Annotated in this window: 106 protein-coding genes and 2 tRNA genes (2 of these 108 cut by a window edge); 44 read left to right on the forward strand and 64 right to left on the reverse strand. The window is 44.8% G+C overall.

Features of this window, described 5'->3' with window-relative positions; translation table 11 throughout:
- From QH73_RS02785 to QH73_RS02795, 3 genes are all read left to right on the forward strand, one after another.
- Positions 1 to 537, forward strand: partial view of a M28 family metallopeptidase gene (locus QH73_RS02785; protein ID WP_201277929.1) — the final stretch only. 624 nt of this gene lie to the left of the window's left edge; the window shows 537 of its 1,161 coding nt (coding positions 625-1,161); the start codon falls outside the window, past its left edge; the stop codon is at positions 535 to 537.
- A 77-nt stretch (positions 538 to 614) separates the two neighbouring features.
- Entirely contained in the window at positions 615 to 1,751 is a 1,137-nt protein-coding gene (locus tag QH73_RS02790) for an HhoA/HhoB/HtrA family serine endopeptidase (protein ID WP_236146871.1), read from the forward strand.
- Positions 1,752 to 1,832: 81 nt separating this feature from the next.
- The gene (locus QH73_RS02795; RefSeq protein ID WP_039715139.1) at positions 1,833 to 2,465 is read left to right on the forward strand and encodes a J domain-containing protein; all 633 of its coding nucleotides are present in this window, start codon (positions 1,833 to 1,835) and stop codon (positions 2,463 to 2,465) included.
- A gap of 232 nt (positions 2,466 to 2,697) precedes the next feature.
- Here QH73_RS02795 and QH73_RS02800 read toward each other — a convergent pair whose 3' ends face one another.
- Both QH73_RS02800 and QH73_RS02805 read right to left on the reverse strand, forming a co-directional pair.
- The gene (locus QH73_RS02800) at positions 2,698 to 3,858 is read right to left on the reverse strand and encodes a site-specific integrase (protein WP_039715140.1); all 1,161 of its coding nucleotides are present in this window, start codon (positions 3,856 to 3,858) and stop codon (positions 2,698 to 2,700) included.
- A gap of 167 nt (positions 3,859 to 4,025) precedes the next feature.
- Positions 4,026 to 4,097, reverse strand: a tRNA-Thr gene (locus tag QH73_RS02805).
- Between the two features lie 34 nt (positions 4,098 to 4,131).
- Here QH73_RS02805 and QH73_RS02810 point away from each other — a divergent pair.
- On the forward strand, positions 4,132 to 4,410 hold the full coding sequence (locus tag QH73_RS02810) for a DUF3493 domain-containing protein (RefSeq protein ID WP_039717353.1): 279 nt from the start codon (positions 4,132 to 4,134) through the stop codon (positions 4,408 to 4,410).
- A 454-nt stretch (positions 4,411 to 4,864) separates the two neighbouring features.
- On the opposite strand, the gene QH73_RS28580 is transcribed toward QH73_RS02810, so the two are convergent.
- Complete coding sequence (locus QH73_RS28580) at positions 4,865 to 4,996, reverse strand: hypothetical protein (RefSeq protein WP_286194032.1); 132 nt, start codon at positions 4,994 to 4,996, stop codon at positions 4,865 to 4,867.
- The gene (locus QH73_RS02815; RefSeq protein WP_132866756.1) at positions 4,997 to 6,661 is read right to left on the reverse strand and encodes a DUF1565 domain-containing protein; all 1,665 of its coding nucleotides are present in this window, start codon (positions 6,659 to 6,661) and stop codon (positions 4,997 to 4,999) included.
- Between the two features lie 233 nt (positions 6,662 to 6,894).
- Here QH73_RS02815 and QH73_RS02820 point away from each other — a divergent pair, with 233 nt between their 5' ends.
- Entirely contained in the window at positions 6,895 to 7,467 is a 573-nt protein-coding gene (locus QH73_RS02820) for an alpha/beta hydrolase (RefSeq protein WP_236146872.1), read from the forward strand.
- 75 nt (positions 7,468 to 7,542) lie between these two features.
- On the opposite strand, the gene QH73_RS02825 is transcribed toward QH73_RS02820, so the two are convergent.
- From QH73_RS02825 to QH73_RS02865, 9 genes are all read right to left on the reverse strand, one after another.
- Positions 7,543 to 7,743, reverse strand: a complete 201-nt coding sequence (locus tag QH73_RS02825) for a hypothetical protein (protein ID WP_039715142.1) — start codon at positions 7,741 to 7,743, stop codon at positions 7,543 to 7,545.
- A 6-nt stretch (positions 7,744 to 7,749) separates the two neighbouring features.
- Complete coding sequence (locus tag QH73_RS02830) at positions 7,750 to 8,385, reverse strand: low-complexity tail membrane protein (RefSeq protein WP_039715143.1); 636 nt, start codon at positions 8,383 to 8,385, stop codon at positions 7,750 to 7,752.
- 44 nt (positions 8,386 to 8,429) lie between these two features.
- The gene (gene infB, locus QH73_RS02835) at positions 8,430 to 11,462 is read right to left on the reverse strand and encodes a translation initiation factor IF-2 (protein ID WP_039715144.1); all 3,033 of its coding nucleotides are present in this window, start codon (positions 11,460 to 11,462) and stop codon (positions 8,430 to 8,432) included.
- 469 nt (positions 11,463 to 11,931) lie between these two features.
- Complete coding sequence (locus tag QH73_RS02840; protein ID WP_015157060.1) at positions 11,932 to 12,189, reverse strand: YlxR family protein; 258 nt, start codon at positions 12,187 to 12,189, stop codon at positions 11,932 to 11,934.
- A 72-nt stretch (positions 12,190 to 12,261) separates the two neighbouring features.
- Positions 12,262 to 13,596: a transcription termination factor NusA gene (nusA, locus tag QH73_RS02845; protein ID WP_063777327.1), complete on the reverse strand. Its 1,335-nt coding sequence runs from the start codon at positions 13,594 to 13,596 to the stop codon at positions 12,262 to 12,264.
- Positions 13,597 to 13,716: 120 nt separating this feature from the next.
- Positions 13,717 to 14,178: a ribosome maturation factor RimP gene (rimP, locus tag QH73_RS02850; protein WP_039715146.1), complete on the reverse strand. Its 462-nt coding sequence runs from the start codon at positions 14,176 to 14,178 to the stop codon at positions 13,717 to 13,719.
- Positions 14,179 to 14,291: 113 nt separating this feature from the next.
- Complete coding sequence (locus QH73_RS02855; protein ID WP_165587608.1) at positions 14,292 to 14,450, reverse strand: hypothetical protein; 159 nt, start codon at positions 14,448 to 14,450, stop codon at positions 14,292 to 14,294.
- A 55-nt stretch (positions 14,451 to 14,505) separates the two neighbouring features.
- Positions 14,506 to 15,924, reverse strand: coding sequence for a hypothetical protein (locus QH73_RS02860; protein WP_309476437.1), 1,419 nt, complete (start codon positions 15,922 to 15,924; stop codon positions 14,506 to 14,508).
- Positions 15,925 to 16,073: 149 nt separating this feature from the next.
- Positions 16,074 to 17,099, reverse strand: coding sequence for an ABC transporter permease (locus tag QH73_RS02865; protein WP_039715148.1), 1,026 nt, complete (start codon positions 17,097 to 17,099; stop codon positions 16,074 to 16,076).
- A 124-nt stretch (positions 17,100 to 17,223) separates the two neighbouring features.
- Here QH73_RS02865 and QH73_RS02870 point away from each other — a divergent pair, with 124 nt between their 5' ends.
- Positions 17,224 to 18,132, forward strand: coding sequence for an AraC family transcriptional regulator (locus QH73_RS02870; protein ID WP_201277930.1), 909 nt, complete (start codon positions 17,224 to 17,226; stop codon positions 18,130 to 18,132).
- Here the strand turns inward: QH73_RS02870 and QH73_RS02875 are convergent.
- Positions 18,102 to 20,519: an ATP-dependent helicase gene (locus tag QH73_RS02875; protein WP_052290247.1), complete on the reverse strand. Its 2,418-nt coding sequence runs from the start codon at positions 20,517 to 20,519 to the stop codon at positions 18,102 to 18,104. The genes QH73_RS02870 and QH73_RS02875 overlap by 31 nt on opposite strands.
- Positions 20,520 to 20,781: 262 nt before the next feature.
- On the reverse strand, positions 20,782 to 22,116 hold the full coding sequence (locus QH73_RS02880; protein WP_039715151.1) for a GIY-YIG nuclease family protein: 1,335 nt from the start codon (positions 22,114 to 22,116) through the stop codon (positions 20,782 to 20,784).
- Between the two features lie 271 nt (positions 22,117 to 22,387).
- Here QH73_RS02880 and QH73_RS02885 point away from each other — a divergent pair, with 271 nt between their 5' ends.
- The 3 genes from QH73_RS02885 (at position 22,388) to QH73_RS02895 (ending at position 25,927) form a co-directional block, all read left to right on the forward strand.
- Positions 22,388 to 23,869 (forward strand): TldD/PmbA family protein, encoded by a 1,482-nt coding sequence (locus QH73_RS02885; protein ID WP_374189012.1) that lies wholly within the window; start codon positions 22,388 to 22,390, stop codon positions 23,867 to 23,869.
- 4 nt (positions 23,870 to 23,873) lie between these two features.
- Positions 23,874 to 25,214: a TldD/PmbA family protein gene (locus tag QH73_RS02890; protein ID WP_039715153.1), complete on the forward strand. Its 1,341-nt coding sequence runs from the start codon at positions 23,874 to 23,876 to the stop codon at positions 25,212 to 25,214.
- 137 nt (positions 25,215 to 25,351) lie between these two features.
- Entirely contained in the window at positions 25,352 to 25,927 is a 576-nt protein-coding gene (locus QH73_RS02895; protein ID WP_039715154.1) for a hemerythrin, read from the forward strand.
- Between the two features lie 124 nt (positions 25,928 to 26,051).
- On the opposite strand, the gene QH73_RS02900 is transcribed toward QH73_RS02895, so the two are convergent.
- Positions 26,052 to 27,518: a lipid-A-disaccharide synthase-related protein gene (locus tag QH73_RS02900; protein WP_039715155.1), complete on the reverse strand. Its 1,467-nt coding sequence runs from the start codon at positions 27,516 to 27,518 to the stop codon at positions 26,052 to 26,054.
- Between the two features lie 194 nt (positions 27,519 to 27,712).
- Entirely contained in the window at positions 27,713 to 27,847 is a 135-nt protein-coding gene (locus QH73_RS28585) for a hypothetical protein (protein WP_286194033.1), read from the reverse strand.
- A 140-nt stretch (positions 27,848 to 27,987) separates the two neighbouring features.
- Here QH73_RS28585 and QH73_RS02905 point away from each other — a divergent pair, with 140 nt between their 5' ends.
- Genes QH73_RS02905 through QH73_RS02915 form a run of 3 tightly spaced genes read left to right on the forward strand, consistent with a single transcriptional unit; the run spans position 27,988 to position 33,866 of the window.
- Positions 27,988 to 29,835: a serine/threonine protein kinase gene (locus QH73_RS02905; protein ID WP_063777328.1), complete on the forward strand. Its 1,848-nt coding sequence runs from the start codon at positions 27,988 to 27,990 to the stop codon at positions 29,833 to 29,835.
- Positions 29,836 to 29,853: 18 nt separating this feature from the next.
- A complete protein-coding gene (locus QH73_RS02910) occupies positions 29,854 to 33,021 on the forward strand; it encodes a DEAD/DEAH box helicase (RefSeq protein WP_039715156.1) in 3,168 nt (1,055 codons plus the stop codon).
- Between the two features lie 5 nt (positions 33,022 to 33,026).
- A complete protein-coding gene (locus QH73_RS02915; RefSeq protein WP_039715157.1) occupies positions 33,027 to 33,866 on the forward strand; it encodes an SWIM zinc finger family protein in 840 nt (279 codons plus the stop codon).
- Positions 33,867 to 34,106: 240 nt separating this feature from the next.
- On the opposite strand, the gene QH73_RS02920 is transcribed toward QH73_RS02915, so the two are convergent.
- The 3 genes from QH73_RS02920 to QH73_RS02930 form a co-directional block, all read right to left on the reverse strand.
- Positions 34,107 to 34,487, reverse strand: coding sequence for a phosphomannose isomerase type II C-terminal cupin domain (locus QH73_RS02920; protein ID WP_039715158.1), 381 nt, complete (start codon positions 34,485 to 34,487; stop codon positions 34,107 to 34,109).
- Between the two features lie 223 nt (positions 34,488 to 34,710).
- A complete protein-coding gene (locus QH73_RS02925) occupies positions 34,711 to 34,920 on the reverse strand; it encodes a type II toxin-antitoxin system antitoxin (RefSeq protein ID WP_132866529.1) in 210 nt (69 codons plus the stop codon).
- Positions 34,917 to 35,852: an SPFH domain-containing protein gene (locus tag QH73_RS02930; RefSeq protein WP_039715160.1), complete on the reverse strand. Its 936-nt coding sequence runs from the start codon at positions 35,850 to 35,852 to the stop codon at positions 34,917 to 34,919. The genes QH73_RS02925 and QH73_RS02930 overlap by 4 nt, the downstream gene beginning before the upstream one ends.
- Before the next feature lie 276 nt (positions 35,853 to 36,128).
- Here QH73_RS02930 and gatB point away from each other — a divergent pair, with 276 nt between their 5' ends.
- The 3 genes from gatB to QH73_RS02945 all read left to right on the forward strand — a co-directional run bounded on the left by gatB (position 36,129) and on the right by QH73_RS02945 (position 39,698).
- Positions 36,129 to 37,613: an Asp-tRNA(Asn)/Glu-tRNA(Gln) amidotransferase subunit GatB gene (gene gatB / locus QH73_RS02935; RefSeq protein ID WP_039715161.1), complete on the forward strand. Its 1,485-nt coding sequence runs from the start codon at positions 36,129 to 36,131 to the stop codon at positions 37,611 to 37,613.
- Between the two features lie 496 nt (positions 37,614 to 38,109).
- A complete protein-coding gene (locus QH73_RS02940; protein WP_039715162.1) occupies positions 38,110 to 39,123 on the forward strand; it encodes a helix-turn-helix transcriptional regulator in 1,014 nt (337 codons plus the stop codon).
- A 104-nt stretch (positions 39,124 to 39,227) separates the two neighbouring features.
- The gene (locus QH73_RS02945; protein WP_201277931.1) at positions 39,228 to 39,698 is read left to right on the forward strand and encodes an AMIN domain-containing protein; all 471 of its coding nucleotides are present in this window, start codon (positions 39,228 to 39,230) and stop codon (positions 39,696 to 39,698) included.
- Positions 39,699 to 39,722: 24 nt separating this feature from the next.
- Here the strand turns inward: QH73_RS02945 and QH73_RS27670 are convergent, their stop codons facing one another.
- Together QH73_RS27670 and QH73_RS02950 are read right to left on the reverse strand one after the other, a co-directional pair.
- Entirely contained in the window at positions 39,723 to 39,863 is a 141-nt protein-coding gene (locus QH73_RS27670) for a hypothetical protein (protein WP_201277932.1), read from the reverse strand.
- Between the two features lie 15 nt (positions 39,864 to 39,878).
- Complete coding sequence (locus QH73_RS02950; protein ID WP_063777329.1) at positions 39,879 to 40,754, reverse strand: IS982 family transposase; 876 nt, start codon at positions 40,752 to 40,754, stop codon at positions 39,879 to 39,881.
- Positions 40,755 to 40,809: 55 nt separating this feature from the next.
- Between QH73_RS02950 and QH73_RS02955 the strand changes: the two genes are divergently transcribed.
- Together QH73_RS02955 and argJ are read left to right on the forward strand one after the other, a co-directional pair.
- Positions 40,810 to 42,555 carry a TonB-dependent siderophore receptor gene (locus tag QH73_RS02955; RefSeq protein WP_374189007.1) on the forward strand — a complete coding sequence of 582 codons (1,746 nt, stop codon included), beginning with the start codon at positions 40,810 to 40,812 and terminating at the stop codon, positions 42,553 to 42,555.
- A gap of 156 nt (positions 42,556 to 42,711) precedes the next feature.
- Complete coding sequence (gene argJ / locus QH73_RS02960) at positions 42,712 to 44,046, forward strand: bifunctional ornithine acetyltransferase/N-acetylglutamate synthase (protein ID WP_039715165.1); 1,335 nt, start codon at positions 42,712 to 42,714, stop codon at positions 44,044 to 44,046.
- 31 nt (positions 44,047 to 44,077) lie between these two features.
- On the opposite strand, the gene QH73_RS02965 is transcribed toward argJ, so the two are convergent.
- Both QH73_RS02965 and QH73_RS02970 read right to left on the reverse strand, forming a co-directional pair.
- Complete coding sequence (locus tag QH73_RS02965; protein WP_039715166.1) at positions 44,078 to 45,169, reverse strand: hybrid sensor histidine kinase/response regulator; 1,092 nt, start codon at positions 45,167 to 45,169, stop codon at positions 44,078 to 44,080.
- A gap of 144 nt (positions 45,170 to 45,313) precedes the next feature.
- Positions 45,314 to 48,688: a PAS domain S-box protein gene (locus QH73_RS02970; RefSeq protein WP_052289980.1), complete on the reverse strand. Its 3,375-nt coding sequence runs from the start codon at positions 48,686 to 48,688 to the stop codon at positions 45,314 to 45,316.
- A 490-nt stretch (positions 48,689 to 49,178) separates the two neighbouring features.
- Here QH73_RS02970 and murJ point away from each other — a divergent pair, with 490 nt between their 5' ends.
- Entirely contained in the window at positions 49,179 to 50,783 is a 1,605-nt protein-coding gene (gene murJ / locus QH73_RS02975; RefSeq protein WP_039715167.1) for a murein biosynthesis integral membrane protein MurJ, read from the forward strand.
- Positions 50,784 to 50,867: 84 nt separating this feature from the next.
- On the opposite strand, the gene QH73_RS02980 is transcribed toward murJ, so the two are convergent.
- Positions 50,868 to 51,176, reverse strand: a complete 309-nt coding sequence (locus QH73_RS02980) for a DUF3181 family protein (RefSeq protein WP_039715168.1) — start codon at positions 51,174 to 51,176, stop codon at positions 50,868 to 50,870.
- Positions 51,177 to 51,323: 147 nt separating this feature from the next.
- The gene (locus QH73_RS02985) at positions 51,324 to 51,596 is read right to left on the reverse strand and encodes a 2TM domain-containing protein (RefSeq protein WP_039715169.1); all 273 of its coding nucleotides are present in this window, start codon (positions 51,594 to 51,596) and stop codon (positions 51,324 to 51,326) included.
- Positions 51,597 to 51,820: 224 nt separating this feature from the next.
- On the opposite strand from QH73_RS02985, the gene QH73_RS02990 reads away from it, so the two are divergent.
- On the forward strand, positions 51,821 to 53,446 hold the full coding sequence (locus tag QH73_RS02990) for a response regulator transcription factor (protein WP_039715170.1): 1,626 nt from the start codon (positions 51,821 to 51,823) through the stop codon (positions 53,444 to 53,446).
- Between the two features lie 160 nt (positions 53,447 to 53,606).
- Positions 53,607 to 55,151 (forward strand): response regulator transcription factor, encoded by a 1,545-nt coding sequence (locus tag QH73_RS02995; RefSeq protein ID WP_039715171.1) that lies wholly within the window; start codon positions 53,607 to 53,609, stop codon positions 55,149 to 55,151.
- Positions 55,152 to 55,183: 32 nt separating this feature from the next.
- Here QH73_RS02995 and QH73_RS03000 read toward each other — a convergent pair whose 3' ends face one another.
- Positions 55,184 to 55,423, reverse strand: coding sequence for a hypothetical protein (locus QH73_RS03000; RefSeq protein WP_039715172.1), 240 nt, complete (start codon positions 55,421 to 55,423; stop codon positions 55,184 to 55,186).
- Positions 55,424 to 55,628: 205 nt separating this feature from the next.
- Complete coding sequence (gene rpe / locus QH73_RS03005) at positions 55,629 to 56,336, reverse strand: ribulose-phosphate 3-epimerase (protein WP_039717356.1); 708 nt, start codon at positions 56,334 to 56,336, stop codon at positions 55,629 to 55,631.
- A 155-nt stretch (positions 56,337 to 56,491) separates the two neighbouring features.
- On the opposite strand from rpe, the gene QH73_RS03010 reads away from it, so the two are divergent.
- The 4 genes from QH73_RS03010 to ggt all read left to right on the forward strand — a co-directional run bounded on the left by QH73_RS03010 (position 56,492) and on the right by ggt (position 61,552).
- On the forward strand, positions 56,492 to 56,641 hold the full coding sequence (locus QH73_RS03010; protein ID WP_165587609.1) for a hypothetical protein: 150 nt from the start codon (positions 56,492 to 56,494) through the stop codon (positions 56,639 to 56,641).
- Entirely contained in the window at positions 56,626 to 57,522 is an 897-nt protein-coding gene (gene hslO / locus QH73_RS03015) for an Hsp33 family molecular chaperone HslO (RefSeq protein WP_039715173.1), read from the forward strand. The genes QH73_RS03010 and hslO overlap by 16 nt, the downstream gene beginning before the upstream one ends.
- 297 nt (positions 57,523 to 57,819) lie before the next feature.
- Positions 57,820 to 59,925 (forward strand): chromosome segregation ATPase, encoded by a 2,106-nt coding sequence (locus QH73_RS03020; protein WP_309476438.1) that lies wholly within the window; start codon positions 57,820 to 57,822, stop codon positions 59,923 to 59,925.
- A 4-nt stretch (positions 59,926 to 59,929) separates the two neighbouring features.
- Positions 59,930 to 61,552, forward strand: a complete 1,623-nt coding sequence (gene ggt, locus QH73_RS03025; RefSeq protein WP_132866532.1) for a gamma-glutamyltransferase — start codon at positions 59,930 to 59,932, stop codon at positions 61,550 to 61,552.
- Here the strand turns inward: ggt and QH73_RS03030 are convergent.
- Positions 61,549 to 62,487: an isopenicillin N synthase family dioxygenase gene (locus QH73_RS03030; RefSeq protein ID WP_052289981.1), complete on the reverse strand. Its 939-nt coding sequence runs from the start codon at positions 62,485 to 62,487 to the stop codon at positions 61,549 to 61,551. The two genes, ggt and QH73_RS03030, sit on opposite strands and share 4 nt — an antisense overlap.
- A gap of 191 nt (positions 62,488 to 62,678) precedes the next feature.
- Entirely contained in the window at positions 62,679 to 64,091 is a 1,413-nt protein-coding gene (locus tag QH73_RS03035) for an AtzE family amidohydrolase (protein WP_039715175.1), read from the reverse strand.
- A 191-nt stretch (positions 64,092 to 64,282) separates the two neighbouring features.
- Here QH73_RS03035 and QH73_RS03040 point away from each other — a divergent pair, with 191 nt between their 5' ends.
- Positions 64,283 to 65,977 carry an NAD(P)H-quinone oxidoreductase subunit 4 gene (locus tag QH73_RS03040; RefSeq protein ID WP_039715176.1) on the forward strand — a complete coding sequence of 565 codons (1,695 nt, stop codon included), beginning with the start codon at positions 64,283 to 64,285 and terminating at the stop codon, positions 65,975 to 65,977.
- 139 nt (positions 65,978 to 66,116) lie between these two features.
- Here the strand turns inward: QH73_RS03040 and crtO are convergent, their stop codons facing one another.
- From crtO to QH73_RS03060, 4 genes are all read right to left on the reverse strand, one after another.
- On the reverse strand, positions 66,117 to 67,808 hold the full coding sequence (gene crtO, locus QH73_RS03045) for a beta-carotene ketolase CrtO (RefSeq protein WP_039715177.1): 1,692 nt from the start codon (positions 67,806 to 67,808) through the stop codon (positions 66,117 to 66,119).
- A gap of 72 nt (positions 67,809 to 67,880) precedes the next feature.
- Entirely contained in the window at positions 67,881 to 68,249 is a 369-nt protein-coding gene (locus QH73_RS03050) for a pentapeptide repeat-containing protein (protein WP_039715178.1), read from the reverse strand.
- 45 nt (positions 68,250 to 68,294) lie between these two features.
- Entirely contained in the window at positions 68,295 to 70,532 is a 2,238-nt protein-coding gene (locus tag QH73_RS03055; protein ID WP_039715179.1) for a Piwi domain-containing protein, read from the reverse strand.
- Entirely contained in the window at positions 70,529 to 71,347 is an 819-nt protein-coding gene (locus QH73_RS03060) for a PD-(D/E)XK nuclease family protein (RefSeq protein ID WP_039715180.1), read from the reverse strand. The genes QH73_RS03055 and QH73_RS03060 overlap by 4 nt, the downstream gene beginning before the upstream one ends.
- Before the next feature lie 142 nt (positions 71,348 to 71,489).
- On the opposite strand from QH73_RS03060, the gene QH73_RS03065 reads away from it, so the two are divergent.
- From QH73_RS03065 to QH73_RS03075, 3 genes are all read left to right on the forward strand, one after another.
- Positions 71,490 to 71,837: a helix-turn-helix domain-containing protein gene (locus tag QH73_RS03065; protein WP_039715181.1), complete on the forward strand. Its 348-nt coding sequence runs from the start codon at positions 71,490 to 71,492 to the stop codon at positions 71,835 to 71,837.
- An 11-nt stretch (positions 71,838 to 71,848) separates the two neighbouring features.
- Complete coding sequence (locus tag QH73_RS03070; protein ID WP_039715182.1) at positions 71,849 to 72,484, forward strand: ImmA/IrrE family metallo-endopeptidase; 636 nt, start codon at positions 71,849 to 71,851, stop codon at positions 72,482 to 72,484.
- 78 nt (positions 72,485 to 72,562) lie between these two features.
- Complete coding sequence (locus tag QH73_RS03075) at positions 72,563 to 73,153, forward strand: Uma2 family endonuclease (protein ID WP_039715183.1); 591 nt, start codon at positions 72,563 to 72,565, stop codon at positions 73,151 to 73,153.
- 121 nt (positions 73,154 to 73,274) lie between these two features.
- Here the strand turns inward: QH73_RS03075 and QH73_RS03080 are convergent, their stop codons facing one another.
- Positions 73,275 to 73,853 carry a hypothetical protein gene (locus QH73_RS03080; protein ID WP_039715184.1) on the reverse strand — a complete coding sequence of 193 codons (579 nt, stop codon included), beginning with the start codon at positions 73,851 to 73,853 and terminating at the stop codon, positions 73,275 to 73,277.
- A gap of 68 nt (positions 73,854 to 73,921) precedes the next feature.
- Here QH73_RS03080 and QH73_RS03085 point away from each other — a divergent pair, with 68 nt between their 5' ends.
- Complete coding sequence (locus QH73_RS03085; RefSeq protein ID WP_236146874.1) at positions 73,922 to 74,437, forward strand: DUF2141 domain-containing protein; 516 nt, start codon at positions 73,922 to 73,924, stop codon at positions 74,435 to 74,437.
- A gap of 5 nt (positions 74,438 to 74,442) precedes the next feature.
- Here QH73_RS03085 and QH73_RS03090 read toward each other — a convergent pair whose 3' ends face one another.
- The 4 genes from QH73_RS03090 to purS form a co-directional block, all read right to left on the reverse strand.
- Positions 74,443 to 74,628, reverse strand: coding sequence for a type II toxin-antitoxin system HicA family toxin (locus QH73_RS03090; protein ID WP_132866535.1), 186 nt, complete (start codon positions 74,626 to 74,628; stop codon positions 74,443 to 74,445).
- The gene (locus tag QH73_RS03095; RefSeq protein ID WP_039715185.1) at positions 74,625 to 74,840 is read right to left on the reverse strand and encodes a type II toxin-antitoxin system HicB family antitoxin; all 216 of its coding nucleotides are present in this window, start codon (positions 74,838 to 74,840) and stop codon (positions 74,625 to 74,627) included. The genes QH73_RS03090 and QH73_RS03095 overlap by 4 nt, the downstream gene beginning before the upstream one ends.
- A gap of 61 nt (positions 74,841 to 74,901) precedes the next feature.
- Positions 74,902 to 75,576: a phosphoribosylformylglycinamidine synthase subunit PurQ gene (gene purQ, locus QH73_RS03100; RefSeq protein WP_039715186.1), complete on the reverse strand. Its 675-nt coding sequence runs from the start codon at positions 75,574 to 75,576 to the stop codon at positions 74,902 to 74,904.
- Positions 75,573 to 75,854, reverse strand: coding sequence for a phosphoribosylformylglycinamidine synthase subunit PurS (gene purS, locus QH73_RS03105; RefSeq protein ID WP_039715187.1), 282 nt, complete (start codon positions 75,852 to 75,854; stop codon positions 75,573 to 75,575). Before purS ends, purQ begins: the two co-directional genes overlap by 4 nt.
- Before the next feature lie 143 nt (positions 75,855 to 75,997).
- Between purS and QH73_RS03110 the strand changes: the two genes are divergently transcribed.
- The gene (locus tag QH73_RS03110) at positions 75,998 to 76,405 is read left to right on the forward strand and encodes a Fur family transcriptional regulator (protein ID WP_039715188.1); all 408 of its coding nucleotides are present in this window, start codon (positions 75,998 to 76,000) and stop codon (positions 76,403 to 76,405) included.
- Between the two features lie 78 nt (positions 76,406 to 76,483).
- On the opposite strand, the gene QH73_RS03115 is transcribed toward QH73_RS03110, so the two are convergent.
- The 3 genes from QH73_RS03115 to QH73_RS28590 all read right to left on the reverse strand — a co-directional run bounded on the left by QH73_RS03115 (position 76,484) and on the right by QH73_RS28590 (position 78,174).
- Positions 76,484 to 77,431, reverse strand: coding sequence for an SPFH domain-containing protein (locus QH73_RS03115; RefSeq protein WP_039715189.1), 948 nt, complete (start codon positions 77,429 to 77,431; stop codon positions 76,484 to 76,486).
- A 91-nt stretch (positions 77,432 to 77,522) separates the two neighbouring features.
- The gene (locus QH73_RS03120) at positions 77,523 to 77,957 is read right to left on the reverse strand and encodes an NfeD family protein (RefSeq protein WP_039715190.1); all 435 of its coding nucleotides are present in this window, start codon (positions 77,955 to 77,957) and stop codon (positions 77,523 to 77,525) included.
- 91 nt (positions 77,958 to 78,048) lie between these two features.
- On the reverse strand, positions 78,049 to 78,174 hold the full coding sequence (locus tag QH73_RS28590) for a hypothetical protein (RefSeq protein ID WP_286194034.1): 126 nt from the start codon (positions 78,172 to 78,174) through the stop codon (positions 78,049 to 78,051).
- 131 nt (positions 78,175 to 78,305) lie between these two features.
- Between QH73_RS28590 and QH73_RS03125 the strand changes: the two genes are divergently transcribed.
- A complete protein-coding gene (locus QH73_RS03125) occupies positions 78,306 to 78,530 on the forward strand; it encodes a ferredoxin-thioredoxin reductase variable chain (protein ID WP_039715191.1) in 225 nt (74 codons plus the stop codon).
- A gap of 163 nt (positions 78,531 to 78,693) precedes the next feature.
- Here QH73_RS03125 and QH73_RS03130 read toward each other — a convergent pair whose 3' ends face one another.
- Positions 78,694 to 79,218 carry a hypothetical protein gene (locus QH73_RS03130; protein WP_015157119.1) on the reverse strand — a complete coding sequence of 175 codons (525 nt, stop codon included), beginning with the start codon at positions 79,216 to 79,218 and terminating at the stop codon, positions 78,694 to 78,696.
- Positions 79,219 to 79,625: 407 nt separating this feature from the next.
- On the opposite strand from QH73_RS03130, the gene hemF reads away from it, so the two are divergent.
- From hemF to QH73_RS03145, 3 genes are all read left to right on the forward strand, one after another.
- Positions 79,626 to 80,657 carry an oxygen-dependent coproporphyrinogen oxidase gene (gene hemF / locus QH73_RS03135; RefSeq protein WP_039715192.1) on the forward strand — a complete coding sequence of 344 codons (1,032 nt, stop codon included), beginning with the start codon at positions 79,626 to 79,628 and terminating at the stop codon, positions 80,655 to 80,657.
- A gap of 71 nt (positions 80,658 to 80,728) precedes the next feature.
- Positions 80,729 to 81,067: a hypothetical protein gene (locus QH73_RS03140; protein WP_039715193.1), complete on the forward strand. Its 339-nt coding sequence runs from the start codon at positions 80,729 to 80,731 to the stop codon at positions 81,065 to 81,067.
- Positions 81,068 to 81,125: 58 nt separating this feature from the next.
- Entirely contained in the window at positions 81,126 to 81,554 is a 429-nt protein-coding gene (locus QH73_RS03145) for an HNH endonuclease (protein WP_132866538.1), read from the forward strand.
- A 112-nt stretch (positions 81,555 to 81,666) separates the two neighbouring features.
- Here QH73_RS03145 and QH73_RS03150 read toward each other — a convergent pair whose 3' ends face one another.
- Positions 81,667 to 82,242, reverse strand: coding sequence for a chromophore lyase CpcT/CpeT (locus tag QH73_RS03150; RefSeq protein ID WP_039715194.1), 576 nt, complete (start codon positions 82,240 to 82,242; stop codon positions 81,667 to 81,669).
- Between the two features lie 63 nt (positions 82,243 to 82,305).
- Positions 82,306 to 82,815, reverse strand: coding sequence for a GNAT family N-acetyltransferase (locus QH73_RS03155; RefSeq protein ID WP_039715195.1), 510 nt, complete (start codon positions 82,813 to 82,815; stop codon positions 82,306 to 82,308).
- A gap of 230 nt (positions 82,816 to 83,045) precedes the next feature.
- Between QH73_RS03155 and psb29 the strand changes: the two genes are divergently transcribed.
- Entirely contained in the window at positions 83,046 to 83,798 is a 753-nt protein-coding gene (gene psb29 / locus QH73_RS03160; RefSeq protein WP_132866541.1) for a photosystem II biogenesis protein Psp29, read from the forward strand.
- Positions 83,799 to 83,872: 74 nt separating this feature from the next.
- Here psb29 and QH73_RS03165 read toward each other — a convergent pair whose 3' ends face one another.
- The 3 genes from QH73_RS03165 to QH73_RS03175 form a co-directional block, all read right to left on the reverse strand.
- The gene (locus QH73_RS03165; protein ID WP_039715197.1) at positions 83,873 to 84,238 is read right to left on the reverse strand and encodes a phage holin family protein; all 366 of its coding nucleotides are present in this window, start codon (positions 84,236 to 84,238) and stop codon (positions 83,873 to 83,875) included.
- A gap of 169 nt (positions 84,239 to 84,407) precedes the next feature.
- On the reverse strand, positions 84,408 to 84,932 hold the full coding sequence (locus QH73_RS03170) for an ExbD/TolR family protein (protein WP_039715198.1): 525 nt from the start codon (positions 84,930 to 84,932) through the stop codon (positions 84,408 to 84,410).
- 80 nt (positions 84,933 to 85,012) lie between these two features.
- A complete protein-coding gene (locus QH73_RS03175; RefSeq protein ID WP_039715199.1) occupies positions 85,013 to 85,852 on the reverse strand; it encodes a MotA/TolQ/ExbB proton channel family protein in 840 nt (279 codons plus the stop codon).
- Positions 85,853 to 86,092: 240 nt separating this feature from the next.
- Here QH73_RS03175 and QH73_RS03180 point away from each other — a divergent pair, with 240 nt between their 5' ends.
- Both QH73_RS03180 and QH73_RS03185 read left to right on the forward strand, forming a co-directional pair.
- A complete protein-coding gene (locus QH73_RS03180) occupies positions 86,093 to 86,389 on the forward strand; it encodes a YkvA family protein (protein ID WP_015157128.1) in 297 nt (98 codons plus the stop codon).
- A gap of 167 nt (positions 86,390 to 86,556) precedes the next feature.
- On the forward strand, positions 86,557 to 88,371 hold the full coding sequence (locus QH73_RS03185; RefSeq protein WP_039715200.1) for a hybrid sensor histidine kinase/response regulator: 1,815 nt from the start codon (positions 86,557 to 86,559) through the stop codon (positions 88,369 to 88,371).
- Between the two features lie 52 nt (positions 88,372 to 88,423).
- On the opposite strand, the gene QH73_RS03190 is transcribed toward QH73_RS03185, so the two are convergent.
- Positions 88,424 to 88,496: transfer RNA gene (locus QH73_RS03190), tRNA-His, on the reverse strand.
- Between the two features lie 118 nt (positions 88,497 to 88,614).
- Between QH73_RS03190 and QH73_RS03195 the strand changes: the two genes are divergently transcribed.
- The 4 genes from QH73_RS03195 to cobA all read left to right on the forward strand — a co-directional run bounded on the left by QH73_RS03195 (position 88,615) and on the right by cobA (position 92,173).
- Complete coding sequence (locus QH73_RS03195) at positions 88,615 to 88,995, forward strand: DUF4359 domain-containing protein (RefSeq protein ID WP_039715201.1); 381 nt, start codon at positions 88,615 to 88,617, stop codon at positions 88,993 to 88,995.
- Positions 88,996 to 89,400: 405 nt separating this feature from the next.
- Positions 89,401 to 90,096, forward strand: a complete 696-nt coding sequence (locus QH73_RS03200) for a manganese catalase family protein (protein WP_039715202.1) — start codon at positions 89,401 to 89,403, stop codon at positions 90,094 to 90,096.
- A gap of 429 nt (positions 90,097 to 90,525) precedes the next feature.
- Complete coding sequence (locus QH73_RS03205; RefSeq protein ID WP_039715203.1) at positions 90,526 to 91,362, forward strand: sirohydrochlorin chelatase; 837 nt, start codon at positions 90,526 to 90,528, stop codon at positions 91,360 to 91,362.
- A 40-nt stretch (positions 91,363 to 91,402) separates the two neighbouring features.
- The gene (cobA, locus tag QH73_RS03210) at positions 91,403 to 92,173 is read left to right on the forward strand and encodes a uroporphyrinogen-III C-methyltransferase (protein WP_039715204.1); all 771 of its coding nucleotides are present in this window, start codon (positions 91,403 to 91,405) and stop codon (positions 92,171 to 92,173) included.
- A 51-nt stretch (positions 92,174 to 92,224) separates the two neighbouring features.
- Here the strand turns inward: cobA and QH73_RS03215 are convergent, their stop codons facing one another.
- The 4 genes from QH73_RS03215 to pruA form a co-directional block, all read right to left on the reverse strand.
- Entirely contained in the window at positions 92,225 to 94,849 is a 2,625-nt protein-coding gene (locus QH73_RS03215) for a phospholipid carrier-dependent glycosyltransferase (protein WP_132866544.1), read from the reverse strand.
- 4 nt (positions 94,850 to 94,853) lie between these two features.
- A complete protein-coding gene (locus QH73_RS03220; protein ID WP_039715206.1) occupies positions 94,854 to 95,315 on the reverse strand; it encodes a GNAT family N-acetyltransferase in 462 nt (153 codons plus the stop codon).
- An 80-nt stretch (positions 95,316 to 95,395) separates the two neighbouring features.
- Entirely contained in the window at positions 95,396 to 95,962 is a 567-nt protein-coding gene (locus tag QH73_RS03225; RefSeq protein WP_039715207.1) for a Uma2 family endonuclease, read from the reverse strand.
- Between the two features lie 207 nt (positions 95,963 to 96,169).
- Positions 96,170 to 99,226 (reverse strand): L-glutamate gamma-semialdehyde dehydrogenase, encoded by a 3,057-nt coding sequence (pruA, locus tag QH73_RS03230; protein ID WP_052289982.1) that lies wholly within the window; start codon positions 99,224 to 99,226, stop codon positions 96,170 to 96,172.
- 470 nt (positions 99,227 to 99,696) lie between these two features.
- Here pruA and QH73_RS03235 point away from each other — a divergent pair, with 470 nt between their 5' ends.
- Complete coding sequence (locus QH73_RS03235) at positions 99,697 to 100,779, forward strand: class I fructose-bisphosphate aldolase (protein WP_039715208.1); 1,083 nt, start codon at positions 99,697 to 99,699, stop codon at positions 100,777 to 100,779.
- 60 nt (positions 100,780 to 100,839) lie between these two features.
- On the opposite strand, the gene QH73_RS03240 is transcribed toward QH73_RS03235, so the two are convergent.
- The 3 genes from QH73_RS03240 to QH73_RS03250 form a co-directional block, all read right to left on the reverse strand.
- Complete coding sequence (locus QH73_RS03240; RefSeq protein WP_165587610.1) at positions 100,840 to 100,986, reverse strand: hypothetical protein; 147 nt, start codon at positions 100,984 to 100,986, stop codon at positions 100,840 to 100,842.
- A gap of 126 nt (positions 100,987 to 101,112) precedes the next feature.
- Positions 101,113 to 103,296, reverse strand: coding sequence for an alpha-glucan family phosphorylase (gene glgP / locus QH73_RS03245; RefSeq protein WP_039715209.1), 2,184 nt, complete (start codon positions 103,294 to 103,296; stop codon positions 101,113 to 101,115).
- Positions 103,297 to 103,353: 57 nt separating this feature from the next.
- Positions 103,354 to 103,662 (reverse strand): hypothetical protein, encoded by a 309-nt coding sequence (locus QH73_RS03250; protein WP_132866547.1) that lies wholly within the window; start codon positions 103,660 to 103,662, stop codon positions 103,354 to 103,356.
- Between the two features lie 63 nt (positions 103,663 to 103,725).
- On the opposite strand from QH73_RS03250, the gene QH73_RS03255 reads away from it, so the two are divergent.
- Positions 103,726 to 104,886 (forward strand): pyridoxal phosphate-dependent aminotransferase, encoded by a 1,161-nt coding sequence (locus QH73_RS03255; RefSeq protein ID WP_039715210.1) that lies wholly within the window; start codon positions 103,726 to 103,728, stop codon positions 104,884 to 104,886.
- A 52-nt stretch (positions 104,887 to 104,938) separates the two neighbouring features.
- Here QH73_RS03255 and gatA read toward each other — a convergent pair whose 3' ends face one another.
- From gatA to QH73_RS03270, 3 genes are all read right to left on the reverse strand, one after another.
- On the reverse strand, positions 104,939 to 106,390 hold the full coding sequence (gene gatA, locus QH73_RS03260; RefSeq protein WP_039715211.1) for an Asp-tRNA(Asn)/Glu-tRNA(Gln) amidotransferase subunit GatA: 1,452 nt from the start codon (positions 106,388 to 106,390) through the stop codon (positions 104,939 to 104,941).
- A gap of 144 nt (positions 106,391 to 106,534) precedes the next feature.
- Positions 106,535 to 106,972, reverse strand: coding sequence for a hypothetical protein (locus QH73_RS03265; protein ID WP_039715212.1), 438 nt, complete (start codon positions 106,970 to 106,972; stop codon positions 106,535 to 106,537).
- A 346-nt stretch (positions 106,973 to 107,318) separates the two neighbouring features.
- Positions 107,319 to 107,870, reverse strand: a complete 552-nt coding sequence (locus QH73_RS03270) for a hypothetical protein (protein ID WP_039715213.1) — start codon at positions 107,868 to 107,870, stop codon at positions 107,319 to 107,321.
- Between the two features lie 119 nt (positions 107,871 to 107,989).
- Between QH73_RS03270 and QH73_RS03275 the strand changes: the two genes are divergently transcribed.
- Positions 107,990 to 108,814, forward strand: a complete 825-nt coding sequence (locus QH73_RS03275) for an alpha/beta fold hydrolase (protein WP_039715214.1) — start codon at positions 107,990 to 107,992, stop codon at positions 108,812 to 108,814.
- Between the two features lie 36 nt (positions 108,815 to 108,850).
- Here the strand turns inward: QH73_RS03275 and QH73_RS03280 are convergent, their stop codons facing one another.
- The 5 genes from QH73_RS03280 to QH73_RS03300 all read right to left on the reverse strand — a co-directional run.
- Positions 108,851 to 109,945 carry a glycosyltransferase family 4 protein gene (locus QH73_RS03280; protein ID WP_039715215.1) on the reverse strand — a complete coding sequence of 365 codons (1,095 nt, stop codon included), beginning with the start codon at positions 109,943 to 109,945 and terminating at the stop codon, positions 108,851 to 108,853.
- Positions 109,946 to 110,071: 126 nt separating this feature from the next.
- Entirely contained in the window at positions 110,072 to 111,073 is a 1,002-nt protein-coding gene (rfbB, locus tag QH73_RS03285; RefSeq protein ID WP_039715216.1) for a dTDP-glucose 4,6-dehydratase, read from the reverse strand.
- Between the two features lie 191 nt (positions 111,074 to 111,264).
- On the reverse strand, positions 111,265 to 112,398 hold the full coding sequence (locus QH73_RS03290) for a glycosyltransferase family 4 protein (protein ID WP_039715217.1): 1,134 nt from the start codon (positions 112,396 to 112,398) through the stop codon (positions 111,265 to 111,267).
- A gap of 98 nt (positions 112,399 to 112,496) precedes the next feature.
- Positions 112,497 to 113,648 carry a hypothetical protein gene (locus QH73_RS03295; RefSeq protein ID WP_236146875.1) on the reverse strand — a complete coding sequence of 384 codons (1,152 nt, stop codon included), beginning with the start codon at positions 113,646 to 113,648 and terminating at the stop codon, positions 112,497 to 112,499.
- Positions 113,649 to 113,771: 123 nt separating this feature from the next.
- Positions 113,772 to 115,343: the 3' portion of a GtrA family protein gene (locus QH73_RS03300; RefSeq protein WP_039715219.1), read on the reverse strand. The gene runs 309 nt beyond the window's last position; 1,572 of the gene's 1,881 nt are visible here — the last part of the coding sequence; its start codon lies beyond the right edge, outside the window; the stop codon is at positions 113,772 to 113,774.

A 115,343-nucleotide genomic window follows, 5' to 3' on the forward strand; every position in this document is an offset into this window, starting at 1 on the left:
GTAGTAGCTCATCTACCTGGTATCACCAAGCCCCAAATACTCCTGGGCGCTCATTACGACTCCGTACCAAGTGCGCCAGGGGCGAATGACAATGCTTCTGGGACGGCTGTTGTTTTAGAAATTGCCCGCAGAATCTCTAAAACTCCCTTAGCAAACCAAACTTGGTTTGTGGCTTTTGATGGCGAAGAAGACGGGTTACATGGTTCTAAAGCTTTCGTACAAACCGCCCAACCACAGTTTATCTCTAGCCTTAAGGCAATGCTAAATTTTGATATGGTAGGCGTAAACCCTAGTCTTCGCGTGAGTGGTACACCTCAGCTCACAGCCCGAGTGAAAGCAGCGCAAAGTAGGTTATCCACTTCTGAATCTTACAGTGGTAGCGACCATGCTTCCTTCGCAGCGGCAAAAGTGCCAGTTTTATTTTTTCACCGAGGGCGCGAGCCTAACTACCACACGCCAAACGACAAGCAAGTAGACTCAAATCTACTCGATGAAACTGTTAGCGTGGGACTAGAGATTGTCGAGCAATTGCTTTGAAGTGTGGGCGGTTAATAGTGAATGGTTAATAGTTAATTGCACGTAACCATTAACCAATGACAAATGACTCATGACAAATGACCAACAACAAACCTACAATGTCTCAGAATTCTGTTGTGAAAAAGTCAGTAACTTATTTATCTTTAATATTTATGGGGGCTGCGGGTAGTTTGTTAGGAACCCAACTATTACCCAACCGACCGGAGTTAATCCCACCATCAGTTGCTCAGCTCCCGGCTCAGGTTCCTAGCGGAAACATTAACTTTATTGCTAACGCTGTAGACCGTACTGGTGCAGCGGTTGTCCGTATTGATGCGGCACGGGCTACCCGCCCTAGACAACCTGGAGCTAGGATAGTGCGGGGAACTGGCTCGGGCTTTATTATCAAGCCGGATGGTTTAATTTTGACAAACGCTCACGTGACTGGTGGAGCTGATACTGTCAACGTAACGCTGAAAGATGGACGCAAATTTACTGGTCGGGTCTTGGGTAGAGATGAATTGACAGATGTGGCTGTAGTGAGAATTCAAGCCAATGATTTGCCTACTGTTACCGTAGGCAACTCTGACAACCTCCGACCTGGAGAGTGGGCGATCGCGATCGGCAATCCTTTAGGATTAGATAATACTGTTACTGCTGGCATCATCAGCGCTACAGGTCGTTCTAGCAGTGATGTAGGCGTTCCCGACAAGCGTGTCGGTTTCATTCAAACTGATGCGGCGATTAATCCCGGTAATTCTGGCGGACCCCTACTAAATCAGCAAGGTCAAGTTGTGGGCATGAATACAGCAATTATCGGCGGCGCTCAGGGGTTGGGTTTTGCGATTCCGATTAATCGAGCGCAGCAAATTGCCGAGCAACTGGTTGCTAAAGGGAGAATCGATCGCGCCTATTTAGGGGTTCAAATGGCAACTCTCAACGACGAGATTCGAGAAACCCTAGCTCAAGAATCTAACGGTGATGTCACCATCTCTGCTAGCCAAGGGGTAGTCGTCTTAGGAGTCGAGCGCAATTCTCCTGCTGCTGCTGCGGGTATCCGTCCTGGCGACGTGATCCAGCAAATTAACGGGCAACAAGTAAAAACTGCCGATCAAGTGCAGCAAGCAGTAGAAAACAGCCAAATCGGTGTCAATATCCCGCTTGAAGTCAGTCGCAATGGCAGAAATATTCAGCTCTCGGTAAGAGCGGGTGAATTTCCTGCAAGCGCTAGCTAAAGGATGCATATTAGGTATGGAGAGCAGAGACGTTCCACGCAACGTCTCTACACCTCCAAAATATTTTCCTGTCCCTTAAGTATGGATAATCTGCCCAATCCCAACTGGTGTTATCAAGTTTTAGAAATCTCCCCAACGGCGACGGCGCAAGAGATTAAAATGGCTTATCGCCAGTTGGCGCGGAAATATCACCCCGATCTCAATCCAGGCGATCGCGCTGCGGAAGATCGATTTAAACTCGTCGTCCAAGCATACCGCACCTTACTCACCGTCCCATCGCAGCCATCTTCCAGCACTGCTACAAAATCTACACCACATCCAGAAACTACCTCTTCTACTTACAGTACAGGTGGCATACGCTTCCATGTCAAGCAACGCGACCTCACGCCTCCCTCTCCTCCCCTCTCTTCAGAAGAAAAGTTACTCAAATTGAGTACGCTCAACCAAATCTACACTTTAATCAAGCGCCAGAATTTTCAGCAAGCGGTAGACATAGCAGAAAAGCTAGCTATCCGCTTTCCCAAAGATCCAGACGTGCAACCGTGGCTGGCTGTAGCTTACCATCGTTGGGCAAAACAGCTGATCTCGCGACAACAGTGCGATCGCGCTAGAGTTTATCTCAAAAAAGCTTTGCAAGCCGATCCTCACAACCAGAAGTTATGGCGAGAAATCGATCGCGATTACAAAGTTATAGAACGCCAGTTAATGTTTTGATCCGCAGAGCCATTGACCGTACCAATATTGATGACTGCATTTTCTAACCAAATTCATATCTAACTGTCACAGTCATGTCACATTCATTCACTATCTTATAAATGGCTGCAACGAGTAAATGAGTTACTCCTCACCCTATCCTCAATTCAGCGAGTAAATAGCCTCTCCATATTTTGGAGAGCTTTTTTATGTAATTCGCGCTAGGCTGTCTTCCTCTACACGTCTATAGTCTTTAAAACTCAGGAACAAACAGTTCTCTCTTATTACCTGCATAGTGGCGATAGATAATTTCAGGCGAGTTACCCACCAATCGAGCTACATCTTTGGCATCTAATCCATTCCCTAGCGCCAGCGTAATGAATGTATGCCTCGTTTGGTATGGCTTGCGATAGGTAATATCTAAACCTGCTAAAACAGTTTTCCAAGCGCGATTTCGGAAATTGTGCAAGTCAATGTACTTTCCCGCTGGGCTAGGGAATAGCAGATCGTCAGGTTTTGTATTCTCTGGTTTAATACTGCTTAAAATCGCTTGAACTTTAGCATTACAGGGAAATCGCCGCTTTTCCTGAGTCTTTAGTCCCTGCTTCACTGCTAGTCCTTTTTCTGAAACCGTAACTGCTTGCTCAAAACTAATGAATTTAAGATCGCTGGTAACGTGTTTCCATTGCAGCGCGATCGCTTCAGAAGGTCTAGCGCCTGTATTAAACAGGAATTCCACCAGTGGCGCGTAGAATTTATAGTAGCGATCGCATCTAAATGCTTGAATAATTTTGTCTCGCTCGGCTAGGGAGAATGGATCGATATCCTCTTCTACCTTCTTGGATTTAGGTAGCTCAATCTCATTTGCCATGCCATAAAATGGATTTTCTAAAATCAGTCCTGATTTGACTGCCCACTGACAGCAAGAATTAAGTGCCACGATAAATCGCTTAGCTGAATTAATCGGAATAGTTTGCAGTACGCAATCTCGAATGTCATTAGCTCGATCTAAATCGTGAGTGGGTAGCCTCTCCAGATAACTAGAATAGGCACGATACTGATTTTTCATCGTGCTAGGCGCACATTGAGGGCGCTTCCACTCAACATACTTGTCCCAAATTTCCGCTAAGTTAACTTTTGGGGTAAAAATTGGGGTAACTGGAATTACTGTACTGAATGCTGATTTTGGTTTGTATTTTTCTAAGGTTTGGTCGAACCGCTCGTAAAGAATATCTTTCTCAATTTCACTTGCCTTCATTTTTGCTAGCTTTTGATACTGCGAAGTATCAGGAAAGCCAGTTGATAAATAATGCCGCTTACCTCCGTAACTGAAGACTAGTTGCAGGCGGTTGTTAGATGACTTTATTTGTACGGAACCTTTAAAAGCCTTACCCGCTTTTCTATTGGTCTGCATGGGGTAATCTGACTAGGGGTAAATATTTATACTCTATCGCTTACCCCAATCTTACCCCAATTCTTGCCCCAAACCTGCCCAAAATATTCCAAAACACCATATCAACTGGATGTTAACATGGCTGAAAGATATTAAGTTATAGTGCTTGTAGAGTTTAAAACTTAGAAAGCCGATGGCGGGATTTGAACCCGCGACCGCTCGATTACGAATCGAGTGCTCTACCACTGAGCCACATCGGCAGTGCCAAACCTTTATTATAGTATCAAAACTTTGATGATAGAGCAAAATCCTAAAAATCGCCAAGACAAACGGTTTACTCCAGAACAATACGCTCGTTTAAAAGCAGAAGCTGCTGCTCCCTATCGAGGATTGAGAAAATTTATCTACTTCTCTTTCGGCGCATCGGGTTTAATTGGCGCTGTTATCTTTTTAGCTCAACTAGTAGCGGGACAAAACGTCAGTAATGCTTTACCCAATTTTGCTCTCCAAGTAGGAATTGTTGCCTTGATGATTTTCCTCTTTCGTCTGGAACGGGGGCGAGCGAAGTTGTAGTTAATGGAGACAAGGAGAACTTAGGGAACACGGAAAACCTTTAGACTTCAAAATTCTGAATTCCCCTCACTCCTCACTCCTTCTAAATAAATTTGGAAGAAATACTCAGGATTATCTCTAGTCAAATGTATACTATGACTTGTTTTGGCAGCTCGGCGGCGCGATCGCCCTGTGAGACAGACCGCTCTTTAAAGAAAGTTCAAGTTCATTCACAACTCTCAACAGTATCGTAGAAAAAATAAAGAAAACATTAGAAAAGTCATAACTTCAGATAGAGTTTGTCATACTATATACATGGTTCAAACGGGGTCAGCTTATATAAAGACCCTGACTATATCTCCGCTAACTCAAAGGGGTCAGCTATAAATATATAAAGACCCCACTGTATATAAGAAGCAAAATAGCGCCAGCATTCCGACCGGAATGCTGGCGTTGTTAATTCAGTTATCAGTTGTCAGTGACCAGTGAACGGGGTGTGGGGTGTAGGGTGTGGGGTGTGGGGTGTAAGAATTTTGAATTTTGAATTGTGAATGCGTGAATTGTTTTGCTCCCTCAGCTCCCTGCTCCCTGCTCCCTGCTCCCTCATCTAAGGCAGACTAACGAGGTAGGGTGAAGGAATCGCTTTAGCTCGTCCGGCGTTCACGAGTGCTTGATAGACAAAAGCAGCAACCTCAGCACGGGTAGCCTCGCGATTGGGATTTAACTGAGTGGGTGTAGGATAGTTGATCACCAATTGTTTCTGAGTGGCAGCGGCTACAGGTTGAGTGGCGTAGTTGGGAATTTGAGCTGCGTCAGTATAAACTGCGATCGCGCTAGAATTATCTGCACTCAATTTCAGACCGTTTGCTAAGGAAACCAGCGCTTGGACTCTGGGAATTTTCTGCTCGGGTTCAAATAAATTGCCAGGATATCCAGCCACAAAACCACCTTGATAAGCTGTTTGAATTGCTTGATAGCCCCAATATTTGCGCTGAACGTCTTGAAAATTAACGGCTGGGCGTTGTCCTTTGGGTGTAAAGGCTTTACTGACAATTGCGGCAAATTGGGCGCGGGTGACAGGTTCGTCTGGCTTAAAAGTACCATCAGGGAAACCAGCAATAATATTTTTAGCAGCTAAGGCTTCAATATAAGGCTGCGCCCACAAACCTTTGATATCGCGCAGAGCAAATTGAGCGGGGGTAAACGTGACTTTGCCAGAAATACGCTTAGGATCGATATCGTTACCAATTGCAACCAAAGCGTTGCTCCGCGTGGCATTGTATAGGTCATAGCGCTTATTACCGCGAATCAGATTTTGTCCGGCGTTATCAGCGGAACCAATATCGGGTTGAGCGTTGACAGTGGCGACAACTCCATCGCGATCGTTATTTTGAATCACGTTATTGCGTAAAATCGGTTGAGCTGCTTCGGAAACATAGATCCCGTCTTTATTTTGTTGAATTTGGTTATCGCTGACTAAGGGTGATGACGTACCACCAATTGCGAGTCCAAAACCCGTAGCTTGAAAGACGTTGTTGCGAATTTCTCCCTGTGCTGCCCGTGCTACAGAAATTCCATTACCACCATTCTTAACGAATCGGTTTGCTTCTATTTTGGGGCTAGCCGTTCCAGTCACAAAAATACCGTCTCGATTGCTATTAGCAAAAGTACTGTTCGTTACCGTAGGATTAGTTGATTCAATCCACAAGCCCGTGCCGCGTGTATTAGTGTTAGTCACGGTGACACCACTAATTGTTGTTTCTTTCTCGGCACGAATCGTGACGTTCTGGCGAGCAAAGGTAGGGCTGATATACTCTCCACCACCATTGATGATGATATTCTCACCTTTAGTTGCTTCATCACCGCGCAGCGTCACGCCGGATTTAAGCGTGAGGGGAAAGGCTTCTCCAGTTTCACTAGTATAGTTACCAGCAGCAAGTTGAATAACCGTGCCAGGTTCGGCTTGAGTCAAGGCAAAGGTAATAGTTTTATAAGCAGATGCTTCGCTCGTACCAGCACCAGGAGTATCCGTACCGACTTCGGGATTGACGTAAATAACTTTGGCAGTGGTGGGAGCGGCAATTGGAGGTGTAGTTGGAGCTTGAGCGTGTACGATAGAAGTATCTGCTAGCGTAGCGATAGGGATTGTACCGCTGGCAACTAACAGTAAGGTGGTTAGTCCGGTTCGCCAAGGAAATAACCAGCAAGCAAGCGGTTTGACGGACGAAGCGCGATTGGCAGACGAGAAAATTGAAGAATCTTGGCGTGTCATACTTGTAGGATTTGTCATGTGCTGACGATCTGCATCTAGTAAGACAAGCGATCGCAAAAATTGCACAAAAATTTTACTTTTATTAACACTTTTTTTGAACGAGTTCGCTTGTCCTGAGATTTGAGCTGATGACACATACCACTGCTACTATGTTCCGCAATTTTCTATAAATCTTTCGTAGAGTAGATAGCAGGGAGCAGGGAGCGCACGAGAAGAGAGCAGAGGAAAAAAACTTGGCTAATATTGCTTGTAGACAATTGAAATGTCCTAATCTATCCGCTCTCTACTATGGTTTCGCCGTCTGGGTAAGTGCGGTAATTGTATTTTCTAGCACCTCCGTTTTTGCAGCCGAACGAGTCGTACTGAAGTACCGAGCTTTTCGCGAATCAATTGCGGTTGAGGATTTGACAAAGTTTGCGCGCACTGGAGAAATGTCACCCGATCTACGGGTAAATTTGGCATTAGCTAGACAAGATCCCCAGACAATCCGTCAGTCCCTTACAAATACAGTAACAGTCGATCCAATCTTGTTAGATCGAGTTCTCAACAACGCTGTAGGAGAATTATTGTTAGATGAAATAGGAAAAACCATTCATCCATCTTCGCGCCAAGCAAATCGACAAGCTCTACGCGCTGCTATGACCTTATCTGCTCGCGATCGCCAGCTCTCGCTGCTGGAAATTCTTCAAAACTACCCAACAACAGATGTGGAAGTGGAAGGCGATCGCCTCGAAGCCGTTTACAGCCAACTGCGTCGCCTAGAAGGAACTCTGAAAAATTTTTTAATGAAAAATTTTTTAAAATAGTCTTCCTGTGACAAACAAGGAGAGTCAACCTAAAATTTGCCTTTTCCCTACTCCCTGCTCCCTACTCCCTGCTCCCTAATAAGCCAAAGTTTCCAGCGTTTCGCGCAAATATAGACTAACTTGACGATCGAGGTTCACCTCTTGCAGTTGGCGATCGCCAGACATCTTTTCTAACCGCCAGCGCTGAAAGCCGGAGCTAGCAGCGATCGCGCCTTTTAATTCGTCCCAGATTTGGCTATCTTCGGATCTGCTGGTATCTGTAGCTGGATGAGCCATGTTTCCTCATTCCTTTACTTGAGCTGTTACTTGAGCTGTATCTGTTTGAGAGTTGGTGAGTTGGGGCAAGATGCGGTTAACTTGCCAGCCAACAATCGTAAAGTCTCGCGCTATTCTTTCTACAGGATAAGGTTTTGCCTTAGAAAATTCTGTTTCGCTAGTAACGAAAACCCGTGCCACGCTGACAGGGATTTGCAGAAATAGATTGCTTGCTAAAAAGGCAATACTAGCTACCAACAATCCTAAGCCTCGCCATTGGGGTGGTAAGGGTACGGCATGTGCCGCGATCGGCGCGGTACGATACAACAACCATAATAGCCCTACTAGCAATACTGCTGCTACCATAGCCAGCAGGCGATTGGAAGTCGTACGAATTAACCTGAGAACTTTTCTTTGCTGCTCGTCGAGCTGAGTTGGTTTTTGTGCGACTCCCAGCACGGCAAAGATCAAAAAAGGACGCGATAGCTGCATCCACAGAACGGGTAAGACTCCGATCGCTGCCACAATTGAGAATTCTAACCACACAGGCAAGATGGGATCGCCCACAGCCAAGCCGAGCCAGCACAACTGCAACAGAATCGGCAGCGTTGCCAACCCAGCTAGGTGAATCCACAAAAATGGTTCGGAGCGAAATGATTGCATAGTTTTCAAGATGTCAAGACGTGCGATCGCACGTCTTAACAGTGCTACCTCGTAAGCGTGCGGCGTTTTGTCACCATTTGATAGGCTTCGACGATATCGCCTTCAACCCAATCGTTGAATTTATCGACGCCAATACCGCATTCGTAGCCGGAATTGACTTCGCGGGCATCCTCTCGCATCCGCTTAAGAGAATCTAAAGCACCTTCGTAGATCACCTTACCACCACGACGCACCCGCAGCTTGCAGTTACGCACGAGCTTGCCCGACTGCACGTAGCTACCAGCCACCTTACCGCGACCGACTGGGAAGACCTGGCGGACTTCTGCCTGACCAAGAGGTTCTTCTACCAATTCTGGCTCTAGCATACCTTCTAGGGCAGCTTGAATATCTTCCAGCAGTTTGTAGATAATGTCGTATTCTCGAACATCTACCCCTGCTTCGTCGGCTGCTTGTCTAGCACCGCTAGCAAGCGTGGTGTTGAAGCCGATAATCACGGCGTTACTAGCTGCTGCCAAGTCGATGTCAGTTTCAGTGACTTCTCCAGGTGCAGACAACAACATCCTGATTTGGACTTCGTTTTGTGGCAGTTGTTTGAGCGCCCCGACGATCGCTTCGACGGAACCTTGGACATCTGCCTTAAGGATCAAGTTGAGTTCCTTCAACTCGCCTTCCTGAGCCTGTGCGGATATGGAAGTTAGGGTTGCGCGTCCTTGCAGCAAGCGGAACTGACGTTGTTTTTCTGCCCGTTCGTTAGCGATCGCCCGTGCTTCCTTCTCGACGAGATACACCTCGAAATCGTCTCCAGCTGCTGGCACGTCGCTCAAGCCCAAGACTTCTACGGCGAAGGAGGGGCTAGCGATATCTACCCGCCGACCGCGATCGTCTACCATAGCGCGGACTTTGCCAAATGCCGACCCAGCCACGAGGATATCGCCCACATGCAGCGTTCCGTTTTGTACCAGCAAGGTTGCGACCGGACCTTTGGCTTTGTCAAGATGGGCTTCAATTACCGTTCCTTTCGCCGTCCGATCTGGGTTAGCATATAGGTCTTCTACCTCTGCAACCAACAGAATCATTTCCAGCAAGCCGTCAAGGTTTTCACCTTTAATGGCGCTGACGGGAACCATAATCGTGTCTCCGCCCCATTCTTCAGGAGTTAGGCTGTATTGAGTTAACTCTTGCTTGACGCGATCGGGTTGAGCGCCTTCTTTATCAATCTTATTGATTGCGACGACAATTGGTACTTCTGCTGCTTGGGCATGACTGATCGCCTCAACCGTCTGGGGTTGAACGCCATCATCGGCAGCCACCACTAAGATGGCGATGTCCGTCACTCGCGCTCCTCGTGCCCGCATCGCCGTGAAGGCTTCGTGACCGGGAGTATCTAGAAATACGACTTGCTGCATTTGCCCGTTTTGTTCGACATCGACATGGTAAGCACCGATGTGCTGGGTAATGCCTCCAGCTTCGCCCTGCGCCACTTTTGTTTTGCGGATGGCATCGAGCAAAGTCGTTTTTCCGTGGTCTACGTGACCCATAATTGTTACGACTGGCGGACGGCGCTGGAGATTTTCCAGGTCTGCCGCATCGAGCATTTCTGTAACCTTACGAGCTTCTGCTTCTGGCTCGGCAGTTTCTACCTCTACGCCCAGTTCTTCTGCCACCATTTTAATCGTGGCAAGATCTAAACTTTGGGTAATACTAACTGCTATCCCCTTCATGAACAGAATCTTGACAATTTCTGTATCTGGAGTTGCTAAACTCTCAGCTAGTTCTTGCACGGTGAGATTGCCCATGACTACCACTTTTTCTGGGCGTTCGCGTTTCTGTTCGGGTTCGCGGCGACGGTTGTTTTCTCGTGCTTGGCTAAACTTTTTGCTTCTAACAACACTAATGGCAGCAGGCTGCGGCTGTCCTGGACGAGCTGCTGTTTTCTGTTTTGGCGGACGAGCTATAGACAGGCTAACTTGAATTGGAGTATCGCCATCTCCGTCCTCCTCATCGTCAAAGTCTTCTTCGTCATCCAAATCGACTATAGGCTTGAGACGTTTGGTTTTTACACCTGCCTTCGTTGCCTTTGCGTCTTGTCCTTCGTCTATCTCCTCTTCTTGCCATTTCTTGCCACCTTTACCCACTGGACGCGGCATGGGGCGCTTGAGGATTGGCTTGTCATCCACACCGATCTCGGCGATTTCTTCCGTTCCCGGTAAAGCTTCTGCCCCTTCTGGTTTAGAGCGTTCTGGTGCTACTGCTTCGCCTGCCCTCACTGGCTTAGGTCTTTGCAGTTCCAGCACGGGTTTAGGTCTAGCTGGCGTGCTTTCCGAGCTAGCAGCTGCCTCCTGCGAACGACGCATTGGTTTTTCGACTCTATCTGCCTTCGCCACTGGACGATTGGCTGCGCGATCGTCTTGCTCTCGCTTGAGAATGGGTCGCTCCGGTCGTTCCGATCGCTCCAGGCGCTCCGCTCGCTGTGGTGGCGACGGTGGTAGTCCGGCAGTTTCATCCACACCGTCTCTTGCCCCGGACGGTCTAGGGGGTGGTGTTGACAGCTTGGGTGATTCTAGCGATCTGGATTTGTTGGTATGTGTTGAATTATCGCCCTGCTCGCTTTGGGTTGTAGGCTGAGTTTCTACTGCTTGCACTGGCTTTTGTGCTTCGGGACGGGTTGGCGCTGTTGTCGGTCGCACGGGTGAATTAGAAGCGGTCGGACGAGCTGGAGGTTGAGGTGCTACGGCAACAGAAGGTTCTGGGGGGTTAGGACGATCGGGGTTGTGCTTTGGTTTGCGAATTTCCAAGATTTGCTGTTTGTGAGGCACGACAGGTTTTGGTTTGACTTTGTTAGTGGCTGGTTGAGGATGTGCCTTGTAGCTGTTGGCATGACCTTCTCTACCAGCAGTGACGGGGTTGGCAGCTTGTTTTTCTGCTGCTTGTCTGATTCGCTCTGCTTCTTCTTCGCTAATAGTGCTGCTATGACTTTTCACCGCAATATTAAGCCGATCGCAAATGGCTAATATTTCCTTGTTATCCAAATTCAATTCCTTTGATAGATCGTAAATTCTGACTTTGCCGTTGTTCATCCATTCTTCCCCTTGTACCTACCAGCTATAACTGGATGGTTGCCCGATTTACAACATCTCCATCCTCCGATTTTTGTATATTCGTTTACTGTTTGAATTGCGGTTCTTGCCTCCAAATGATATAACAGAGAAGCTTTCTATTTGGCTTAACTCCCTACTTTTCTAGGGTTAGCAGGTGTTAGCGTGCTTGTGTTTTTTGCTTGTGTTTTTTGCAGGCGCTCCAACTTGAGGAAATCCGGTCGCAACTTTTGGTTGTCGATCTACTACTAGGATATTTTGACCCATATATTATTTTGGCATCAAGTTAGGTTTGCAGAAATTACCAGCTGCAAATTCCTTAACCTGTCAATGGGAATGCCGATGTTTTTGTAGGCTTGATGCTCGTTCGCTCTCGTTAAGTTCAAGGAGTGGGTAAGTATAAGGGGTTGTACATATCGCCGCTATCTGACTCTGTCACCTGGTTCCGTACCTATGGTTCTGTAACCAGGCGCTGCAATAGAGTCTGATAAAGCACCTCTGAGACTGTCTTGACCTTGAGCGATCGCCCCAAGCGGTTTTTCTTTTGCGCCACTTGTAGACAGCTTGCTTGGGGACAGATGTAAGCAGAACGCCCCATGCCCCGATCTAATTGTAACTCTCCCGAGTCGCGATCGCGGACAATGCGCCAAAACTCCGATTTTAATGCCACGCGACCGCAGCTGATACAACGGCGATAGTTAGGTTTCATCAAGAGGAAGGGGTTGGGACGGCGAAGAGAGCTTCAGGGGCAGTTACTAAATCACAAGTCACGAGTCACGAGTCACAGTTCGTTAGTCGCCGATTCTTCTAGCTCCTCAGATGTTTCCAGTTCTTCATCCAATTCTTCGCCAGTGTCATCTACTGTTTCTATCATGTCTTCTAGTTCTTCCTCTGCCAATTCTTCCTCTGCTAATTCTTCCTCTAACTGTGCGGCGGCTTGTTGTCTAGCTGCTGCTGCAAATTTAGCATCTTCAGCGGCGTAATCGTATTTGTCGCGGTCTTTGATGTCAATTTTCCATCCTGTCAAACGGGCGGCTAGACGGACGTTTTGTCCTTCTTTACCAATTGCCAAACTGAGTTGATCTTCTGCCACCAATACGTGAGTCTGTCGAGTTTCCGGGTCCATCAACCGTACTTCATCCACTCTAGCCGGACTCAAAGCATTGGCAATATAAGTAGCTGGGTCAGGCGACCAGCGAATCACGTCAATTTTTTCTCCTCGTAATTCGTTGACTACGACTTGAATTCGCGATCCTCTAGCGCCAATACATGCCCCTACTGGGTCTACATCTCGGTCTAGGGTATCGACAGCAATTTTTGTCCGAGGACCGACATGCCTGGAGGGAGGATTGGCTTCCCTGGCTACAGCAACAATGCGGACGACTTCATCCTCTATTTCCGGCACTTCATTCGCAAATAGATACACGACTAGACCAGCATCAGCCCTGGAAACCAATAACTGTGGACCTCGATGCTGTCCCTGCAAGACTTTCTTGAGATAAACCTTAAAAGTAGCATTGGCGCGATAATTATCGTTAGGTAGTTGCTCCCGCTTGGGTAATTCTGCTTCGACTTCTGGCTGACCGAAGCTGCTACTAACCGCCATAATCACTGACTGTCGCTCAAACCGTAATACTCTGGCTTGCAGTACGGTGTCTTCTATATCTTGAAATTCCTCTTGAATCATTTGACGCTGCTGATCGCGGAGTTTTTGTGACAAAACTTGTTTTGTCTGCATCGCTGCCATGCGTCCAAACTCTTCTTTATCTGGAGTCACGTCAACTAGCACGGAATCGCCAATTTGAGCTGCATCCCCTGCAAATTCTTGCACGTCTTTAAGGGAAATTTCGTGGTCGGAGTTGGTGACTTCTTCAATAATTGTTTTAGTTGCTAGAACTCGAAAGCCTTGTTCTTCAACATCCAACTCTACTTCAAAGTTGTCAAAATATTCTTCTTCAAAATGCTTTTTGTCTAGATTTTGCGCTCGCCGATAGCGCTCGTAGCCTTTTAGCAAAGCTTCTCTCAGAGCGTTTTGTACCGCATTCCGAGGTAAATTCCGTTCGCGGCTGATGCTTTCAATTAATTCTTTTAGACCAGGTAAGCTGACCATTGACATAATATTAAACCTCTTGTTTTACAGGGAGCAGGGAGCAGGGAGCAGAGAACAGGAATTAATGGCGAATTGCGAATTGCAAATTGTTCCCTAACCCCTAATCCCTAACTCCTAACCCCTGATTTAGTGGCGCTCGTCCAGTTGTACCCTGGTGATGAGAGAGCGGGGAATGGCGATCGCCCGACCTTTTTGATTCAAAAACACCGCTGTTTCATCGCGCTTAATTAATTGACCCGTCCACTCTGTATGACCTTCATAGGGTTCGGATAAGGTGACGATCGCAGGGAATCCTTTAAAAGAAACAAATTCTCGATCTGCGACCAGCTGGCGCGATATCCCTGGACTAGAAACCTCCAAAACGTAAGCATCAGGAATGACATCTGCTGTATCTAGCGTTGCTTCTAAAGCGCGGCTCATGCGTTCGCAGTCATCTAGTCCGGTGTCTTGCTGCGGATTGCGGATGTCCACGCGCAGCACTGGCGGACGATGGTTGGTATGGAAAACGATCTCAACGATTTCCAATCCTAGATCTTCTGCTACAGGCGAGGCGAGTTCAATGATTTGAGGAATTAAGGGATGAGCCATTGTTCAGACATAAAAAAAGCGGGTGGACACCCACTTCCTGAGAAACAGAAATTTTTCCAGAAAGTTTAAAGGCGAAACAAAATCGTTCCGCCCTTACATTTGAGTTTAGCGCATTAATTAGGGGTGAGGAGCGAGGAGCGAGGAGCGAGAGAAAGAATGCGATCGGTAGGGTGTGGGGTGTGGGGTATGGGGTGTGGGGAGAATTCGGAATTCGGAATACCACTGCGCTTAAGCAAGCTACGAAAGCGCGGAATTAAATTCTCCCTCTGCACCTGAAGCTCCTAGTCTCCTCTGCTTCCTTGTCCTCTTTTGCTCACTCCTCACTCCTCACTCCTCACCCCGCTTTAGTAGCCGAGTTTGTTCCATAATTTGCTCGACATCCTCTTGTGCTAGTCTGCGGACGTAGTTGAGTTTGACTTCTTCTAAAAAGTCAGAAATCAGAGATTGAATGCGTTCTAAGGTATGTTTTTCCTGCATTTGCGTACCTAAAGCTTGGCTGAAGTGTTGAGCTAGCTGGCGGGAAATTTTTGCCCCAACCGGATCTTCTACGGCTTTGACGATCGCGCTATAAAAATTTTGGGTAATGGAGGTTGCTAGTTGTTGGCTCAGAGTGTGGGGTAAGTTGCCGACTCCTGGTAGATTATGGATGTTGCGATAGAGAGGGGATTGGTCGAGGGTGCTTTCGATGCTGTGGCGTAAAATGGCAATGATATCTGGTTCGATTTGGGGGAAGACTTGGTAGACGAGGACGTTGACGACCAGAGAAGCGATCGCCTCAATTTCGTTAATATTATTTAAATCTATGTATGGTTGCTGCTTAGAGCTGGCAGATAACCAATTTGTTAACTCTCCCCGTCGTACCGAAACTTGTAACTGATTAATAAATTGAATTAAAACGACTTCAGTGATTTCCTGCGCTAAACTGGCGACAAATCCTTGAGTCGCTTGTCGTCGGACTGGTTCTAAATTTAATAATTTTGCTTGGTGCAAGCGAATTGTGACCGGAATAATCCGCAGCCACGTCCAGCGTAAAAAAGGTAACAGCTCGAAGGGAACGATGAGTAGAATGTCATACCATCGCCATAACATCGCTTCTTGCCATTTCAGACCAACGTGACGACGGCTAATGATAAAAGTGCGGATGAGAAATTCTAAGCCAAACAGGACGATGAAATAAGCGTCAATTCCCCAGAATTCATCAATAAATTCTCCGTTTTCACCGATCGCGCGATAATAATTTGTGGCAATTAGAGGGCGGATGCTGCGATTGAAAAAGTCAATTTCTTTTTGCCACCCAGCCTTGAGTAGATATTCTTGACTCCAAAAAATATTAAAAGCAGTACGCGAAGATTCTTCACCAATGCGATCGCGCATTCGATTTTTAATTCTTTCTAGCGTACCCGTCTTATTTGCCAAGGCAAACGGATTAGTTTCAATAATGTCACTGCTGTAGCGGCGCAGTTGCTCTAACAAGGTTGCTGTCTGGGGTGACTGCAATCCTGTTTGACTCATTTGTTGTTCTAAGGCATTGACTAGCTTTAAATACTGTTGAGTTTCGCGGTGCGGCTCAATGCCTTTAATTGGATCGTAAATTGTTGTAACTTCAGGAATGCGGTTGAGGTAAAAATCGCGCCAGGGGACGTAGGTGAAGTCAAAAATAACTAGACCAAAATTTACTGTAGCTGCGATCGCCATTAATCGCTCAAACCACAGATGGAAACGCCGTTTGGAAAAGTCAAAAGTCAAAAGTTAAATGTCAAAAATTAGGAGACAAGAGATAACAGTGGCAGTCAGGAATGAAAACTAACCCGCTCTAACTAGCAACTACTACCTACCAATTACCCGTTATCCATTACCATTACAACCTGCGTGTCTTCTAGATCTTACCAGTAGTATTAATAGCGAATACGGGGATCGATGTAGGCATTGAGAATGTCAATGATAATGCTGGCAAGTACGACGATCGTACCAAAAAATACTAAAATTCCTTGAACGGTAGGATAATCGCGCAAGGAAATTGCTTCGTAGAGGCGATTGGCTAAACCAGGCCAAGAAAATGTCACCTCAGTTAAGATTGCTCCACCTAATAAAGAGGCGAAAGTGAGTCCCATAATCGTAATCACGGGAATTAAGGCATTTTTTAAAGCATGGGCGAATAAGATCCGTCGTTCGGGAATTCCCCTAGCACGGGCAGCTTCTACATAGTCAGCTTTAAGGGTATGTTTGAGGTTGACGCGAACGATGCGCTCGAAGATTCCCGATAGTAAAAGTCCTAGAGTTAGACTTGGCAACAATAAGTAGTAGATAGCACTGAAAAATTGGGTAAAATTGCCGCTTAACAGACTATCAATGGTGTATAGTCCTGTAAAACCTTCAGGTGCGGGTATAGAAGTCGGAAAGCGCGTCCCCAAGGGAAACCACCCCAACTGTACCGCAAATACCAACTGCATTAACATTCCCACCCAGAATAAGGGTAAGGCATAAGTGATAATCCCAAATAATCGCCCCCCTACATCTAACCAAGAATTAGGGCGGGAAGCTGCTAGCATTCCTACACTAATTCCAATGATGAGCGCAAATGCCATGCTAAATATGGCTAATTCTGCCGTAGCGGGGAAGTGTTGTCCGATGGTTTGCCAAACGGATTCCCCTTGAGTTGTAATGGAACTACCGAGATCGAAGCGTAGTAAATTACCTATATACCGAATGTACTGAATCGGTAGGGGATCGAGTAGTCCTAATCGTTCCCGATATTCTTGCTTGACGCTTTCTGGGGCGCGTCCTCCTAACACAGCATCGACGGGATCGCCAGGAGTTGCTCTTAACAACAAAAATACCACAGTCACGATCGTCCACAGCATGAGTGGTGTCAGCAGCAATCGAGCCAGAATGTAATATTGCAGAGATTTTGAGCGAGACATATGAGGGATAAGGGAGCAGGGAGCTTCTGAGCAGGGGGATAAGGGAGAATTAGCTACCGATCGCTGACTTAAGATCGGGGAAGAACGATTAGTCAGCAATATCTTAGATCGGCAACTGCCATTAATGCTAATATTCCGTCAGGAAAGGGCGATCGCCACGAACTGCTATCTTATGGATAACGCTGCTAGAACTCCAGCTAGGTGCGAACGTGCTAAGTTTTGGCGACAGCCGGAGTTTGGTAATTTGGAGTTACTCAGAGCAACTTATATTACTCATGCTTTCTGCCGACACATTCACGAAGCTTATACTATCGGTGTCATCGAACAAGGGGTAGAAAAGTTTACTTACCAAGGCGAAATGCATTTTGCCCCCGCTGGTACGGTGGTGATTGTCAATCCTGGTGAGGTGCATACGGGAAGTGCGGGAGTCGAGAATGGTTGGACATATCGCGTGTTGTATCCTGACGTGAGTTTATTGCAACAAGCTGCGGCTGAGGCTTTCGGGGGGCGACAGGTTATGCCTTATTTTCCGCAAGCCGCGATCGCCGATCGCCAGCTGGCTCAACAGATATTACAACTACACCAAAGTTTAGAAACTTCACCGTCGCAGTTAGAAAAAGATACACGCTGGTTAGGGACGCTAGTACAACTGATTCAACGTCATGCAGGCGATCGCCCTACACTGAAACAAATAGGTAGAGAAGACCAGCCAATTGTACGGATTAAGTCATATTTAGAATCGAATTATACAGAAAATATTTCTTTAGATAAGCTTGCCGCGATCGCCAATCTCAGCCCGTTTTATTTATTACGAACATTTCGCGATCGTGTTGGTATGCCACCTTACGAATATTTAACTCAAGTGCGGGTGGCAAAAGCAAAAAGGCTGTTATCACAAGGATATGCGATCGCGCAGGTGGCGCAACAAACGGGTTTTGCCGATCAAAGTCATTTAACCAGGCAATTCAAGCGTTTTGTTGGAGTCACGCCAGGGAAGTATAGTCATGCTCTGACTACCGCTCGCGGAAATTGACGCACTAAAGCCGAAAATACCGGACAGGGGCGACTGTTATCTAAATTTTCAGGTTTGCTCCAAGTGAAAGGTGCTTTTTGTGCCGCAGAAATCCACAGTAAACGTTTGGCGCGAGTGATGGCGACATAAAGTAAGCGAAACTCTTCTGCTGTCTTAAGTTGTTTTGCCTGTTCCCACGCCGTAGCAATATCGGGTAAGGGAAATTGTTCGTGCAAGGCAGCACGGATTTGGGCGCGGGCAACTTCTGCAACGGTGAAATCTCCCAAAAAATGAGCTTGAGGTAAAACGCGCAGATTTCCAGGAATTGTATTTTCGTGTAAAAACGGAATAAATACGCAGTCCCAATCCAATCCTTTAGCTTTGTGCATGGTAATAATTGTCAGTTGCCCAGGACGGGTATAACGTGCCTCGGAATCTTCCGCGTCCACCGCTTCAAATCGTTCTGAATTGACAATTTCGCTCAGCACTATCAGCATTGCAGCCAAATTATTGTTGCCATTACCAGCAAGTTGTTGCTGCACTCGTTCCGCTAGCTTATCTGCTGTCGCGAGTTCTGCTTGGTCGTAGTTTAATGTTAAGGCAAGAAAGGAAATTAATTGATAGGGAGGTAACTCCATTCGAGCGCGGAGCAGGCTGCGGCACAAATGACTAGCTTTTTGAGCTGGTTCGGGTTGAGGTGCGTCTAAAGGACCAGGATACAGAAATTGTTCGGGAATGGTTGCCAGCGCATTCAAATCTTGCGGCTGGATTAACTGACGCTGTACCAAAACTTCCAAGGCAGCTTTGAGATAGTCGGGGGAGTGGGGACGGTCGAGGAATTGCAGCAGCGCCAGCACTTCCGCTGGAACTTGAGAGTGGCGATCGCTTTCCGAAACCTCATACACTACGATATTATGCTCTTGGCAAATCGGCGCGATCGCTTCAGCCAGCCATCGTCCCTGTCTGTTTTCCCTAACTAAAACAGCCATCCGCAGACTATTTGGCGTTTCTGTAGTGGGTGTTTCTCCATTCGATCCTGCTTGACATAATGCCACTACCCGCTGACCAATTAATTCTGCCGTGTGATGAATATCGCGAGGCGTATGCAACTCCAACCCCCCACCAATCGGCGCAGGATTAGCATCCGGCTGTGGGTCATCTAAGCTAACCGGATGAATCGTCTGCTCTCGAAATGGCAGTGGTGCGTGGCTAGTGGCTAGTGGCTGGTGGCTAGAATTGCTCCCTTGTCTCCCTTGTCCCCCTTGTCCCCTTCTTCCCTGCTCCCTACTCCCTGCTCCCTGCTCCCTGCTCCCTGCTCCCTGCTCCCTTCCATTCGCCCACCCCAACATAAAGTTAGCTGCGGCAATGACAATCCTAGTGCTGCGTCCTGCCATATCCATCGTTGCCAATCGTTGTTGCTGTTGGCACTCTTCGCAGAAGCGACGAAAATAAATTGGGTCGGCTGGAGTAAAGGTAGAATTAATTGCTTGGTTGGGGTCGCCAACTCGAATTAAATTCGCTGGTAAATCTGGGTTTTCTGGATCTTGTGCCAGAATTTCTAAGAGTTTGGTTTGCAGGGGTGAAGAGTCCTGAGCCTCATCTTCAAATACGGCAAAAACTTGCTTTTGTTCGTTGCGTCTGGCGCTAGGATTTTCTAGTACCCGTAGCGCTGCCAAAATCATGTCGTCGTAGTCGATTAAATCGCGCGATCGCATTAAATTCTGATACTGTTCGTACAATCCGGCAGCGACGGTCAAAATTTCATATTCGTCTATTGCCTGTTCGCCCAACACTCGCAACTGTTGCGGTTGATATCCAGAGCTTTTCGCTTCGTGAATGACTAAATAAGCTAATGCTGGTAGTACTTCTGTCCGCAATACCGACTGTCGCCGTAAGCGTTCTGTTTCTTCGCCGTCAAATTGCCTACCTTCGAGTAACCGAGAATACAAGCGGGGATTAGCAGCAATCCACTGTTCTACACAAGTCCGAATCAAGCGGTGGCTCTGATTGGGCGTGATTAACGTCGCGCTATCCAACGGCAGTCCCGACAAGTCAGGATAGCGGCTGGCAATATTCAGCGCCAAACCGTGTAGGGTATTGACAGTGAATCCTCTTGGCGGTAGGGATAATTCTTCTCGTAAATACCTGCGAATCTTACCTTTAATGTTTGCTGCCGCAGAACGAGTAAATGTAACAACTACGATCGCACGTTTGGCGTGTAACTGATAGCGGGCGATCGCAATTGCCGTTGCTGCTGCCATTCCCGTCGATTTTCCTGCCCCTGGGACTGCCGAGACTGCCAACTGTCCCCCCTGCCAATCTGCCATTTGTTGCTGTCCTGGGCGCAAGCTGTTGCGGATCTGTTCCCATTTGGCGGGAGTCGTAGGGGCGTACTGCTGTGCGCCCATACTAGAGTCAGGAGTCGATATGGATAACTGGTCTGTGAGGTTGGCTTCTGGCATAGGGAATTTATGGACTCAATCTAGATATCCAAATCTAAAAGAGAATTTATGTTTTAAGCGTAATTTTTCAATATAAGCCTAGATTGTAGTTGGATGACAAGTATATTGCAGTATTTGTAAGAGATGCGATCGCGCTTCCAATGTAGTGAGAATAGGAGGGGTGCGATCGCTTTTTGGCTTAGGTTGCAATAGGTTATTGCATCGAGAGTTATTCGTTTGTTGCAGGCTTGAGTAGCGAGAACAATGAATTATGCTGTAACCAAACACATAATTTTATGTTTGCTCCGTCATTTGGCTGCGGTTGATATTCGCCAGTTTGAATTGTTTCTTTTAGCGGACTTCTAAATCTCAATGTATCTTTTATAAGCTCTTCAAACATAGCTAATGGTAGTAGTAGTATATCCTCTACTTCTACATCATCTTCCTTGAAAAAGATAGTTTCAAATCTAAACTTATATCCAGCCCATTTAATGGTAGGTAGTCTATCTACTGCGGCTTTTAAGTTATTTATTATGCAATCATACTCTGGATGAGGATTTTTCTGTCTGTGTTCTATCCACCAGAAAACGTTATGCCTAACAAAATACTTTCCATTGTCATTAGCACAAACCTCCACTTCCACGCTATCCACATATAAAAACTGACGGCTCATCACTCTAACTTCACCTTCTGGCATTAGTTCTAATTCCTCCCACGGTTCAACTTCAACAACATTCTTATTATTCCCTTGACAAGGCTGAAGTTTGCTAGCAAGCTCTAGGGGAATCGGATCTTCCTCCAAAGCCTCCAGACTAGAGAATTCTTCTTTAAAATCTGGTGAGTTTTCTATCAGTATTTCTAGCTGCTGACTGCTAAAAGCCATTAACTCTACACCAGCTACAGTTCTACGAGTTGAATCAGACATCACATTGACTAATTCCTGAGCTGGAGTTAAATCTATTCTTATACCTTTGTAATTCGTTTCCCAATATCCAAATTTGCCAAAAGATTTAGGTTCTGTATGATATTCTTTCCACTTCAACGAACTAGCTTTTTTATTAATATTTTTTAATGCACTCCTTATACCTCCTGATACACCACGTCTGCCGTAAACAGGATAGAACAAATATATTGTTGGAGGTTCTTCACCAGCAATTGGGTCAAATCCAAATATCATTGTATTAAACTTAGCTAGCTGCTGAAAACTTTGTTGTAATGCTGTTTCAACTGGAGTTATTCTTCTAATCGGTGTAACTACTTTTGTCCAGTTTAGCGGTGGTTTATATAACTCAATAAATTCAGTTTCAAGATTTGCAAGAGTATTCATATTGTTGCTACACTCAAGCCAGCTAATACTGATTTGATTTTTTCGATTCAATCTTTTTAATTGTCCAAATCTATGATGTTCTCTCCACCTAGCAACTAAATTCACCGTTCTACCAATATAGAGGATTTGCCCTGTACCATCAGATACAAAGTAGATGGCTGCATAACTGGGTAAATTATCTTTGTTTAGTAAGTAGACTGATGGCAATTCAGAAAGTTGAATATCTTTTATTAGCATTGTTTCAACACCAAGCTTGACTGATGCAATACTAAATATAGTTAATGCTATTCAACTAAAAAAACTATATTTTCCTCAGTATACTTAGTATAAATTAAAGCATCAAGTCAATACAAGCTACTGAGTTGATGTAAGTAGTTTGTAGGTGCGTTATTTAACACACCCTACTTTAACGGGTGGTAATACCCCTTCCAATATGGCTGAGTGTAGTTTGTTAGACTGAAAGTCTAAAGTGTCAGTAAATCCTCAACAAGGACGCTCAAGCCCGATGATGCTATCGACGTATCCGAGTAGCCTACTGCTATCGAGAGAACTGCCTAACCTGGACTATAGATTAAAACGCGATCGCTTTGATGAAACTTGGGAAGCACCCCTTGCTACCCTACTTGGTTTAGGACGAGCAGCAGGTGCAGATTTTGTAGAATTTTTCTTGGAACGAGTTAACTATATTAATTGTTTAGCAGAAGACGACACGATCGCCAGCATTTCCCCTAGACTATCCACAGGTGCAGGGGTGAGAGTGTTTCGCGGTAAGGCTGATTGCTATGTCAGCACCAACGATTTAACATTTAACGGACTCAAAGCCGCTTTAGAAAAAGGACTTTCCATTCTAGGGTTGCAACTTCCAGCACCCAACGCCTACATCCCCGCCATCAATTTAAAACTGCTACGAGACTACGCCACGACTAAAGGTAAAGATAGCTGGTTTGCTGGCTGTAGTTCGATCCGCGAAATGGGAGAAGTGCTGCTAGATGCCAACCAACAGTTACAACTCAAAGCGAACCACGTCCAATCGAGACGCGCTACCTATTTCCGCGACTGGCAAGAAGTTTTAGTTGCTTCCAGTGATGGCACGTTTGCCAGAGACATTCGTTTGACACAATCGGTAGGATTCAACCTGTTGTGTGCTGACGGTATCCACCGGACTTCCATCGGACAACGGGCAGGTAGCACTAGCGATCCTAATTTTCTCAGAGCGTGGGATTACAAATCAACCGCCGAGGAAGTGGCAGAATCGGCAGGTAAGATGTTGTATGCCGATTACGTAGAATCGGGTACGTATCCAATCGTGATGGCAAATCAGTTTGGTGGTGTCATCTTCCATGAAGCTTGCGGACACCTGCTGGAAACCACCCAAATCGAACGCAAAACCACTCCTTTTGCTGACAAGAAGGGTGAAAAAATCGCTCATGAAAGCCTGACTGCATGGGATGAAGGACTTTCCGACAGTGCTTTCGGTACGATTGATATGGATGATGAGGGAATGCCAGCCCAACGGACATTATTGATCGAAAATGGCATTTTGAAAAACTTCTTGAGCGATCGCGCTGGTTCTTTACGTACCGGACACCCCAGAACGGGTAGCGGACGCAGACAAAGCTATACCTACGCCGCCGCCTCGCGGATGCGCAATACTTACATCGCACCAGGTAGCTATACCAACGAAGAGATCTTTGGTTCCATTGACAAAGGAATCTACTGCAAAAAAATGGGTGGTGGTAGCGTCGGCGCAACGGGACAATTCAACTTTGCGGTTGAAGAAGCTTACCTAATTGAAAATGGCAAAATTACCAAACCACTTAAAGGTGCTACTTTGATTGGTGACGCACAGGAAATTATGAATAAGATTTCTATGTGTTCCCAGGATTTGGGATTAGCGGCGGGTTTCTGCGGTTCTGTTAGCGGTAGTATCTACGTTACTGTCGGACAACCTCATATCAAAGTGGATTCGATTACCGTCGGTGGAAGATAGAAGTATGACAAATATTCAAGAACTAGCAAATTACGTTCGAGATAGTGCTAGTCAAATTGGCGTTCAAAAATTTGATATTTTCGGTTCTTCTGTTGATGAAACCAGCGTGCAGGTAGATTCAGGCGAACCGAAACAAGTCAAAGCCTCAAATCGTTCTGGCGTGACGGTGCGGGTGTGGAATGAAAACAATAACGTCGGAGTCACCAGCACGACTGATGTGTATCCCGAAGGGATCGAACTCGCTTTGAAAACTGCCTATGAAGCAAGTTTCTTTGGGGTTAAAGAAAATGTACCAGATTTTAGCCCAGAAGCGTTAGCGCCAATTACTGCTAATACGGAAACTACAGCACCTCAAGCGCCTGTAGCTGAGTTGATTGAAACTTTGATCTCGGCTGAAAAAGAACTCTTGGCTGCTCATCCGGCGATCGCAGGCGTACCCTACAATGGTTTATCGCAAAGGGATCTCGATCGGTTTTATCTCAATAGTGAAGGGGCAACACGTCATGAAGCCCGTTCCTATGCTTCGATCTATCTTTACAGCAAAACCGATGAAGAAGGGAAAAAACCCCGTTCTGCTGGCGCATTTCGCGTTAGTCGCAATTTACAAAACTTAGACATCCAAGCTTGTCTTCAAGAAGCAGCTGAAAAAACTATCAGTCACCTGAATTACGAGAAAGTCAAGTCTGGTAAATATCGCATTGTCTTCTCTCCTGAAGCTTTCTTAAGTCTGCTGGGTGCTTTTTCCAATCTCTACAACGCTCAAAGTATTCTGGATAAACAAAGTCTGTCTACGCCAGAGTCCATCGGAAAGCAAATTGTCTCACCTCTGCTTTCAGTGTGCGATGATGCATTACATCCTGAAAATATAGCTGGAGAAACGTTTGACGGTGAGGGTACGCCGACTCGTCGCATCTCAATTATCTCTGATGGAGTATTAACAAACTTTCTCCATAGCGCAGGTACGGCAAAACGCCTAGACGCAAAACCCACCGGACACGCTAATATTGGCGCAAAGGTGACGGTTAGTCCTCATTTCTACCACGTTTTTTCTAACCAGCCTGCAACTCAAACATACAGCTTAGATGCGGCTGAGAATGTCATTTTTATTGACGATTTACACGCTTTACACGCCGGAGTCAAAGCTTTGCAGGGTTCTTTCTCCCTTCCCTTCGATGGTTGGGTAGTTAACAATGGCAAGCGGACGAGTATCGAATCTGCTACTGTGGCGGGAGATTTTCTGGAAGTGTTGCAGTCAATTATTTTCGTCGAACCAGAGGCAGAATTAACACCAGCAGGGGTCTGTCCTCGGATTTGGGTCGATAATTTGTCAATTACTGGGGAATGATTGCATTCTGTACGGGCGCACAGATGTGCGCCCCTATCGATTGTAAATTTCTTGAGAATATATCTCAAGTAAGATCCAAATAAATAGCTTTATATGAGAGTTTATAGCTTGACACAGCAATCGGAAGGAAGTGCAATATGGTTGCAACTTTAGACGATACCAAGCGTAGAGCGATCGCAATGGAACTAGCAGATTTAAAAGCTCTACAAGAGTTGCTAATTAGCAATGAAGAGAAACTGATTCCATCTGTCAGTAGCGATAAAGAAATTAGCGATCGCCTCAACGATTTTCTCAGAGACGACAGGCAAAATTTGACTGTCATTAACGAAGTTATTGCTAAGTTTGGTGGTTCTGTTGGGTATAGAGATACAACGGGGCAATATGTAGAGCAAGTCAACCGTTTAATGGATGGCAACGAACTATCTTTGTATCAAAAAGTCTCTGCTCACGAGCGGATCAAACACCAAGCTGTTATGACTGGATTGATTATTCACAAAGCATCTCAGGTGACAGGAGAAGATGTCAAGGATGCGATCGCGCCCCTCAATCAAGTCAACTTTGAAAACCGCGCCCACCAAGAACAAATGAAAGGAATTCTAGAGGTTTTGGGAACCCGCGAACTAACGGGTAAAGATCCAGATCAAAGCGTTTGGGCAAGAACTCAAGATGCAGTTGCTGCTTTGCGAGGCGTATTTGACGGGTTGACGAAATAGGCGATCCCCCCAACCCCCCTTCAAAAGGGGGGCTTCGATCCCCCCAATCGCTTTTCAAAAGGATTATAGTTTGGTTACATGTCATCTGTAGGGGCGCACAGCCGTGCGCCCCTACAGGCATCTGCTAAAACTTTTCAATTAAGCATTCGGCTATGCGACAGGCTGCACCTGGTTTACCCATGCGACGAATGCCGTTTTCAGCAATCGATTTTAGCCTTTCGGGGTTAGAGAGTAAAGCCGCGATCGCATCACCAACTTGGTGAGGATTTTGGACGAAAGTAATCGATTCCCCAAAATGACGGCTTTGTGCCTCAGCAAAAGCATAGGTAAATTGCGGACCTTGACCAGGCATGATAATGGCAGGTTTGCCTAGCCCAATGAATTGTTCTGTCGCCGTTCCTGCCATTGCGATCGCAATTTGGGCTTGGTGTAAGCAGTCGTTGTAGGCGTGTTGAGTCAAAATAATAGATGCATTTTTTTGCCGAAATGTCAATACAAGCGATTCCTGTAGGGGCGGGTTTGGCTGAGGTGTACGTGCGATCGCAGATATGTCTGATAAACCCGCCCTGGCAAGATCCCCCCAACCCCCCTTAACAAGGGGGGCTTCAGAGAATCCAGTTTTTACGAGAGCTTGACAAAAAGGCTCTAAATCGAGATGAGGGGCGATCGCAGCTAAAAATACCAATGGGCGATCGCTGAAAGTCACGATTAAATCTGTGACTGCTTGCAATATCAGTTCCCAATTTCGATAAACTTCGGGAGGACGAGAACCAGGTAGCAGCAGAATTTTTAGTGCTTGGCTTGTCTCCTCTAGAAATTGGGACGGTTCGAGGCGATCCATCATGGGATTTCCCCGATCGAAGGCAGGAACGCCATGCTGTTGCAAAGTTTTAGCAGTTAGGGAGTCTCTAGGAAACACTGCTCGACAGCGGCGATGACTCATAAAATAGCGCTCCCAAGGATGATAAATCGAACCCGACCAATGTTCTAAACGAGCAAAAGGCGATCGCCCAGGTAAAACACCATTTTCATCCCGCACGTAATATTCAGATTTCGCTGTCCCCACAAAAGCATAATTCGCTCCACTCCACCAGGCAAAGAGTAAGGGTACGATATCACCTACAGCTAACACTAGGGTGTGGGGTGTAGGGTGTGGGGTGTGGGGTGTGGGGTGTAAAGATTCTAAATTTCTTTCTCCCTCAGCTCCCTCAGCTTCCTCAGCTCCCTCAGCTCTCTTCCTTCCTGCTCCCTTCATCCATTGACGTATTGCCCTCAACTGCTTCCCAGTCAGTTGTAACAAGCCACCTTGAATATCTCCTAGCAGTTGCCGTCCATCCATGTAAATGAAGCCACCAGAAGGCATGGTTTTTACGCTACCAATTAGGGGAATACCCAGACGAGTGTAAGCTTTTCCTTCGCCGACAATTGGTAAAGCAGCAATATCGAGGTTTGGACAAAGCTGCTGGAGTTCTTGCACGATCCGAACGGCAATGATATCTTCGCCGTGACCGTTACTCAAGCATAGTAACCGCGAATGAGGGGTGAGGGGTGAGGAGTGAGGAGTGAGAGAGGAAGGCGATCTATAGTCCATTTCAGTAATAAAAATTAATAAAAGAGCGAGGGAGTTGTTTAAATTTCTAGCATTGAAGAAGCGTTGTTACTAGGTCGCTAAGAAGCTATTTCGAGGCTTATGGGTTAGTTAACAAACCATAACTTCTCAGCCAGACTAATTTGGACTAACTTAGACTGATAGATGTATGGCTTTGGATTTCATCGCTGTAGCCCTCACTGTTTCTCGTCTTTCATCTCTAAGGAAAGAATAAAACTGCACGTCACGCCGCGATCGCTTTCGCTACGCAGCAAGCAGAATTGGACGACTAAATGAGTGTACGGCTGGTGACAGTGGTTGGTATAATCCATACTGGTTTTTTGTCGCGTGGGAGGGTGACAGGTCTATAAGTGGAACTAAGTTAAAAATTCTACATAAAAGCGATTTAGCATAGGCAAGAGGCAGAAATATTAAGCAAGCCTAAAGGTCCTGCATTAGTCTTGAGGGGAGTATGCTAGCTGGAAAAACATTACAGCGTGGGAAATATACCCTGGAACAAGAAATAGGACGGGGTGGATTTGGCATTACTTATAAAGCCACCCACCAATTTTTGGGGCAACCAGTGGTAATCAAAACGCTGAATGAATTGCTCCGGCAAGCGCCGCAGTTTGCCAAGTTTCAGCGCCAATTTCAGGATGAAGCCCGACGCTTAGCAGCCTGCGTCCACCCCAATATTGTGCGAGTCAGCGACTTCTTTGTTGAGGACGGCTTGCCATTTATGGTGATGGATTATATTCCCGGGCAAACTCTTGCCAAAGTAGTGTTTCCAGATCGTCCCTTGCCAGAAACGCTGGCAATTCACTACATTCGGCAGATTGGCGCGGCATTAGAAGTCGTGCATCAGAAGAACTTGCTGCATCGGGACGTGAAACCCCAAAACATTATTTTGCGCCAAGGGACTCAGGAAGTTGTACTGATTGATTTTGGAATTGCGCGAGAATTTACTCCAGGTTCAACCCAAACTCATACCAACATGGTTTCGGAAGGGTACGCACCCATAGAACAGTATCTTGCTCACGCCCCCCGTACTCCAGCTACAGATGTTTATGCCCTAGCAGCAACGCTATACGCGATCTTGACAGCCAAAGTACCAGTTGCCGCTAGCCTGCGCGATCGCATCCCTATGCCCAACGTGCGCCAAATCAATCCTCGGTTAAGCGTTGACGTGGAACGAGCGATTATTTTGGGAATGGAGATTGAAGCTGTCAATCGACCTGCTACCGTAGCCGATTGGCTGGAACTATTGCCCCATACTTATTCCCAAAGTTTCTCAGGTGGTCTGACGGGTGGCGGGCGATCGCAAACTCATAATTCTTCGATCCCAAATTGGCTTTCTCAGTCCAGCCAACCTGGAGTATCGGTGATGGAACCCCCATCTGCCGAGAGCGAGGAGATCCCCGCCAAGCAATCTTTTTTACGCGGTTTGTGGATTGGTGGTGGTTTAGCTGCGATCGCTGGCATTGCAACTCTAGCGATCGGTACAGTGTTTCCTAAGTCTGTCCCTCAGTCACCTCAAAATTCAATACCCGCGCGCTCCAGCCAGCCTGCACCTCAGTCTACATCGCCCACCGATGCTAGATATGAGAAAAACATTACACTTCCACAAAAAGAAAACTCGCAACCAAAAAACTCAACCGCTCCCCCACCAACTCAACCTGTAAAAAATACTACTGAGCAACATCCAGCAGTCAATACTTCTAGGCAAAGTGGGACGCAAAATCTCAGCAGCCCCGTCAACCCAACAATTCGATCTGGCACTCGCAGATGGAGACAAGATCGGAATAATGCTGGGCAAGGTTTTAACCGTAGGGTGCGGGCTACCTCGTCAACCAGAAATCGCTCAACTGTCACGCCTACTCAATCTAAAAATAATCTTCAACGTAACTCGACAAATAAGAGCAAACCGTCTCAACCTGTACCATCTCCTACACCAAAATCAGAACAATCCCCAACATCTAAGCAGTCTCCAACTGCACCTTCGCCAACGCCATCTCCATCCCCGGAAGCATCACCATCACCTCAGAACAACCAACCAGCGCCAGAACCATCGCCCTCACCCCAGAACAACCAACCATCCCCAGAACCATCGCCCTCACCCCAGAACAATCAACCAGCGCCAGAATCATCACCGACAACTAACAACCAGCCACCATCGCCAACACCCGCCGCACCAAGTCCAAATTCTCCTCCGGTCAAAGAAGGAGAACCAATGTTGCCTAGCGATTATGAGTCTGGTAGCATTGCACCATCACCAACGCCCACAGCTGCACAAACACCGCCTGCCAATCCACCACATTAGAAAACCTGGTATCTACCCATGAAAATCATCCACGGTACTTGGATTCCCTCTGCCGAAGCTGATTTCATTCAAGCAGGTGCATTTTACCTGTGGGTAGAAACTTCAACTGTCCAAAAACGTCGCAACACCGATCGGCGCACCCATCCTTTTCATTTGGCTTCAGCAGATCTAGAAGCCTTCTTAACTGAGCAATTGGGAATTGTCTCAGCTACTTATGGCAAGACGAACGCTCGAATTTCTACTAAATATTTTGCCTTGCCAACTGCAAGAGATCGCCCCCTTCCTTCACCAGAATTAGCTAGATATCTTGATGACATCGATCCAGAAAACGAAGAATTTGCATATTGGGCGATCGCTTGTTACTTAGTTAATACCAGCGTCAAAACAAACAGTTACAGCTATAGTCAAGTCAGTAATATTATTAAACTGCTCAACGATATTCATTTTTTAGCTTTAAATAATGCTAATGAAATTCAATTTGGTTCGGATTTAGTATTTTGGTATCACTACACCCAATCTTTTAAAGAAATTATCCTCAAAGACCAATATATTCCAGCACTGAAATATCACGAACTACAAATAACAAAAAGTAAGCGCAAACAGGCAAGTCATACATTTGACATTTATCCAGCTTGGGAAATTATCTCAGAACAATACGATGCGATCGTCCAAAAATATGTCGATTATATGCCAGCTATCTGCACTGCGGGACGAGCAAATATCAGCGATCGCGTAGAATTTTTTACTCCAGAAACTTTGCTGCGGCACTTTTCGGAATACCTATTACAAGATATTGTCACTCATACCCCTTCTACATCCGCATTTGATAGCTTAATCTCTGACTCCCTGCTGCAAAAATGCTTTCAATCTAACAATACTCCCCAACAAAGCGATCGCGCTTTAATAGAATACAAACAGTGGTACGCTTGGAAAGAAAAAATTGCCCGTACCCAGACTGCTATGGCTTTCGACCTCTGTTTTCAACTCCAAGAAGCACCAGCCGATCGCGTAGATAATTGGAATATTGACTTTTTAGTAGCGGCAAAACAAGACCCATCCTTAAAGCTAACCTTGGCTGATTATTGGGGTATGAACCAAAGAGCTAAAAAAGCTTGGTTCAAACATTTGGGTACGGATTTTGAAGCCAATTTGTTGCTAAATTTGGGATATGCAGCGCGAATGTACCCCTTACTTTGGGAAGGATTAGAAACCGATCGCCCCATTGGATTACCGCTGAGCTTATCACAAGCCTTTGAATTTCTCAAAGAAAATGCCTGGGTATTAGAAGATGCAGGCTACAAAGTTATCGTTCCTGCTTGGTGGACTCCTGAAGGTCGTTGCCGCGCTAAAATTCGCCTCAAAACGTCTTCACGCGGTGCTAAATCTACAACTACTAACCAAGGTTATTTCAGTCTAGACTCTCTAGTGCAGTATCAATACGAATTGGCAATTGGGGGTGAGGCTGTCACGCAAAAAGAATGGCAGCAACTTGTGAATGCGAAAACTCCGCTCGTACAATTTCGGGGTCAGTGGATAGAATTAGACCAAGATAAAATGCGACAAATGTTAGAATTTTGGCAATCTCAAGCTAAAGAACAGCCGGAAATGTCGCTACTCGATTTGATGAAATTAGTAGCTTCAGAAGATGAATTAGAGGTTGACCATGATGATGCTTTAGAAAAAATGATGGCGAAGTTGCAGGACAAAAGCAAGTTAGAACCAATCTCAGATCCGCCGCAGTTGCAAGGTACTTTACGGGAATATCAAAAGCGTGGTGTGGCTTGGCTGCAATATTTAGAAGCTTTAGGAATCAACGGATGTTTAGCTGATGATATGGGACTGGGAAAATCGGTACAGGTAATTACCAGAATCATCAATGAAAAAGAAGCGATTGCCACACCACCAACTTTATTAATTGCACCTACATCAGTTGTAGGAAATTGGCTGCGAGAAATTGCCAAATTTGCGCCGCATCTACAAGCAATCGTACATCATGGTAGCGATCGCCTCAAAGATGAAGCTGAATTTAAAGCTACCTGTCTCAAACACGACGTCGTGATTACTTCGTTTACTCTCACTCGTAAAGATGAAAAACTTTTAAGTAGTGTCACATGGCAACGCATAGTAATAGATGAAGCCCAAAATATCAAAAATCCGAAAGCAGCTCAAACTCGCACCATTTTAAAATTACAAGCTAAACACCGACTAGCATTAACAGGAACGCCTGTAGAGAACCGCTTATTAGATTTATGGTCGATTTTCAATTTTCTCAATCCAGGTTATTTGGGAAAAGAAGCACAATTTCGGAAATCGTTTGAAATTCCAATTCAAAAAGATAATAGTAAAGTTAAATCTAGCAGTTTAAAGAAATTAGTCGAACCGTTTATTTTGCGGCGAGTCAAAACTGACCGAGCGATTATTAATGACTTACCGGATAAAGTCGAACAAAACCTCTATTGTAACTTGACTAAAGAACAAGCTTCACTCTATGAAGCTGTGGTAAAAGATGTCTCGAAGCAAATTGAAGAATCTGAAGGAATTCAACGCAAAGGATTAATTTTATCGACTTTGTTGAAACTAAAACAAGTCTGCAATCATCCAGCTCAGTTTTTACAAGATGGGAGCGAATTTTCCCCAGAGCGCTCGCACAAACTCAGCCGTTTAGTAGAAATGGTAGAAGAGGCGATCGCTGAAGGAGAAAGTATGTTGATTTTCAGTCAATTTAAAGAAATTTGCGACCCTTTAGACAAGTATTTGAAGCACAATTGTCATTACAATACTTATTACATTCATGGTGGGACAAATCGTAACAAACGAGAAGAAGCGATCGCCGAATTTCAAGACCCTGAAACAGAACCTTCGGTATTTGTCCTATCTCTCAAAGCTGGCGGTGTAGGCATTACTTTAACTAAAGCTAACCATGTCTTTCACTTCGATCGCTGGTGGAACCCCGCAGTAGAGGATCAGGCAACAGATAGAGCTTTTCGGATCGGTCAGAAGAAGAATGTTTTCGTACATAAATTTGTCGCAATGGGTACTTTAGAAGAACGCATTGACCAAATGATTGCTGATAAGAAAAAGCTGTCTTCTGCGATTGTTGGCAATGATGAATCTTGGCTGACAGAACTCGATAATGAAGCATTTAAGCAACTAATTGCATTAAATAAAACTGCAATATTGGAGTAGCGATTGTGGCGAAATTTAGTCGAACTTGGTGGGGTAAGCGTTTTATTGAAGCCTTAGAAGCATTCAGCGACTCAGGGAGGTTGGGGCGTGGACGTTCCTATGCTAGCAATGGTAAAATCATTGAATATAAAATTGACGGCAACAAAATTACGGCTAAGGTAAGAGGTTCGATTAATCCCTATTTTGGGGTATATAAAGAACCAAAATACGATACGAAATTTGAAATTACAGCAATTGACAAAGCGAGTTGGTCAAAGGCAATTAAATACGTTTCTTCTAAAGCAAGTTTTGTGTCAAAATTGTTAATGAATGAAGTGCCAGACAGTATTGACTCAGCTTTTGCCGACTTAGGATTGCATTTACTACCACATAGTAGAAAAGATTTCAAGACTAGCTGTAGTTGTCCCGATTATGCGAATCCTTGCAAACATATTGCAGGTGTTTATTACTTAGTTGCATCTCAACTCGACCATAACCCATTTCTTTTATTTGAATTGCGGGGATTATCTAAGGAAGAATTGCAGTCAGAACTCGTGAAATCTCCTTTAGGAAAGGTTCTATCCTCCGAGTTAACTACTAAAGAAATTCCCTTAGTATCGGCAGCATCTTATTATACACAACTCGAACAAGTGCCTGTAACCGAACAGATAAATTCCAGAGAATTTTGGTTTGGGACTAAGCGCCTACCATCAAATATTGAAGTAGCCGAACCAGCGATGATTCCAGCAATTACAATTAAAAAACAGGGAGACTACCCCGCTTTTTGGCAAAAAGATACTTCCTTTATTACGGTAATGGAAGAATTGTATCAAAGAGTGAGAACGAAAAATAAAGATGTTATGTAAAGCGTTTGAGAGTAGGAGCATTCATAGGAGCGATCGCCTTCACAACTTTACTTGGATCGTAAAACTTTGTCCATTAGACTAACCAGTACTCGCCCCTTCGCTTGCGATCGCCATGTAGGATATCATAATGATTGATATTTGATTCTGGCTAGATAAGATACTCGTTGTCTCTAAGTAAAAAGCGCACTTTCTCAATATTGTCGCCAGCAGAGTTGCGAATTGCCTCTCGCGACTCTCAAATCAAGTCAGATCGTAAGGACGTTCGGTATCATCTTCACCCATATATTCGCCATTTTGAATTTCTAGTAAAATTAGCGGAATTGCCCCAGGATTTTCAATACTGTGTAGCGTTGCTACAGGTACGTATGTAGATTCATTGCGATGTAGCAACTTATCTTCATCACCGCAATTAATTTTAGCCGTACCAGAAACAACAACCCAATGTTCGCTACGATGATAGTGAATTTGTGGTTTAATTCGGTGCTTTGGCTTAATTTCAATCCGATTAATTCTATAAGTTTTTCCTTCTTCTATTACCTCAACTAAACCCCAATATCTCTGACCTGCGTGTGGAGAGGATTCGATCGCATCTAACTGAGCTTGATTCCCGTTATTGGTCATAAATAGCCTGAAAATAAACATCAATCGCCATTATTAGCAGAAGTATGGCATTTCAGCTCTGGAAGAGTAGGTTGGTTAACGAAATCTTCAAATTTGTTTAAACTTCAAAATGCACTCTTCACAATCGGCTGTTTGGGTATTAAGCTGAACTAGTTTCAACCCGATAAAAACTTCGTTGCTAAAACTGCGGTATTTCGAGCTAAATATCTCGATCGACTCATTACTACAAATCTTCCGCGTCTGTATTTTCTTCAGGAGATTCAGAAACTTTCTTGTGCCGATCCTCCTTCCATCTTCCAGTTTTTCTTGCTGCGTCTGTGAGTAAGTATTCAATTTGAGCATTGACACTTCTGAGTTCGTCAGCCGACCATTTTTCTAATACTTCATACAGTTTTAGATCTAGACGTAGCAAGAATCTTTTTTTTTGACTCATGTATACAAACTACCAGTATTGACTACAGGCTGAGCATTTTGTTCCGAGGTTAAAACCACGAGTAAATTATTCACCATCGTAGCTTTGCGTTCCTCATCCAATTCGACGATTTGTTGTTCGCTCAACCTTCTCAATGCTTCGTCAACCATCCCCACAGCACTATCGACAATCTGTCGTCGAGCATCAATGATTGCTTTCGCTTGTTGGCGGCGGAGCATTGCTTGAGCAATTTCTGGCGCATAGGCAAGGTGAGACAACCTAGCTTCAATAATCTCTACTCCTGCGACTTCTAAGCGTGCTTGTAACTCTTGTTGAAGCGATCGCGATACTTCGTCAGGAATGCCTCGCAGCGAAGGTATACTCTCATCATCACCTGTGTCATAGGGGTAGCGGATGGCTAAGGCACGAATTGCCGTTTCACTTTGGATGGCAACAAATTCTTCGTAGTCGTCTACTTCAAAATAAGATTTGGCTGAATCTACAACTTGCCACACCACCACAGCTGCAATTTCAATGGGACTGCCTTGAGCGTCGTTGACTTTAAGAATTTTGCTGTTAAAGTTGCGTACTCGCAAAGAAATCTTGCGTTTGCGGGTAAAAGGGTTAGTCCACCAAAAGCCTGCTTCTCTAGCGCTACCAGCATAACGACCCAAAAATGTTACTACAACTGCTTGGTTTGGTTCCACCGTAAAGAACCCCGAAAATGTGGGAATAATGACTGCTATTAAAGTTGCTCCCAGCCATGCACCTATTTCTGCCGTGGTGTCTTCTCCCAGTAAATCGGTAATTTTCAGCGTTCTCCCTAATATTGCTTCCCATCCTTGGATAGTCGTCCACAACCACCAAACAGCCAAAATTGCGATCGCCCCCAGTACTACCAGCGCCACAAAACCATCAACCTTAAAGGCAGGACGCTCTTTTAATCTCTCCATATTCCGTACTCCTAACAATTTTTATGAATTGATACCAATGTGATATCGCGATAATATGCCAGCATTTATTTGATGTCAATGTGATATCATGGTAGTATGATGTCTGCTCGTACCAAGTTCGAGAAAATTTGGTACGCAGATGGATGCGGATGTTGGCGCAACCAACACGAACGGGTACGCGGATGGACAGATGACTGGTGACGACTCCCGACTCCCGACTCCCGACTCACTTGCTAAAGTATTGAAGTGTAATCATCAGAGCGGCAAATAAAAGATATGACTACTGCTGCACCGACAAAAACTAAATATGAGGCGATTATTGGTTTAGAAACCCATTGCCAGCTGAATACAAACACGAAAATTTTTTCGAGCAGTTCTACAGAGTTTGGTTCGCCTCCAAATACAAATATCGATCCGATTTGTATGGGTTTACCTGGGGTGTTGCCCGTATTGAATGAGAAGGTATTGGAATACGCAGTGAAGGCGGGTTTGGCGTTAAATTGCCAAATTGCATCTTATAGCAAGTTCGATCGCAAACAGTATTTTTATCCTGACTTACCGAAGAATTATCAAATTTCTCAGTATGACTTGCCAATTGCCCAACACGGTTGGTTAGAAATCGAACTTGTGGATGCAGATAATAATCCCATCCGCAAGCGTATTGGGATCACGCGCTTGCATATGGAAGAGGATGCGGGCAAGTTGGTACATGGGGGGAGCGATCGCCTGTCTGGTTCGACTTACTCTTTGGTAGACTACAACCGTGCTGGCGTGCCTTTGGTAGAAATTGTTTCAGAACCCGATATGCGATCTGGACAAGAAGCGGCGGAATATGCTCAAGAGTTGCGGCGGATCTTGCGCTATTTGGGTGTCAGTGATGGCAATATGCAAGAGGGTTCTTTGCGTTGCGACGTGAATATCTCCGTGCGTCCTGTCGGACAAAAAGAGTTTGGCACGAAGGTAGAAATTAAAAATATGAACTCGTTCAACGCCATTCAACGGGCGATTGAATACGAGATCGAACGACAAATTGCAGCTGTAGAGTCTGGAGAAAGAATAATTCAAGAAACCAGGCTATGGGAAGAAGGCAGCCAACGCACTGTGAGTATGCGGACTAAAGAGGGTTCTAGCGATTACCGCTATTTCCCCGAACCCGATTTAGCGCCGATTGAAGTTTCCAAAGCACAATTGGAACAATGGCGGGTTGAGTTGCCAGAATTACCAGCCCAAAAACGCCATCGTTATGAAAGCGAACTAGGGCTTTCTGCCTACGACACCCGCGTATTAACTGACGAGCGAGCGGTATCGGAATATTTTGAAGCGACGGTAGCGGCTGGAGCCTCGGCAAAACAAGCTGCTAACTGGATCATGGGAGATATTGCGGCTTACCTGAATAGCAATAAACTCAGTATTGGTGAAATTGCGCTTAAACCAAAAACGCTAGCAGAATTGATCCAGTTAATTGAAGGCAATACAATCAGCGGCAAAATTGCTAAAGATATCTTGCCTGAACTGCTAACTCAAGGTGGTTCGGCGAAGGAGCTAGTAGAACGTAAAGGATTAATCCAAATTTCCGATCGCAGCGCCATAGAAGCGATCGTCGAGCAAGTGATTGCAGCAAATCCCAAAGAACTAGAACAGTACCGCAACGGTAAAACCAAGCTTCTCGGCTTCTTTGTCGGACAAGTGCTGAAGCAAACAGGCGGACGTGCCGATCCGAAACTGACAAACCAACTGTTAGCGGAAAAGCTGAATGGGTAATGGGTAGTTGGTAGTTGGTAGTTGACGGTTGTTGGCTATCTGCGTACAGACTAAGGTATACCGCGTCTCTAGACCGATTGCTGACAACTGACAACTGATAACTGAAAAAGGCAATTCTTCATCGGATCTTTAAGAAAATCCCGTAGAAAGCCGTAAGATTCTTTACACACCACCTGTTATATTCTACTGAGTAGATGCACCCTGATGATTGGGAGAGTCACCGAACTGACTCTCTTTTTTTTTGGTCATTTGTCATTTGTCATTGGTCATTTGCCATTAAAAAGGAGGCAGGAGGCAGGAGCCAGGAGAAGATAGATAAAACACTCACCTCTTACTCCTCACCCCTCATCCCTCACTGATAACTGGTCACTGACAACTGGTCACTAGTTACTACTTTCTGCTCCCTGCTCCCTGCTCCCTGACAACCGCGATCGCCTGAAACTGCAAAAAAAATTAATAAGATAGTTTCTTATTAAGTTCTACGCGATCTGCTGTTATGACTATTACTATTTCTCAGCAAGCCTACGACGAACTGTTTCATCAGGAGACGGTAGAGCGATACCTTCGGTCAGCTTCGCTAACGCAACACCCCGATCCCGACGATTTATTGGATGTCGTGTATCGATTTCCCCCAGCGTTAGGACAAGGTTACTGGCGAGAAATTCAATTGCGGGAAGGAATGCAGTTGACAATTGGAAATTTACAGATGCGCGATCGCATTATTACCGGAGCGCCAGAACGGGAAGATTGGTGGGAATATCACTTTCATTTTTCTGGAGAGCATCAAGACAGGTACAACTTAATATGTGGCGGACAATACGCACTTTATGGCAATGGTTTAGCTCCTCAAGAAATTTGGGATTGTTCGGGTAAAGAACCATATTCTGAGATTCTGATCCACATACAGCCGGAGCTACTTTACTCCTTTGCTGGCGATCGCGAAGGAGAATTACCGCGCTGCTTGCAACCGTGGATTAGACAGACTGAGCGCGAGCGTTATAGCCGTCTGGGAACTGCAACCCCTACCATGCAGACTGTAGCCAAACAAATCGTCCAGTGTCCCTACCAAGGAATTGCCAAGCGAGTTTACTTAGAAGGCAAGGTTTTGGAGTTAATGGGAATGCTGATTGCTGAGGAAATTGAAATTGGGGACGGCAAATACAATCCTTACTCTTTAAAATCTGATGCAGTAGATAGAATCCACCACGCCAGAGATATTTTGCTACAACGATTGGACGAGCCGCCAACTCTGGCAACACTGGCAAGACAAGTAGGACTCAACGAATGTACTTTAAAACGGGGCTTTCGGCAGATTTTCGGGACAACAGTATTCGGCTATCTACACAACTATCGTCTGGAGCAAGCACGGCAACTGCTAGAGGCAGGAACCTGGAGGGTGGGAGAAGCTGCTCAAATGGTCGGTTACAGGGATTTTACTGCTTTTGGCAGGGCTTTTTATAAGAAGTTTGGGATACGACCACGCGACTGCATGAAAAAATATTCCGTTTGAGCCGAAAAGATATTCCGTTTAAGCCGAATTACGATCGCTTGAGTATCATTTGTTTCCTGTAAGCTAACTGAGAGAAATTCCTAGCAAGTTTATAGGTGTGGGTTGTGAAGTTGAAATTGTGGTGGCGATCGCTATTGTTAGCAGGTATGTTTTCTGTTGTGGCTGTTCCAGCAGTATTGATAGAAAACAGAGTTTTTGCTCAGTCACCCGCAAGTCATGCATCACCCATAACTGTCACCGGAGTAAGGCTGAACCAAACAGATAGTGGTTTAGAAGTGTTATTGGAAACTACAAGCAAGCAGCCACTCAGTGTTGTGACTTCCGGCTACGAGAAAACTTTTGTTGCCAATATTCTCAATACTCGGTTAGCACTACCAGAAGGCAAAAGCTTTCGTCAAGAAAACTTAACTGGAGGAATAGCAGTTGTCAGCGTCACTCAGCAGGGAGTCAATAGTATTAGGGTAAGTGCGATCGGTTCGGTGGGATTACCAACGGCAAAGTTGAGACAGAGTATTGGCAGTACCCTTCTCAGTTTAACTGCGACGATCGCTCCCACAGCCCAAACACACACCTGAGCCAGCAGTACCAGCAACTCTAACTCAGCCAGAGGCGATCCCACCAGAAACAGAAGAAATACCCCCACCAGTTACACCCGACGCACAACCAGAGGGATCGGCACAAGGGGACAAATAAATTGAAATTGTGGTGACAGGGGAGCAAGATGGGTATCTTGTACCCACGTGAGTTCGACGGGGTTATAAGACAGCAGAAGGGAGAGCAGGCAAGCCTTTGGGTTTTAGATCGAGAGAGGGTTTTTGAGGCAAATAAGTATAAGCAGTCAATCCAGCCAACAAATTGACCAGGAAATTCCAGATGCTTCTATGTCGGGAATGCTCGATTTGAGAAATATTTTTGAGCTGGTCATTAACCGTTTCTATCAAGGCTCGCTTCCGCAAGAGAATTTTGTCAATTAACTTGACCAACTGTTGCTTCATCTTTGTCTTGCGGCGTGTAATTAACTCCACCCCTTGCTGATAGAGTTTTTCAAACAGTTTTTGAGTTATGTAACCGCGATCGCCAAATAACTTCCCAATGATGTCTTGAGTTAGGTCAGGCACAGGCTTGCGATCATCTACATTGCCTGGGGTCAGCTTGAAGGCAAGCAACTCACCTCGTTCGTTAATAATCAAGTGCAGCTTAAACCCGTAGTGCCACCCGACCGAATTTTTGCTCCAACCTACCAAGCCTTCAAACACACGATGGCTTTTGGAGCGGTAAGGATGGCATACCTCAATCGGAGTCGAATCAATGAATGCAATGCCAGTCACCTCCCCCTTACGGGTCTGCACAAAGCAGCACAATAGCATCAACGACCAAGGCATCAATTCGACAAAACGATTATAGCTGACCAAATGAGGAAAAGCTTTACGCCAACTTGGTAGAACTTGTAGCGTGTAGAATTCTTTGAATGTACGATAGCCAGAGCCATGAAAAGCAATCACAATTGTCATGACCTCACTTAAGCTTAATCGAGAGCGACACAACCGTTCTCCACAACTTGCTGTCAACAGAGGCTGTTGCTGCCAATGTTGTTCAAAGCTTTGATAGAAGTCGTCTACCTCACAAAAAATTTAAGTCACATCGCTTGGGATACAATGGTGCTATTCATGATTGAGACCTATCACTGTGTATTTTGAGCATAGGTCTCTTTTTCCTTTTTGGCTCATCTCCCACCGTCGAACTCACGTCGTTGAAGTCTTGAAAGATCCAGCTTCGGTATTATTTGGTTTGGGAAACCCAGGTGGAACGATTAACATCGTCACAAAACAGCCACTGCGCGAGCCGTTCTATGCAGTTGAAGGGACGATTGGCAGCTATGACTTTTATCGAGGCGCGATCGATTTGTCTGGACCGTTAAACAGGTCTAAAACAATCTCTTACCGACTCAATGCTGCATATCAAGATAACAAAGGATTTATCGATTTCCAACAAGATAAAATATTCTTTATCGCACCTGTTTTAAGCTTTGATATTGGTAAAAATACAAAGCTGACTCTAGAAGCAGAGTACCGCAAATGGGACTTTTTCTTCTTACTAGGTCAACCAGCAGTTGGTTCGGTTTTGCCTACTGGTATTGGCAGGTTACCCCGTAACTTGAATTATAGTGAATCTCCTATCGGAGACGATAACACTTTTGGGATTACGACAAGCAAAGCAGGCCATCGACTCGAACACAAGTTTAGCAGAAATTGGTCAATTAGAAATAGCTTCCTTGCCTCATTCTATCGTGCAAATCGGGAATTTTTATATGCTACAAGTCTCGACCCTGATAATCGCACCCTAAATCGTGGTTATGAGCTTGGTGAATATGATGACAACATCTTTAATTTAGACACAAATATTTTGGGTACTTTTTCCACTGGTTCTATTCAACACCAACTTCTATTTGGCTTTGATTTATATCGAGTCAATGAATATCGACAACAGTATGTCAGTGGAGCTGCTGCACCACTCGATCTCTTTAATCCCGTGTACGGTCAGCCAATAGGTCCTATTACTGATAGGGGTGATACTTCTACGCTGACAGATTCGCTGGGTATCTATATTCAAGACCAAATTACGCTAGCAGACAATCTCAAGTTACTACTGGGTGGTCGATTTGATACCTTTAAGCAAACCACAGAAGATTTCATTGAGGACACAGAACAAGAGCAAACTGGGGATGCTTTTAGTCCCCGCTTAGGTATCGTCTATCAGCCGATCGAGCCAATTTCTCTTTATGCCAGCTACATTCGATCGTTTACACCAGCAATCGGTAGATCCTTTGATAATACCCAATTCCAACCAGAACGGGGGACGCAATATGACGTTGGGATTAAAGCAGATTTGAACGAACAACTGTCTGCAACCCTTGCCTTATACGATTTAACTCGCTCTAATGTCTTAACTGATGACCCAATAAATGAAGGTTTTTCTATTCAAACAGGCAAGCAAAACAGCCAAGGTATCGAACTCAACATTTCGGGTGAAATTCTACCAGGATGGAACGTTTTCGGTGGCTATGCTTACACTGATGCACGGATTAAAGAAGATGAAACTTTTGATGTTGGCAATCGCCTCAATAATACACCAGAAAACGCTTTTAATTTATGGACAACCTATGAAATTCAACAAGGCTCCTTGCAAGGGTTGGGATTTGGCTTAGGATTGTATTTTGTGGGAGAACGACAAGGCGATCTAGCCAATACATTTCAAGCCCCGAGCTATTTTCGCACTGATGCCTCGATTTTTTACAAGCGCGATCGCTTCCGCGCCGCTCTAAATTTTAGGAATTTATTTGACACAGATTACTTTGAAGCAGCATTAAATAGATTTCGCGTATTCTATGGTGAACCATTCACCGTTCAAGGAACAGTTTCCTGGGAGTTTTAGTAGCTGATACCACCCCTTAATTCCCAAAAATCCTCACTCCTGTACGGGCAGGTTCACCAGACTGACTTGTAAATAACAGGTAACTTAGATAAACCTGCCCCTACTACTCCTCACCCCTTCTGATATAATCGCAGGCTATGCGTTGGGAGAGAGAACATGGCATGGCATGAGATAAGTGGTGGAATCACTGCGCCAAGAGGTTACAAGGCAGCGGGTATTAGAGCAGGATTAAAACCTTCAGGACTACCAGATTTAGCTCTAATTTTGTCAGATGTAGAAGCGATCGCCGCAGGTGTTTTTACGACTTCTCAAGTCCGTGCTGCTTGTGTCGATTACTGCAAGCAAAGATTGCAAGACAAACCCAGTGCTAGGGCAATTCTTTGCAATGCAGGGCAAGCTAATGCTGCAACGGGTTCTCAAGGCTGGTTGGATGCCCTAGAGTGTGCGATGGCACTAGGGCAAGCGTTGAGTATTTCCTCAGAATCGGTGTTGCTAGCCTCTACTGGGGTGATTGGCAAAAGAATTGTGATGGATAAAATGCACGCTGGCATTCCTCAACTGGTTGCCGAAGCTTCTGAAACAGGTGGAGATGCTGCTGCACAAGCGATCGTCACTACAGATTTGGTCACAAAATCCATTGCTTTAGAGACAACAATGGGCGATCGCCCCGTTCGGATGGGTGGCATTGCTAAGGGTTCGGGTATGATCCATCCAAACATGGCGACGATGCTAGCCTTTGTCACCTGCGATGCGGCTGTCTCTCCCGCATTATGGCAGCATATGCTAAGTCGAGCTGCCGACAAAAGTTTTAACCAAATTACTGTCGATGGCGATACCAGCACCAACGATTGTTTAATTGCTTTGGCAAACGGACAATCGCGCACCCCAGCCATTACCGAGATGGGTGCAGAGGCAGAAAAGTTAGAAGCAATGCTCACAGCTGTGTGTCAACACTTAGCCAAAGCGATCGCCCGCGATGGAGAGGGTGCAACCTGTTTAATTGAAGTACAAGTCACAGGAGCAGCCGACGGAAAAGCCGCGCGTCAGGTAGCAAAAACGATTGCTGGCTCATCTTTGGTTAAATCAGCTATATTTGGACGCGATCCTAATTGGGGTAGAATTGCAGCTGCGGCGGGACGTGCGGGAATTCCCTTTCAGCAAGAAAACCTCAGAATTCAACTGGGAGATTTTCTCTTAATGGAAAACGGACAACCCCGAGACTTCGATCGCGCCGCCGCCAGTGCCTATTTAAAGCAAAAAGCAGCCAAACAGCCTCAAGTAGAAACTGTTAGTACTGCTCAGAGTAATGAATTATTAGCGGTTAAAGACGGAGAAACAACAGCTTTCGAGCGTCAAAGTGGAGGCGATCGCTTTCAAGACGAAACCGTCACGATCTCTGTCAGTATTGGCAATGGTTCCGGCTCTGGCATAGCCTGGGGCTGCGATCTCAGCTACGACTACGTGAAAATTAACGCTGAGTATACAACATAATGTAGAGACGTTACATGTAACGTCTCTACATTTAACGTTGCAACAACACGCTTACAGTTGTTTTCACTTCTGTCCCGCCACTTTCAATAAATAATTTACCTCCATGTAATTCTGTGATGCGTTTTGCCAAAATTAAACCCAAGCCTAAACCCTGTTGGTCGTAAAATTTGCGCTCGAATTGCATATAACCGCCAATACTAGCAATTTGTTCGTTAGACATAGCGCGTCCGTAGTTAGTAATACTAATTTTGAACCCATCTTTTTCAGTCGCAGCTTTGACATGAACAGAGGTACCAGCTTCAGAGAATTTGAAAGCATTGTCGATAATTTCTTCGATCGCTTTCTTCAAGTCTCGCTTCGCAATTTTGACGTTAGAATTAGCAACTTGTAAAATTAAATCTGCTTCGCGTTGATATTGTTTTGCCTTTTGAATTGCTATAGCAAAGATAATATCGCTAGGATTAAGGGTTTGACAACTGCGTAAAGCTTGGAGTTCTTCGGGATTAGTTGCTAATAGTTCAATTTGAGCGTACATAATAAAATTCTCAATCATTCTTTGCAGGCGTTGAGAAGAATTATGTAAATTTTGGGCTGTTTCTAACAGTTCTTGAGGTTTGATTGTATCGTAACTTTCAACTAGAACTTTAGAGAAAGATAAGACTTCGCTTAAAGGTAACAACAATTCTTGCGGCAGAGCATCGGTAATACTTCTGCGTAACTCGGCTAGCTTTTTTTCTGACTGTTGGGCAACAAACGCTTGCTTTTGCAATCTTGCTGCGATCGCACCTAATAATTCCGTGCGGGTAAATGGTTTGCTGATGTAGTCATCTGCCCCCATTTCCATGCCTTGACGCACATCTAATTTATCGGCTTTAGCCGTCAAAAAAATAAATGGAGTTGATGCTGTAAGTGGATTTTGACGCACCATAGTTAAGACACCATAGCCATCCATTTCTGGCATCATTACGTCACAAATAATCAAATCTGGCTTATGTGCCAACGCCATCTGATAGCCCTTCAACCCATTTTCTGCATCAAGAGTATCAAATCCTTCTGCTTCCAAACGAGCGAGTATATTTTCTCTAACTGATAGTTCGTCTTCAATCACTAAAATTCGGCTCATGGCGATCTTTCCTAATTAATTTGACTAGTTAAAAACCGGATTTCCAAAGAGATATTCTGAAGTTAATAGTCAGAACTTAAGGACAAAACTTGAATATGTTGTAACTTCATGGCTCGATCGATCCACATCAAGTTTTTCTGACTCCTAATTGCTTTCATAAGGAAGAGAAACTACAAAAGTTGTTCCTACTCCCACTTCACTTTCAACAGCGATATTGCCGCAGTGCAAATCGACTGCTCTTTTGACAATAGCTAAACCCAAACCCGTACCGGAAATCGTGCCGACATTGCTAGCTCGATAGAAGGATTGAAACAACTGTTCGCGATCGCTCTGGGGAATTCCAATGCCGCGATCCTGCACCTGAAATATAACTTTTTCCGGCTCGACATTCAGATTGAAACTGACGACGCTGCTTGTAGGAGAATATTTAATTGCATTTGATAGTAAATTAATCAGAATATGGCGCAATAACTTTTCATCCAACGCCACCTCGCTAGATTCACATTGAGAATTCAAGTGAATTGTGTGGCTGTCAGCAATCATTTGCATCTCCTCCACGAGATCGCGGCAGAACTGGACGATATCGAGCTTGATTGGGTTACACTCTAGTTTGCCCGCTTCGGCTTTCCCAATTAACAAGACATCATCTAAAAGTTGATTCATGTGCTTGACGGTAGTGACAATGCGCCGTAAGTGCAGAAGTTTCTTTTCTTCCGCCCATTGAGAACCAAAATCCTCCATCAATTCGGCTGAAGACAAGATCGTGGTTAATGGCGTGCGGAATTCGTGAGAAGTCATGGTGACAAAGCGAGACTTGAGTTCGCTCAGTTCTTTTTCTTTAGCCAGCGTGTGCTGCATTTCCGCTTCGGTGCGCTTGCGATCGGTAATGTTGCGGACGATCGCCATCACTTCATTTTCTGCACTCACGACAATTCGCGCTTCGTAATCGCGCAGTTCGTCTTCAGTGTAAAGTTGGTATTCAAAGATTTGCAATTCTCCCGTAGTTAAGGCTTGCTGAATGTAATACATTGTTGGCTGAGCGATTTCTGGTGGCAGCACTTCATCAATTCGTTTACCCAAAAATTGGTTTGGCGGAACAATTAACTCTTCTGCTTTAGAAACTTTGTAGTTGACAAAAATTCCATCACCGCTCATGCGAAACATTAAATCGGGAATTGCATTGATCAGAGCGCGGTTAGTAGCAAGGCTAGAACGGAGAGCTTCTTCTGCTCGCTTGCGCTCGGTAATATCGGTAGAAATACCCCCGACAGCGTAGGGTTCGCCAGCAGCGTTGAATAGGGGAAACTTCACTGAAAGGTAAGTATGCAAACCGTCATCGTGGGGGAGTACCTCTTCCCAATCCAATGCCGATTTTGTCTCTAACACCTGGCGATCGTTGGTTCGCAGCACCTCAGCAATTTCTGGCGGGAAGATCTCGTAGTCAGTTTTGCCAATTGCCTCAGTTCGATCTAAATGGAACAGAATCCCGTACCAAGAATTGATCGTGAGATATTTGCCCTCTAAATCTTTGACATAAATTAATGCCGTAGAGTTATCTAAAATTGCTTGCAGCCGCTCCTCGCTCTGCCGCAGTGCCTCTTGGACTTGCTGGCGTTCTGTCACATCGTGGGCAACGATGCAAAAAACTTCTTTGCCACCATAAAAAATTGAATTGAGATGAACTTCTGCATAAGCCACGCTGCCATTGCTACGATGATGTGGCACTTCTCCTAAGAATAGATTTTTTCCCCTCAGCGCGCGCTGGGCAGTGCGATCGATTGTCAGGCGATCGCCAGCAAAGATATCGTATAGCGTCAGTTGTAAAAGTCGCTCGGGAGCATAACCGAGGAAACGCGCAAAAGCATCATTTGCTTCCAAAATACGCTTTGTCTCGGTATCGACGAGAAAAATCCCCTCAGCAGTTTGCTTGACCACAGCACGATACCGAGATTCGCTGTCATGCAGTCCTTCTTCCGCTCGTTTGCGTTGCATTAATCCGCCTAGCTGGGTAGCAACAGTTGAGACGATCTCGACTTGATGCCTATCCTCGGGGCAAGATTCGGACATGAAAAAGGCAATGACAGCCAAGACTTCCGATTTGTCCGCAGCGCGATCGGCGACGATGGGAATAGCTAAACTTGCTTTGAGACCAGCAGCCCGTGCCAAATGGCTGCGCACGATCGCCATCTCGGTCTCGTCTTCTAGGCTCGGAATCCAATGCGGTTGCTGAGAACGCCAAACATGACCAATTAAACCAACCCCAGGGGAGAATTTAAATTTCTTACTCGAACTACGGAAGCTTGTGACGTTGTAATTCCTGCCATACCAAGCAGGACTGCTCTGAAGGATATCGTTTTCCGCACTGGGAATCCACGCCTCACCATAACTCCAACCCGTAAATTCGCAGATCTGACGCAGTGCCACTCCCAAAGCAGCATGGAAGTTTTGGGCATCTCCGATCGCCTGAGCGATTTTTTGTAACAACCGGACTTCTGCCTCGGCGCGGTGACGTTCTGCCATTTCACTATGGAGTTGCTGGTTGATGCTGACCAGTTCGGCAGTGCGATCGGCAACTTTGGTTTCTAACTGACAATAAGCATCATGTAGAGCTAATTCCGCAGCTTTGCGATCGCTAATATTACGAAAAATTCCGCGAGTCGCAGTTGGCTGAGACTTGACAAATTGACAGTTAATGATACCTTCAACCCAAATCTTTTCGCCTTGCTTGGTAACAAAAATTGTTTCAACTTGCGCGAAGTTCTCACCAGCCATGACACGCCCAAATACTTCTAGGCAGTGACACAAGCTATCGGGATGAATAATATCGTAGATTTTTAGCTCGGCAAGTTCTGTTTCACTATAGCCAAGAGTTTCTTTCCAGGCGCGGTTGACATAGATAAATCTGCCATCTGGCGTAACCGATTGAATCAAATCGTTAGCATTTTCAAATAAATCTCGATAGCGTTCTTGGCTCTGTCGCAGGGCAAATTCAGTTTGCCGCTGCTGTTGATGTGCCTGCTGTAAATCGATCAAATTCCGTCTCAGTTCTAACTGCGTCATCACCTGACGCGCCAAAATTTCTAAAGCCTCTAATTGTTGGGGACTCAACTCGCGAGGTACGTAGTCGATCGCGCAGAGAGTTCCCAAAGCAAAATTGTCCGATGTCACCAGCGGTGCGCCCGCATAAAACCGAATTTTGGGTTCTCCAGTCACCAATGGGTTCTCGGCAAAACGCTCGTCTTGACAAGCATCAGGCACGATCAGCAAGTGATGTTCTGCAATCGCCCGATCGCAAAAGGCGATATGACGAGGAGTTTCTGGAACAGTTAAACCAACTTGAGACTTAAACCATTGGCGATCGGCATCGACCAAACTAATGAGTGCTGTAGGAGTCTGGCAAATTTGGGCAGCTAAACGAGTAAGATCGTCAAACGCCTGCTCTGGTGAAGTATCCAGAATATCGTACCTCTGTAGGGCATGAAGTCTATCTGTTTCATTGCTAGGCAGTGGATCTTTCACCGTTATCTTCCTACACAGTTATCAGTTATCAGTTATCAGTTATCGTAGGGGCGGGTTTAGCCAACAGATTCACGGGCTTTAGTCATAATCTTCGTTCAAACCCCGCCCGTACAGTTATTCAGTTATCAGTTGTCAGTGACTAGTGGCTGGTGACTAGTTAATTCAGAATTCCAAAGCCGAATTCTCCAAGGGTTACTCTTAACAGTTAGTATTCCCATGTTTTTGGATTGACTTACATTTTTGCTGCCAGCAATGTGAAAGATTGAGAATTCTGGGTTTAAATGTTATTTGGCAAGCGAGTAGTGAAGAGTGGCTAGTGGCTGGTGGCTAGTAGTAGATAGGGTGTGGGGTGTGGGGTGTCGGGTGTAGGGAATTTTGTATTTCTCCTCTGCTCCTCTGCCCCTCTGCCCCTCAGCTCCCTCAGCTCCCGATCGCTCCCTCAGCTCTCTTCCCCTGCTCCCTGCTCCCTGCTCCCTGCTCCCTATTTTTTGTGTCTAATCAACAGAAATCTCGAACTTTAGCTGGAATTGCGGGGATTGTGGCGATCGCCACCCTGCTGAGTAAATTAGTTGCCTTGTTTCGCCAACAGGCGATCGCGGCGGCTTTCGGTACGGGTATAGCTGCTAATGCCTACAACTATGCCTATATCATTCCTAGTTTCTTTTTAATCTTGCTGGGAGGCGTGAATGGACCGATCCACACCACGATTGTCAGCATCTTAGAAAAGCGTAGCAAACAGGAAGCTGCTCCCCTAGTGGAAAGCATCACAACTTTAGTGAGCGGAGTGTTGTTGCTCGTATCCATCGCCCTGTTCTTATCGGCAGATGGATTAATTTATTTGGTGGGTCCGCAATTGAGCCAGACAGCCCACGCGATCGCCGCCGAGCAATTGCGAATTATGTCGCCGATGATTTTACTATCGGGATTAATTGGGATTGGTTTTGGCACGCTCAATACTGCCAATCAATACTGGTTACTGTCTCTCAGTCCCGTACTTTCTAGCATCACGATTATTTTAGGGCTGGGAATCTTATACTTGTCCTTGGGAAGCCAAATTATTTCTCCTGCTTACGTGGCGATCGGCGGGCAAGTTTTAGCCTGGGGAACGCTAGCAGGGGCATTATTACAGTGGATCGTACAACTGATCGTGCAGTGGCGGTTACGACTCGGTACGCTGCGGCTGCGGTTCGATTTTCGCTCTCCTGCCGTGCAGCAAGCAGTTAAGTTAATGGCTCCGGCTGTTTTTGCTTCAGGAATGCTACAAATTAATCTGTTCACTGATTATTTCTTTGCTTCCGGCATTCCTGGGGCTGCTGCTGCTTTCAACTACGCTAACTTGATCGTTCAGACTCCCCTTGGCATCATTTCCAATGTTATTTTGCTCCCCTTATTTACAATTCTCTCTCGTCTTGCCGATCCGTTGGAGTGGCACAATCTGAAATCGCGACTGCGCCAGGGATTGGTTCTGACGGCTCTCACGATGCTGCCTTTGGGAGCTTTGTTTGCGGCTCTAGCGATGCCAATCGTCCGCATTGTTTACGAACGCGGAGCCTTTCAACAAGACGATTCGCAGCTCGTAGCTTCAATTTTAGTTGCCTACGGCATTGGTATGTTTGTCTACTTAGGGCGCGATGTCTTGGTACGAGTATTTTACGCCTTGGGAGATGGAGAAACGCCCTTCCGCGTTGGTTTGTTAAATATCTTCCTTAACGCCCTGCTAGATTTTATCCTCATCAAACCTTTTGGTGCGCCTGGAATTACACTGGCAACGGTAGGAGTCAATACGATCTCGACGCTGCTGTTTTTGGGCATCTTGCATCGGAAACTCCACGGTTTACCATTGCGGCAATGGAGTTTACCCATTTTAGGTTTAATTGCCAGTGGTTTTACCGCAGGAGTCGCTAGCTGGGGGACTCTTTGGAGTTTGCAACATGTCTTCGGCAGTCAGGGATTAGTTTTACTACTGCTGCAAACGATCGCTTCTGGGTTAGTAGGCATCGGAATTTTTGCCCTCATCGCCACTCGAATGAAATTGCCAGAAATCGATTTTTTAGTGGCTCGACTAACTAAGAGGGGAGTCGGGAGTCGGGAGTAGGAAGTCGGGAAAGAGAGCTGGGGAGGCTGGGGGAGCTGAGGGAGAAAGAGCAACTGTCAACCAATTACCCATTACCCATTACCCTTACATATCGTTTTGGTATTTCTGCAAAATCTCCATCAAGTCAGTTTGACCTCGGGCTGGTATCAAGTCAATTAGGGGGATTTCTTTTTTCCCACCCCCAAGTTTGACAGGGATATTCTGTAAAACTTGCTGGACTCGATCTTCTGAGAGCGATCGCGCCGTCAAAATGGGGTAGAGTTGTTCGGCAAGTAGGGTATGAAGTTTGGCATCGGCAAGATAAAGATGCCATTTGGCGATGTCTATATATACGTTTTCGCCGATTTCTGCTGCGATCGCTTCAATAACTTCTGAAGTACTTTGTTTAGCCATAAAACTGAACTTCCTTCTATTTGAAAAGGGGAATGGATAAGTCGCAATTCAAAAGCTTGTTGCCAGAAAGCCTCTTTGCCTCACTCACCAATTACCCATTACCACTCTTCACTAATAGCTGATAACTGACAACTGATAACTGACTCTCTAGGTAGATTTGGGCGGTGTATCTGGCGTAGTTGATTCAGAATAGTTAGCGATCGCGGCAATGTAAATTAAATGTCCTAATAATACAGTTGCCCATCCCCCTGTTAACCAAGGCAACCACTCCCAAGTTGTGGTTTTGAGAATGTGGAAGAACCACAGACCGGAATTTATGGCAGCGAAAATCGCTACGTGGGTAGCAAAGTTCATGCGATCGTCTAAACGTCGATAGGCAGGATCGCGGCGGTCTGGTTTACGGGGCCAACGAGGAGGCATGTTTTTGTCGTTCACCGATTGAGTTATCTATATTTTATCGACTTCTTGCTGCCAATAGTAAGTATCGATGCCAAACTGGGCAAACTAAACCTGAAGTACGAAACACTCTCAAAACCAAATTTAAGTTTTATGGAAACAGTCATTTATATAAAAATGCTCGTTTGCCGCTATTGACAATGAGCCAAATAGAAATTAGTTGAATTTAGACGATTTAGGGATGACCCATGAAAAAGATCTTAGTGATAGAAGACGAGCGTTTAGTTAGAGACAACATCCTAGACTGTTTGGAAGATGGAGGCTATGAGGTTGTTGGAGTTGATAACGGTCAAGTTGGTCTAGACTGGGCAAGCGAACACAAACCCGATTTGATTTTGTGCGATGTGATGCTGCCGGAGTTAGACGGGTACGAGGTATTGCGATCGCTCCGTCAAGAACCAACCACGGCACTGCTACCGTTTGTTTTTCTCTCTGCCAAGGTGGAAAAAGCGGAGATCCGTCATGGCATGAACTTGGGAGCCGACGATTACATTACAAAACCCTTCACTCCTGACGAACTATTAGATACGGTGGCGGCGCGGTTGAAAAGACGGGATGCGATCGTCCAATATGCAGAACTTTTGCAGGCTTCTCTATTCAATAGCGATCGCATTTCGCTCGAACCTCAACCCACAATTAACCCTCCTTCCACGCCTGCACCAGCTCAATACCAAGATTTCAACGCATTCGCTAAGGAACTAGCAGCACTCCAATCAGCTCAATTTACTGGCAAATTAAATGTTAAAAGCGCCACGGCTCAGTCTTGGGACTTTTACTTGCATCAAGGGCGCTTGTTGTACGCTACAGGAGGAATGCATTTAGCGCGGCGCTGGCAGCGGCATGTCTCGACTTACTGCCCCCAAATTCAACTGACTCAATTAAATTTACCAGCCGAGCTTTTTACTAGACCTGCTTGGGAATATCAATTACTCGGCTTATTACTCAAACAACAACAAATCGGTCGCGAACATATTGCCCCAATAGTGCGCGATTGTGTTGTGGAAGTCCTATTTGACATGATGCAGACAGGGCAAGTCAATTATCAAAAATCAGAACAAGCCTTGCCTTTACAACTTCTTGCTTTAGAGTGGGAGCAAGTCTTCACCCCAGCCCAAAAACTATGGCAAGCTTGGCAATCGAGCAATCTAACTTCGCTTCTACCCAACTATGCCCCTCTAGTCAAACAGCCGGAAGCATTGCAACAACAAACTTCACCAGCTGTCTACCGTCAACTGACAGCAGTACTCGATGGCAAGCGATCGCTGCGCGAACTCGCAGTCTTGATGAAGCGTCAAGCTGCTGAAGTTGCTGTGTCTCTCTTACCCTACTTCCAATCCAAGATTGTCGAACTAGTCCAGCTCCCTGACTTACCAATACCGCACGCAGCCGCCGCCCAACCTGCAACACCACCGACATCAGCTGCACCTGCCACATCAACAGCAGCCAAATCACTCCTGATTGCTTGTATCGATGACAGCCCTCTCGTCTGCCAAACTATGGATCAAATGCTGTCCAATGCAGGCTATCAGGTGTTAACAATTCAAGATCCTCTACGAGCAATCTCAACTTTATTGACGCGCAAGCCAGATTTAATTTTCTTAGATCTGGTTATGCCCAACTTGAACGGATACGAAATTAGTTCGCGACTGCGTAAAATTGCAGCTTTCCGCGATACACCGATTGTCATTCTTAGTGGTAATGCGATCGACCGCGCCCAAGCGCAAGTAGCGGGAGTCTCGGATTACCTAGAAAAACCTGTACAAACAGAAAAGTTATTGCAAATGATTAGCAAATACATTTCTGTAGGAAGCTGAAGAGAAAAGTTGTAAGTCGTAAGTCGTAAGTCGTAAGTTGCAATTAATGACTTACTACACCCCACACCCCACACCCTTTCTTCACTGATAACTGATAACTGATAACTGATAACTGATAACTGATAACTGAGACTGGCATGAGATCCGCAGGTAGAGCAAAATGACAAAGATTCTGGTCATCGAAGACGAGCAGGCAGTTAGAGAAAATATTACCGAGCTATTAGCAACGGAGGGATACGAAATCGTTGCAGCAGAGAACGGTCACGTTGGTATTACCTGGGCTTGGGAACATAAACCCGATCTGATTTTGTGCGATGTGATGATGCCGGAATTAGACGGCTATGAAGTGTTGAAGTTGCTGCGCGAAGAACCAACTACAGCGCTGATGCCTTTCATTTTTCTCTCAGCCAAAGTAGATAAAACTCATTTGCGCCAAGGGATGGAATTAGGTGCTGATGATTACCTCACGAAACCGTTCTCAAAAAAAGATTTACTAGGGGCGATCGCCGCGCGGTTAAAAAAGCAAACAGCGATACGCCAACCGGAACTATCCCACGACGAACATCATGGCGATCGCGACAACGCAAATATTTTTGTTGCCGAGTTTCTTTCGCTCAAGTCAGCTCAAGTGACTGGCAGACTATCTGTCACCTGTACCTCAGGACATGAGTGGATTTTTTATCTGTACTCCGGTCGAGTTTTATATGCCACTGGTGGGGTGCATCCCATCCGTAGATGGCAGAGACATATAGTCACGTACTGTCCGCAAATTTCACTCAAGCAGATGAAGTTACCAACCGAGCTAGCTGGCTCAGCATGGGAGTATCAGGTGTTGGGTTTGTGGCTCAAGCAACAACAGATTAGCTCTAAGCAGGTGACGCAGATCTTACGCAGTAGCATTACGGAAGTACTCTTTGACATTCTACAGACTGGACAAGTCGTCAAGTACCAAGTTCAGGTCGGCAATCCTCTCGGATGGCAATTGTTATTAGTTGATGTCGAACAAGCCCTAGCGATCGCTTACCAACAGTTGCACAGCTGGCAGCACGCCAATTTGGGGCATATTTCTCCCAATAAAGCACCAACACTCAAACAGCCAGAATCACTGCAACAAAAGACCTCTGCTACAACTTACCGTCAATTGACTGCACTGCTGGATGGAAGGCGGACGCTACGCGATTTAGCCGTACTCATGAAGCGTCAAGTTTTAGAATTATCCTACACTTTATTACCCTACCTTCAGGACGATATGGTGGAACTGGCAGACATTCCCGATCTGCCTATGCCTACGGCTGAAGAGATTGTATTAGAACCACCAGTGACACCGATAGCACTGAAACCGACGATCGCGTGTATTGATGATAGTCCCTTGGTCTGCGAGGTAATGCGAAACATTATTACAGATGCGGGCTATCAGTTTTTAGACATTCAAGATCCCTTGCGAGCACTCGCGACTTTGTTAAGTCAAAAACCAGACATGATCTTTTTAGATCTCGTCATGCCAAAACTGAATGGTTATGAAATTTGCACGCGCATCCGCAAGATCAATGCGTTCCGCGACACGCCGATCGTCATTCTCAGCGGTAATTTGATCGATCGCGTGCGGGCGATGGTCGTAGGTGCATCCGACTGTCTGGACAAACCCGTGCAAGCTGATGCAGTCGTGAAATTGATTCACAAACACCTATCTGCATCGAGCCACTAACCTAAACCAACTTTTGCCGGAACTTTGACAAATTAGGGTGAAATAATTTCTTCAACTTCGTCTTCTGCTAAGTTCCAATCTTCAAAATATTCGTAAACTTCAGACAAACTTTCTAAACCATCAACCGCGCTTTCCAAAGCTTGAAAATAAGCTGCTGTAGCTTCTGCGGATTCTGTCGAAGTATTCCAGCTCAAAATTTCATCAGTTTTGGTTTGCAGCTTGGTAATCAAATGAAGTTGTTGAATCAGGATTTGCTCTAATCGGTCGTTCATAAATTCGATCTAACGCGAGCAGTGAATAGCAATTTCGATCTTACAAGTGTGGAATTAATACAAAGTTAAGAACAGGCAATCCCGAATATATTACTGATTTAGATATAGCCACTTTCAAAAAGTATATATAGTGGCAGGGGCGCACAACTGTACGCCCCTACGAGTGAAATGTATTGCAATTTTTGATGAGAAGTGCTATCGGTTTCTACACAGCTGCTAACTCAGGTGCGGGACGCTTGCTGTTACGAATGCCTGCGATCGCCTCAGCATAATCTTTAGCTTTAAACACTGCCGAACCAGCGACGATCGCATTTGCGCCTGCTTCTAGCACCTGCCAGGTGTTGCTACCTTTTAAGCCGCCATCAACCTCGATCCAAGGATCTAAACCGCGATCGTCACACATTTGGCGCAGTTTGCGGATTTTGGGAACGACAGATGGAATAAAGCTTTGACCGCCAAAGCCGGGGTTAACGCTCATGATTAGCACTAAATCGCAAAGTTCTAGCACGTACTCGATCAGTTCTAATGGTGTAGAAGGATTGAGGACGACCCCTGCTTGTTTCCCTAATTCTCGAATTTGACCGAGCGTGCGGTGGAGGTGAGGGGAAGCATTATGCTCGGCATGGACGGAGATAATATCAGCTCCGGCTTTGGCAAAATCTTCAACGTACTTTTCTGGCTCCACGATCATCAAGTGGACATCCAAAGGTTTTTGGGTCACTGGGCGAATCGCTTCGACAATCAGCGGACCAATTGTGATGTTAGGCACGAATCGACCGTCCATGACATCAACGTGAATCCAGTCAGCTCCAGCTTCGTCAACTGCTTTAATCTCAGCTCCCAGACGGCTAAAATCTGCTGATAGTATCGATGGAGCAATAACAGTTTGCTTTTTGGATGGCGTTTGGGTCATGGTTGGAGATTCTCCTGCTTCCTCTTTTGTCAGCATTTTAACAAAATGTTTAGTTTTCCCCCAAGTGTTATTTGAATTCGGAATTCGGAATAACGCTTCGCTTCGCCTTCGGCTGACGGAATTCGGAATTGCGACTGGGAGTAGTAGGGTGGGTAATGCCTACTCTACTTGAATTTGACGAACCGGCGATCGCCAGCCAGGAAAGCCGTACTTCACCCCTCAGCCTTTTACCGGATCGCCAACCTAGAATAAATAGAGTAGCATTCGTAAAGAATTGTAAGGTTTTCTCATGGCAGATCGGTTAATTCGTGCCACAGCCGCCGATGGGGGAATTCGCGCTGTCGGCGTTATCACCACCAAGCTGACTGAAGAGGCAAGAAAACGGCATGAACTGTCCTATGTGGCGACGGCAGCGCTAGGACGTACTATGTCTGCTGGGTTGTTACTTGCTTCCAGCATGAAACGCCCTGATTCGCGAGTCAATATTCGGGTCAAAGGTAATGGTCCGTTAGAGGGGATTCTAGTCGATGCAGGTTTAGACGGTACGGTAAGAGGTTACGTCGGCAATCCCGCGATCGAACTACCACCAAACGATCGCGGTAAATTGGATGTTGGCGGTGCTGTGGGTTCAGAGGGTTATCTCTACGTCGTGCGCGATGTTGGCTATGGCTATCCCTACTCCAGCACGGTAGAGCTAATATCGGGAGAGATTGGCGACGACTTGTCTCACTACCTAGCTACGTCAGAACAAACACCGTCAGCGTTAGTACTAGGGGTGTTTGTCGGCGCTACAGGAGTGACAGCAGCGGGAGGATTGCTGATTCAAGTTTTGCCCAAAGCAGCCCGTGATGAAGCCTTGGTACAAACATTAGAATCAAGAATTGCTCAGCTAGCAGGATTCACGCCCTTGCTCCAAGCTGGAAAGACCTTACCGCAAATCTTCGAGCAACTGTTAGGAGATATGAATCTGGAGATTTTTCCCGAATCTCAGTTAGTGCGCTTTCACTGTGGTTGTTCTTTCGATCGCGTTTTAGGAGCGCTGAAAATTCTAGGCGAGGCAGAATTGCAAGACATGATCGCCAAAGATGACGGAGCCGAAGCCACATGTCATTTTTGCGGACAAGTTTACAAAGCCAGCAGCAATCAGTTAGAGCAGTTGATTTTGGATTTACGGGCAGAGTCTTAATTTAGGGAGCGCACGAGCAGGGGGACAAGGGGGATAAGGGGGATAAGGGGGACAAGGGAGAGCACACGAGAAAAAAATTCTCCCTTGCGTCCTCCCACACTCTTCACATACCCCACACCCCACAACCTTTCTTCACTGATAACTGTCAACCGTCAACCGTCAACCAATGACGAATGACAAATGACAAATGACCAATATAGGATGACAATGAATGTGCTTAGCAGGCAAAATCAAGCATAGTACTTAAGATATTGGGTGCGAGCAATGAGCGATCGGAGTATACCAGAGGATTGGTCTGTGAGTCAGCCGCCAGCAAAGGGGGACAATAGCGATCGGTCTCATATCCAACATCCTGTAGACTCCGCTTCTCAATATCCAACGGATCGCGATCTGTCTCAATACCTGTCCCAGCAAAGGCACAATTCAGAAGTCATGCCACAATCACCATCGAACTCGTCACAATCTGGTAGCGTTTCCCCTTCATCAGCTACAGACGGTAAGTTGTGGTCTAGCGTACCTCCATCGGGAGAGCCGCCTAGTGTCGGACGCAAGCGGTGGTGGAAAAACTGGATGCTTTGGGCAGCTCTGGCAGCGTTGGGGGCTAATGGAGTGGCGATCGTCGCCATGACGATGTTATTTAAGTTACCATCTGCACCTAATTGTCCGGCAATTTTTTGGCCTCTGGCTTCAGGGACGGTGCGGTTGCATTGCGCTCAAGTCGCAGCGGCGAAACGAACTGTACCAGATTTAATGGCAGCGATCGCCTTAGTAAAGCCTTTACCACAAAATCATCCTTTAAGTCAAGAAATCGAACGGGGTCTAGCAGAGTGGTCGCAAGATTTGCTTGCCTTAGCGGAGGAAAAGTTTCAAGCCGGACAGCTATCGGAAGCGATCGCGATCGCCTCTGATATTCCGTCAGATATCTCTACAGCTACCACTGTCCCAACACAAATTGAAAAATGGAAATCGATTTGGGCGGAAGCGGAAAAAATTTATGCTGAAGCTGAGTCTCAGATTCCGAAAGAAAACTGGTATCGGGCTTCGATGGCAGCAGTACGTTTGCTCAATGTCGGTAACAACTATTGGGCAAATACGAAATACGAAGAATTAAAATATGCGATCGCCACCGCCAGAGAAGATGGCGGGAGATTGGGAAAAATTCAAAACTTAGTCAATCGAGGCAGAGCTGATGATTTTCTGGCTGCCATACAGCAGATTCAAGCAATTGAAGCAGGTAGCTATTTCTATCAGAAAGCTCAAGCAATGATTCCCGAGATCGGGCGCAAAATGCTCGACTTGGCTCAGGAAACTTTAGATAAAAGAGATGTAGACAAAGCTGTTGAAGTTGCCAGTCAAATTCCCGCTGTTGCCAAATTAGAAACAGAAGTTCAAGACTTTATTGTCCTCGCAGAGGCGCATCGGAGCGCTTTCGTCGGCACTGTCTCTAGCATAGAAGCGGCAATTGCCGAAGCGCAAAAAATTGGTCTAGACCGTCCTCTTTACTATAAAGCCCAAGATACGATCGCCCGTTGGCAACTAGAAATTGAAGACGTGCAGCATCTAGCCAAAGCGCGTAATCTGGCTCAACCAGGGGCAGTTACCGATTTAAATGCAGCGATCGCTGAAGCTTTGATGATTCCAGACTCGAATCCCCGTGCTGCTGAAGCCAAGCGAGAAATTGACGGCTGGCGGCGACGGATACAAACATTTGAAGACCAACCTTACCTCAACCGTGCCGACGAGTTAGTTGTTGAGGGCGATGTTGTCGCTTTACAAGCAGCAGTTGATGAAGCGAGTAAAATTAGTGCAGGACGCGCGCTTTATGGCGAAGCCCGTAAGCGAATTCGCAACTGGACGCGCCAGATCCAAACGATTGAAGACCAGCCTTTCTTAGACCAAGCGCGAGACTTGGCAAATAACGGCAATTTACCAGCGGCGATCGCTGCTGCTGGACAAATTGGTGCGGGACGGGCGCTACATGAAACCGCGCAGGCAGAAGTCAAGGAATGGCAAACTCAACTTCAAGCGGAACAGGATTGGCGCGAAGCCCAGCAAGTTGCTTTGCAGAATACCCCTGATGCGTTGGCTCAAGCAATTCGGCTGGCGGATCGGGTTCCTAACAGCAATTCTTTACGATTGGACGTGAATCCAGCAATTAATGACTGGGGCGATCGCTTGTTGCGATTAGCACAAGACCAAGGGACGTATAATCCGCAAGCAGGGATCGATATAGCCCGCAAAATTCCGCGCAGCAGCAGTGCCTACGGAGCCGCTCAAGCTCAGATCGGCGAGTGGCAGAGGATTTTGAACCCTCCTCCCCCCGAACCGCTTCCCAGCCTCGATAACACCGCACCGAGTCCGAATCTGGAGAATTCGGAACCGAATGTAGATTCTAATAATTAGTGCCATGACTGCATCTAGTAACGGCATAGTCACAACTCCTCACTATCTGGCTTCCCAAGCGGGTTTAGAGATACTTCAGCAAGGGGGAAATGCCGTAGATGCTGCGATCGCTGCTGCTGCTACGCTAACAGTAGTTTATCCCCATATGAATAGTTTGGGCGGTGATAATTTTTGGTTAATTTACAATGCCAAAGAGCGAGAATTAAAAGGCTTGAATGCTAGCGGTCGAGCGGGAGAAAAGGCAACAATTGATTTTTATCAGTCTCAAGGTTATGACAGAATTCCTTTTAGAGGTTATTTAGCTGCAAATACCGTACCTGGAGCAGTATCCGGCTGGGATTTAGCATATAAATACGCTCAAGTAACCATAAATAATTCTTTGCCTTGGCAGCAACTTTTTGCTTCTGCAATTAAGTTTTCTGAAGCTGGTTTTCCCATATCTCAAAATCAAGAACGCTGGACTCAAATAAGTATTGATGAGAACAACGAAGAATTTTTTAATTTACAAAAATTTTCTAATTTTCGTCAAATCTATCTAAAGTCTGATGGAACAATTTACCCAACAGGTGAAATATTTAAACAACCGGACTTAGCTAAAAGTTTAGCAGCGATCGCCTTTCAAGGCGCAGCCGAGTTTTATCAAGGAGAAATCGCCAGAAAGATAGTTGCAGATTTACAGGAGAATGGAGGAATCTTAACTCTGCAAGATTTTGCGGAACATACTGCTAACTGGGTAGAACCAATTTCAGTTAATTATCGCGATTATATCGCTTATAACTTGCCGCCCAACACTCAAGGAATTGCCTCTTTATCGATTTTAAATATCTTAAATAATTTTGATTTACGCAAATTTGGAGAAGGAACGGCAGACTACTATCATTTGATTGTAGAAGCAACCAAACAAGCATTTAGCGATCGCGATAAATATGTGAGCGATCCTGACTTTGTAAATATTCCTTTAGACTGGCTATTATCTTCAGAACGCGGCAAAGAACTTGCAGCAAAGATTAACTTGCAGCAAGCCGCTAACCAAGTACAACCTCTCGATCCAAAAGGCGATACAATTTGGCTGGGAGTTGTAGATAAAGATGGTAACGCTGTCTCTTTAATTCAAAGTATTTACTACGAATTTGGTTCGGGTATAGTTGCAGGCGATACGGGGATTTTATTACAAAATCGAGGGTGTTTTTTCTCCTTAGATCCGCAACATGTAAATTGTTTGCAACCTAAAAAACGTACTTTTCACACGTTAAACCCTGCCATGTTATTTCAAAACGGCAAACCGTATTTAGTCTACGGTACGATGGGAGGAGAAGGACAACCTCAAACTCAAGCTGCGATCGCAACTCGAATTGTCGATTTTGGTTTTAATGTAGAAGATGCAATTTCAGCACCGCGATGGTTGCAAGGACGTACTTGGGGAGTTGCTACCAACGAACTTAAAATTGAAGGCAGAGTTTCAGCAGATATTGTTCGAGAATTAAGCGATCGCGGTCACTCTGTTAAAGTTGTAGAAGATTATACAGATGTGATGGGACATGCTGGCGCGATTTTAATCGACTCTGAAACTAATATGAGATACGGTGCTGCCGATCCGAGAAGTGATGGTGCTGCTGTCGGGTATTAATAAGTTGCTTGCAAGCGGCTAATCAAGTAATCTTTGGCAGAAATAGAAGGATATATTGCTACTCGATCCGTACAACAACCAGGAAGACAAGTAACCTCAGTATCATCATTAGGATGACAGAAAAAAGCTATTGAATAACGCGATCGCCTGACTCTTTCATCTAAGGGAATCGCTACCCGATGTTTGGTAGAACAAAATACGTGATTCGTCCATCGTTGCATTAAATCTCCAGTATTAATAATTATTGTTTCAGGGATTGCTGAAGCTGCAATCCATACTCCATCTTTGGTTTGTATTTCTAATCCACCAATATCATCTTGAAATAACAAAGTAATACTACCATAATCAGAATGTTCTCCCGCTCGTACTTGTCCTCGTTTTGGAGGTTGTTGTAGTGGCGGGTAGTGTAGTAATCTCAAAGTATGAGCTTGCTCGTGATGATTGGCAATAAAAAAGTCTTCTGGAAGTTGTAAAGCCAACGCAAAAGATTGTAAAACTGTATCTGTGACTTGTACGCAAGCTTTCCAGAAATCTAATACACAATTGCAAAATTCAGCACTAAATTCTAAATTTTGAGTTAGAGAGTTTAAATTTAAATTTAAAGCTTCTTTTAAATCTCCTGGCAGACTCGGATCGAGACGTTCTCTTTCTATACCTACATAACCACTGTTATGAGTTTCATCTAACCATGCTATTCGAGCTTTTGCTTCAGACGAAAGATTGAAAAATTGCTGAGAATGTAAGAATAATTGTTGAATTAAATTAGTAGAAATACCGGGGTTTTTGATATATAAAAATCCAATTTCATGACAAGCTTGATAAACGCGATCGACAACAGCTTGTCTTTGTGAGCGATCGCCACTTCTAAACGCTTGTAAATCAATAACTGGAATGAATTTCTGATTATTGGTCGCCAATTCGCTTTGCTTAGACATAGATAGAAACTCGTATTTAAATTTCACGCTGTCAGCAATTCTTTTTCTTAAACAACTTTTGATTTGCCGAGCAGCTACTTTGCGTTTTTGCGTCTTTGCGTGACCTTATTACGCAGTGTTTGGTAGCGAAGGAAAGCTAGAGAAGCCTTTTAATTGTTCATTTTGCTGGAGCATAGAATTGGTAGTTAGTATCAATTAACAATAGATGCAGCGATCGCACCCTCAGCCTCCAACATTGCAGCCACCTGTAAAATTTTCCCCTCATTGTAAGGTGCGGCAATCAATTGTACCCCCAAAGGTAAACCATCCGGGCGCGCAACTGGTACGGATAATACAGGTAAACCGATAAAAGATAGCGGCTGAGTAAACAACCCTAAATGGGGACGAACTAAAATTTCCCGTCCATCTAACTGAATCGTTTGTTGCCCAATGAATGGTGCAACACAGGGTGTTGTAGGAGCTAGAATCAGATCGACGTGTTGAAAAATTGCCCGGACGCGATCGCGAAACCAGCTTCTAAATCTCTGCGCTTGCAGATACCAACTCGCAGGAATCATCGCCCCAGCCAAAAAGCGATCGCGGGTAGCCGGATCGAAGTCTTCAAGACGCGATCGCAAGTTCGTTAAATGCAAATTTGCCCCTTCACAAGCTGTAATTATAAAAGCCGCTGCCCTAGCACGGTGCGCTTCTGGGATGGTGACGTATTGCGTCGCACCTAAAGCTTGGGCAACTCGTTCCACCGCAGCTAACGCTTCCGGTTCTGCACCTGTCCGAAAATAATCTTCAGCAATGGCAATGCGTAACCCATCAATATTGTATGCAGACTTACCGTTATTTTCCGCAGATACGAGATTTTGTGTTTCTTCAGGAGGGCGTTGCGTGCAAACCGGATCGCGACTGTCCCATCCTTGCAGCACGTCAAAGGCGATCGCCGCATCTCGTACAGAACGGGTAAACGTGCCAATGTGGTCGAAACTACTAGCGAATAAAAACGCTCCTGCCCGCGACAATCTCCCATACGTGGGTTTAAGTCCGTAGACACCGCATAAAGCCGCAGGGACGCGAATAGAACCGTTGGTATCGGAACCCAGCGTCAGGGGAACCATTCCCCCAGCTACCGCCGCCGCCGAGCCTCCAGAAGAACCGCCTGCAATGCGATTTGTATCATGGGGGTTGTGGGTTGCACCGTAGTGAGAATTTTCCGTGACAAAACCGTAGGCGTATTCATCCATATTGAGCGCCCCAACTAAAATTGCTCCGGCTTGTTTCAGTCTGGCGATCGCCGTAGCATCTTGGCTAGCGGGAGGATTGTCAGCATTGATTTTCGAGCCAGCTAGGGTCGTTATCCCAGCAATATCAAATAAATTTTTGACCGCAAAGGGAACGCCAGCTAGAACGCCTGGATCTTGCCCAGAGGCGATCGTCCTGTCGATCTTCGCTGCATCTGCTAAAGCTGTTTCAGTTGTAACGGTGGTGAAACAATTCAGTGCTGGATTCCGTGCGGTAATTCTGTCGAGGGTGGCGATCGCCACTTCTGTTGCGCTTACCTGTTGCGCGCGCACGGCTGTTGCTATGGTTACGGCATCAGCAAGGTTTAAATTCATGCTTTCATCTTAAAGCAGGTTAATCTGACGCGATCGCGCTTGTTCGAGCTGCACACGTTAATGACTACCTTTCTCAATTACCTCCATCTATAGACTTGTTTAGATAGTTGACTGGGTTAAAAATTTATTCATAAACCTTTACAAAGTTTAGTAAAATGATTTGTAAGCAATAAGTATTTATTCTTATCGTCATGATGACGGAACAATTTCCCTGGCTAACTGCGATTGTCCTGCTACCCCTTGTAGCTTCCCTACTTATCCCCGTACTGCCTGATAAAGACGGTAAGCGCGTGCGGTGGTATGCCTTAGGCGTGGCGATCGCGGACTTGATTCTGATGTGCTACGTTTTTTGGCAACACTACGATGCAGGCATCGCAACTTTTCAATTAGCGGAAAAGTATGCCTGGGTTCCCCAATTGGGTATAAATTGGGCTGTCTCAGTTGATGGTTTATCTGTCCCGCTCGTACTGCTAGCAGGATTGGTGACGACTCTTTCAATATTTGCGGCGTGGCAAGTCGATCGCAAGCCCCGCTTATTCTATTTCCTGATGCTGGTGCTGTATTCCGCCCAGATTGGGGTGTTTGTCGCCCAAGATATCTTGCTGCTATTCATTATGTGGGAGATCGAGCTAGTCCCCGTTTACCTGCTCGTCTCGATTTGGGGTGGACCGAAACGACGCTACGCAGCGACAAAGTTTCTCCTCTATACCGCACTGGCTTCTATATTTATTCTCGTTGCAGGGCTAGCGTTGGGTTTCTACGGTGGCAACCCTACCTTCGATATGGCAGCTCTGGCTGTGAAAAACTATCCGCTAGCGCTAGAATTGCCGATTTACGCCGGATTGCTAATTGCTTTTGGCGTGAAGCTAGCGATTTTTCCCATGCATACCTGGTTACCTGATGCCCACGGTGAAGCATCTGCTCCCGTATCAATGGTTTTAGCGGGCGTGCTGTTGAAAATGGGCGGATACGGGTTGATTCGCTTGAATTTGGAAATGTTACCTCACGCACACATTTACTTTGCCCCAGTGCTGGCAACTGTAGGCGTGGTTAATATTATTTACGGTGCGTTGGCTTCTTTTGCTCAGTCCAACATGAAGCGCCGTCTTGCCTATTCGTCCATTTCTCACATGGGATTCGTACTACTAGGTATTGCCTCTTTTACGGATGTTGGCATCAGCGGCGCACTCCTGCAAATGCTGTCTCACGGTTTGATTGCGGCAGTTCTGTTCTTCCTCGCAGGCGTAACATACGATCGCACTCATACATTATCAATGGAAGAAATGGGCGGGATTGCTCAGGTCATGCCTAAAGTCTTCGCTTTGTTTACCATAGGGGCAATGGCATCGCTGGCACTTCCTGGAATGAGCGGCTTTGTCAGCGAGATCTCGGTCTTTGTAGGTGTGACTACCAGCGATATTTACAGCTCAACCTTCCGCACGGTGACGGTATTTTTAGCCGCTGTGGGACTGATGCTCACTCCAGTCTATTTACTTTCGATGCTGCGTCAGGTATTCTACGGTTCTGGTATAGCTCCCGCGTGCGTTTTAACGAGTACTCAATTGCGGACGGATTACCAGGATAGTCAGGAAGCAGTTTGTTTCGGGACTGACTGCGTGTTACCTGGAGAGGCAAGATTTGGCGATGCTAGACCGCGTGAAGTGTTCATTGCTGTCTCGTTCCTGGTGCTAATTATCGGTATCGGGTTATATCCCAAGCTGGCGACGCAGATGTACGATGTCAAGACGGTTGCGGTTAACGCTCAGATCCGCGAATCTTACGTCCAAATTGCTCAGAGCAATCCTCGCATCTATGCTAGCGGCTTCTTGGCTCCTCGGATCGATAAACCCGAACTCGCCACTGTGCCGACGGGTGTTTTAAAGTGATTTGATTTTGTACTCCTGTTTATAAGCGATCGCTGGTGAGGCGATCGCTTTTTCATGTTTTAATTGGGAGTCGGGAGTCGGGGAAGCGTAGGGAGCAACTACCAACTACCAACTACCAACTACCCATTACCATCTGCAATCAACCCGTAAACAGGGATTTGACTGCTGACTGAACTGAGTTTTTAGCATCTTTCAGTGTCTCAGTGATGGGATGCTGTTCGTGTAAGAAGATTCTGGCGCAGTTGCGTCCCGGCATTCCTGAGATGGAGCCGCCTGGATGGGTTCCTGCTCCTGTGAGATATAATCCCTGAATTGGTGTTTTATAGTTAGCTATTTCTGGTAGGGGACGGAAGCAAAGCATTTGTTCTAAGGTCATGTCTATGTGGTAGTAGTTGCCTTTATAGGTTCCTAGACGTTCTGCTAATTCGGCTGGGCTTTCGACGTGGCGGGCAATAATTGAGTGCTTGAGATTGGGTGAATATTGGGCTAGCTTATCGAGGACGCGATCGGCTACTTTATGTTTAAGCACGTCCGTCCATCCCGTACCTTTTAAGCCTGTACCTTCTGCACCAGCAATTTGATAGGGGGCAAAAAATTCAATCCAAAGTGTATGTTTGCCTTGGGGAGCCATTGAAGGGTCGAGTCCTGTGGGCATGACTACATACATTGAAGGGTCTGCATCGGGAATTTTGCCTAGAGTAATTTCGCTATGGGCTTGTTCTACATGGTTGACGGAATCGGCAATTAAGACCGAACCCATGAGATACTCGTCTCGGTGGTCGTGGTTTTCAAAGCGCAGGGGTTCGGATAAAGCGCAGTCGATTTTGAGAATTGTTTCGTTGTTATTGACAATTCGACGATCGAGTCTCTCGCGTAAGTTAGGATCGGCGCTATCGATATCGTTAGCATCCATTAGTTGCAGAAATAGCCGTTTGGCATCAATGCTAGAGATGACACCTTTATGGGCGCGATATTCTTTGCTACCGCGAACTCGCACGCCCACAGCGCGATCGCCATCGACTAAAATTTGTTCTACACTTTGTTCTGTAAGGATTACGCCACCTAAAGTTTTGACTAACTTAACTAATGCTTCGGTTAGCGCTCCCGTACCACCACGCGGACGCGCCATTCCTGGTTCGTGACGCAACACAGCCATCATTGCTCCAAATGACATGGCTTTTTGAGAGGGAGGCGAACTTAATTCTGCTGAGAGTCTGGCGAGGGGTGCTTTGACAAATTCAGCGTCAAAATATTCGTTAATATTATCTACCGGGCTGCTAAATAGGGTACGTAGAAGGTCTAAAGTTTCGTTGGGACCCCCCAGGACTGAAAATAACTGTTGCAGGTTTTTCAAGTCGTAGTTACCGGAGATATCAATTAAAGATTTGGGTGGAGCGTTAAAAAATGGTGCGATACCACGCACGAAGCGCAGCCAAAAGTCTGCATATTCAGCATATTTTTCGGCATCGCGTTGGCTAAAACGGGCAATTTCTGCACAAGTCTTTTCTACCGATTTATGGGCGAGAAAATATTTGCCGTCGGGATGGGGACAAAAGGCAACGGGGTCGCAAGTTAAGTATTCTAAACCGTATTTTTCTAGTTCTAATTCCTGAATCACCGAACCGAGAAAAATAAATAGGTGATTAATCGCACAGGGGTTAAACTTGAATCCAGGTGCTTCTTGGGGCATGAGTTCTTCTGTAGTGGCTCCACCCCCTGGAATCGGTTGTTTTTCTAAGAGCAAAACGCTATAGCCTGCTTTAAGTAAGTAAGCCGCACAGACTAGTCCGTTGTGACCAGCACCAATAATAACAACATCGTAAGCTTGCATGGAAGAGAATTTGGAAACACACTATCTTCTTCGATGCTAGAGAGCGGTTAACAATTCTCAATCTCTCAACGGTTATACCTTACGCATATTTTGACTGTTCGGATCGAAACCACGGGAAAAGCGGGTGCTGTTGTCGTAACAAGCACCACTTAAGTTAGCTCCGTACAGTTTGGCATAGTTGAGTCTAGCTTTACGTAAATTTGCTTCAGTTAGTTTTGCACCGCAGAGGTTTGTGCGCGTCAGGTTAGCGTTAATCAGGTTTGCGCCAGTTAAGTTGGCTCCCCACAATTTCGCTTTGGCTAAATTTGCTCCTTCTAAGTTGGCTCCCCACAGGTTGACTCCTACCAGGTAAGCGTTGATTAGCTTGACGTTGGCTAAGTCAGCTTGAGTAAAGTCTCTTTCTCCTGCTGCATAGCGTTTCAGCAGTTCTTCAGCATTCATATTTCTTTACAGTTATAGGCGATCGCATCCTATTTCCATCTTGCCTTATAACCAAAATTGGCGATCGCCTTCTAGCAAACCTGGATAAATGCCTTGCAACCGTCGATAAGCCATGCGGTCGGAGCCAAAAAGCGGTATTGGTAAGCGCGGCTCGTTCAGCGAACCATGATGTAGTAAGGTAAGTTTCAAAGTCGCCTCTACTAAACTTTCTAACGATACCTGATGTCCTGCTTCATGAATTCTCAAGCGTAGAGGTAGAGGCAAACCGATTTTTGCCGAATTCAGTTCTGTCGTGACTAAAATAACTTCCCGCGCCGATAAACGCAGTGCTAATCCTGGCGTTGGTGCTTTAATAACTTCTGCTTCCCAGTTGTAGAGCCGAGGAATACCAGACTTATAACACTCGACCAGAATAAATTCGGAACCAATCGCTTTCGCTCGTTCTTTTAAATGTTGCACTTCATCACCACAAAAGCGTCCATCACGGTAAATTAGTACGACTTTACCTCTCAGTTGAGCTGCGGGAAGAAAGCTTTCTAAAATTCTTTGGGGAATTTCTTCCCCTTCAATTAAAGCATCTTCTAATCGATAGCGAATAAATTCTCCTTTACGACCGTATAGACGCACGCTAGCGCAAGCATTCATAGTTCCAGAACCTCTCTTCTTGGCGCTTCTGGAAATATCTAATCCGATGAAATAGTCGGCAATTCCTAATGGTTCAGCTAACACAAAAGGCAAGTTCCCCAACTTGGCTAAAATGCCTGGAATTACCTGATTCAATAAATATTTAGCTTCGACGCTTCTTAAAGTATCTTCATAAATCACTTGACTGGCAATTCCGCGTCTGAGCAAGCGCGAGTAAATCCAAGAATATAGGCTACCTCCTTCTGTATTATCGCTGTGGCGATCGCTAGTTGGTAAAAATGTCAAAACTATATCGGGATGATTTACCATCAATTCATCGACAGCTTCTTCAGCTTGTGCTCTAGCTTCAACTCCAGGTAAATTATCTACTAATAATGCCTTTTTGTTTTCAATCGGCAGAAGGGTTTCAAAGCCGTAGCGTTTGAGCCTTTGTTGTGTTTCTTGCAGAAATGAATTTACTGGATAATCGCAAAGTTTCAATGCAGCAATACGAATTGGTCTTGATAAATCGCTAAAATCTTCATGACGACGATACACGCCACCTTTGGATAAACCAGATAAAATTTGACTTTGAACTCCAATCTGATTTTTTCCAAACACCAGTTTTGTTTCTGATAGTTTAACTGATGGAGAGAAGAATAATTCAGGATATCTGCGGCTATTTATACTAATCTTTAGTTGAAATCCATAAGTAGCTAAAGTTTGTCCGGCTTCTTTTTTGTACAAAGCTAAGAATTCTTTTCGTTCTACATAGGGGATTTTAGTTGCAGACAGTAATTTTCCATAATCTACATCGAATTTCTTAGCAGTCTCTGCTGTTACGCAAGGACGTAAAGCTGCCATTGCATAGTAAAAAGGTTGTTGATTTTTACCAAACTGTACGGCAACAACTGGCTGTTCTTTCGGCGCTTCTATCAATGCTTGTTTGCTAATCGCACCCGTTGCATCCTCAAGCAATTTCTCTTTATGTTCGGCGATAGTACCTACAATGCCAGTTATTGTAGCAAAACTATTACGTTCGATATCTCGCACTTTTAAACCAATTAAAAGTTGCTCTAGATTCTGCCGATAGGGATGATTATTGTAAAATTCTTCTAGATTCCTTTGGTAGACGAAACTACTATGGACGGTAATCGTTAAAGCTGGCTGAAGCCGCGCTTGAATTTCAATCGTTTCTGCCCAAAAATCAATTTCTCTTTTGACTTCTACTTGATTTACTGATACTACAACTGGAGATGAAAAACGGCAATTTATTTTTAAAACTCTTACTGCTAACTGTGAAAGAATCTCCGGTGAAATCTGTGGCTGGTTTACCCATTGTATTGCATAAGTGCGATCGCCAATCTCTTTTTTTAACTCTTCACTAATTTCTAGCAGTTTCTCTCGCCACTGTTCTTGACTTGGCATTTGTCGAGCAGGTTTGGCTAAAACCCAGAAAAATTTATTGTGCCAAATAACAACTGCATCAGGAAACTTTTGACTGAATCGCCAACTAAAGCTATTACCCGTTTTTCGGTCGATCTCTGGAGTTAATCGAAAACAAATAGAATTTTTCGGAGCGATATCTATAAGTGAAATTTCACTTAGAAAAGTTGGAGTTGAAGCAACTGGAAGAGATTCTTGAACAACATTATTCATGCAGCCGCCTCAGATATGGCAAATTTACAAATAGAATTAAAAGTACAATAGCGGCAACTTATGCCTGGATTAGGTGGATAAATTCGATGGAAATCATCAAATTGCTGGCGATAGCGATATAAATCTTTTTGATGTCGTTGAGAAAGCGAAGATAATTCTATTTGAAACGATTTGAGTATGCTAGATGAGGCAGTAATTCGCTCTGATTGTTGACAATTCTCTAGGTTATAAAATGAAGCAACAGCTTTTTGCTGCGGGTAGATATAGCTAGCGGCTAGTAAATAAATATACGCTTGTCGGCGATCGAAGTCAGATTTTCCAGTTTTAAAGTCTACTATATGAAGCGTTCCATCTTCTTCTTGTAAAACGCAGTCCATCGCGGCATATAGGTTAAATGTGTTATTTCCTTGCTGGATTACAATTGGTTCTGGAAACCCCTCATCGCCTCGACTGAGTTTAATAATTTCCTTACCAGCTAGAAACGGATTGTTCTGATAATTTTCCAGAATTTCAATAACTTTTGTTCTAACTGAATCTATTTCTTGACTCAATTGCAAAACTTCTGATATTTGAGCGATCGCATTTTTTTCAGATGCGATTAAAGAGGTTTGATAAAACTCATAAATTCCCCTTTGTGCCAAAATACCGATTCGTTGATGTATGTTATCTCTTTGTAGTAGTTCTGTAACTTGCGGTTCCCACTTTCTTGCTTTGGTGAAACCCCTTTTCATATCGCAGTGTAGATGCTCTAAACCGACTGCTGGCGAAAATAAAGACAGCAAATTATAACTAGCAAATTCCCAAATTTTTGGCATAGCTTAACTCCTCATATTGCAGTGAATAAGAGACACACCTTTATATACCTGAAATGCTGTATACTGAAAAAAATTGATTGTTATGACCATATTGACCATTTTAATCAACTTTGTCAAGATATATATGTAAGGGAAGAAAAAAATGAGTCAAAGTTTTGGTAAAGTTATTCGTCAAGCTCGTAAGGCAAGGGAATTTAGCCAGCGTGAGTTAGCCAAGTTAATTGGGGTAGATTACACTTACCTATCGAAACTAGAAAATGACCATGCTGGCTATCCTCCTAGCGAAGATGTGATTCATAAACTATCTTTGCATTTGGACTTACCAGAAGCAGAACTGAGACATCTAGCTGGTCGCATTACACCAGATGATACAAAAGTTTTTGAAGAACTAGTTAGAAAGTACAAACAAATGCCTGTCTTATTACGCCGAATGCGAGACGAGCCTGAATTTGCTCAGAAATTATTGAAAGATACAACCAACCGAGATTAGGAGAAATTAAATTGAAGGTTATCAAGCCTTATCAGTCTATATCCAAAAAAGAAATCGAGCATCGAGCATTGGATGTACTTCAGCGCGTGCAAGCAAAGCGTAAACGTCCTTTAAAGTTTCCGCTTGATGCGGGACACATGGCTGAATCTCTTGGTTTGGATATGGATTGCGGCGAAATAGCACCGGATGAACAAGGTGCGATCGCGGCTATGATTTTACCTACAGAACGTAAAATTATAATGAATGAAAGTAGTCTAAATTTGCCTAAAGGATTTGAAGAATCTTCAATTGCTCACGAAATTGGACATTGGGAACTTCACATTGACAAAAATGCAATTTCTAAATTTGTAGAACTCCAAGATTCTGGTGTGGAAACCGCTGTTGAGCCTTTTCTCTGCCGTAGTGTTAACGCGCAGCAAGGAATTGAAAAGCAAGCACAGTATTTTGCTAGTTGCTTGTTAATGCCTCAATTTAAGATAGAAGACGTAAAGCGGGGACGCGATTTAACTAAATGGAAACATCTTTATGCGATGAAAGATGAGCTTGGTGTCACAATTTCTAATTTGACACATCGCCTACAAGACCTTGGTTTGATTTATATTCCCAAAGATTCCAAGCAAATTTATCTTGGTAAAGCTGGATCGTAATTTATTTACATTTATTAAAGAGCAAATTTACTCTTGCCTATACTAAATTAAAGAGTATCCTCCTTTTAGGAGCAGTTTATGAATGAGACTGCACTTACTTTACCCTCTCCCCTCAAACTACACATGGAATTGACAGACGAGCAATTCTTCCAATTGTGTCAGCACAACCGTGACTTGCAATTTGAACGCACAGCCAAAGGGGAAATATTGATTATGCCGCCAACTGGGGGAGAAACAGGCAACCGTAACTTTGAAGTTACCGTACAGTTAGGAATTTGGAACAAACAGAGTAATTTAGGTAAAGGTTTTGACTCTTCCACTGGTTTTAAACTTCCGAATGGAGCTAATCGCTCTCCTGATGCTGCCTGGGTAAGACTAGAACGCTGGGAGGCTTTAACCACCGAACAACGAGAAAAATTCGTTCCTTTATGTCCCGATTTTGTAGTTGAGTTACTTTCTCCTAGTGATTCTTTAAAAGAAACTCAAGCAAAAATGCAGGAGTACATCGACAATGGTACTAGGCTGGGTTGGTTAATTATTCGGAAAACTCAGCGAGTGGAAATTTATCGTCCTAATCGGGATGTAGAAGTAGTAGAAAACCCTACAACCTTGTCGGGAGAGGATATTTTGCTAGGATTTGTACTAGATCTTAGAACAATTATCTCATAAGTTGCTACTGACCATACATCATCATGTCACATATTTAACTTGCACGATTGAATGCAGTTAAAATACTTAGCTAATATCAGTATTAGAGGTTTTGACTTTTAACTTTTAACTTTTGACTTGCTTAGTCTTGTTTAACCCAAATAGCCAATCCGCCGCCACGACCGCGAGCCGCGATATAATCTTCAGTGACTAAGAAAAAGGCAAAAAAGGGTAGTTTAGAAATAGGTTGTTCTTCAAAACTTCCCAATTTTTTACCACTATTAAATTTTCCCTGATAAACTGTACGATTAAATAAACACAGTTGCATCTGGGTGAAGTCAAAAGCAAGTAAATTTTTCTTACCTAAATACCGCGCTGGACCTGTAAGCTTAAATAGTAACGAACCGAATTGGATTTGATTGCTAATTTCTAGGTATTCTCTTGCATGAAAAGAAATCTGCGCTGGCGCAATTTGAGGAATGTAAAAGCCATTTCCTTGAGCTATACCATTCTTCAGTTTGGCGTTACGTGGTGCTGTAAAGTAAAGCCGCCAGTCGCCTAGAAGAGATTCGAGGGGGTATACCAGGCGTTGCTGTTTGGCTGCTCTTTCCGCTTGTAATAGGGCGCTAACAACCACTTTAGCAGCAGGGCGACGATCGCTTGCCACTTTTGACAGTATCTCAATATAATCGGGTACAGTTGTAGAGAGTTCACCTATCATATATTTTAAGCTCAGCTCTATTAGCTTGAATATCGTTTTCTGCAATTTAATAAATTATATCAATGTTTATGAAAAATATTAAAATTAAGCGATCGCAAATGAAAATAAAATTCTACCAGCAGGTTCAAATATTGAAGGCTTGTCTATTATTGACAGCTCTTGGAATTTCGCTCGATATTTCTCATAGTAGAGCAAAGGCTAATAATTTATCTGGTAATTTAACTGTAGAAATTAACGGTTTTAGAAATCGTGAAGGGCAGGCTTGCGTCAGTTTATTTGCCAGCAGTCAAGGTTTTCCCAATAATAGAAAAAACGTCGTACAGCGTCAGTGTAATAAGATTACTTCTGTTCCCCTAACATTAAATTTTAGGAATCTCAAAGCTGGAAATTACGCTGTTGCCATCATTCACGATACTAATGGAGATGGGACGCTCAATCGTAACGATATAGGAATGCCAATTGAAGGATATGGATTTTCGAGAAATCCAGAAATTCGTACAGCCGCACCTAAATTTAATGATGCAGCTGTTTTAATTGCTGGTCCAAATACAAATGTGCAGGTTCAGTTGCTCTATCTAGATTAAGACGTTTAAATTTCAGGAATAGACAAGCCACGACAAATTTTCTTTGCCAATCGATTTGGTATTTCTGTATGTCTTGGTACTGCTTCTACTTGTCCAGTTTGAGGATTATGCCATAAGGAATGAGCAGCTCCTTCTCGTTTCAGATAGCAGCCATACTGCTGAAGATGTCTTAGTAAGCCTCCGCGTTTCATTCTACTGTAATGACTTCACGAATAGCACTCTCAGATACACCTTCTAAAGCATCTTCTCTGCGATCTACTAAAATCAAACTGATAGCTTCGGCTAAACTTTTTTTACACTCTTCAATTGTGCGACCTTGACCGTTAGCACCAGGAATCTCTAAGCAGTATCCTACAAACCAGTTTTCATCTTGCTCGATAATTGCAGTAAATTCATTGTGCATAGACTTCTCTGCTGACTGTCAAAAAAATCAACAATAGCTGAATAATTAAGCGTTCGAGCGGCTATACAATAGCAGCGACTCGTTCTAACAATCCCTGAAACAATTTCAAGCCGTCCGTACCACCTAAAATTGGATCGGCAGCGCGTTCGGGATGGGGCATCATGCCCAAAACATTACCCTGACGGTTACAAATTCCAGCAATGTTATTAACTGAGCCGTTAGGATTGTCGCCTGCATAGCGAAATAGGACTTGATTATTTGCCTCAATTTCCTCTAAAGTCCGTTTATCAGCATAAAATCGCCCTTCTCCGTGCGCAATCGGGACAGTTATAACTTCCCCTACTGAGTAGGCTTGCGTCCAGGGTAAATCGGTACGCTCTACTTTTAACTCCACGCGATCGCAAATGAAATGTAAATCGCGATTTCGGACTAAAGCACCAGGTAACAAACCCGCTTCAGTCAAAATCTGAAACCCATTGCAAATTCCCAACACGAATTTACCTTGTTGAGCGCGATCGACCACTTGCTGCATCACGGGAGAAAACCTGGCGATCGCACCACAACGCAGATAATCGCCGTAGCTGAAACCACCAGGGACAATGACAACATCGATATCTGTTAAATCGGTGTCTTCATGCCAAACCATGCGCGTTGGCTGTTGAAGGATGTCGCGAGTCACGTAGGCAACATCGCGATCGCAGTTCGAGCCAGGAAAAACTACAATCCCAAACTTCACATTGACGCTCCCATCTCTACAGCAACTTCTTTCAAATCGAAGCGGTAATTTTCAATCGTCGGATTAGCCAAGAGGCGATTGCACATCCGATCCAATTGTTCTGTGGCTGTTTTTTCATCTACTGCCGTCAGATGCAACTCGATATACTTGCCAATTCTGACATGCTCTACGTTATCGTAACCCATATGACTCAAACCAGACTGAACGGCTGTGCCTGCTGGGTCGAGGACAGAGGGTCGCAGGGTGACATAGATGCGAGCTAAATACTTTCGTAACACTTGACTTGATTCCCAATCCCACAAAGGCTATAATAACTCCTTCTGGAGACAGCTTGACGGAATAAACAGTATTCGCTTTGAGCTAGTTTAGAAAGCAAGAGAAGTGCGACCGCCTCTTCAGTCATCAAACTCAGATACTGTCTATGAAAGCCGAGAAAGCTGAACGTACTCGCAGTCAAGAACGAATCCTGCATTTACTCAAAAACTCAAATAAGTCTATATCTGCCCAAGATATTTACGTAGAACTTCGCAATCGCAATCAAAGCATCGGTCTAGCCACAGTCTATCGCGCTTTAGAAGCATTGAAACTCGAAGGAGTCGTGCAAGTCAGAACGCTAGCCTCTGGCGAATCTCTCTACAGTTGCGTCCAGCAAGATAAACATCACCTGACTTGCCTGCAATGTGGCAAATCGATTCCGATCCATCAATGTCCCGTCCACGAGTTAGAAACCCAGCTGAATAAATCGCACAAATTCAAAATTTTCTATCACACTTTAGAATTTTTCGGCTTGTGCGATCGGTGTCAGGCTGAGGCATTGCAAGAGAGCTGAGGAGGCTGAGGGAAACAAGAGCTGAGGAAGAGCAAGACAATGCTAGTCACTAGCCACCAGCCACTAGCCACTCACTGGTCACCGATCGCCGATCATAGAACGCATACCCTCGATCGTCCCAGGAATGCTGCGGGGGTCCATGAACATAACTTTGCTGCTGTCGCTGCTGCCGATTTGCTTACCCATGTCTAGATAATGTTGGGCGATTAAAAATTGTAAAGCTTCGGCAGCGTGTGGTTCTGTTTGCAAAATTTTGGCAATAATTTGTAACGCCTCGGAAGTGGCTTGTGCTTGCAAAATTTGTTGTTGGCGTTCGGCTTGCGCCTGCATAATAATCGTCTTTTGTTGCGCCTCGGCTTGCAGAATTGTGGCTTTTTGTTGGGCTTCAGCTTCGAGTACCTGCGCTTCCGCTTTTCCTTTGGCGCTGTTAACTGCCGATTCGCGATCGCCCTCTGAAGTCAAAATCGATGCCCGTTTGCGGCGTTCTGCTGCCATTTGCAGTTCCATCGACTCTTGCACCGCCTTGGAGGGAATAATATCGCGCAATTCCACTCGCGTTACTTTTACGCCCCAAGGATCGGTAGCAATATCTAAATCCTGTAGCAAAATTTCGTTGATTTGGGTTCGCGCAGTAAAGGTTTGATCCAACTCTAGTTGTCCCATTTCCGCCCGAATTTGTGTCAGTACCAAATTCACCATTGCCGATTGGAGATTTTCTACCTTGTACCAGGCTTTTTCCATATCGACAATCCGCCAGTAAACCACAGCATCGACTTCAATGCCTACGTTGTCGCGGGTGATGCATTTTTGGGGTGGAATATCTAAAACTTTTTCCCGAATTGTTTCGCGAAAGACAATGCGATCGAGTACGGGAACGACAATATTTAGACCTGGTTGCAGTTTTTTGTGGTAACTACCAAATCTCTCTACCAAAGCTTCATTGCCTTGATTGATGATTTTGACGGAGCTAGCTAGGGTAGAACCACCACCCAATGCTAGTACTATAAGTAAAAATAATTGTTCCATAGAAGTGAGTTGTGAGTAGTGAGTAGTAGGGGCGCACTGCTGTGCGCCCGTACAAAAATTTAGATAGCGCGCCCGTACAGCAGTATTAGTCTTAATGATGAATTAGGCTTTCTGGCATCACGATTAACGTAGTCCCCTCTCGACTGACGACATAAACTTTTTGTTGTGGAAGTATGCTGAGCTTTTCGTCAGCACATTTTGCCCGCCAAGAATTCCCTTCGTATAACACCCGTCCCTCTTTCCCCGCAGTAATTTCGGTTAGAGTCTCCGCTACTGTAGCATCTCGAATTTTAGAGTGTCGCTGAGGCACTGAGATTAAGCGTCGTGACAGCAAGACACAAGCTGTGGATAAGGCAAGCCATACGACGACTTGCAAGCCTAGATGAGGCAAAATTGGCACTGCTATGGCGACGACAACGGCACTAACTCCCATTGCGAAGCATACAAAGGCTGTAGGTAGCACGAGTTCGATCGCACAAAGAGCGATCCCGAGAAGCAACCACAACCAGACAAGATTAATTGACATTTTTTAGATTTTGCGCTGTCTATCTTAAGTTTTACTCTTTTCTACTCCTAACCGTCACTTAGAAGTCGTAAGTCGGGAGAGTGGCTAGTGGCTAGTGGCTAGTGGGTAGTAAATAGGGTGTGGGGTGTGGGGTGTGGGGATTTTGGATATTGAATTGATTTTCCCCTCTGCTCCTCTGCACCTGAAGCTCCCTGCTCCCTGCTCCCTGCTCCCTCATAACTGATAACTGACAACTGAAACGTAGGGGACGATCTTATGCAAAGATAAAAGATTGTGACAAGTAAGCACTGATACAGAGGACGAGCAGTGGTGCAAGTCTGTGGAGAGGAAACAGTAGGTTCAAAGGTTATGAAAGTTGGCGATCGCGTTCGTGTTAAAGAATCCGTTATCGTATACCATCACCCAGAACACCGCAACCAACCCTTCGACATTAAAGGTTTGGAAGGAGATGTGTTGGGTATTGTTAATGAGTGGCATGGCAGACCTGTAAGTGCCAACTTACCTGTTTACGTGCAGTTTAGTAAAAAGTTCAAAGCACATTTACGGGAGAATGAAGTCGAACCCATATCGTAGAAAAGCACCAAATTGGTGCTTTTCTACAAATAATGGCTGCGGCGAAACCAACTTTTGAATGTTGAGTTCGCCCTGCATTTGTGGCAATTCTTGCCAATGTCTCGCTCTGACAGTGTTTGCGTTTTAAACGCTCGTGACTCCTCAGCTATTACCCATTCCTCTTTCAAAAATCAAAACAGCTATTCTTAAAAGGTTTTGGCTTTCCTGATAGGGCTGAGTTAGCAGCTTGTTCGGCAGCCTTGGCTAAAGCTGCTGCAACTTGTTCGGCGCGGTGACGAGTCAAAGACCAAATTAGCGGAGATAGCCAGCCATCTAGAGTAACAGAATAAGAGACGCAGGTACCGCAAACGGTAGATTCGACTTTATAGGTAATGTGTTCTTCCACTCCTGGGATGGCAAGCACGCGCACGCGCAATAATTCTCTAGGACATACGCTTTCCACAAAGATCCGAATTGGGAAGGGTCCCATCCGGGTGACGGCTTCAAAAATTAATCCCGGCTTCGGAACTAAGCCGTAGGGTACATTAGTTTTGGTCAGTAACGGATGCCATGAAACGTCTGCTAAGTCAACTACCTTTTGCCATAATTCATCTACCGAAGCCGAACTAATTTGTCTGTAAGTACGTACTAAAGAACACTGAACGCGACGACCCTTGCGCTGAATCAATTTTGATATATAGCGTCGCATTTTCTGATTCCTCCTTTTGCCTGTTGAGCTTAGCAGGCATTCTGACTTCGGCGGCAACCAAGGCAAGTATTAATGATGATTATTTTGGGCAAACTTTCTCTAGAATACTCAATTAGAGTTTAGTATTTCACTGAAGATTTTCGCTTCGCTGTATTATGGGGTGTTAATTTGAGGGACAATATGTTCAGTGGTCTATTATCTGGATTGACTCAACGGATGATCTTAAGTCATTTGCAATTGGTGCGATCGCGGTTTGAAATATGACTCGATTGTGACTGAGTAATGTAAAGCATTTTTAAGTTTTGCCAGTTAAATATTGCTTTCCCTGCTCAAAGCTTTCAGACTTACACAAAATTGTAGATGTTCCTTGCCACAAAATAAAAATTTAACAGAATTTTATTGAGAACATGACGACTGCTTCTACAGCCCAACCAACTTCCTCCCAATCCTTACCCCCAACTGATGCGAAAGAACGAGTCAGCCAGTGGATGAAACAATTACAAGATAAGATTTGTCAAGCTCTCGAATCAGCGGATGGTGCGGGTAAATTTCAGCAAGACGAGTGGGAACGAGAAGAAGGCGGCGGCGGGCGATCGCGCGTGATGCGTGAAGGTAATGTATTAGAACAAGGAGGAGTCAATTTCTCCGAGGTATGGGGTTCTCATTTACCGCCGTCGATTTTAACCCAACGCCCAGAGGCAGCAGGACATAAATTTTACGCCACGGGTACTTCAATGGTGTTACATCCCCGTAACCCTTACATACCAACAGTTCACCTAAATTATCGCTATTTTGAGGCTGGTCCCGTTTGGTGGTTTGGTGGTGGGATAGATTTAACCCCCTATTACCCATTTGCTGAAGACGCAGCCCATTTCCACAAAACACTGAAGCAAGCTTGCGATAACCATCATCCAGAATACTACCCAGTCTTTAAGCGCTGGTGTGACGAGTATTTCTATTTGAAACACCGTCAAGAGACTCGCGGTGTCGGCGGAATCTTTTTTGATTACCAAGATGGTAGGGAGGGACAACTGTATCGCGGACCTCATTCTGATAGTCCGGCGGCTGTTTATAGCAACCAACTGGGTAATCAACCCTCTCGTAGCTGGGAAGAAATCTTTGCTTTCGTGTGCGACTGCGGCGAGGCGTTTTTACCATCCTACTTACCGATTATCGATCGCCGTCAGAATATAGAATATGGCGATCGCGAACGCAATTTCCAACTCTATCGACGCGGACGTTACGTGGAATTTAACTTAGTTTACGACCGAGGCACGATTTTCGGGTTACAGACCAACGGACGCACGGAATCAATTTTGATGTCTCTCCCTCCCTTGGTGCGCTGGGAATACGGTTACACGCCAGAACCCAACACTCCCGAAGCCGAATTGTACGAAACTTTCCTCAAACCCCAAGATTGGGCAAATTGGAAACCCTAAGCTAGCATCCTTTGTAGAGACGTTGTGTGTAACGTCTCTATAACTCATCAGAATTGTATGAGTAGAAAGTTATGTCTGAGTCATTACAATACATCACTAATCAAGAGGGCAAACAAGTCGGCGTACTACTGGATATGGAAACGTACCGTAGACTAGTTTCTCTTCCATCTGATGCAGAAATTCTATCAGGATTAAGTGTAGATGAACTACGCGCCTTAGCAGATAGTATGCTAGCTCCTGCTGCTCAAACTCAACTAAGTGAATTACTGGCTCGAAATGCCGAAAACCAGCTTTGTACAGATGAAATAGCAGTTCTAGAGCGTTTGTTGACGCAGGTTGACCAGCTTAATATTCTCAAAACAAGAGCTAGATATACTCTCAATTTACAGCACCAGTCAGACATAGCGTGAGTACATCCTTAAAACAAGAGCTAAGTAAACTCTAGATGTACAGTACCAGTCAGACAACGTGAGTGTATATATTTCTGTTAAATTGCAGCAACAAATTCGTAACCGTTTTAGAAATTGCTGTGCTTATTGCCTAACATCTGAATTTCTAAATGTCACAACATTTGAGTTTGAACATATTACTCCCCGCTCGGCTGGTGGAGCCACTATTTTTGAAAATCTTTGCTTGGCTTGTCCTTCCTGTAATCGCTACAAAGCTGTTCGACAAACAGCCGTAGAGCCACTCACTCAGAAAGAAGTCACACTATTTCATCCTCAATGTCAATCGTGGACAGAGCATTTTGCATGGAGTGATGATGCAACAGAAATTATTGGACTCACATCCATAGGTAGAGCAACTATTATTGCTTTGAAAATGAACCGTCCTCAGTTAATTCGTGTCCGCAGGATGTGGGTAAAAATGGGCGAACACCCGCCAAGATTTGAATAACAAGTGCTAGATAGGAAGTATCGATGTTCTATACCAAAGCTGAACTATTTCTTCCATATCTTCTGAGTGGTAGGTTCGAATTTTTAACATCTGGCATTCCACTGCAAAGCTACTACAGCTTTTTGAAACGATATGCGCCCATAATCGCGCCCCACTTAGCCGCACCTGTATTCATATCTATGCCTTTGTCGTAACTCAAAAACTCTTCGGGAGTGGCTTCAAAACCAAGATTGACTTGTTGAGTATTGCCTTGATAGGTGAAACAGCACTTTGCATTTGGTGGGATTGCGGCTTTGAAGTGATAGCTATTGGAACCTAGTTGTTGCCAAGTTACGACTAATAAACAACCAGGTAATAACTCAAAATCGTCAGCAGTAAATTGTTGTAACCTGTTAGGATTTGCCCCAGCACCGCGCACGGCAGTAAAGTCTTTAGGTATGTAGTACTGTACTTGAATTTGTCCATCCTCACGCGCCTGCATTCGCATCAATCGCGGACGATAGGGTTTATCTAGATACAAAGCATTGGCTTGTTCGGCAAAAAGGGTAATGCTGTCTTCTTGAAATAGGGGGACGGGTTTTTGCCACAGCCGTAAGTGGACGAACCAGGCAGGGTCGGCGATCGCCTGGGCTTTATTCTCAAATTCACCCGTCATATAATCGGCGAGGGCAATTAGTTCTAGTGTCATAACCGATCGAAAAAATTCAAAACTATTGAAAACAAACGATAGATCGAGGATTTGAGACTAGACTCACTCCTCGCCCCTCGCTCCTCTCTCCTCACAATTAAAGTATTCCTGCTCCAAAATCGACATAACGATTTGAGAGGCATACTTATCTTGCTGCTTCACGACTTCTCTGAGCAATCCTTCCTCGCGAAAACCTACCGATTGATATACGTGTCTGGCGCGGTGGTTGTCCTCAAACACATCTAACCAGAACCGATGAGCTTTGTATTCCGTAAAAACCCAATCTAACAGCAAACGTAGTGCCTGCTTACCATAGCCTTGCCCTGGTTTTGCCATAACGATGCGGACTAAACAAATATTGCTATGAGGTGATGTAAGACCAGATAAAATTGCATACCCGATCGCCGCTTCAGTTTCATCATTTTGGAAGATGAAATATTGACAATCTTGTGAATCAAGATATTGCTGGTGTTGCTCTCGACTAGAGGAAAAAATAAAGTTTTGAAATTCTGCTCTAGTTTCCTGAGCCAGAAAAAAGTCAATATCTTCAGGACGTGCAGTTCGCGATCGCATTGTTCAGTTATCAGGGAGCAGGGAGCAGGGAGTAGGGAGCAGAGAGCAGGAGGAACAGAGCTTCAGGTGCTTCAGATACAGAGGAGAACGATCTCCAATTCCGATTTCCGAATTCCGATTCTCGACTTCCGATTCTCATAGTAAATCCTTGAGACCGATCGGTTTGACCTTGGCAAAAGTTACGATCAAGCGAGACAATAATCTAATAAGTCTTCCCGCTATGTTTAATTGTGAATAACCTGCGTACTGTCTCCGATACCAAGCGAAATTTCTACAATCAACACACCCGCCCGATCAACACGATCTATCGGCGGGTGGTAGAAGAACTAATGGTAGAAATGCATTTACTCTCAGTCAATGCTGATTTTCGCTATGACCCCATCTACGCTCTAGGTGTCGTTACGGCATTTGAGCGGTTTATGCAGGGCTACCAGCCAGAACGGGATAAAGAACCGATCTTTGAGGCGCTGTGTCAGTCTATCGAAGATAATCCCCAAAGATATCGCCAAGATGCCGATCGTTTGCGTCAATTACTGCAAAACGTATCGGCGCAACAACTATTTGACTGGATCGAGGGTAAGGCTTCCCTGCAAGGCGCAGAGGATCTGCAAGCACAAATGCAGGCGATCGCCCAGAACTCCAAGTTCAAATACAGTCGCCTATTTGCGATTGGTGTCTTTACCCTGTTAGAACTAGCAGATGCGGAACTTGTCAAAGATGAGAAGCAGCGAGTGGAAGCGCTCAAGCAAGTAGCAACGGCTTTGCACGTACCAGAAGATAAACTTAACAAAGATCTGGAGCTATACCGCTCTAACCTCGATAAAATCGAGCAAGCGCTGATTACAATGGCAGATATCCTTTCAGCCGATCGCCGCAAGCGCCAACAACGCTTACAAGAAAAAGAAGCTGGCGTTGCTACTACCAACGGTGACAGTGGTTCTGCTTCTGGCTCGTCCCAAGATAAGACTCCCTCTGGTTCATAGTCATGTAGTACAAACATCTGTAGGGGCGCACAGCTGTGCGCCCCTACAAATCAAATACGCAAACAGATTTTATCTTAGTAAGCCGGAGTCACAAAAGCATAGATCAGATGGCTGACAACGGAAAGCGCCAGCGCCCCCAGTAGAACGCTCCAAATTCCGGCTCGGAGGCGAAAACCTTGGACTACAGAAGCTGCAATACCAAGGGCGATCGCCGAAATAGCAAAGGTGACAAATCCCGATAATAAACCAAACGTGAGCAAATTAGGGATAAAAAATAGCGCTCTTAAAATTGGATTCACAACAGCAGCGACTACCCCTAGTACAGCTGCCGAAAGATATGCTTTAGCAGGGCTATCGACTTCCACGCCCACTGGAAGTTTGCTGACAATCAACAGGCTGGAAGCACTCACTAACCAAGCAATTAATAAGTCGATTAGCATACCTACAACTCCTTGAGTTTTAGACTGAGAATAACTCACTTATAAGAGTAGGCTAGCGAATCAGACGACTAGAATTCATCTATAAATTGACAGAAAACAAGCTACACCCTGCTGCTTTTCTATCTCCTTCGTTGTCATGTTGAGAAATTGTCTTTGTACTGCTTGGAGTTCATGGCGACTGGGGTGCAATCGGCGCAGTAGAATTCAGGCGAGGGTCGGTGTTAGGATTAATCGGAGCTAAGGGTGTAAGGTCTGGCGATGACAGATTAGAACCAGATGGTAGATCGGGGGAGCCGGGAGTGGTAGCTAAAGCAACGCGATCGCCTCCAATTTGCCGCATGATATCTAATAGCTGAATCACATCGTTGTAGCTCGACGACCGCGAAGCATTTAAAATAATTGTCCCGAGGGGATTAGCTTGAGTGTAAGCTTTGAGCGTTTGGGTCAGCTTATCTATTTGTACTGGCTCTTTCTCGACATAAAGCTGTCCGTCTTTGAGAGTTACAATCAACCGCGATTGGAACATTGGCGCTGTACCAGTACTCGCCTTGGGTAACTGAATTTCAATCGCCTGCTGGCGTGTGAATTGCAGTGCTGCTAAGAGGAAAAAAGTCAAAATGCAAAAAATGACATCAATGAGAGGAATAATTTGAACTTGAACTTCTTCAATTGGTGAGTGAAGGTTGATTTTCATAACATTGCTAGCTTTAACAGCAGAAAATTACGACACGAATTACTCTTGCTTTTGACTTTTGACTTTTCACTTTTGACTTCCTAGACTTCTGGTGCAGCAGAATCTTCTCGCTGACTGGGAGATTGAGGCGGAACGCTGTAACCAGGATTTATGTTTGTTTGCGGATTTATTGGTGGTTCGGGATTAACAGTCCTTTTATTAGCTAAGTCGAAGCTAAAACGCCGATCGGAACCGCGTCCAGGGATAACTTCTGGTGTTGTCATGGCAGCAGCAGGAGGAGCGGTCGGAGAATCTTGCAGGTTAACCCAATACTGACGGTATAGTAATTCTAATTCGCTACCTGCACGGCGAAATACTTTAATTTGATTGACAGCAAATCCTTGAAATAAGCGGTAAAAAACCAAACTGACGATCGCCACAATCAATCCTGTTGCCGTACTGATCAAAGATTCACCAATACCTGTAGTCACGCCAGCAGAAGAAGCCGAACTGATTTGTCCTAAAGTAATCGAACCCAACGATTGAATCAGTCCCAGTACTGTTCCCAACAATCCTAGCAGGGGCGAAAGCGCGATCGCTGCTTCTAAAATCTTCTCCCCTTGACGCATAGAGGCAATTTCATCTTCTGCGGTTGACTCTAGTGCCAGCCGAAATACTTCCGGATCGGGTGTAGACAAACGTAACGGTGCGTATAAGAACCTACCCGCAGGTTGATAGGAAAATTTTCTGGCTAATTCCGTAGCACTTTGCCAATTTTGTTGAGCTGCGTCTAGAACGCGCTCGACAATTTCCCGTTCTTGAGAAAAAATCTTAAACCAAAACCCCAGCCGCTCGACGATCACGCTCAAAGCTAAAATAGACAGTGCTAGCAGAGGCCACATGGCGGGTCCGCCTTTGCGGAAAATATCTATAACATCCACTGTTGTTTCATTCCTCCTTTGATTCTTTCGGCACAGCATACCACTGGATCGGATTGCTGCCCACTGATAAGCAATTTAATTTTAAGCGTCTTAGCTGTTCATCTCGTGTTTTGTCACCCATCGCGAGAGCGAAAAGATCGCGATCGCTTTATCGTATCTTCCCAACTTTTGAACGACGGTTTTTCCCACCTCTATAAGCTAAGTTATTTGTCAAGATAAAAGAGAGCTGGAGGTACATAAATGAACTTTTCAATCCAATCTGTTTACGGCTGGTATCGTAACACTCTACGCAATCCTAAATACCGTTGGTGGATAATTCTCGGTACGGCATTGTATTTCCTGATGCCATTTGACATTGCTCCCGACTTCTTGCCGATTGTAGGACAATTGGATGATGTCTTTTTATTGACGCTATTGGTATCAGAAGTTTCCCAAATGGCGATCGAAGGCTACAAAACCCGTAAAGGGAAAAGCACGGCTAACGCCACCGATACCACTGGTAGTACAGTCGATGTAGATGCGGTATCTGTAAAGTAACAGTAACAAAAATTTAATATAATCTAACCATTTGTCCTTCCTCTGTCGTACCTGACGGCTCTTTGGGGAAGGATATATTTTTGCTTGTTTAAAAAAGAAATATGCGCTCGCCAAAGCCGAACATTAGCTTGATACCATAAAAAGAAAAACTTTCTATAAAGCTTTCTATGCAGGAGTTTTGGCACAATTTTTTTGGTTCGAGTTCATTTATCCCCCACGGACATTGTTATCTTTGGCAACCAGGGTTAGTTTGGCTGCACATCTTATCTGATGCGTGTATCGCATTTGCCTATTATTCAATTCCATTTACATTAGTTTATTTCGTCCAAAAGCGAAAAGACTTGCCATTTAACTGGATTTTTTGGCTATTTGGGGCTTTTATTATCGCTTGCGGCACGACTCACCTAATGGAGATCTGGACTTTATGGCATCCTACCTATTGGCTCTCAGGCACGCTGAAAGCTGTCACGGCTTTAATTTCTCTCTATACAGCTCTAGAGCTAATGCCATTAGTGCCGCAGCTACTGGCTCTACCCAGCCCCGCACAGCTAGAAGTAGCAAACCAAGAATTACGCAGTCAAATTCTCGAACGAGAACGCGCAGAATCACAAATTCGAGTTTTAAACGCCCAACTCGAACAACGAGTCACAGAGCGAACGGCAGAACTAGAAATAGCAAATAAATTAAAAGATGAATTGCTCGTCCGCGCTCAAACAGCACGGGCTGAGGCTGAAACAGCAAACCGGATGAAGGACAATTTTCTTGCCATCATTTCTCACGAGTTACGCACGCCCCTCAATCCGATTCTCGGTTGGTGCAATTTGCTGATGAGCCGCAAATTCGATCGAAGTCGCATTGATAGCGCGATCGCCACGATCGATCGCAACGCTAGGCTCCAGGTACAACTCATTGACGATTTGCTAGATGTCTCCTCAATTTTGCAGGGCAAATTAAGCTTGAATGTCTCTCCAGTCAATTTAGCTTCCGTTATTACAGCAGCATTAGAAACTGTCCGTCTAGCAGCTGAAGCAAAATCAATTCAAATGGTAACTCGGCTTGATGCGAATGTAGAAATCGAAGGCGATCCGACACGCTTGCAGCAAGTCATGTGGAATTTACTGTCTAACGCCATTAAGTTTACACCTCAGGGAGGACGGGTAGAAATTTCGCTGCAACGAGTGGAAGAGGAAGCAACTACCAATTCAAAATTCAAACTTCAAAATTCAAAATTAGATCGCGCACCACGCACTAAATATGCCCAAATTCAAGTTATTGACACGGGAAAAGGTATTAGTGCCGATTTTATTCCTTACATATTCGATTACTTTCGACAGGAAAGCAGTGCCACAACCAGAAAGTTCGGTGGGCTGGGATTGGGATTGGCGATCGTGCGTAATATTGTCGAAATGCATGGTGGTAACGTCGCGGTAGCTAGTCTTGGTGAAGGACGGGGTTCTACATTTACTGTAAAAATTCCGCTGCTAGGAAAAACTGAGGAAACTGCCACGCCTGTAGCAGTTACAAGAGAATTCCCGGTTCTCGACTCCACTGTAACAGCGTACTGCCGATCGCCCCTATCGGCTCCCCTCACTGGCGTGCAGGTTTTAGTTGTAGACGACGATGCTGATTCGCGAGATTTTATGACCTTTGTGTTGGAAGATGCCGGGGCTACTGTCACCGCAGTTAGCTCAGCTGTTGCGGCTTTAGAAGTGTTGACATCACAGCTCGATATCTTAATCAGCGATATTGGAATGCCTGATATGGATGGTTATATGCTGATGCAGCAAATTAGAGCTTTGTCACTAGGGCAAGGAGGCAAGATTCCAGCAATCGCGCTAACTGCCTACGCGGGAGAGTGCGATCGGCAAAAAGCGTTATCAGCAGGCTTTCAAAAGCATATTGCTAAACCCATCGAACCAGAGCAATTGATAGAAACTGTTACCCTTGCACTCCAGGGAGTAAATTCTATGAACAGAGTATAGTTATGCACGATCGCGATCGAGTGTGCTTGGTAAACAAAACTTCACTTTACAGGGCGAACGATGGGACTCGAACCCACGAGTGGAGGAACCACAATCCTCTGCCTTAACCACTTGGCTACGCTCGCCATTGTATATACCAGTATACTATCTTATCAGCTATTTCTCAATATCGATCGGTACTGGAACCGAGCTAACCTACATTCAGTCCAGCAACAGAGTCAACAGTAACGTAATATAGGCAGCATGAAGCGATCGACAAGTATTAGTTATATAGGATTAGTAGTTCTTGGCGGGCTGGGCGTAGTAATGGCATTGACTAATCCCGATCGCTCTGCCTACGAGATTTATGCTGGCAAACGGTTAGGAACTTACATCAAGGATGAAGTTTGCCCGCAAGCGCCGAACATATTCGGTCTGGCTTTGCAGCAAAACTGTAGTGACTTAGTTGATTCTAGTTCTCCTGTCATCCAACGTATTGTAGCTAACAACACCAAGCGCCAAAACTTTCTTTTATTTAGCATCTATACTACCGATCTTGCCGTTGGTGGCGTAATTCCGTCATATCGTTTTCAAACGGTTGGTGCAATGCAAAACTTTTTTACCTACTCTGCCCAGAAGCAGTAGTTAATCAAAAGTCAAAAGTCGTAGGGGCGGGTTTTGACCGCAAAATTACGGGTTTTGGCTGTCAATCTACTTGCTAAACTCGCCCGTACAAAAGTCACAGAAAAATCATAACTTTACGATCGCCGAGAATTGAAACTTCAATCCCCAATTCTATTCATGGGATACGACTTACGACTTACGACTTACGACTTACGACTTATAAAAACTCTTTCCTCAGATGCACTCGCCACTTTGGTTGCTGGGTTTACACTGAATCTTAGTGGTTGTGACACCAGTAATTTTTAGCCTGTAATCATGGCGATCGCAGATTTAAAAAAACTAAATCGAATCTCAGCACTGAGAAAGCAAAGTTTTTTTCAGGAAGAGCGATCGCGAATTGTGAAAAATTGAGAGAGGAGAATTCGCATGTTTTTTCATAAAAAAGAACCAATTCACGTTGTCAACATTAAAGAACCAAATCCTCGCTTTGCTCAACTTTTGCTAGAACAATTTGGTGGTGCAACAGGCGAACTTTCTGCGGCTCTACAATACTGGGTACAGTCTTTTCATGTAGAAAACGCAGGTATTCGCGATATGCTACAAGATATTGCGATCGAAGAGTTCGGTCACTTGGAAATGGTGGGCAAAATGATTGAAGCTCACACTAAAAATGTAGACCAAACCGATGCATATAAAAGTACTTTGTTTGCCGTGCGTGGGATGGGACCTCACTTTTTAGATAGCCAGGGGAATGCTTGGACGGCTAGTTATCTCAATGAAGGTGGCGATGTCGTGCGCGACTTGCGGGCTAATATTGCTGCGGAAGCTGGAGCAAGACAAACCTACGAAGAATTAATTAAGCTGTCAACTGATGAGGGGACAAAAAATGCTTTAGTGCATTTGCTAACACGGGAAATTTCCCATACGCAGATGTTCATGAAAGCTTTGGATTCTATGGGCAAGCTGACCGAACCGTTCTTTGGTAATATTCAGCCAGACGAAACGGTTGATATCTACTACAATCTATCTACCAACGGTACGCAAGACGAACGCGGTCCTTGGAACTCGGAACCAACATTCCGCTATATTGCCGACCCCGTGAATGAAGTGACTCAAAGCTAAGAATAGAAGTTAGAGAAAACGTTAGGTTCTGTAACTTCTAGTTTGGTTATTTAATCAAGAGCAGATAAGTTAGTGGATTGGAAATCTACTAACTTTTTTTATGGCAATACTTAATAACGGTTATTGGTCATTGGTCATTGGTCATTGGTCGAACAATAAGGATGCTAGACATGTTCTGTTGCATGTCTTAAGACTCAAATAGAAGTGCTATATTTGTAGAACTGTAAAAATGCACAAACTAGATATGGTAAGTAAGTTAGAGAGCGATCGCGATGCAAACAAGCAGAGATCGAAATCTATGGCGATCGGTTCGTAGCTGAAATAATAGCAGCAATTGATACAGAAAAACTTATCTGAAAGTCATTTGCTAGATAAATCACACAATTGAGTCACTATCAAATTCTCAAACTGTCAAATTCCTAATTATCGATGCAATCCGCCTATCTACTGGTATCTCACGGCAGTCGAGATCCGCGCCCGCAAGTGGCGATGGAACGCTTGGCATGGCTTTTGCAAGGGAGCAGAGAGCAGGGAGCAGGGAGCAGGGAAGCAGAGGAGCAGAGGAAGCAGAGGAGACTAGGGGCAGAGGAGAGATCGAGAGCAATTCTAGCCACTAGCCACTCACTCGACTCCCGACTCCCGACTCCCGACTCCCTATCCCTTCTAATAGGTACTGCTTGTTTAGAGCTAGGTCAGAAGCCACTGCACCAGCAGATTGCAGAGTTTAGCGATCGCGCCTTATCTTACGGATATCAGCAAGTGCAGATCGTGCCGCTGTTTCTCTTGCCGGGAGTCCATGTCATGGAAGATATTCCAGCGGAAGTGGAGCAGGCGCGACAAATCTTGAAATCAAAGGTAAAGCTGGAATTACGTCCTCATTTAGGTTTCCATGCTGGCTTAGCAAGGCTGTTGAAACAGCAGCTAGACCGGACGCAGGCAGAGCAAACAATCTTGCTAGCACATGGGAGTCGGCGCGCTGGTTCTGAGTACCCTGTAGAAGCGATCGCCCAACAAATAAGTGCTGTAACGGCATATTGGTCAGTTGCTCCTAGTTTAGATCAACGGGTGCAAGAATTGGCACTCGCAGGATGGCGACGAATTGCGATCGTCCCGTACTTCTTGTTTGCTGGAGGTATTACCGATGCGATCGCGGAAGTTGTAGGACAATTGCAACAACAATTTCCCGCGATCGAGTTTTGTCTGATGCAGCCACTAGGGGCAACTCAGGAATTAGCCGATCTGATTTGGGATCTGATCGAGACCTAGATTTATTGACATATCAACTGCCAAAACGCCAAGGAAGAGAATGAACGAGTTTGTGGGTAAGGTCTACTTAGTGGGTGCGGGTCCAGGCGACCCTGGTTTATTTACACTCAAAGGTAAGGCATTGTTGGAATGTGCCGATGTTGTGGTTTACGATGCCCTCGTAAGTCCGGCAATTCTAGGCATGATTAACCCCTTGGCAGAAAAAATCAATGCAGGAAAGCGGCGGGGAAAGCATTCGTTGGTACAGGAAGATACGACCCAGTTATTGATCGAAAAAGCGCGAGACAACGCAGTGGTGGTGCGGTTAAAAGGGGGCGATCCATTTATCTTCGGGCGTGGCGGCGAAGAGATGGAAGATTTGGTAGCGGCTGGGGTGTCAGTGGAAGTCATACCTGGTATTACTTCCGGTATTGCAGCTCCAGCTTATGCAGGTATCCCATTAACCCACAGAGATTATAGTTCTTCAGTCACGTTTGTTACGGGTCACGAAGCAGCAGGAAAGTATCGTCCCAAAGTCAATTGGGCAGCTGTAGCCCAAGGTTCGGAGACGATCGCAATTTATATGGGAGTCCACAATTTACCCTACATAGTCAAGCAGCTATGCGAGGCAGGGTTAAGTGCAGATACACCAGTAGCTCTAGTACGTTGGGGAACTCGACCGGAACAAGAGGAATTGATCGGCACATTAGAGACAATTGTGGCGCAAGTAGAAACTACTGGTTTTAGCGCCCCCGCGATCGCCGTTATCGGTAAAGTCGTCAACTTGCATAGTCTATTAGCAGGCTGTCGCCCTGTTTTGGTGACAAGCTAAGGACTACTTCTCTCGCACCACACTCTTTCCCTACTCCCTACTCCCTACTCCCTACTCCCTAAAAGTAGAATAATCTTGCCATGCTTGCATGAGATTGCCTTGCATCAGAGCAGCAATTCCATGTAAGGCGTGTAATTCTGGGATGTTGGAGTTGAGTGCTAGAGCAGGTTTGAGGGCAGTTTGGGCGGCGGCTCCATTCCAGTTATATAAATGGACAAAGGCAAGGTAGGCATAGGCATAGGGGTTTTGCGAGTCTAGCTGCGTCACTCGTTCCAGCGCCGCGATCGCACCTTTTACATTTTGTTGCAATATTTGAGCTAACGTCAGAGCGTAAGCCCAGTCGATATTTTGCGGTTCCTGTTTCAGCCTGTATTCCATTGCCAGTTGCACCTGTACCAAATAATCTTGGATTGGGTCGTATTGATTAATTCGTCCCACTTCTGCAAAGACTCGATCTAATGCCTTAATTCCTTGAGGTAACGTTGCTGCTAAAAGTCGTTCTTGCGTAACTAAATCTAATTCCGGTGCAGGTGTGGCTGTAGCCGCAGGGTTAATTTTTAAGTTAACTGGTGGTACGGTGATGGGATAAGTTTCACCTGTATTGCGGTTTAAATATGTCGCCTCCAAAGTATAAATCCCCGCAGATAGATCGGATGGAGGCATCATTGCCGAGCGTTCTGTGACAGTGTAGGAAGTCAGTAGGGGCGGGTTTAGCGACAGAGCGTCAGTTAAGGCAAGAGAGCCTGGTTCAAAACCCGCCCGTACGGGAGTCGGGAAATTGTGAATTAAATTGCCCATGCCGATCGCGCGATCGTGTATCCAGCGATCGCTTTGTTTGTCACTATCCCGATTTTTCCATGTGAGTAACACAATACCAGGTTGCAACTGCTCCCACGTTCCAGACCACTCATAAGTTACCGGAATCGGCTTTCCGGGTGGTGCTACTGACGGTACTGTGACTCTTGATAGTTTTATGTTGGTAGTTGGTAGTTGGTAGTTGGTAATTGGTAGTTGCTCCCCCAGCTTTCTTCCCCGACTCCCGACTTCTACTTGCGGTACGCGGCGATGATACAGTTTCAAGCTGCTACTATCGGGCAAAGTCCAAGTTTTTTGTAAATTGAAATCGGGGGACTGTTCCACGTACTGCACCATAGCAGTTTGAGCATTTGGAACCGAGCCTTGTTCGCCTGTTTTCGTGACAAACCAATCGAGCGATCGCCCGTCTTGGACAATTTGCTGTTGGCGCGTTCCTACTTGTCGTCCGTAAACCTGAAAGTTTCGTAATGCCCCAAAATAATTTAAATTATGTTGATTGACTTCTAAGGTTGAAGGCAGCACGCCTAGATTGGATATAAGATTTGGTGCTGTTTGGACGATCTCTTCAATGACTTGAGCGTGGGGATACTCCGAACCCATGTAAGCATAATGTTTGGCATTAGGGCTAAGACTTGAAGCAAAACGACTACCTAATATTCCTCCTAGAGGAAACAAATTTAATCCCATGACTAATACTGTCAAACCTACCGTACTCCAGCGAATTTGCTGTCCCCAGCGCCCGCGCCAGCACGTCATACCATAGGCAAGCAACAGCGCGACTCCAGGTAAATAAGGCACGACATAGCGACTATCTTTATTCAGGTTGAGCGAACAGAGCAGATACGCACCGATGAGGAAGATTGCAAGCCATATGAGGGAGTCGGGAGTGTTGTTTTGACTTTTGACTTTTAACTTTTGACTTTTATAAAGCAACAGTCCTACGATTGGTACGAGCAACAGTACCCAAGAAATATGCTCTGGGAGTAGTTTCCAGTAGTAAGTCCAAGCATCGAGGGTATTGAGGGCAGGATCGCCTTCAGCTATGGCAGAATCTACTGTGGCTCGTTTTCCTCCCGTGAGAATCAGCAACCAGTTTGTCCGATACCAAGGCATAAACACGATCGCCGATAGAAGTAGAGCGATCGCAAATTGGCAGATTCGTCCAATATTGCGTTTACGAATAACTTCAACCCCAGTCCAGACAACTGGTGTTAGCAAAAAAAACAACGCCGTTTGCTTAACTAACAGCGCCATTCCCAGAGAAATACCAAATGCGATCGCCCAAAACCAATTGGGGATTATTTTAGGTGTAGGGGCGCACAGCTGTGCGCCCCTACCATATTGAATTTTCCCTTGTCCCCTCATCCTCCAAACCGTTAAACACCAAAAACACAGTGTCACGACAGCCGTAAGGGGATAATCGAGTAAAAAGTCTAGGCGTAACTTATATAATCCTGGGATGAGCTGGCATATGCCAGCTGCCCATAATCCGACTTCGGCGCTAAATAGTTGTAACCCTAGTCCGTAGACGGAAACAAGCAGGATAGCACTGAAAAATAGATTTACCAACGTAGCGCGATCGCTGCCAGTGCCAAACATCAGTTGGGTTACAGCCGCAGCAATCTGCGCTAGGGGAGGGGCTTTTGTGGAAAGCTGCCAAAAATCCGTCCACCAATCGCTACTGAACCACTGGGGCTGTTGTAGTGCTTGCCAGTAATTTAACGAACTCGTCAGATATTCTGCCCGATCCCAATCTGGAACAGAGCGATCGCAGGCAAACCAGATGCGATCGACTACGACTCCTGCTAACCATATCAGCAGGAGAATGAGCAAATGGCGATGTTTGAATTTAGCTAACACGAAATCAATAGGTTGAGCCTAATTTCTTCCTCATTTTGACATGGGGAATGCCAGCTTCTTCAAATACTGCTCCCTCTGGTTCAAAACCTAGTTTTTGATGCAATCCTTGGATGTATTCTTGGGAGTGGATGACGACTTCTTGCATCTTCTTTTGGGTTGCAAGCGCGATCGCTTTTTCCATAATTAACTTACCAATGCCTTTTCCCCTACCTGCTGGTAAGACAGCCAACCTTTCAATTTTCGCTGTTGTATCATCCAAATATCTAATTCTAGCAGTACCGATAGGTCGATCGTCCAAATAAGCAATAATTTGGTCTGATGATTCATCTTGACCATCAAAATCTAATTCTGGATCTATTCTTTGTTCTGATTGAAAAACTTCTGTTCTAACCGATCGCATGGCTGAAAAATCTTCAGGTAATTCCGCAACTTTAATTGTTAAATTAATATCAAAATTGCTTGACATTTGCTCTAGAACATTTTGGCTTTTAACACAGATTACCTTACAAAACTTTGTGTCTTTGCGACTTTGCGCGAGCGTTTATTTTAAGCAAATAACAATGCGATCGCACAGGTAAAACCAGGTAGCATAGGTGAATTTAACTCATCTCCACTCATCAGAGTGGCAACTAAATTTAAAACCGCTCGATCGCGCCGATAAACTTCAACCTGTTGCTTGTGCCAATCTACAATCCAATATTCTCTCACACCCCTTGCTGAATAAAGCTTGAGTTTTAGTTCCTTATCGCGCTTCTCATTTTCACTACCAGAGGATAGCACTTCTACTACTAACTCCGGTGCAGCAGTTAAATGTCCGGCTTCATCTAATAAGACAGATAATCTTTCATTGCTAGCCCAAACCACATCGGGAATAACAGCATCAGTATCAGAAAAAATTACCCCAGGAGCAGGTACAACTTCTCCTAATCCTGTAGTTTGCGACCATAGACCCAATGCAATAATGATTCTGGCACAAGCGTTTTGATGTTTCCAATGTGGCGCTCTGGTCACAAACAATTCCCCGTCAATAATTTCGTAGCGGTTGCCATTATCTGGAAATAAATCTAGATCGGCTGTTGTCCAGATGACTCTATCGGTTATGGGTAAATTCATGAGCAAGTCAAAAGTTAAAAGTCAAAAGTTAAAATTATGAACCTACGCTATACGGACATATTTTGGTTTCATTTGTTATATAAATTAAACGTGTAAAAGCTTACCAGGTAGTCATCTGTATCCAAAATTTGAAGAAGGGCGGGTCGATCAAAAATTTTGAATGGAAACAAAGATTATTGGTGAACCTGCCCCTACAATGATATCAATCTATTCTGCGCCTTCAATGGGGGCAAAACCCTGACGCTGAACGTTTTCCGTGATTGCACGCGGTTCCAAGAATTGTAATAAATAATCGGGACCACCAGCTTTGGAACCAACTCCAGACATTTTGAAGCCGCCGAAGGGTTGTCTGGCGACGATCGCCCCTGTTATCGTGCGGTTGATATACAAGTTACCCACTTCAAACTGTTCCTGTGCCATCTGAATGTGGGATGGGGTACGAGAATACAGTCCCCCCGTCAAGGCGTAGTCAGTCCCGTTAGCAACGGCGATCGCCTCTTCAAAGTCCTTCACCCGAATTACCGCTACCACGGGACCAAAAATCTCTTCTTGGGCGATCGTGGCTGTGGGAGGCACTTCGGTAAAAATCGTAGGGTTGACAAAATAGCCGTTATCTGAGGCAGGTATTTCTACAGCGACTTTTGCTTCTTGTCGCCCTTGCTCGATATACTCGCGAATACGAGCTTGCGCGTTACCATCAATGACGGGACCGACTTGAGTACTGGGTAATTCCGTTGCACCAATGTTGAGCGATCGCGTCGCTTCTACTAAGCGGTGAATGAAAGTATCGTAAACCGAATCTAAAACAATGACTCTTGATGCAGCCGAACACTTTTGTCCGCTATAACCGAAAGCCGATTGCACCACACCCACCACGGCTTGGTCTAGATCTGCACTTTCATCGACAATCATCCCATTCTTACCACCCATCTCGGCGATAACGCGCTTGAGATGCTTTTGTCCTGGTTGGACTTTTGCCGCTTCCGCATAAATCCGACAACCCACTTCGCGGGAACCTGTAAATGCAATTAAGTGCGTGTCGGGATGGTTTACCAAATGCGCCCCAACTTTAGAACCTTTCCCAGGAACAAATTGATAGACACCTTTGGGAAATCCAGCTTCAACCAAAATTTCGGTTAATTTTGCCGCAATGACAGAAGATGTTTCCGCAGGCTTAAGCAGAGTACAGTTTCCTGCTACCAGCGCCGCTACAGTCATGCCAGTGGCGATCGCTAAAGGAAAATTCCAAGGAGAAATTACCACCGCAATTCCCCTCGGTTGGTAAAGGTAACGGTTTGTTTCCCCTGCTACGTCGTAGTTGTAACCTGCATCTAATCTTTCCATTTCCGCCGCATAGTAGCGACAGAAATCGATCGCCTCCGATACTTCTGAATCGGCTTCTTTGACAGGCTTACCAACTTCTAGCACGATCCATGCTGATAGTTCGGCGCGGCGGAGTTCCATCAAATCGCCAGCTTTGCGCAAAATACTCGCCCGTTGCTTGGCTGGGGTATTTTTCCACCCAGGAAAAGCCGCCTTCGCCGCTTGCATTGCCTGTTCTGCTTGTTCGACGCTGAGGAGTCCGACTTTTCCCACCACCTCGCTGAAGTTTGACGGATTCACAGAATCAATAATTTCTGATGTAGAAACGTACTCGCCATTAACCAGAGGCAAATAGGTTTTACCAAATAGCTGTCGCACTTGTTGAAAAGCCTGTTGTGACTGTTCTCTCGCCTCGACTACGGCATAATCGGTGTCAGCAGCAGGATTGAAGGGGTGAGGAGTGAGGAGTGAGGAGTGAGGGGAAAGCGATCTTCTTTCCGACTCCCGACTCCCGACTCCCGACTCCCGACTCCCGACTCCCTGCTCTCGACTCCCTGCTCCCTGCTCCCTCAAAATAGGTGGTGCAATCAATTCCTCAATCGGGCGTTCTTCCAAATTTTGGCGCAGGAAGGAACTATTGGCGGTATTTTCCAACAAGCGGCGAATCAAATAAGCCATTCCAGGTAAAAGTTCGCCATAGGGACAGTAAACCCGGACTCGATAACCGCGATCGCTTAATGCTTTTGCTAGTTTATCGCCCATGCCATACAGAACTTGCATTTCAAAGCGACGACGAGGAATTTTGAGAGTTTCAGCGATCGCGATTGCATGGGCTTGCGATCGCACGTTATGACTACCTATTGCTGAATAGATGTATTCGTGATTTTCTAACAACAACTGGGTAATTTTTTCAAAGTTCAGATCTGTGGCTGCTTTGTCGTTAAATACAGGTTGCTGCCAGTGTTTTTGTTCGGCTTTAATCGTTTCTTGATCCCAATAGGCACCTTTAACCAGTCTGACGGTTAAGGGATAGCCTCGCTGTTTTACCCAAGCGATTAAATCTTGCGCATCTCGTTCGCTGTCGCGCAAATATGCTTGAATTGTTACACCAACATCTGTACGACTGCGAAATTCTTCTTCTTGCAAAACTTGTTTTAAAATAGAGAAAATCAGGTCTTTGTAAGCGTATTGTTCCATATCAAAATGGATCGATACGCCTAATTCTTTGGCTTTTCTTAATACAGTACGGATGCGATCGCTAACTCTTGCCGTACTACCTGCCGCATCCAATGGATCGAACTGAGAGTAAAACGCCGTCAGCTTTACCGAAACTTGTACTTGTGGCAAAGCTTCCCCATCAGCTTCATCAATTTGGGCGACTGGTTTCCAATTCTTGCTAGCTGCTGCTAGCTGTGCCATTAGATCTAAATAACGTTCTAAATATGACTGCGCTTCCGCTTCAGTAATGACTGCTTCACCCAAAATATCGATGGTGAATGCCATTTTTTCCTTCCGCAGCCGTTCGATTGTCTTTAATGTCTGCTGAATATTTTCTCCAGCGATATATTTATGCGCTAAAGTTTCTACAGCTGTAGATACTGTCGTTGCTGCTACCTGCCCAGGCATAGAATCTGGGTTAGCAAAATTGAGCATTCCTTTTAAGGCAGTCGGAAGTTCTACCGACTCATCGCCAAGGTATTCTTGTAAATGGCGAGCAATTTCTGGCTTACTCCGCAAAGCAGGCAAACAGTCAATAAAACGAAATAGCTGCACCCGCAACCCAGGATTACTCATTGCCCAAGCGAGTAACTTGTCATCCCAGCGCATTTGTTCGCGGATTGAGGCAAAAAACGAACGATTTTCTCGCGTCGCCGCTAGCAATTGTTTGGCGATTTCCTGCGTTTTTGGTTCGTAGGTGCTTGGTTGTGCTTGTAATACCACAGATGGCAGACTCCCTGTTGAAGGCATTGAGGCAATTCGATTGCAATCTAGGTGCGATAACTTGAGTGCGATCGCTCTCCTATTGAAAGGTTTTCACTCCCTCTTAACTTGATTTGTAGCATAAATAACTTTCTTCAGTTATGAGTCATGATGTTTGCTCTATTTATCAGTCACTTATAGCGTTTCCCAGCAGGTGTAATACATGGGTAGGGGCTTACAGCTGTGCGCCCCTACAGATCTACGTACCTCATTTAACTGAGAATGACTACGATCTTTTCAGCTCTTCATAAGTTACATTTTAATAATTACAAGTTTGACAAAAAATGAATTCTAACTAGCGAAAGGGAAGGCACTGAAAACCAGAAATCAAAAGCGCTAGCTAAGAAGATCGGAAACCGTCCAAATGGAACAGCGCAAGCAATGTTAATTATTGTCAGAATGAGAAATGAAACTCATTAAGGGAAATTGCTATGACTGCTACGCTGTCTGCACCCCAAGCGATTGAGTCTTGGTTGGGTCAAGAAGCAGAAGACCTCCTCACGTACAAAGCTAAGGTTCCCAAAGATTTATTACATTTACCAAGCCCAGACGCAGTAGACCGATTTTTTAGCACGAGCGATCGCAATCCTCAAGTATTGCGCAGCCTTCAGCAACTCTACTCTCACGGGCGATTGGCAAATACGGGTTATCTTTCAATTTTGCCAGTAGACCAAGGGATCGAACACTCCGCAGGGGCTTCGTTTGCACCCAATCCAATGTATTTCGATCCAGAAAATATTGTTAAATTGGCAATGGCAGCCGAGTGTAACGCCGTTGCTACCACGTTGGGTGTTTTGGGCATAGTTTCTCGCAAGTATGCCCACAAAATCCCCTTCATTGTCAAAATCAATCACAACGAGTTACTCACTTTTCCCAATCAATTCGATCAAGTTTTGTTTGGTTCGGTCGAGCAAGCTTGGAATTTAGGCGCTGTGGCAGTTGGAGCTACAATATACTTCGGTTCGGAAAACTCGACGCGCCAAATTCAAGAAATCAGTCGCGCTTTTGCCCGCGCCCACGAATTAGGAATGGCAACAATCTTATGGTGCTATTTGCGTAACAACGCCTTCAAGCAGGATAAAGATTATCACCTAGCTGGCGATCTCACCGGACAGGCAAACCACATCGGTGTCACGATTGAAGCCGATATTATCAAACAAAAATTGCCAGAACTCGATCGCGGTTACGAAGCTGTTGCTAAAGCTAGCGGCAAAAGTTACGGTAAAACTAACGAAAGAATCTACACCGATTTAACGAGCGACCATCCAATCGATCTCACCCGCTACCAAGTTCTCAATTGCTACAGCGGACGAGTGGGATTAATTAACTCTGGTGGTGCTTCTGGTAAAAATGATTTTGCCGAAGCCGTGCGTACGGCTGTAATTAACAAACGGGCTGGTGGTTCTGGCTTAATTTCCGGTCGCAAAACCTTCCAACGCCCCTTTGAAGAAGGAGTCAAGCTGTTCCATACAATTCAAGATGTTTACCTCTCTCCAGAGGTAACTATTGCTTGATGCTGTAGAAATAGGACTTTGGATAAAACTGGATAAAACTATCCAAAGTCCTAATTTGTGTTAGTTACCCTGTTTTTGCGGGTCTTCTTCATCCATAACCTGAGCCAGCATCCAGGGAACTGGCAAAGTTTCCCAACGCGATTGAGAACGCTTGGGTAAAGCTAGCTGGCGATCGCGATTTCGCCTGGTCAAACGAGGACTTTTCATACTCTCATCCTCCAATTTTGCAAATCGTAAAATTTACTGAGTTTAAGGAGAAATTAAATTGCTCCTACTGCCAAGCATGACAAACCTGCATGAAAATCATTTAAATTCTGCATGAGAATCTTCTCATTAAATCGGCGCAGCATTATTTGCCGTTGATAAATACATTTGATGTACGTATTCCATTACCATCCGGTCAGTATTAAACCTTGGGATTGCAGTTTTAATGGAAGCTTTCATCATGGCGATCCAGCGATCCGGTAACTCTGGCGAAGTGCGATCGTAAAACAAAGGTACTATCTCTCGGGTAAGGAGATCGTAGAGAGATTCGGCATCTTTTTGCGCCTGAGCTTCAGAATCGTCTAAAGAACAATCTTCGCCAATTGCCCAACCGTTGACACCTTTACTATCTGCTCCCTGCTGATAGGCTTCGCGCCACCAACCATCGAGAATACTGCAATTAATTCCCCCATTAAAACAGACTTTCTGCCCGCTAGTCCCTGAAGCTTCTTGAGGTCTTAGAGGAGTATTGAGCCAAAGATCGACTCCTTGAACTAACTTTTTCGCTATCAGGATGTCGTAATCTTCCAAAAAGATAATTCGCTGGTGTAATTCTGGGCGACGAGTCCACTCAATTAAATTTTGAATAATCTGCTTGCTCTTGTCGTCCGCCGGATGAGCTTTACCAGCAAAAATTATCTGTACGGGTTGGGCTGAATTGCTCAAGATTTGCAGAGCGCGTTGCGGCTCGCGAAAAATTAAATCGCCGCGTTTATAAGAACTGAAGCGACGAGCTAATCCAATTGTTAATACGTTAGGGTCAAACAGGCGATCGCATTCCTCTATAGCTTGAGGATCTTCACCTCGTCTTTGCCTTGTTTGTTTTACCCACGTTCTGACATGAGCGATTAAATCTTCCTTAAGTTGTTGATGTCGCTGCCAAATTTCTGCATCGGGAATATTATTTACGTTTTCCCAAAGGTGGCGATCGCTCATCCGTTTTGTCCAGTCTTTATCCAAATATTGAGCGTATAATTCTGAAATCGACGGTGCAGTCCAAGTTCCCGCATGAACGCCATTTGTAATCGCCCCAATTGGTGCTGGTTCTATTTCCTGTGGATAGAGTGGCGACCACATTTGACGATTTACCCCACCATTAAGCTGACTCACGCCGTTAGCTGCTTTTGACAGCCGCAAAGCTAGCGCCGTCATACTAAATTTTTCCTCAGTGTCTTGTTGCTCTGATGCGCCCAATGCTAAAAATTGGTCTTTTGTCAGTCCTAGCTGCTGCCAGTAATTAGCAAAATACTCCGTCATCAAATCGATGGAGAAAGTTTGATGTCCAGCCAGCACGGGTGTGTGAGTGGTGAAAACGCATCGCTGTTGTACGACAGTTTTGACTCGCTCGAAAGGTTCGCCTCGATGTACTAACTGACGGGCTACTTCCAGGAGTGTAAAAGCAGCATTGCTTTCATTCAAATGATAAATTTTGGGGTCGAGTCCTAAATGTTGTAACAGCCTGACTCCGCCAATACCTAAAACCATTTCTTGGGCAATGCGAACGTTGTCATTTGCCTGATAGAGACGATTGGTAATTTGGCGATCGCGCTTTTGATTATCCTCCAATCCCGTGTCTAGTAAATAGAGATTTACCCTACCGACTCGCACGCGCCAAGCTTGCACTGTAACCGAGCGATCGCACATTGTCACTTTAATTTTTAGCGGTTCCCCACTTGAATCTCGCACCAATTCCAAAGGTAATGTTTCTAGATCTTGCTCTGGATAAGTTTCTTGTTGCCAACCAGAGGCATCTAACTGTTGTTGAAAATAGCCTTGGCGATACAGCAATCCTACGCCTACCATTGGTAAACCTAAATCTGAAGCTGACTTGAGGTGGTCGCCTGCTAAAATTCCCAAACCGCCAGCATAAATATGTAGAGTCTGATGCAAGCCAAATTCCACGGAAAAATATGCTACTGGTTGTTGAGGCGTAATCTCAGGAGCAGTCTGCTTTGCCCAGGTGGAGTGAGAAGATTGCATGTAGCTGTCAAATTTCGCAGCTACGGATCTGAGGCGTTCTAAGTAAGCTGGTTGTGTTGCTAGCTGTGCGAGTTTTTCTTCTGACATTGAAAGAAATTGTATGGGGTTATGCTGGCACTGCTCCCATGCTGACACGTCAATATCGCGAAAAATGGCTACACCCTCCGGTGTCCAGCTCCACCAAAAGTTTAGCGCTAGCTGCCCGAGCGAATCTAGATTTGAGGGCAGCTTGGTAGTTAAGCGAGATGCCAGAGATTGTAGAAGTTCAACCATTCGAGTGAAGTGAGTAACTTTACTAGAGCCAGTGTATGAGGAAGCACTTCTATGCCATCATCCAACTACAGGCAGAAGTCGTTTAAGAAAGCAGAAGAAAGGAGTCGTAGGGGCGGGTTTTGAGGAGAGATTTCCATTCTCAATCGAGTATCTGGGGCTAAACCCGCCCGTACAGAAAGCAGAAGAAAGGATTTGTTGGGTCGGGTTTTGAGGAGAGATTTCTATTCTCAATCGAGTATCTGGGGCTAAACCCGCCCGTACAAAAGTCGTAGGGGCGGGTTTTGTCCCTGAATTTCTAGCCCAAGTCGAGAATCTCGTGCTAAACCCGCCCGTACAGAAGTCGAAAATCTTAGCAGTAAAAGACACAAATTCAGACGTTTACTTTAAGATATGCTTAACTGAATTGGAGTTTTGCAATCGGTAGTGACCATGAAACTGGCAGCACGAGTGGGTAAGGTAACGCCTTCTTTGACCTTGGCAATTTCCGCCAAAGCCAAAGCCATGAAAGCTGAAGGAATAGATGTTTGTAGCTTCAGCGCCGGAGAACCAGACTTTGATACTCCAGAACACATCAAAGCAGCCGCAAAAAAAGCCCTAGATGAAGGTAAAACGAAATATGGTGCGGCGGCTGGGGAACCCAAGTTAAGACAGGCGATCGCTCGCAAGCTAAAAACAGATAATGGTCTAAACTACCAAGCTGAAAATATCATCGTCACCAACGGTGGCAAACACGGTTTGTATAACCTGATGATGGCGCTAATTGAGGCGGGAGACGAGGTAATTATTCCCGCTCCCTACTGGCTGAGCTATCCTGAAATGGTCATCCTGGCTGGAGGAACACCAGTTATCGTCCAGACGGATGCTAGCTGTAAAATTACTCCCGACCAGTTACGTGCTAGCATTACGCCTAAAACTAAGCTATTTGTCCTCAACTCTCCTTCTAACCCTACTGGTGTCGTCTATACGCCAGAAGAACTGAAGGCGCTAGCAGAGGTTGTGGTAGAGAAGGATATTTTAGTTGTCTCGGATGAAATTTACGAGAAATTACTTTATACAGCAGTAAAACACGTCAGTATCGGTTCTCTAGGTAAAGAAATCTTTGACCGTACCATTATCAGTCATGGTTTTGCCAAAGCCTACTCGATGACAGGTTGGCGTGTCGGCTATTTAGCGGGTGCGGTAGAGCTAATTAAAGCTGCGAGTACGATTCAAGGTCATAGTACCTCTAACGTGTGTACCTTCGCTCAATTTGGCGCGATCGCGGCTTTAGAAAGTTCTCAAGAATGCGTCGAACAAATGCGTCAAGCTTTTGCTAAAAGGCGAGAAATGATGATGCAAAGATTAGATGCAATTCCTGAAGTGACTTACGCCAAACCGGATGGAGCATTTTACATTTTTGTCGATATTAGTAAAACTGGCAAGACATCAATGGATTTTTGTCAAGAACTTTTAGAGTCTTATCAAGTTGCGGCAATACCTGGAATTGCATTTGGATCGGGCGATCGCATTCGCTTATCCTATGCTACTGATATGACATCAATTGAAAAAGGCATGGATCGGTTAGATAAATATATCCGCTCTTTATTTTAGCTGAAGCTACGTAGGGTGCGTTACGCAATCATGCTAACGCACCCTACCAATACTATAGATTTGGTTTGGATTTATGCCACTCTGTAGCTTGTTCGTAAGCGTGAGCCACTTGAAATAATTGGTCTTCTCGCAACACATTTCCAATCAGTTGCATCCCAATTGGCATTCCTTTCTCGTCAAAACCGCAGGGAATGCTCAATCCTGGTAAACCCGCCAAATTTACCGTAATTGTCATCAAATCGGTTAAATACATACTTAGCGGATCGTCAGTTTTTTCCCCGGCTTTAAATGCTGTCATGGGAACTGTTGGCGTGACTAATACATCCACTTGCCCAAAGGCATTTTCAAAGTCTTGTTTTATTAAAGTCCGAACTTTTTGCGCCTTTAAGTAATAAGCATCGTAGTACCCAGCAGATAAAGCATACGTCCCTACCATAATCCGGCGCTTGACTTCCTTACCAAAACCCATCGCCCTAGTCCGAGCGTACATATCGATTAGATTGTCAGCATCGGGGACGCGCAAACCATATTTTACGCCATCGTAACGCGCCAAGTTAGCCGAAGCTTCGCTAGGGGCAATGATGTAATAAGTCGGCAAACCATAGCGGAAACGCGGACAGGAAACTTCTTTAATCTCCGCGCCGAGTTGCTTTAATTGTTCAATCGCTTGATTAACAGCTTGTTCTACAGCCGGATCTAAACCTTCAGCAAAAGTCTCTCTGACGATCCCAATTCGCATCGATTTGAGATCGGGTTTGAGAAATTGGGTGTAGTCAGGGATTTCTACTTTCAAACTCGTAGAATCTTTCGGATCGTAACCCGCGATCGTGCCTAATAAAATTGCCGCATCTTCTACCGTACGTCCGAAAGGTCCAATTTGATCCAAAGAGGAAGCAAAAGCCACCAAACCATAACGAGACACTAATCCATAAGTCGGCTTCATACCTACAACACCGCAAAAAGATGCGGGTTGGCGGATCGAACCACCTGTATCGGAACCCAGCGAAACGACGCACTCGTGTGCCGCTACAGCCGCCGCCGAACCCCCAGAAGAACCGCCAGGAACCCGTTCCAAATCCCAAGGATTAGCCGTGAGTTGAAATGCTGAGTTTTCAGTGGAACTCCCCATCGCAAACTCGTCTAAGTTGGTTTTTCCCACCGTCACCGCCCCAGCATCCGCTAGTTTTTGCGTTACTGTCGATTCGTAGGGTGGGACGAAGTTTTCTAAAATCTTGGAGGCGCAAGTCGTAGGAATTCCCTTGGTACACATATTGTCCTTCACACCTACGGGAATTCCAGCCAATAATCCAATCTCTTCTCCAGCGGCAATTTTGGCATCCACGGCTTTCGCTTGTTCCAGTGCTTTATCCGCCGTCACGCACAAAAAGCTGTGGATCTTTGGTTCTAGTGCCTGAATCCGATCCAGCGCTTCTTGCGTAATTTCCACCGCCGAGCGTTCTTTCTTCACTAGTTGTCCGTGCAACTCGCGGATGATGGATGCCATCTCTCGCTTCCTCTTTGCTTCACAGTCCAAACTATAAGTATAGAGTGTCTGGGCAGAAACTTGGGACAGTTATCAGTTATCAGTTGTCAGTTATCAGGGAGCGGTTAATTCCGACTTCCGACTTCCGACTTCCGACTTACCAATTCAAATCTTTTTCACCGAGTCCGAAATATGTCCTGGGAAGAAATCTATACCGACTGCTGATTTAAATAAGTAAGCAAATAATAAAATTACGCCGCTAATAACTAAGTTAGTTCCCAAAAGGAGAATAACAACCGCGATCGCATTACCAATTCTGGCAAGTCTTTCAGGTATATATTGACGTTTGCGTTTTCGACGGTCTTTACCAACAAATAGAACTAAATAAAATCGAGAAAATATCAGGTCGATATTAAATCTAAAATCTATAATCTTGGGTGAGGGTTGAGGTATTGCTTGAGTTAAAATATTTATTATAACTTGTAGCTGCTCTGTATTAAAACTTGCCAAAATATTGGGTTCGACCTGCTGTAAATAATATTCTGGAGTTCTGGCGCGATAATTAGGTAAATTAATTTGTTCTTTAATGGGTGAGTCTTTCAAGCATACCTCCAAATATATATAGCGACTCTATTTGAGTCATGAACCGATCGTTGTGGTGGTTGACGGTTAACAGTTGACAGTTAACCGTTAACCGTCAACCGTCAACCAGCAAGATCCCAGATTCACAAATCATTTAGGCTCGCTATATAGCGTATCTATTTGAGTTGTGAACCACTTGTTAAAATTATCATTTGTCATTCGTCATTTGTGAAAGCATAGTTAGCCGATCGCAGACAGATGGACGGGATTTTCACAATAGTTTTAAACACGCTATGTTTAGTAATTTTTTAAATTGTTTTGTTTGAGGAATGTTATGAATCTACCGCTCTCACTAATCCTCGATCGCCTAATTTAAAAATAATCCTGCGTCTAATATTCTGCCTATACCTAGACCGATTGAAGTAAAGATTGCCAAAAACCAAAAAGCGAAATGTTTATTTAACCCCGCAGATAGTAATGCATGTTTGACTTGAGCTAAAGTCAAAATTAACCCTAATGCCATAACCCAAGTCATAGCTAAACCAAATGCCCAAGGCGGAATTCCTGCCCAAGGAATGCTTTGAGGCCAAGTCATGGCGAAAGCTCCAGCCCAAACTAGTAAAACAATCCAAGCTACAGCCAAAGCGACAGCATCAAAACCAACCCAAGCTAAATGCAGGGTGACAACTTGCGTCCCTGTCCAAGTTAACCAGTTCGCATTACAATCGGATAATAGCCAACCAGTACCTATGTATCCAAGCAATAATACTAGTAAATAAAGCTTTGAAATTCCATTCAAGCGTGACATTTTTACGTTCATTTCAAACCAAAATTCAAGGTTTTGTTCGCTTCCTTGTTCTAACGAATGACAAATGACAAATGACAAATGACAACCATAACGGTAGATATAATGAACCATTTAGAATCTGCGATATTATAAGTATTCCTATAGTTGTAGCGATCGCAAATCAGGAAAATTACTGATAAATAGGCGCTGGTAATAAAGAGACGATAAAGTAGTAAAACTAAAAAATATTAATGGTAGCTTCTGTTGTGAATTTGCATGTTTACGTCCAAGGCAAAGGCTTACCGATCCTTTGCTTGCACGGTCATCCTGGTTCGGGTTTGAGTATGTCCGTGTTTACTCAACACCTATGCCAAAGTTTTCTCACAATAGCACCCGACTTACGAGGATATGGCAACAGTCGCACAAAAACTGATTTTGCGATGACCGATCACCTGCATGACTTGGAAGCACTCCTCGATCGCTATCAAATTAGTGAATGTCTGGTTTTAGGTTGGTCTTTGGGTGGAATTTTAGCAATGGAATTGGCTTTAAGGCTGCCAGAACGAGTTAAGGGACTCATTTTAATCGCTACAGCTGCTCGTCCTCGCGGCAGTCATCCAGCAATTAGCTGGCACGATAACTTGTATACTGGTTTAGCGGCGATCGCAAATGCTTTACAACCCGGCGATCGGTGGCATATAGATACTTTTGCCAAGCGATCGCTCTTTCGCTACCTGGTGCAACAGCACACTCCCGCTACTTACGAATACATTGCTAAATATGCTGTGTCAGCGTATTTGCAAACTTCTTCTCCTGCCCAACGCGCTCTCTTTACGGCGCTCAAAAGTGGTTACAATCGCCTTCAGGATTTATCACAGATTCAGTGTCCTAGTTTAATTATGGCGGGAGCAGCCGACCGTCATATTACTCCAGAATCGAGTCAAGAAACTGCACGACATTTACCCAATTCTGACTGGATTTGTTACCCGAATACCGCTCATTTGTTTCCTTGGGAAATTCCCGATCGCGTTTTGAGCGATATCGATCGATGGTTGGCATTACATTCATTTATTTAATTTGCTGGATAAATACAAAATTTTGTGTTTTTAAAACTATAAAAATTTATTTAATACCTCAACTGTAGCAATTCCTGTTTTTTCCCAACTAAATTGTCTAGCTCTGGTCAAACTTAAATTAGAAAGGTGCGATCGCAGTTGACGATCGGTAACTATACTTTCCATCGCAGCAGCAATCTCCTCAATGTTGTAGGGATTTACTAATAAAGCCACATCCCCTGTAACTTCTGGTAAAGAAGAAAGATTAGACGTGATGACAGGAGTACCGCAAGCCATTGCTTCGAGTACGGGTAAGCCAAATCCCTCCCACAAACTAGGAAAAACTAATCCGATCGCCCGATTGAGTAAAATTGGTAGTTGTTCGTAGGGAACGTAATCTAGAAACTTGACGCGATCGGCAATTCCTAATTCTATACTTTGCGCTTTTAGCTTTGGAGTATAGCGGCGATCGCCCGTTCCAGCTAGTAAAAGATCGCAATCTCGATCGCTCGGAATCTTGGCAAAAGCGGCAATTAATCGGTGTAAGTTTTTGTGCGGATCGTGACGACCAATATACATAAAATAAGGACGAGTTTCAGCCTGCTGAGCTAAATTGAGCCAGCGGAAATGGTTTGCGTCATATGCTAGGGGTATGGGAGTAATTTTATCGGCTGAGATATGGAAAAAGTTAATCATATCTGAGGCTGTCGCAGTGGAGTTACAAATAACGTGCTGTGCTTGGCTGAGAACTTGGGGGATGTAATAGCGATGATAGGGAGTTAAGGGTGAAAGTCTGGGAAAGCGCAAGGGGATGAGGTCGTGAACCGTGACGATGTAGCGACAGCGCGCGTACAGGGGTGCTTCTGGAACGGGAGAGAATAATAATTGCGATCGCAATTGGCGATAAATTGGCGATAGTTGCAGTTGCGTCCAGAATAAACGCCGTAAATGTCCGACCGTTCCTTGTTCTGGAGTTAAGTTAGCAGGAATAGGATAATATGTGTCTTGAGTCTGCGGTGTGGATAGAAGACGAGCAGCAACAGGCGAAATCAGTAAAGTGGGATCGAGCGATCGCAAGTGCGGAATTAAATTCAGAGCGTAGGTTGTAATTCCTGTCGGTTTATTGATGAGAAAAGATAAGTTAACTAGCATTCGCTGACAATATATTCGCTCGAACTTGCTCTATAGCAATTCTCGATTGCGTGCGTGACATCTGTAGGGGCGCACAGCCGTGCGCCCCTACGGTTGTGTGTTTTATCCAATTGAAAATCGCTCTAGCTAAATTGGGTTGCTGAGATACCACTGAATTGTCTTTAATAATCCACTATCAAAGTTCTCCTTGGGTTGCCAGCCTAATTCTCTGGAGATTTTGCTGCAATCTATAGCATACCGTCTGTCGTGTCCGAGACGATCTTTGACAAAGGTAATTAAAGAAGAGTAGCGAAAATTAGGTTTGGGAGCCAAATCGTCAAGGATGGCACAAATTTTCTCAACGACTGTGATATTAGTTTGTTCGTTTTTTCCCCCAATATTATAAGTTTCTCCTATCCGACCGTGTTGTAAAACTAGATAGAGAGCTTCGCAGTGATCTGTAACATATAACCAATCTCGAATATTTTGCCCATCTCCATATATTGGCAAAGGTCGCTCGTGTAAAGCGTTGAGAATTATCAAGGGAATCAGTTTTTCAGGAAACTGACGCGGACCGTAGTTATTCGAGCAATTCGTGATTAGAGTGGGAAAACCATAAGTATGACAGTAAGCTCGGACAAGATGATCTGAGCTTGCTTTTGACGCTGCGTAGGGACTATTTGGCGCGTAAGGGGTATCTTCTCGAAATGGTGGAGCTTTTGGTTCTAAAGAGCCGTAGACTTCATCAGTAGAGACATGTAAAAAACGAAATTGCGTTTGCTTTTGTACAGATAATTTTTCCCAATATGCTTTACTAACTTCTAACAGTTGGAACGTTCCTACTATATTAGTTTGAATAAAATTTTGAGGGCTTTGAATCGAGCGATCGACATGAGTTTCAGCAGCAAAGTTAATAATTGCATCTGGTTGATACTGTTCTAATAGATGAGATAACAGGTCGCGATCGCCAATATCTCCACGGATAAAATGATAATCGCGATCGTCTTGCAATTGGGCTAAGTTTTGAGGATTACTGGCATAAGTTAACTTATCTAAATTGACGATCCTCGCCCATTGCTGTTCTCGTGCTTGTAAAATAAAGTTAGAACCAATAAAACCTAAGCCACCAGTTACTAAAAATGTTTGCATCTTACTACATAAAGGGTTAGTAGCCACGATCGTGAGGCGATCGCCAAGGCAACAATTATGCAGTTTAAACCAAATTAAATCGATATAGCTATTCTCAATTGGATGAGGTACATAGATCTATAGGGGCGCACAGCTGTGCGCCCCTACGAATGCATTTTACTTACGTAGAAAACGCTGTAATCAGAATATTGCTATACCAACAGACTACGGTAAGCCTTTAATGTTTCCCGGGCATTGTGCTGCCAGGAGTACTGTTTTGCTCTTGCTTTACCTTTTTGAATTAATTCATATCGCAATTGCGAGTTATTAATCACCTCCCAAATTGCTTCAGTTAAGTTATTTGAATCGTTTGGATCGATTAACATCGCTGCATCTCCCGTGACTTCAGGTAATGATGAAGTGTTAGAAGCGACTACCGGAGCGCCTAACGTCATGGCTTCTAGTACGGGTAAACCAAACCCTTCGTAGTAAGAAGGATAAACAAATACATCAGCTCGGGCATAAAATAGTGCCACTAATTCATCAGATAAATAGTCAAGATGGTAAATGTCTTGTTTATAAGGTGATGCCTCGATCGCAGCAAAAATACTTTGATAATTCCATCCTTTGCGCCCAATTAATATAAGATTATGTTCTATTTTGTGCTTTTGTTTTAATTGATTAAAAGCCATCACTATAGAAATGATGTTTTTTCTAGGTTCTATGTTACTGACAAACAATAGATAAGGCTGGGAAAAATCGTAGTTTACTGTCTGGCTGAGCTGTTCGATATTCAGAGTTGATAAGTAATTAGAACAGTAGCAACTTGCTAACGGTGTAACAAAAACTCGTTCGGCAGCAACATTGAGATGTTGAATAATATCTTGCTTAGAACTTTCTGAGATAGTTAAAACTAAGTCCGTCCACCGTAGGCATCGTTTGACTTTCTCTGCATAACTTTTAGCAACTTTATTCACATATTGAGGATATTTAATAAAAGCAACATCGTAAATATTCATGACCTTGAAGCCGCGATCGCAAGGATAAACTGAATAGTTAGTTCCATGCAATATGTCTGGATTCCCCCAAGATTTTGCCAAGGATGACCAAACCGATGTGTAAGTAGGAAATAATAAAAAATTAGAAACTCTGACTGGAATTGGGAGGAAATGGACTGAAGGATATTGCGTTAAGGCTTCAGGAACCTTCCAGTTACCGCGCAGCCAGTCTTTAATTCCAGGTTGATAGACAATTCCTAACTCAAAATTTTCCTCTGCTTGCAGGGAGTAAAGCGAGTGAATTAAGTTTGCTACCTGCAATCCGACTCCACTAGGTTGGGGAGTCATTGGAGTAGCATCAATGATGATTTTATGGACTGACACTGAAAAACCGTGAATCAGAATGGTTATTTCATTTTAGTCAGTTGTGTCATCTATTAGTTAGCTTAAGCAACCCATTCCATATTAGTAAACATCCCCACAAATTTCATTTGGAGTAAAAATGAAGGAGTCGCCATCAGTAATAATAGGAACACAATCCATTTTTGATTGAACAATCTGTAGAATTGTGTCCTAGATATGAGGTGAATTGTAGCTATTACCAGCACTACATGGACGCAGAAAGTGTAGCGAATCATGCTTGTCATGGATAAGCTACTCATACCGCAAGCAGATAGATAAAACAGGAGCCAGCCAGCTACATAAAATTCAGCTCTTTGTTTCCAACTACCCTCTGTCAGAAAAGGGACTGCTTTCCGTTCAAGTAAAAAGACGATGAAAAAACTTATCAAAGCGAACGGCACTGAAATAGCATTAATTACACCAGGTAAATTCAAAATTTTAGGGTCAAGGAAAGCAAAATAACTTTCCGGCTTGAAAATGGCTAAATAGTTAGGTTTGACCCCCCATCCTATTGCTTGCGTTTGCATGTAGAAATTCCAAGCGCCAAACTTAAAATGGCAAAAGGCAAAGAACAAGAGAGAACCCAGAATAGAAACGGCGCTGACTAAAAAATATTTGCTACTCTTTTGCCAAAACCGAAATGGTTTTGCTTTTCGATCTTTAGCGCTAAATAGCCAAAAGTGAAATAGCGGATAAATAGCTATTGGTAGACCAACAACCCGAGTTGCAGTCATGACAAAGCCGTGTGTAGCAGCAAGAATCCAAGCAATACGCTTTTTTGATGCAGTCCAGTAGAGGAAGCCGAGCAACATCATCAAAAACAGCGATTCTGAGTAACCAGCGACTAAATAAAAAGCGGCTGGATGTACTAAAATCGCGATCGCACCGCAAAGGGCTAGTTTATCAGAAATCCGCCAACGTTGAAAAAACAAAAATACATATGTCCAAAACCCCCAACAGGCTATCTGTGCGACTAGCAGCAAAGCAGTTTGTGTTGGTAGATTGAAAACGTTCTTAATCACTCCAGCAATGACAGGATAGCCAGGGAAAAATGCAACATTTGATAGATCGGGATTTTGCGGCGTGGGCGGAATTGTACTTCGATATCCATGTTCGATAATATGCGTATACCAGTCACAATCCCATCGGCAAAGCTTAGAATAGCCCTCTACTAAATTTTGAGAATTTGAAAACAAACACCCAAACAGAACTTGGATTAACGTAAATCCTAATCCTAAGCAAATGGCTTGGTAGATTCGTGGGTAACGTTTGAACCCAATGATATTTAGCACTGGCAATATCTTTTGAAGTACGACAATTTATTCAGGCTTGCGAACAAACTCCTGTTGACTTGACGCAAAAGAATACATCTTGTGTCCCGTAAAGCTAAGTAGAGCCACACAAGCAGCACTAACTAAACGGGCAGCAGTAGCATTCCAACCAGCATCATCCATCAACAGTTGTAACAATCCTAAATTTGCCAGCAAGCTGTTGAGAGCAACTGTGGCAAACACGGCGTACTGAATTATCCAGTTCTGCCAATACACACCAAAAACAAAGCGACGACTCAGCCAAAAATTAGTCGTCAATCCCATAAAATAGCTAATACACAGGGCTGAGACAGACCAAACGCCAGACTGAACCAGCAGTGAAAAAATCAAGACATCAACGACTGTTGCGGCTCCACCGGTAAAGACGTAGCCACCAAATTCTTTCAAAATTTTGAGTGTCTTTTGTCGGCGAGGAGCTTTTTTAAGCGTATTATGTGTAGTAGTTTTAGCGGTTGCACTAGCTTCTTCCTGGTATTCGCTATCTGAATTAACCGACCAAAGATTGTGCTTGCCGGGACTCAAAACATTTTCTGCGGCTAGAATCCCCATCAATAAGCTGTGGTCTTGATTGTTGTATTTGAATGCACCGTATCTTCCGACCAGTTGAAGATTCGGAAATTGCTGTAAATAAGACTGAATATCGCTCAGTGCTTGTTGATAGTTACCTGCATAAATTGGGTAAGTGCGGGGTAAGCGAACGACAAATCCGCTAGAAACTTTTTCGTGATGTAAAAGCCCAATTTTTCGCAGTTCTTGTTCTGCTCGCTCTAACAGTTCTGCTTCTGGTTGCTGCCACATTGGTTCGTCGTAGTTGCACCAATACTCGCAGCACAATGGTGTTTGATGTTGATTTGGCAACATCTCAGGCGACCAATTCGCAAAATTGGTGACTCGTCCTAATTGCACGCTTGGCTCGTTAATGTAAAGCCAGTTATCTGGGAATAAGTTATTGCCTTCGACGATTAAATAGACCAAAATTGTATTGCGAAACTTGAGAGACTTGGCAGCTGCGATCGCCTCTGATGGAGCAGGTGGATTTATTTGCTGCACCAACAGACTAATGGGTACGGAAGAAATTACGCCGCCGCAGTCAACTGTTGACTCCTCTCCTGTCTGGCGATTTCTTAAGGTAATTTGGGTAACTTGAAAGTTATCGTGGTGAACCTGTACGACCTCTGTATTTAACAACACGCTTTGATTGTGCTGGCGCAGGTATTCACCGATTTTTTCATACAATTGACCCGAACCTAACCGAGGAAATTCAAACCGATCGATCAGTGTTTTGACTTTGCCATCGTTACCCAATAAAGCACTTCGAGCTGCCTTCAACAAGGATAAGCCTTTAATGCGTTGTGCAGCCCAATCTGCACTAATTTCAGTACAGGGTATGCCCCAAAGTTTTTCTGTGTAAGCCTGAAAAAATATTTCAAATAGTCGCCGACCAAATCTGCTCGTTACCCATTGGGCGAAATTACGGGGGTGGCGATTGGGAAATAACTGCGATTGAGCATATGAAACGAGAATCTTGACGCTTTCAATCGGTCCCATCGTCAGTAAAGC

This window comes from Scytonema millei VB511283, from assembly GCF_000817735.3.
GTDB lineage: Bacteria > Cyanobacteriota > Cyanobacteriia > Cyanobacteriales > Chroococcidiopsidaceae > Chroococcidiopsis > Chroococcidiopsis millei_B.

Excerpts from the sequence above, each read along its gene's own strand:
- QH73_RS02790 (WP_236146871.1), top strand. The coding sequence starts at position 615 with ATGACCAACAACAAACCTACAATGTCTCAGAATTCTGTTGTGAAAAAG.
- QH73_RS02795 (WP_039715139.1), top strand. The coding sequence starts at position 1,833 with ATGGATAATCTGCCCAATCCCAACTGGTGTTATCAAGTTTTAGAAATC.
- QH73_RS02800 (WP_039715140.1), bottom strand. The coding sequence starts at position 3,858 with ATGCAGACCAATAGAAAAGCGGGTAAGGCTTTTAAAGGTTCCGTACAA.
- QH73_RS02810 (WP_039717353.1), top strand. The coding sequence starts at position 4,132 with ATGATAGAGCAAAATCCTAAAAATCGCCAAGACAAACGGTTTACTCCA.
- QH73_RS28580 (WP_286194032.1), bottom strand. The coding sequence starts at position 4,996 with ATGAGGGAGCAGGGAGCAGGGAGCAGGGAGCTGAGGGAGCAAAACAAT.
- QH73_RS02815 (WP_132866756.1), bottom strand. The coding sequence starts at position 6,661 with ATGACACGCCAAGATTCTTCAATTTTCTCGTCTGCCAATCGCGCTTCG.
- QH73_RS02825 (WP_039715142.1), bottom strand. The coding sequence starts at position 7,743 with ATGGCTCATCCAGCTACAGATACCAGCAGATCCGAAGATAGCCAAATC.
- QH73_RS02830 (WP_039715143.1), bottom strand. The coding sequence starts at position 8,385 with ATGCAATCATTTCGCTCCGAACCATTTTTGTGGATTCACCTAGCTGGG.
- infB (WP_039715144.1), bottom strand. The coding sequence starts at position 11,462 with ATGAACAACGGCAAAGTCAGAATTTACGATCTATCAAAGGAATTGAAT.
- QH73_RS02840 (WP_015157060.1), bottom strand. The coding sequence starts at position 12,189 with ATGAAACCTAACTATCGCCGTTGTATCAGCTGCGGTCGCGTGGCATTA.
- nusA (WP_063777327.1), bottom strand. The coding sequence starts at position 13,596 with ATGTCAATGGTCAGCTTACCTGGTCTAAAAGAATTAATTGAAAGCATC.
- rimP (WP_039715146.1), bottom strand. The coding sequence starts at position 14,178 with ATGGCTCATCCCTTAATTCCTCAAATCATTGAACTCGCCTCGCCTGTA.
- QH73_RS02865 (WP_039715148.1), bottom strand. The coding sequence starts at position 17,099 with ATGTCTCGCTCAAAATCTCTGCAATATTACATTCTGGCTCGATTGCTG.
- QH73_RS02870 (WP_201277930.1), top strand. The coding sequence starts at position 17,224 with ATGCTAATATTCCGTCAGGAAAGGGCGATCGCCACGAACTGCTATCTT.
- QH73_RS02875 (WP_052290247.1), bottom strand. The coding sequence starts at position 20,519 with ATGGGCGCACAGCAGTACGCCCCTACGACTCCCGCCAAATGGGAACAG.
- QH73_RS02880 (WP_039715151.1), bottom strand. The coding sequence starts at position 22,116 with ATGCTAATAAAAGATATTCAACTTTCTGAATTGCCATCAGTCTACTTA.
- QH73_RS02885 (WP_374189012.1), top strand. The coding sequence starts at position 22,388 with ATGCTATCGACGTATCCGAGTAGCCTACTGCTATCGAGAGAACTGCCT.
- QH73_RS02890 (WP_039715153.1), top strand. The coding sequence starts at position 23,874 with ATGACAAATATTCAAGAACTAGCAAATTACGTTCGAGATAGTGCTAGT.
- QH73_RS02895 (WP_039715154.1), top strand. The coding sequence starts at position 25,352 with ATGGTTGCAACTTTAGACGATACCAAGCGTAGAGCGATCGCAATGGAA.
- QH73_RS02900 (WP_039715155.1), bottom strand. The coding sequence starts at position 27,518 with ATGGACTATAGATCGCCTTCCTCTCTCACTCCTCACTCCTCACCCCTC.
- QH73_RS28585 (WP_286194033.1), bottom strand. The coding sequence starts at position 27,847 with ATGGATTATACCAACCACTGTCACCAGCCGTACACTCATTTAGTCGTC.
- QH73_RS02905 (WP_063777328.1), top strand. The coding sequence starts at position 27,988 with ATGCTAGCTGGAAAAACATTACAGCGTGGGAAATATACCCTGGAACAA.
- QH73_RS02910 (WP_039715156.1), top strand. The coding sequence starts at position 29,854 with ATGAAAATCATCCACGGTACTTGGATTCCCTCTGCCGAAGCTGATTTC.
- QH73_RS02920 (WP_039715158.1), bottom strand. The coding sequence starts at position 34,487 with ATGACCAATAACGGGAATCAAGCTCAGTTAGATGCGATCGAATCCTCT.
- QH73_RS02925 (WP_132866529.1), bottom strand. The coding sequence starts at position 34,920 with ATGAGTCAAAAAAAAAGATTCTTGCTACGTCTAGATCTAAAACTGTAT.
- QH73_RS02930 (WP_039715160.1), bottom strand. The coding sequence starts at position 35,852 with ATGGAGAGATTAAAAGAGCGTCCTGCCTTTAAGGTTGATGGTTTTGTG.
- gatB (WP_039715161.1), top strand. The coding sequence starts at position 36,129 with ATGACTACTGCTGCACCGACAAAAACTAAATATGAGGCGATTATTGGT.
- QH73_RS02940 (WP_039715162.1), top strand. The coding sequence starts at position 38,110 with ATGACTATTACTATTTCTCAGCAAGCCTACGACGAACTGTTTCATCAG.
- argJ (WP_039715165.1), top strand. The coding sequence starts at position 42,712 with ATGGCATGGCATGAGATAAGTGGTGGAATCACTGCGCCAAGAGGTTAC.
- QH73_RS02965 (WP_039715166.1), bottom strand. The coding sequence starts at position 45,169 with ATGAGCCGAATTTTAGTGATTGAAGACGAACTATCAGTTAGAGAAAAT.
- QH73_RS02980 (WP_039715168.1), bottom strand. The coding sequence starts at position 51,176 with ATGGCTAAACAAAGTACTTCAGAAGTTATTGAAGCGATCGCAGCAGAA.
- QH73_RS02985 (WP_039715169.1), bottom strand. The coding sequence starts at position 51,596 with ATGCCTCCTCGTTGGCCCCGTAAACCAGACCGCCGCGATCCTGCCTAT.
- QH73_RS02990 (WP_039715170.1), top strand. The coding sequence starts at position 51,821 with ATGAAAAAGATCTTAGTGATAGAAGACGAGCGTTTAGTTAGAGACAAC.
- QH73_RS02995 (WP_039715171.1), top strand. The coding sequence starts at position 53,607 with ATGACAAAGATTCTGGTCATCGAAGACGAGCAGGCAGTTAGAGAAAAT.
- QH73_RS03000 (WP_039715172.1), bottom strand. The coding sequence starts at position 55,423 with ATGAACGACCGATTAGAGCAAATCCTGATTCAACAACTTCATTTGATT.
- rpe (WP_039717356.1), bottom strand. The coding sequence starts at position 56,336 with ATGACCCAAACGCCATCCAAAAAGCAAACTGTTATTGCTCCATCGATA.
- QH73_RS03010 (WP_165587609.1), top strand. The coding sequence starts at position 56,492 with ATGCCTACTCTACTTGAATTTGACGAACCGGCGATCGCCAGCCAGGAA.
- hslO (WP_039715173.1), top strand. The coding sequence starts at position 56,626 with ATGGCAGATCGGTTAATTCGTGCCACAGCCGCCGATGGGGGAATTCGC.
- ggt (WP_132866532.1), top strand. The coding sequence starts at position 59,930 with ATGACTGCATCTAGTAACGGCATAGTCACAACTCCTCACTATCTGGCT.
- QH73_RS03030 (WP_052289981.1), bottom strand. The coding sequence starts at position 62,487 with ATGTCTAAGCAAAGCGAATTGGCGACCAATAATCAGAAATTCATTCCA.
- QH73_RS03035 (WP_039715175.1), bottom strand. The coding sequence starts at position 64,091 with ATGAATTTAAACCTTGCTGATGCCGTAACCATAGCAACAGCCGTGCGC.
- QH73_RS03040 (WP_039715176.1), top strand. The coding sequence starts at position 64,283 with ATGATGACGGAACAATTTCCCTGGCTAACTGCGATTGTCCTGCTACCC.
- crtO (WP_039715177.1), bottom strand. The coding sequence starts at position 67,808 with ATGCAAGCTTACGATGTTGTTATTATTGGTGCTGGTCACAACGGACTA.
- QH73_RS03050 (WP_039715178.1), bottom strand. The coding sequence starts at position 68,249 with ATGAATGCTGAAGAACTGCTGAAACGCTATGCAGCAGGAGAAAGAGAC.
- QH73_RS03055 (WP_039715179.1), bottom strand. The coding sequence starts at position 70,532 with ATGAATAATGTTGTTCAAGAATCTCTTCCAGTTGCTTCAACTCCAACT.
- QH73_RS03060 (WP_039715180.1), bottom strand. The coding sequence starts at position 71,347 with ATGCCAAAAATTTGGGAATTTGCTAGTTATAATTTGCTGTCTTTATTT.
- QH73_RS03065 (WP_039715181.1), top strand. The coding sequence starts at position 71,490 with ATGAGTCAAAGTTTTGGTAAAGTTATTCGTCAAGCTCGTAAGGCAAGG.
- QH73_RS03075 (WP_039715183.1), top strand. The coding sequence starts at position 72,563 with ATGAATGAGACTGCACTTACTTTACCCTCTCCCCTCAAACTACACATG.
- QH73_RS03080 (WP_039715184.1), bottom strand. The coding sequence starts at position 73,853 with ATGATAGGTGAACTCTCTACAACTGTACCCGATTATATTGAGATACTG.
- QH73_RS03085 (WP_236146874.1), top strand. The coding sequence starts at position 73,922 with ATGAAAAATATTAAAATTAAGCGATCGCAAATGAAAATAAAATTCTAC.
- QH73_RS03090 (WP_132866535.1), bottom strand. The coding sequence starts at position 74,628 with ATGAAACGCGGAGGCTTACTAAGACATCTTCAGCAGTATGGCTGCTAT.
- QH73_RS03095 (WP_039715185.1), bottom strand. The coding sequence starts at position 74,840 with ATGCACAATGAATTTACTGCAATTATCGAGCAAGATGAAAACTGGTTT.
- QH73_RS03110 (WP_039715188.1), top strand. The coding sequence starts at position 75,998 with ATGAAAGCCGAGAAAGCTGAACGTACTCGCAGTCAAGAACGAATCCTG.
- QH73_RS03115 (WP_039715189.1), bottom strand. The coding sequence starts at position 77,431 with ATGGAACAATTATTTTTACTTATAGTACTAGCATTGGGTGGTGGTTCT.
- QH73_RS03120 (WP_039715190.1), bottom strand. The coding sequence starts at position 77,957 with ATGTCAATTAATCTTGTCTGGTTGTGGTTGCTTCTCGGGATCGCTCTT.
- QH73_RS28590 (WP_286194034.1), bottom strand. The coding sequence starts at position 78,174 with ATGAGGGAGCAGGGAGCAGGGAGCAGGGAGCTTCAGGTGCAGAGGAGC.
- QH73_RS03125 (WP_039715191.1), top strand. The coding sequence starts at position 78,306 with ATGAAAGTTGGCGATCGCGTTCGTGTTAAAGAATCCGTTATCGTATAC.
- QH73_RS03130 (WP_015157119.1), bottom strand. The coding sequence starts at position 79,218 with ATGCGACGCTATATATCAAAATTGATTCAGCGCAAGGGTCGTCGCGTT.
- hemF (WP_039715192.1), top strand. The coding sequence starts at position 79,626 with ATGACGACTGCTTCTACAGCCCAACCAACTTCCTCCCAATCCTTACCC.
- QH73_RS03140 (WP_039715193.1), top strand. The coding sequence starts at position 80,729 with ATGTCTGAGTCATTACAATACATCACTAATCAAGAGGGCAAACAAGTC.
- QH73_RS03150 (WP_039715194.1), bottom strand. The coding sequence starts at position 82,242 with ATGACACTAGAACTAATTGCCCTCGCCGATTATATGACGGGTGAATTT.
- QH73_RS03155 (WP_039715195.1), bottom strand. The coding sequence starts at position 82,815 with ATGCGATCGCGAACTGCACGTCCTGAAGATATTGACTTTTTTCTGGCT.
- QH73_RS03165 (WP_039715197.1), bottom strand. The coding sequence starts at position 84,238 with ATGCTAATCGACTTATTAATTGCTTGGTTAGTGAGTGCTTCCAGCCTG.
- QH73_RS03170 (WP_039715198.1), bottom strand. The coding sequence starts at position 84,932 with ATGAAAATCAACCTTCACTCACCAATTGAAGAAGTTCAAGTTCAAATT.
- QH73_RS03180 (WP_015157128.1), top strand. The coding sequence starts at position 86,093 with ATGAACTTTTCAATCCAATCTGTTTACGGCTGGTATCGTAACACTCTA.
- QH73_RS03185 (WP_039715200.1), top strand. The coding sequence starts at position 86,557 with ATGCAGGAGTTTTGGCACAATTTTTTTGGTTCGAGTTCATTTATCCCC.
- QH73_RS03195 (WP_039715201.1), top strand. The coding sequence starts at position 88,615 with ATGAAGCGATCGACAAGTATTAGTTATATAGGATTAGTAGTTCTTGGC.
- QH73_RS03200 (WP_039715202.1), top strand. The coding sequence starts at position 89,401 with ATGTTTTTTCATAAAAAAGAACCAATTCACGTTGTCAACATTAAAGAA.
- QH73_RS03205 (WP_039715203.1), top strand. The coding sequence starts at position 90,526 with ATGCAATCCGCCTATCTACTGGTATCTCACGGCAGTCGAGATCCGCGC.
- cobA (WP_039715204.1), top strand. The coding sequence starts at position 91,403 with ATGAACGAGTTTGTGGGTAAGGTCTACTTAGTGGGTGCGGGTCCAGGC.
- QH73_RS03220 (WP_039715206.1), bottom strand. The coding sequence starts at position 95,315 with ATGTCAAGCAATTTTGATATTAATTTAACAATTAAAGTTGCGGAATTA.
- QH73_RS03225 (WP_039715207.1), bottom strand. The coding sequence starts at position 95,962 with ATGAATTTACCCATAACCGATAGAGTCATCTGGACAACAGCCGATCTA.
- QH73_RS03235 (WP_039715208.1), top strand. The coding sequence starts at position 99,697 with ATGACTGCTACGCTGTCTGCACCCCAAGCGATTGAGTCTTGGTTGGGT.
- QH73_RS03240 (WP_165587610.1), bottom strand. The coding sequence starts at position 100,986 with ATGAAAAGTCCTCGTTTGACCAGGCGAAATCGCGATCGCCAGCTAGCT.
- glgP (WP_039715209.1), bottom strand. The coding sequence starts at position 103,296 with ATGGTTGAACTTCTACAATCTCTGGCATCTCGCTTAACTACCAAGCTG.
- QH73_RS03255 (WP_039715210.1), top strand. The coding sequence starts at position 103,726 with ATGAAACTGGCAGCACGAGTGGGTAAGGTAACGCCTTCTTTGACCTTG.
- gatA (WP_039715211.1), bottom strand. The coding sequence starts at position 106,390 with ATGGCATCCATCATCCGCGAGTTGCACGGACAACTAGTGAAGAAAGAA.
- QH73_RS03270 (WP_039715213.1), bottom strand. The coding sequence starts at position 107,870 with ATGGTTCATTATATCTACCGTTATGGTTGTCATTTGTCATTTGTCATT.
- QH73_RS03275 (WP_039715214.1), top strand. The coding sequence starts at position 107,990 with ATGGTAGCTTCTGTTGTGAATTTGCATGTTTACGTCCAAGGCAAAGGC.
- QH73_RS03280 (WP_039715215.1), bottom strand. The coding sequence starts at position 109,945 with ATGCTAGTTAACTTATCTTTTCTCATCAATAAACCGACAGGAATTACA.
- rfbB (WP_039715216.1), bottom strand. The coding sequence starts at position 111,073 with ATGCAAACATTTTTAGTAACTGGTGGCTTAGGTTTTATTGGTTCTAAC.
- QH73_RS03290 (WP_039715217.1), bottom strand. The coding sequence starts at position 112,398 with ATGACTCCCCAACCTAGTGGAGTCGGATTGCAGGTAGCAAACTTAATT.